General features: G+C 49.9%; 95 protein-coding genes (2 of these 95 running past the window's edge). 35 read left to right on the top strand and 60 right to left on the bottom strand.

Translation table 11 applies throughout. The features are described 5' to 3' along the window. A protein-coding gene (locus ACR9Y8_RS14245; protein WP_481213908.1) for a heavy metal translocating P-type ATPase crosses the window boundary here: on the bottom strand, nt 1-161 show its start. Its footprint begins 1,945 nt before the window's first position; the window shows 161 of its 2,106 coding nt (coding positions 1-161); the start codon lies at nt 159-161; its stop codon lies beyond the left edge, outside the window. Nucleotides 162-371: 210 nt separating this feature from the next. On the opposite strand from ACR9Y8_RS14245, the gene tsaE reads away from it, so the two are divergent. Further along, on the top strand, nt 372-797 hold the full coding sequence (gene tsaE, locus ACR9Y8_RS14250) for a tRNA (adenosine(37)-N6)-threonylcarbamoyltransferase complex ATPase subunit type 1 TsaE (RefSeq protein ID WP_481213909.1): 426 nt from the start codon (nt 372-374) through the stop codon (nt 795-797). Between the two features lie 171 nt (nt 798-968). After that, complete coding sequence (locus ACR9Y8_RS14255; protein WP_481213910.1) at nt 969-2,135, top strand: alanine dehydrogenase; 1,167 nt, start codon at nt 969-971, stop codon at nt 2,133-2,135. A gap of 84 nt (nt 2,136-2,219) precedes the next feature. On the opposite strand, the gene ACR9Y8_RS14260 is transcribed toward ACR9Y8_RS14255, so the two are convergent. The 4 genes from ACR9Y8_RS14260 to ACR9Y8_RS14275 form a co-directional block, all read right to left on the bottom strand. Beyond that, nucleotides 2,220-3,455, bottom strand: a complete 1,236-nt coding sequence (locus tag ACR9Y8_RS14260) for a hypothetical protein (protein ID WP_481213911.1) — start codon at nt 3,453-3,455, stop codon at nt 2,220-2,222. Between the two features lie 140 nt (nt 3,456-3,595). After that, nucleotides 3,596-4,396 carry an undecaprenyl-diphosphate phosphatase gene (locus ACR9Y8_RS14265; RefSeq protein WP_481213912.1) on the bottom strand — a complete coding sequence of 267 codons (801 nt, stop codon included), beginning with the start codon at nt 4,394-4,396 and terminating at the stop codon, nt 3,596-3,598. A gap of 22 nt (nt 4,397-4,418) precedes the next feature. Next, the gene (locus ACR9Y8_RS14270; RefSeq protein ID WP_481213913.1) at nt 4,419-4,682 is read right to left on the bottom strand and encodes a DUF3098 domain-containing protein; all 264 of its coding nucleotides are present in this window, start codon (nt 4,680-4,682) and stop codon (nt 4,419-4,421) included. A gap of 38 nt (nt 4,683-4,720) precedes the next feature. Further along, a complete protein-coding gene (locus ACR9Y8_RS14275) occupies nt 4,721-5,593 on the bottom strand; it encodes a cell division protein FtsX (protein WP_481213914.1) in 873 nt (290 codons plus the stop codon). An 82-nt stretch (nt 5,594-5,675) separates the two neighbouring features. On the opposite strand from ACR9Y8_RS14275, the gene leuS reads away from it, so the two are divergent. After that, nucleotides 5,676-8,441: a leucine--tRNA ligase gene (gene leuS / locus ACR9Y8_RS14280; protein ID WP_481213915.1), complete on the top strand. Its 2,766-nt coding sequence runs from the start codon at nt 5,676-5,678 to the stop codon at nt 8,439-8,441. 64 nt (nt 8,442-8,505) lie between these two features. Here leuS and ACR9Y8_RS14285 read toward each other — a convergent pair whose 3' ends face one another. The 3 genes from ACR9Y8_RS14285 to ACR9Y8_RS14295 all read right to left on the bottom strand — a co-directional run bounded on the left by ACR9Y8_RS14285 (nt 8,506) and on the right by ACR9Y8_RS14295 (nt 11,207). Continuing rightward, a complete protein-coding gene (locus ACR9Y8_RS14285; protein ID WP_481213916.1) occupies nt 8,506-8,769 on the bottom strand; it encodes a hypothetical protein in 264 nt (87 codons plus the stop codon). Between the two features lie 262 nt (nt 8,770-9,031). Then, on the bottom strand, nt 9,032-10,456 hold the full coding sequence (locus ACR9Y8_RS14290) for a radical SAM protein (RefSeq protein WP_481213917.1): 1,425 nt from the start codon (nt 10,454-10,456) through the stop codon (nt 9,032-9,034). After that, the gene (locus ACR9Y8_RS14295; RefSeq protein WP_481216227.1) at nt 10,449-11,207 is read right to left on the bottom strand and encodes a prolipoprotein diacylglyceryl transferase; all 759 of its coding nucleotides are present in this window, start codon (nt 11,205-11,207) and stop codon (nt 10,449-10,451) included. Before ACR9Y8_RS14295 ends, ACR9Y8_RS14290 begins: the two co-directional genes overlap by 8 nt. A gap of 181 nt (nt 11,208-11,388) precedes the next feature. On the opposite strand from ACR9Y8_RS14295, the gene ACR9Y8_RS14300 reads away from it, so the two are divergent. Further along, nucleotides 11,389-12,240, top strand: a complete 852-nt coding sequence (locus ACR9Y8_RS14300) for an endonuclease/exonuclease/phosphatase family protein (protein ID WP_481213918.1) — start codon at nt 11,389-11,391, stop codon at nt 12,238-12,240. 105 nt (nt 12,241-12,345) lie between these two features. Here the strand turns inward: ACR9Y8_RS14300 and ACR9Y8_RS14305 are convergent, their stop codons facing one another. Further along, the gene (locus ACR9Y8_RS14305; RefSeq protein ID WP_481213919.1) at nt 12,346-13,107 is read right to left on the bottom strand and encodes a hypothetical protein; all 762 of its coding nucleotides are present in this window, start codon (nt 13,105-13,107) and stop codon (nt 12,346-12,348) included. Nucleotides 13,108-13,230: 123 nt separating this feature from the next. After that, nucleotides 13,231-14,541, bottom strand: coding sequence for a M28 family peptidase (locus ACR9Y8_RS14310; protein ID WP_481213920.1), 1,311 nt, complete (start codon nt 14,539-14,541; stop codon nt 13,231-13,233). A gap of 151 nt (nt 14,542-14,692) precedes the next feature. Here ACR9Y8_RS14310 and ruvB point away from each other — a divergent pair, with 151 nt between their 5' ends. Further along, on the top strand, nt 14,693-15,721 hold the full coding sequence (gene ruvB / locus ACR9Y8_RS14315; protein WP_481213921.1) for a Holliday junction branch migration DNA helicase RuvB: 1,029 nt from the start codon (nt 14,693-14,695) through the stop codon (nt 15,719-15,721). Nucleotides 15,722-15,796: 75 nt separating this feature from the next. On the opposite strand, the gene ACR9Y8_RS14320 is transcribed toward ruvB, so the two are convergent. From ACR9Y8_RS14320 to ACR9Y8_RS14330, 3 genes are all read right to left on the bottom strand, one after another. Next, nucleotides 15,797-16,498 carry a response regulator transcription factor gene (locus tag ACR9Y8_RS14320; protein WP_481213922.1) on the bottom strand — a complete coding sequence of 234 codons (702 nt, stop codon included), beginning with the start codon at nt 16,496-16,498 and terminating at the stop codon, nt 15,797-15,799. 173 nt (nt 16,499-16,671) lie between these two features. After that, complete coding sequence (locus ACR9Y8_RS14325) at nt 16,672-17,469, bottom strand: DUF3108 domain-containing protein (protein ID WP_481213923.1); 798 nt, start codon at nt 17,467-17,469, stop codon at nt 16,672-16,674. A gap of 8 nt (nt 17,470-17,477) precedes the next feature. After that, nucleotides 17,478-18,512 (bottom strand): lysylphosphatidylglycerol synthase domain-containing protein, encoded by a 1,035-nt coding sequence (locus ACR9Y8_RS14330; RefSeq protein ID WP_481213924.1) that lies wholly within the window; start codon nt 18,510-18,512, stop codon nt 17,478-17,480. On the opposite strand from ACR9Y8_RS14330, the gene ruvC reads away from it, so the two are divergent. Both ruvC and ACR9Y8_RS14340 read left to right on the top strand, forming a co-directional pair. Continuing rightward, on the top strand, nt 18,500-19,060 hold the full coding sequence (ruvC, locus tag ACR9Y8_RS14335) for a crossover junction endodeoxyribonuclease RuvC (RefSeq protein ID WP_481213925.1): 561 nt from the start codon (nt 18,500-18,502) through the stop codon (nt 19,058-19,060). The two genes, ACR9Y8_RS14330 and ruvC, sit on opposite strands and share 13 nt — an antisense overlap. 252 nt (nt 19,061-19,312) lie before the next feature. Then, the gene (locus ACR9Y8_RS14340; RefSeq protein ID WP_481213926.1) at nt 19,313-20,065 is read left to right on the top strand and encodes a response regulator transcription factor; all 753 of its coding nucleotides are present in this window, start codon (nt 19,313-19,315) and stop codon (nt 20,063-20,065) included. On the opposite strand, the gene ACR9Y8_RS14345 is transcribed toward ACR9Y8_RS14340, so the two are convergent. From ACR9Y8_RS14345 to rsmA, 4 genes are all read right to left on the bottom strand, one after another. Continuing rightward, nucleotides 20,040-20,438 (bottom strand): HIT family protein, encoded by a 399-nt coding sequence (locus ACR9Y8_RS14345; protein ID WP_481213927.1) that lies wholly within the window; start codon nt 20,436-20,438, stop codon nt 20,040-20,042. The genes ACR9Y8_RS14340 and ACR9Y8_RS14345 overlap by 26 nt on opposite strands. A gap of 88 nt (nt 20,439-20,526) precedes the next feature. Next, a complete protein-coding gene (greA, locus tag ACR9Y8_RS14350) occupies nt 20,527-21,000 on the bottom strand; it encodes a transcription elongation factor GreA (RefSeq protein WP_481213928.1) in 474 nt (157 codons plus the stop codon). A 111-nt stretch (nt 21,001-21,111) separates the two neighbouring features. After that, entirely contained in the window at nt 21,112-22,038 is a 927-nt protein-coding gene (locus ACR9Y8_RS14355) for an NAD(P)-dependent oxidoreductase (RefSeq protein WP_481213929.1), read from the bottom strand. Beyond that, nucleotides 22,035-22,787, bottom strand: coding sequence for a 16S rRNA (adenine(1518)-N(6)/adenine(1519)-N(6))-dimethyltransferase RsmA (gene rsmA / locus ACR9Y8_RS14360; RefSeq protein ID WP_481213930.1), 753 nt, complete (start codon nt 22,785-22,787; stop codon nt 22,035-22,037). Before rsmA ends, ACR9Y8_RS14355 begins: the two co-directional genes overlap by 4 nt. A gap of 24 nt (nt 22,788-22,811) precedes the next feature. Between rsmA and pdxA the strand changes: the two genes are divergently transcribed. Beyond that, the gene (gene pdxA / locus ACR9Y8_RS14365) at nt 22,812-23,909 is read left to right on the top strand and encodes a 4-hydroxythreonine-4-phosphate dehydrogenase PdxA (protein ID WP_481213931.1); all 1,098 of its coding nucleotides are present in this window, start codon (nt 22,812-22,814) and stop codon (nt 23,907-23,909) included. Between the two features lie 62 nt (nt 23,910-23,971). Here pdxA and ACR9Y8_RS14370 read toward each other — a convergent pair whose 3' ends face one another. The 11 genes from ACR9Y8_RS14370 to ACR9Y8_RS14420 all read right to left on the bottom strand — a co-directional run bounded on the left by ACR9Y8_RS14370 (nt 23,972) and on the right by ACR9Y8_RS14420 (nt 37,624). Then, nucleotides 23,972-24,820: a class I SAM-dependent methyltransferase gene (locus ACR9Y8_RS14370; RefSeq protein WP_481213932.1), complete on the bottom strand. Its 849-nt coding sequence runs from the start codon at nt 24,818-24,820 to the stop codon at nt 23,972-23,974. Nucleotides 24,821-24,915: 95 nt separating this feature from the next. After that, nucleotides 24,916-25,218, bottom strand: a complete 303-nt coding sequence (locus tag ACR9Y8_RS14375) for a winged helix-turn-helix domain-containing protein (protein ID WP_481216228.1) — start codon at nt 25,216-25,218, stop codon at nt 24,916-24,918. Nucleotides 25,219-25,386: 168 nt separating this feature from the next. Further along, a complete protein-coding gene (locus ACR9Y8_RS14380; protein ID WP_481213933.1) occupies nt 25,387-26,037 on the bottom strand; it encodes a hypothetical protein in 651 nt (216 codons plus the stop codon). A gap of 36 nt (nt 26,038-26,073) precedes the next feature. Then, nucleotides 26,074-28,230 (bottom strand): TonB-dependent receptor, encoded by a 2,157-nt coding sequence (locus tag ACR9Y8_RS14385; RefSeq protein WP_481213934.1) that lies wholly within the window; start codon nt 28,228-28,230, stop codon nt 26,074-26,076. Between the two features lie 436 nt (nt 28,231-28,666). Then, nucleotides 28,667-30,244, bottom strand: a complete 1,578-nt coding sequence (atpA, locus tag ACR9Y8_RS14390; protein WP_481213935.1) for a F0F1 ATP synthase subunit alpha — start codon at nt 30,242-30,244, stop codon at nt 28,667-28,669. Nucleotides 30,245-30,377: 133 nt separating this feature from the next. Continuing rightward, nucleotides 30,378-30,938 carry an ATP synthase F1 subunit delta gene (gene atpH / locus ACR9Y8_RS14395; RefSeq protein ID WP_481213936.1) on the bottom strand — a complete coding sequence of 187 codons (561 nt, stop codon included), beginning with the start codon at nt 30,936-30,938 and terminating at the stop codon, nt 30,378-30,380. Nucleotides 30,939-31,007: 69 nt separating this feature from the next. Then, nucleotides 31,008-31,502, bottom strand: a complete 495-nt coding sequence (gene atpF, locus ACR9Y8_RS14400; protein WP_481213937.1) for a F0F1 ATP synthase subunit B — start codon at nt 31,500-31,502, stop codon at nt 31,008-31,010. An 88-nt stretch (nt 31,503-31,590) separates the two neighbouring features. Beyond that, nucleotides 31,591-31,848, bottom strand: a complete 258-nt coding sequence (gene atpE, locus ACR9Y8_RS14405; RefSeq protein WP_298740851.1) for an ATP synthase F0 subunit C — start codon at nt 31,846-31,848, stop codon at nt 31,591-31,593. 41 nt (nt 31,849-31,889) lie between these two features. Then, nucleotides 31,890-33,035 (bottom strand): F0F1 ATP synthase subunit A, encoded by a 1,146-nt coding sequence (gene atpB / locus ACR9Y8_RS14410; protein ID WP_481213938.1) that lies wholly within the window; start codon nt 33,033-33,035, stop codon nt 31,890-31,892. A gap of 510 nt (nt 33,036-33,545) precedes the next feature. Next, nucleotides 33,546-35,309: an ABC transporter ATP-binding protein gene (locus ACR9Y8_RS14415; RefSeq protein ID WP_481213939.1), complete on the bottom strand. Its 1,764-nt coding sequence runs from the start codon at nt 35,307-35,309 to the stop codon at nt 33,546-33,548. A 116-nt stretch (nt 35,310-35,425) separates the two neighbouring features. After that, entirely contained in the window at nt 35,426-37,624 is a 2,199-nt protein-coding gene (locus ACR9Y8_RS14420; protein WP_481213940.1) for a hypothetical protein, read from the bottom strand. A 279-nt stretch (nt 37,625-37,903) separates the two neighbouring features. Between ACR9Y8_RS14420 and ACR9Y8_RS14425 the strand changes: the two genes are divergently transcribed. The 8 genes from ACR9Y8_RS14425 (at nt 37,904) to ACR9Y8_RS14460 (ending at nt 50,122) form a co-directional block, all read left to right on the top strand. Continuing rightward, a complete protein-coding gene (locus tag ACR9Y8_RS14425; RefSeq protein ID WP_481213941.1) occupies nt 37,904-38,653 on the top strand; it encodes a DUF1003 domain-containing protein in 750 nt (249 codons plus the stop codon). A gap of 149 nt (nt 38,654-38,802) precedes the next feature. Further along, on the top strand, nt 38,803-39,486 hold the full coding sequence (locus ACR9Y8_RS14430) for a response regulator transcription factor (RefSeq protein ID WP_481213942.1): 684 nt from the start codon (nt 38,803-38,805) through the stop codon (nt 39,484-39,486). 214 nt (nt 39,487-39,700) lie between these two features. Further along, complete coding sequence (locus ACR9Y8_RS14435) at nt 39,701-40,750, top strand: sensor histidine kinase (RefSeq protein WP_481213943.1); 1,050 nt, start codon at nt 39,701-39,703, stop codon at nt 40,748-40,750. A 54-nt stretch (nt 40,751-40,804) separates the two neighbouring features. Continuing rightward, nucleotides 40,805-41,440 (top strand): RNA polymerase sigma factor, encoded by a 636-nt coding sequence (locus tag ACR9Y8_RS14440; protein WP_481213944.1) that lies wholly within the window; start codon nt 40,805-40,807, stop codon nt 41,438-41,440. 256 nt (nt 41,441-41,696) lie between these two features. Then, nucleotides 41,697-42,686 carry a FecR family protein gene (locus ACR9Y8_RS14445; protein WP_481213945.1) on the top strand — a complete coding sequence of 330 codons (990 nt, stop codon included), beginning with the start codon at nt 41,697-41,699 and terminating at the stop codon, nt 42,684-42,686. 139 nt (nt 42,687-42,825) lie between these two features. Further along, the gene (locus ACR9Y8_RS14450) at nt 42,826-46,389 is read left to right on the top strand and encodes a SusC/RagA family TonB-linked outer membrane protein (RefSeq protein ID WP_481213946.1); all 3,564 of its coding nucleotides are present in this window, start codon (nt 42,826-42,828) and stop codon (nt 46,387-46,389) included. A 23-nt stretch (nt 46,390-46,412) separates the two neighbouring features. Beyond that, nucleotides 46,413-48,128, top strand: coding sequence for a RagB/SusD family nutrient uptake outer membrane protein (locus tag ACR9Y8_RS14455; protein WP_481213947.1), 1,716 nt, complete (start codon nt 46,413-46,415; stop codon nt 48,126-48,128). An 11-nt stretch (nt 48,129-48,139) separates the two neighbouring features. Further along, nucleotides 48,140-50,122: an FAD-dependent oxidoreductase gene (locus ACR9Y8_RS14460; protein ID WP_481213948.1), complete on the top strand. Its 1,983-nt coding sequence runs from the start codon at nt 48,140-48,142 to the stop codon at nt 50,120-50,122. A gap of 6 nt (nt 50,123-50,128) precedes the next feature. Here ACR9Y8_RS14460 and ACR9Y8_RS14465 read toward each other — a convergent pair whose 3' ends face one another. The 8 genes from ACR9Y8_RS14465 to ACR9Y8_RS14500 all read right to left on the bottom strand — a co-directional run bounded on the left by ACR9Y8_RS14465 (nt 50,129) and on the right by ACR9Y8_RS14500 (nt 65,737). Continuing rightward, nucleotides 50,129-51,448 (bottom strand): porin, encoded by a 1,320-nt coding sequence (locus ACR9Y8_RS14465; RefSeq protein ID WP_481213949.1) that lies wholly within the window; start codon nt 51,446-51,448, stop codon nt 50,129-50,131. 59 nt (nt 51,449-51,507) lie between these two features. Continuing rightward, complete coding sequence (locus ACR9Y8_RS14470; RefSeq protein WP_481213950.1) at nt 51,508-53,010, bottom strand: MBOAT family O-acyltransferase; 1,503 nt, start codon at nt 53,008-53,010, stop codon at nt 51,508-51,510. Next, nucleotides 52,994-54,271, bottom strand: a complete 1,278-nt coding sequence (locus ACR9Y8_RS14475) for a GDSL-type esterase/lipase family protein (RefSeq protein WP_481213951.1) — start codon at nt 54,269-54,271, stop codon at nt 52,994-52,996. The genes ACR9Y8_RS14470 and ACR9Y8_RS14475 overlap by 17 nt, the downstream gene beginning before the upstream one ends. Further along, nucleotides 54,243-55,643, bottom strand: a complete 1,401-nt coding sequence (locus ACR9Y8_RS14480; protein ID WP_481213952.1) for an SGNH/GDSL hydrolase family protein — start codon at nt 55,641-55,643, stop codon at nt 54,243-54,245. Before ACR9Y8_RS14480 ends, ACR9Y8_RS14475 begins: the two co-directional genes overlap by 29 nt. Nucleotides 55,644-55,676: 33 nt before the next feature. After that, nucleotides 55,677-56,210, bottom strand: a complete 534-nt coding sequence (locus ACR9Y8_RS14485; protein WP_481213953.1) for a glucosaminidase domain-containing protein — start codon at nt 56,208-56,210, stop codon at nt 55,677-55,679. A 171-nt stretch (nt 56,211-56,381) separates the two neighbouring features. After that, nucleotides 56,382-58,142 carry an aspartate--tRNA ligase gene (gene aspS, locus ACR9Y8_RS14490; RefSeq protein ID WP_481213954.1) on the bottom strand — a complete coding sequence of 587 codons (1,761 nt, stop codon included), beginning with the start codon at nt 58,140-58,142 and terminating at the stop codon, nt 56,382-56,384. Nucleotides 58,143-58,199: 57 nt separating this feature from the next. Next, entirely contained in the window at nt 58,200-59,249 is a 1,050-nt protein-coding gene (locus tag ACR9Y8_RS14495) for an NAD(P)/FAD-dependent oxidoreductase (RefSeq protein WP_481213955.1), read from the bottom strand. A gap of 386 nt (nt 59,250-59,635) precedes the next feature. Continuing rightward, nucleotides 59,636-65,737 carry an alpha-2-macroglobulin family protein gene (locus ACR9Y8_RS14500; RefSeq protein WP_481213956.1) on the bottom strand — a complete coding sequence of 2,034 codons (6,102 nt, stop codon included), beginning with the start codon at nt 65,735-65,737 and terminating at the stop codon, nt 59,636-59,638. Nucleotides 65,738-65,806: 69 nt separating this feature from the next. On the opposite strand from ACR9Y8_RS14500, the gene ACR9Y8_RS14505 reads away from it, so the two are divergent. Further along, entirely contained in the window at nt 65,807-66,505 is a 699-nt protein-coding gene (locus ACR9Y8_RS14505; protein ID WP_481213957.1) for a LuxR C-terminal-related transcriptional regulator, read from the top strand. A 63-nt stretch (nt 66,506-66,568) separates the two neighbouring features. Here ACR9Y8_RS14505 and sucD read toward each other — a convergent pair whose 3' ends face one another. The 5 genes from sucD to ACR9Y8_RS14530 form a co-directional block, all read right to left on the bottom strand. Then, nucleotides 66,569-67,453 (bottom strand): succinate--CoA ligase subunit alpha, encoded by an 885-nt coding sequence (sucD, locus tag ACR9Y8_RS14510; RefSeq protein WP_481213958.1) that lies wholly within the window; start codon nt 67,451-67,453, stop codon nt 66,569-66,571. Nucleotides 67,454-67,541: 88 nt separating this feature from the next. Next, nucleotides 67,542-68,357: an ABC transporter ATP-binding protein gene (locus tag ACR9Y8_RS14515; RefSeq protein ID WP_481213959.1), complete on the bottom strand. Its 816-nt coding sequence runs from the start codon at nt 68,355-68,357 to the stop codon at nt 67,542-67,544. Between the two features lie 27 nt (nt 68,358-68,384). Next, nucleotides 68,385-69,128 carry an MlaE family ABC transporter permease gene (locus tag ACR9Y8_RS14520; RefSeq protein ID WP_481213960.1) on the bottom strand — a complete coding sequence of 248 codons (744 nt, stop codon included), beginning with the start codon at nt 69,126-69,128 and terminating at the stop codon, nt 68,385-68,387. 114 nt (nt 69,129-69,242) lie between these two features. Further along, entirely contained in the window at nt 69,243-70,274 is a 1,032-nt protein-coding gene (locus tag ACR9Y8_RS14525) for a hypothetical protein (RefSeq protein WP_481213961.1), read from the bottom strand. 82 nt (nt 70,275-70,356) lie between these two features. Beyond that, nucleotides 70,357-72,672: an NADP-dependent malic enzyme gene (locus ACR9Y8_RS14530; protein ID WP_481213962.1), complete on the bottom strand. Its 2,316-nt coding sequence runs from the start codon at nt 72,670-72,672 to the stop codon at nt 70,357-70,359. Nucleotides 72,673-72,809: 137 nt separating this feature from the next. Here ACR9Y8_RS14530 and ACR9Y8_RS14535 point away from each other — a divergent pair, with 137 nt between their 5' ends. Beyond that, nucleotides 72,810-73,250, top strand: coding sequence for a DUF4293 domain-containing protein (locus ACR9Y8_RS14535; protein WP_481213963.1), 441 nt, complete (start codon nt 72,810-72,812; stop codon nt 73,248-73,250). 109 nt (nt 73,251-73,359) lie between these two features. Here the strand turns inward: ACR9Y8_RS14535 and uvrA are convergent, their stop codons facing one another. Together uvrA and ACR9Y8_RS14545 are read right to left on the bottom strand one after the other, a co-directional pair. Then, nucleotides 73,360-75,741, bottom strand: coding sequence for an excinuclease ABC subunit UvrA (gene uvrA, locus ACR9Y8_RS14540; protein ID WP_481213964.1), 2,382 nt, complete (start codon nt 75,739-75,741; stop codon nt 73,360-73,362). Beyond that, on the bottom strand, nt 75,738-76,175 hold the full coding sequence (locus ACR9Y8_RS14545; RefSeq protein ID WP_481213965.1) for a hypothetical protein: 438 nt from the start codon (nt 76,173-76,175) through the stop codon (nt 75,738-75,740). The genes uvrA and ACR9Y8_RS14545 overlap by 4 nt, the downstream gene beginning before the upstream one ends. Nucleotides 76,176-76,628: 453 nt before the next feature. Here ACR9Y8_RS14545 and ACR9Y8_RS14550 point away from each other — a divergent pair, with 453 nt between their 5' ends. Beyond that, nucleotides 76,629-77,210, top strand: coding sequence for an RNA polymerase sigma factor (locus ACR9Y8_RS14550; protein ID WP_481213966.1), 582 nt, complete (start codon nt 76,629-76,631; stop codon nt 77,208-77,210). Nucleotides 77,211-77,346: 136 nt separating this feature from the next. Here ACR9Y8_RS14550 and ACR9Y8_RS14555 read toward each other — a convergent pair whose 3' ends face one another. Then, nucleotides 77,347-78,546: a thiolase family protein gene (locus ACR9Y8_RS14555; RefSeq protein ID WP_481213967.1), complete on the bottom strand. Its 1,200-nt coding sequence runs from the start codon at nt 78,544-78,546 to the stop codon at nt 77,347-77,349. 301 nt (nt 78,547-78,847) lie between these two features. Here ACR9Y8_RS14555 and rlmN point away from each other — a divergent pair, with 301 nt between their 5' ends. The 3 genes from rlmN (at nt 78,848) to ACR9Y8_RS14570 (ending at nt 81,910) form a co-directional block, all read left to right on the top strand. Then, complete coding sequence (gene rlmN / locus ACR9Y8_RS14560) at nt 78,848-79,891, top strand: dual-specificity RNA methyltransferase RlmN (RefSeq protein WP_481213968.1); 1,044 nt, start codon at nt 78,848-78,850, stop codon at nt 79,889-79,891. Nucleotides 79,892-79,968: 77 nt separating this feature from the next. Beyond that, nucleotides 79,969-81,087, top strand: coding sequence for a pseudouridine synthase (locus tag ACR9Y8_RS14565; protein ID WP_481213969.1), 1,119 nt, complete (start codon nt 79,969-79,971; stop codon nt 81,085-81,087). 91 nt (nt 81,088-81,178) lie between these two features. Beyond that, nucleotides 81,179-81,910: an RluA family pseudouridine synthase gene (locus ACR9Y8_RS14570; protein WP_481213970.1), complete on the top strand. Its 732-nt coding sequence runs from the start codon at nt 81,179-81,181 to the stop codon at nt 81,908-81,910. Nucleotides 81,911-82,200: 290 nt separating this feature from the next. On the opposite strand, the gene ACR9Y8_RS14575 is transcribed toward ACR9Y8_RS14570, so the two are convergent. After that, on the bottom strand, nt 82,201-82,836 hold the full coding sequence (locus tag ACR9Y8_RS14575; protein WP_481213971.1) for a peroxiredoxin: 636 nt from the start codon (nt 82,834-82,836) through the stop codon (nt 82,201-82,203). A 299-nt stretch (nt 82,837-83,135) separates the two neighbouring features. Beyond that, nucleotides 83,136-83,723 carry a hypothetical protein gene (locus tag ACR9Y8_RS14580; protein ID WP_481213972.1) on the bottom strand — a complete coding sequence of 196 codons (588 nt, stop codon included), beginning with the start codon at nt 83,721-83,723 and terminating at the stop codon, nt 83,136-83,138. Nucleotides 83,724-83,853: 130 nt separating this feature from the next. On the opposite strand from ACR9Y8_RS14580, the gene ACR9Y8_RS14585 reads away from it, so the two are divergent. Then, on the top strand, nt 83,854-84,858 hold the full coding sequence (locus tag ACR9Y8_RS14585; protein WP_481213973.1) for a helix-turn-helix transcriptional regulator: 1,005 nt from the start codon (nt 83,854-83,856) through the stop codon (nt 84,856-84,858). 102 nt (nt 84,859-84,960) lie between these two features. Then, nucleotides 84,961-85,446 (top strand): CHRD domain-containing protein, encoded by a 486-nt coding sequence (locus tag ACR9Y8_RS14590; protein ID WP_481213974.1) that lies wholly within the window; start codon nt 84,961-84,963, stop codon nt 85,444-85,446. Between the two features lie 92 nt (nt 85,447-85,538). Here ACR9Y8_RS14590 and ACR9Y8_RS14595 read toward each other — a convergent pair whose 3' ends face one another. Continuing rightward, entirely contained in the window at nt 85,539-86,258 is a 720-nt protein-coding gene (locus tag ACR9Y8_RS14595; protein ID WP_481213975.1) for a LolA-like protein, read from the bottom strand. Nucleotides 86,259-86,352: 94 nt separating this feature from the next. Here ACR9Y8_RS14595 and ade point away from each other — a divergent pair, with 94 nt between their 5' ends. From ade to ACR9Y8_RS14610, 3 genes are all read left to right on the top strand, one after another. Next, entirely contained in the window at nt 86,353-87,996 is a 1,644-nt protein-coding gene (gene ade, locus ACR9Y8_RS14600; RefSeq protein ID WP_481213976.1) for an adenine deaminase, read from the top strand. Nucleotides 87,997-88,065: 69 nt separating this feature from the next. After that, complete coding sequence (locus ACR9Y8_RS14605) at nt 88,066-88,569, top strand: RNA polymerase sigma factor (RefSeq protein WP_481213977.1); 504 nt, start codon at nt 88,066-88,068, stop codon at nt 88,567-88,569. Beyond that, entirely contained in the window at nt 88,559-89,167 is a 609-nt protein-coding gene (locus ACR9Y8_RS14610) for a hypothetical protein (protein ID WP_481213978.1), read from the top strand. The genes ACR9Y8_RS14605 and ACR9Y8_RS14610 overlap by 11 nt, the downstream gene beginning before the upstream one ends. A gap of 5 nt (nt 89,168-89,172) precedes the next feature. Here ACR9Y8_RS14610 and ACR9Y8_RS14615 read toward each other — a convergent pair whose 3' ends face one another. Further along, nucleotides 89,173-90,264: an anhydro-N-acetylmuramic acid kinase gene (locus ACR9Y8_RS14615; RefSeq protein WP_481213979.1), complete on the bottom strand. Its 1,092-nt coding sequence runs from the start codon at nt 90,262-90,264 to the stop codon at nt 89,173-89,175. A gap of 77 nt (nt 90,265-90,341) precedes the next feature. Here ACR9Y8_RS14615 and ACR9Y8_RS14620 point away from each other — a divergent pair, with 77 nt between their 5' ends. From ACR9Y8_RS14620 to ACR9Y8_RS14640, 5 genes are all read left to right on the top strand, one after another. Next, nucleotides 90,342-92,186, top strand: a complete 1,845-nt coding sequence (locus tag ACR9Y8_RS14620; protein ID WP_481213980.1) for a YfbK domain-containing protein — start codon at nt 90,342-90,344, stop codon at nt 92,184-92,186. 143 nt (nt 92,187-92,329) lie between these two features. After that, the gene (upp, locus tag ACR9Y8_RS14625; RefSeq protein ID WP_481213981.1) at nt 92,330-92,983 is read left to right on the top strand and encodes a uracil phosphoribosyltransferase; all 654 of its coding nucleotides are present in this window, start codon (nt 92,330-92,332) and stop codon (nt 92,981-92,983) included. Nucleotides 92,984-93,090: 107 nt separating this feature from the next. Next, on the top strand, nt 93,091-94,110 hold the full coding sequence (locus ACR9Y8_RS14630; protein ID WP_481213982.1) for a PorP/SprF family type IX secretion system membrane protein: 1,020 nt from the start codon (nt 93,091-93,093) through the stop codon (nt 94,108-94,110). A gap of 159 nt (nt 94,111-94,269) precedes the next feature. Beyond that, on the top strand, nt 94,270-95,034 hold the full coding sequence (locus ACR9Y8_RS14635) for an EI24 domain-containing protein (protein ID WP_481213983.1): 765 nt from the start codon (nt 94,270-94,272) through the stop codon (nt 95,032-95,034). Continuing rightward, nucleotides 95,034-95,744, top strand: coding sequence for an SAM-dependent methyltransferase (locus tag ACR9Y8_RS14640; RefSeq protein ID WP_481213984.1), 711 nt, complete (start codon nt 95,034-95,036; stop codon nt 95,742-95,744). Before ACR9Y8_RS14635 ends, ACR9Y8_RS14640 begins: the two co-directional genes overlap by 1 nt. On the opposite strand, the gene ACR9Y8_RS14645 is transcribed toward ACR9Y8_RS14640, so the two are convergent. Both ACR9Y8_RS14645 and ACR9Y8_RS14650 read right to left on the bottom strand, forming a co-directional pair. Beyond that, on the bottom strand, nt 95,741-96,121 hold the full coding sequence (locus ACR9Y8_RS14645) for a hypothetical protein (RefSeq protein ID WP_481213985.1): 381 nt from the start codon (nt 96,119-96,121) through the stop codon (nt 95,741-95,743). The genes ACR9Y8_RS14640 and ACR9Y8_RS14645 overlap by 4 nt on opposite strands. Nucleotides 96,122-96,259: 138 nt before the next feature. After that, entirely contained in the window at nt 96,260-97,636 is a 1,377-nt protein-coding gene (locus tag ACR9Y8_RS14650) for a M20/M25/M40 family metallo-hydrolase (RefSeq protein WP_481213986.1), read from the bottom strand. A gap of 168 nt (nt 97,637-97,804) precedes the next feature. On the opposite strand from ACR9Y8_RS14650, the gene bshA reads away from it, so the two are divergent. Next, nucleotides 97,805-98,947 (top strand): N-acetyl-alpha-D-glucosaminyl L-malate synthase BshA, encoded by a 1,143-nt coding sequence (gene bshA, locus ACR9Y8_RS14655; RefSeq protein WP_481213987.1) that lies wholly within the window; start codon nt 97,805-97,807, stop codon nt 98,945-98,947. 63 nt (nt 98,948-99,010) lie between these two features. Here bshA and ACR9Y8_RS14660 read toward each other — a convergent pair whose 3' ends face one another. The 7 genes from ACR9Y8_RS14660 to porU form a co-directional block, all read right to left on the bottom strand. Next, complete coding sequence (locus ACR9Y8_RS14660; protein ID WP_481213988.1) at nt 99,011-100,471, bottom strand: murein hydrolase activator EnvC family protein; 1,461 nt, start codon at nt 100,469-100,471, stop codon at nt 99,011-99,013. Nucleotides 100,472-100,548: 77 nt separating this feature from the next. Continuing rightward, nucleotides 100,549-101,367 (bottom strand): lipoprotein insertase outer membrane protein LolB1, encoded by an 819-nt coding sequence (gene lolB1, locus ACR9Y8_RS14665; RefSeq protein ID WP_481213989.1) that lies wholly within the window; start codon nt 101,365-101,367, stop codon nt 100,549-100,551. Nucleotides 101,368-101,401: 34 nt separating this feature from the next. After that, nucleotides 101,402-103,162, bottom strand: a complete 1,761-nt coding sequence (locus ACR9Y8_RS14670) for a tetratricopeptide repeat protein (protein ID WP_481213990.1) — start codon at nt 103,160-103,162, stop codon at nt 101,402-101,404. Between the two features lie 3 nt (nt 103,163-103,165). Then, a complete protein-coding gene (dut, locus tag ACR9Y8_RS14675; RefSeq protein WP_481213991.1) occupies nt 103,166-103,609 on the bottom strand; it encodes a dUTP diphosphatase in 444 nt (147 codons plus the stop codon). Between the two features lie 61 nt (nt 103,610-103,670). Continuing rightward, a complete protein-coding gene (gene ispF / locus ACR9Y8_RS14680; protein WP_481213992.1) occupies nt 103,671-104,162 on the bottom strand; it encodes a 2-C-methyl-D-erythritol 2,4-cyclodiphosphate synthase in 492 nt (163 codons plus the stop codon). A 7-nt stretch (nt 104,163-104,169) separates the two neighbouring features. Continuing rightward, complete coding sequence (gene porV, locus ACR9Y8_RS14685; protein WP_481213993.1) at nt 104,170-105,366, bottom strand: type IX secretion system outer membrane channel protein PorV; 1,197 nt, start codon at nt 105,364-105,366, stop codon at nt 104,170-104,172. Between the two features lie 110 nt (nt 105,367-105,476). Further along, entirely contained in the window at nt 105,477-108,884 is a 3,408-nt protein-coding gene (gene porU / locus ACR9Y8_RS14690) for a type IX secretion system sortase PorU (RefSeq protein WP_481213994.1), read from the bottom strand. Nucleotides 108,885-109,071: 187 nt separating this feature from the next. Here porU and ACR9Y8_RS14695 point away from each other — a divergent pair, with 187 nt between their 5' ends. Both ACR9Y8_RS14695 and ACR9Y8_RS14700 read left to right on the top strand, forming a co-directional pair. Continuing rightward, nucleotides 109,072-110,622, top strand: coding sequence for an SUMF1/EgtB/PvdO family nonheme iron enzyme (locus tag ACR9Y8_RS14695; RefSeq protein WP_481213995.1), 1,551 nt, complete (start codon nt 109,072-109,074; stop codon nt 110,620-110,622). A 181-nt stretch (nt 110,623-110,803) separates the two neighbouring features. Continuing rightward, nucleotides 110,804-112,714, top strand: coding sequence for a carbohydrate-binding protein (locus ACR9Y8_RS14700; protein WP_481213996.1), 1,911 nt, complete (start codon nt 110,804-110,806; stop codon nt 112,712-112,714). 145 nt (nt 112,715-112,859) lie between these two features. Here the strand turns inward: ACR9Y8_RS14700 and bcp are convergent, their stop codons facing one another. The 3 genes from bcp to ACR9Y8_RS14715 form a co-directional block, all read right to left on the bottom strand. After that, nucleotides 112,860-113,324, bottom strand: a complete 465-nt coding sequence (bcp, locus tag ACR9Y8_RS14705) for a thioredoxin-dependent thiol peroxidase (protein ID WP_481213997.1) — start codon at nt 113,322-113,324, stop codon at nt 112,860-112,862. A 64-nt stretch (nt 113,325-113,388) separates the two neighbouring features. Continuing rightward, complete coding sequence (locus tag ACR9Y8_RS14710; RefSeq protein WP_481213998.1) at nt 113,389-115,086, bottom strand: peptidoglycan DD-metalloendopeptidase family protein; 1,698 nt, start codon at nt 115,084-115,086, stop codon at nt 113,389-113,391. 70 nt (nt 115,087-115,156) lie between these two features. Continuing rightward, nucleotides 115,157-115,343 carry the final stretch of an ABC transporter ATP-binding protein gene (locus ACR9Y8_RS14715; protein WP_481213999.1) on the bottom strand. Its footprint extends 623 nt past the window's final position, so the window shows 187 of its 810 coding nt (coding positions 624-810); its start codon lies off the right edge, out of view; its stop codon occupies nt 115,157-115,159.

Raw genomic sequence — 115,343 nt, forward strand, 5'->3', positions numbered from 1 at the left:
TCATTAGAGTTGGCAACGCCTGCGGGCAGGGTAAAACTCAGCTCTTCCGTGGCAAAGCTTACCTGCACATCCTGCATGCCTTTGTTCTCCAGGTATTTGGATACCGTAAGCGCGCAGCTGGTACAATTCATCCCTTTTACCTTGCAACTGATCGTTTCCATGTTATTCGATTAATGGTCATCAAACCGCTCCCGACAAAATTAGAAAAGGGGGGTGTTCGGCGATAAAATATTAATGCAACGGAAAGGCAAATTTAACGGACAAACAGGTGGATGTGTTGAAATGTCAATGTATTGAGGCGGAAGGCATTATTAATGCAACGGGATTGCTAATTTGACGGATAAATGACCAGGGAAACATTAATTTTGGTTATGGAATGGACATTTACCGAAGCGGAGCTGGCCAAGACGGCCCGTGCTTTCTGGGCACATTTCAACGGAGAGCGGGTTTTCACCCTGGAAGGGCAGATGGGAGCAGGCAAAACCACCTTTATCAAGGCGCTTTGTGCAGCCAGGGGGGTGGAGGATGCCACTGCCAGTCCCACATTCGCTATCATCAATCAATATGTTTATCACAACGGGGAAGGCCGGCCGCATACGATCTACCACCTTGACCTTTACCGCCTGCGGGATGAAGAGGAGGCGATAACGGCGGGGATAGAGGATACCCTGTATCAGCCCGATGCCATTTGCTTTGTGGAATGGCCGGGGATCATCAGCCGCCTGCTGCCGCCTGATACGGTGAACCTGCACCTGGAAGTGCTGCCGGATCAGCAACGGCGGTTAAGCACCCTATAGAAACGTGTGACAACATGTATTGAATTACAGCCGTTTGTAAATTGTGGGGCTGGAATCTCAATCTTTAAATACCTTATCTTTGAATAAGACGTAATTTCACAGAACAATTTTGACACGAATATGGAGCAAAGGCAAAAACCTGTTGTGAGTGCTGGCTTTACTTATTCACCAATGGAGGAAACGTTGGATATTCCACAGAAAAATTCCCGTTTATTCATTGGCATCCCAAAAGAAACCTCTTTCCAGGAAAACCGGATTGCCTTAACGCCCGACGCAGTAAGCATTCTGGCGACCAACGGGCACCATATTGTGGTGGAGCATAAAGCCGGCGACGGGTCGCACTTCTACGACACAGACTATTCGGAGGCAGGGGCCGAAATTGTTTACGACAAAAAAGAAGTTTACAAGGCGGAGATCATCGTAAAATCCGCTCCCTTGAACGACGAGGAGATCGAGCTGCTGCACCCGCACCAGATCGTGATATCCCCTATCCACCTGGCCGCACTGAAGGCACAACAGGTGGAGAAGATGATGGATAAACGTATTACCCTTCTTTCTTTTGAGAACCTGAAAGATGACGCAGGCACCTACCCTATTGTAAGGGCCATGAGTGAAATAGCCGGCGGCGCGGTCATGCTGATTGCCGGCCAGTATCTCGGCAATGGCAACAAAGGCAAGGGCATCCTGCTGGGCGGCGTTACAGGCATCCCTCCCACCAAGGTGGTGATCATTGGCGCGGGCATCGTAGGCGAGTTTGCCGCCCGTACAGCGCTGGCCCTGGGCTCTTCTGTAAAAGTATTTGACAATAACATCTATAAGCTGAAACGCCTGCAGAACAACATTGGCGTGCGGATATTCTCTTCCGTTATACAACCCAAGGCGCTGGCAGAACAGCTGCGGAATGCCGATGTAGCGGTAGGCGCGCTCTCTTCCCAAAGCGGCCGTACCCCCATTGTGGTTACAGAATCTATGGTGAGCAATATGAAAGCCGGCTCTGTGATCGTAGATGTAAGTATAGACCGCGGCGGGTGCTTTGAGACCTCAGAGATCACCACCCATGAAAACCCGGTATTCAAAAAATACGATGTAGTGCATTACTGCGTGCCCAATATCCCCTCGGGCTTTGCTCGCACTGCATCTGAGGCGATCAGCAACGTACTGATGCCTTTACTGATGGAAGCTGCTGACGATGGCGGCTTTGAAAACCTGGTATGGATCAAACGCGGTGTACGTAATGGTATTTACCTGTATAAAGGCGCCCTGACCAATTATCACCTGAGCGAGAAATTTAAGCTGAAGTATACAGACCTGGAACTGCTGCTGGCAGTGAAAGGCTAAAGAATATTCTAAGCATAAAGGGTTTAAAAGTTTGAGTGTTCATGAAACTTATCAAACTTTTAAACCCTTTGTTTTTTAATGCTATTAAAACGCAAATCTCACAATTCCCTGCAGGGAGCGAACGCCTGTGCCCAGGCTTATATAGGGAGAAAAGCCGTTGCTCCACGCATAGCGCGCTTCTAATTGGACCCTGCTGTATTGTACACCGATACCTGCGAGGAAAGTGGTTTCGTGCTTACGCGGCCCCTCTATTGCCTCCACCGCATCTTCCTTACGGTCCGTACGGTATCTTTCATTTTTGCTTTCACTGATCATGATGCCGTTGCCCCAGCCCACATTGGCAAAAGGTTTTACGGTTCCCTTAGGGTACAGGTAACGAAAGAGAACATTCAGCTGGGCATAGGAGAATTTCAGGCTCACCCGCTCCTGCCAGGACTCCAGGATATTCCAGTTACCAAATGAGCCGGCAGCATCTTCCGTTTTATAGAAAGCCTCAGCGCTGAACCAGTATTGATGGCGGTTGCGGCTCACGGGAATATCGATGAACAATCCTGCTAAAGGCGTTGTACTGTTCTTATAGGTGCCTGTAGCCAGGTAATGACTGCCGCTAAAGCTAAAGCTGTTAAAACCAGCACCGGCCAATAGCCCCCACCTGACACCTGATTTTTCTTTCGCCTTTGCCACAATCTTTTCGGAGGGGTTGCTGCACCGTTGATAATCCATAAAGAGATTACGCAGCGCATTTTCTGAGTACCGCACGTACGGGGCCTTATCGGCAACTGCGGGGCAGCCGGCAAAAAGAAGGCTCAGCTGCTCCTGGTAATGGTTGAAGGTGACGATAGCATTAGTGCCATCAGGCGCTCTGTTCTTGATCAACCGCAGCTCTTTGGCTGCTTGTCCGGCGCCATCATATATAAAATGCTGCTGATCGTTCTTATCGGTGAATAAGTACAGATTGTAAACGCCTTTTACAATATTCAAAAGGAACACCGTATCATTCTTAATTACTCTCTCGCTTGTTGCCAGCAGGTTATCGATCGTTTGAACCGTTACATCCAGTTCTACCTGCCGGCTGAGGTACAGTTCATCTTCAGACAGGACCAGGAAACCGGCTATTTCAGCCGCTTTAAAACGCTGCTCCCTGGCCTGCAGATCCTGTTTAAAGGAGATCTGTTCAGGATTGACACGCCAATTGCGGTAATCTATAAAGCCCCGGAGAGAGTCGTTTTGCTGGCTGATAACGATGGCAGGAACATAGTTCTTTTGTGCACGGGCAACAATGGAACTAAGGACTAGCAGGTACAGGAAGATTTGTTTCATATAGGTATAAGTAAGTTGGAGGTTTGACGTTTGAAGTTTGAGGTTGGTTGGAGGTTGGAAGTTAGATTAGCATACCCTGGCTAAGGTAACCGCCTGAGACATCTAACCTTTAACTAACCTCAAACTTCAAACCTCAAACATTAAACGTTTAATTTGTATCCCATAGCAATCGCCACCAGGATAACAATGCCTACAACAATGCGGTAATAACCCCACATTCTGAAGCCGTATTTCTTTAATGAATCGATGAAAAATTTGATGGCCAGGATGGCTACGATGAAGGCTACCACGTTTCCAATCAGCAGCAGCTTCAGGTTTTCGGGGTAAGCGGTGAGCAGTTCTCTTTCTTTCAGCAGCTTATAACCGGTGGCGGCGGCCATGGTAGGCACGGCCAGGAAGAAGGAAAATTCAGCCGCTACGTTGCGGGTCAGCTTTTGCTGCATACCGCCAATGATAGAGGCTGCACTGCGGCTTACGCCCGGTACCATGGCGATACATTGCCAGAAACCAATGCGCAGGGCCTTGAAAACGTCTATTTTCTCATCTGTATCTACCTGGGGGCTCAGGAACCAGTTATCTACAAAGAGCAGTATAATACCGCCCAGCAGCAGGGTGATGCCTACTACCAGCGGGCTTTCCAGCATGGCGTCTATCTTGTCGCCAAAGAGGTAGCCCACGATCAGGGCAGGTATAACGGCTATGATCAATTTGAGATAGAAATTCAGCCGGTTCTTGTCGAACACCAGGAACTTTTTCCAGTAAAGTACTACTACGGCCAGGATAGCGCCCAGCTGTATGCACACTTCGAACAATTTGGTGAACTCATCTTTGCTGATTCCCAGCAAGGCGCTGGTGATGATCATATGCCCGGTGGATGAGACCGGCAAAAATTCAGTCAGCCCCTCTACGATGGCTATGACAATAGCTTCAAATATGGTCATTACTAAAAGATATGGAAGATGGTCAGGCTTTCGGTTTCCGCATGATGGCAAATACTTCAATGAGCAGGCCCAGCACAATTACAATGGGTGCCAGGGTGATCCTGCGGAAGCTGTATACTTCGTCGGGCTTGAAGTTGTTGGGGTCTCCGCTGGCGCCTCCCAGCATCAGGAGAAAGCCTATTACGATCACTGCCAGCCCGGCCAGCATGATCTTAAAGTTATCTTTTGCAAACAGCGGACGGCTATCTGTAATTACTTTTTCTGCAGGTTTAGTTTCTTTGACCATACTAGATTAAATTTCTTATCAGTTTAGAAATGATGGTTTTAATAGAGATCGTCCAGCTTCAATTTCAGATATTTCATCACAGAGCGGTGCGTGCTCACCAGGGAGATACAGATGCCGATGATGATCATTCCGAGGAACAGCACAGTGATCATGAAATAATCACGCAGGCCGCTTAGCTCGGGGAGCCACTGATCGGCAAAATAGATCAGGCCTATCAGTCCGGCAATAGCTATAACAGCGCTGAGCGCCCCATTAATGATACTACGTATATCAAAGGGCTTGGCAATGAACCAGCGGGTGGCGCCTACCATTTGCATGGTCTTTATCAGGAAACGGTTGCTGAACATGGCCAGGCGGATAGTGTTATCGATCAGCACGATCACGATGATCGCCAGGAGGCCGCTGATGGCCAGCATGACAAAGCCTATTTTCCGCACATTATCGTTCAGCTTGTCTACCAGCAGGCGCTGATACGAGATCTCGCGTACCACGCTCTGGCGGGTCAGGTTATCTTCTATAATACGTAAACTGTCTGCATTCACATAGCCGGCATTTGCCTTAATATTGATGCTGGCATATAAGGGATTGTATTGCAGCAGGTTAATAAAGTCTTCGCCAAACTCCTTTTTAAACCGGGCGGCGGCCATATCTTTGGATACGTACTCGATGGACTTTACGTAGGGCTTTTGTGCAATAGAATCACGGAGGGCGGTGGCCTGGTCTTCTTTCACATTGTCGCGCAGGATCACCTGGATCTCAATGCTTTCCTTAAAATAGGCACTCAGCCGGTTGGCATGGATAATAATGAGGCCCAGGGTGCCCAGCAGGAACAATACCAGTGCTACGCCGATGATTGAGTATAAATATGATGGTTTTGATCTCTTTGCTGATGATTTTCCCGGTTGCGCCATTAACCTAGAGTTTATCGGCGAAAATAATAAAAATTGGCAGTTATGTTTAATTTTGCCAATCCTAACGGATTTTTTTAACAAAATGGAATACAATTACAGAGATATAGAAAAAAAATGGCAGGAGCACTGGAAGCAGACCAATGCTTACCGGGTTAGTAATGACAGCGCTAAGCCAAAGTGCTATGTATTGGACATGTTCCCCTACCCCTCCGGCGCAGGTTTGCATGTGGGCCACCCGCTGGGTTACATCGCATCCGACATCTATGCCCGTTACAAGCGGCTGAAAGGATTCAACGTACTGCACCCCATGGGATATGATGCTTTTGGCCTGCCGGCCGAACAGTATGCGCTGGAAACAGGGCAGCATCCCGCCATTACCACCGAGCAGAATATCAAAGCTTTCCGCAAGCAGCTGAACAATATCGGCTTCAGTTTTGACTGGGAAAGAGAATTCCGTACATCGGACCCGTCCTATTATAAATGGACCCAATGGATCTTCCTGCAGCTGTTTGACAGCTGGTATAACCGCCAGTCGCAGAAGGCCGAGCGCATTGCCGTACTGACCGCCCTGTTTGAAAAAGAAGGCAACCAGGCACATGAATGTCCCGGCGACCGGTCCATCCAGTTCAACGCTGCCGAATGGAAAAGCTTTGACGAGACCCGCCAGCGGGAAATTTTAATGCACTACCGCCTGGGCTACCTGGCCTTTGCAGAAGTGAACTGGTGCCCCGCATTAGGCACAGTACTGGCCAACGACGAGGTAGTGAACGGTGTGAGCGAGCGTGGCGGCTACCCCGTTATCAAGAAAAAGATGCGGCAGTGGTTCCTGCGCATTACGGAATATGCCAACCGCCTGCTGGAAGGACTGGAGCGTGTAGACTACAGCGAAGCCCTGAAAGAGATGCAGCGCAACTGGATCGGTAAGAGCCAGGGCGCCGAGATCACCTTCCAGATACAGAATTCCACCCTGCCCCTGACAGTGTATACCACCCGCCCGGATACCATCTTCGGGGTGGATTTCATGGTGGTGGCGCCCGAGCATGAGCTGGTAAACAAGATCACCACGGCGGAGCAGAAGGCAGAGATAGAGAAATACCTGGACTATGTACAAAGCCGTTCAGAGCGGGAACGCCTGGCAGAGGTGAAACAGATCACCGGCTGCTTTACCGGCGCCTATGCCCTGAACCCCTTTAACGGAACGCCTATTCCCATCTGGATCTCAGAATATGTGCTGGCCGGCTACGGTACCGGCGCCATTATGGCCGTGCCCTGTGGCGACCAGCGTGATTTCCTGTTTGCCCGCCACTTTGATATTCACATTACGAATATTATTGGCGATGCCTTTAACGGACAGGAAGCCAACCCTACCAAGGACGCCGTTCTCCAGAACAGCGACTTCTTGAACGGGATGCAAATGAGGGATGCTATGGACCTGGTAGCCCGGAAGGTAGAAGAGATGGGCATTGGCAAACGCCAGATCAACTACAAAATGCGGGACGCTGGTTTTAGCCGCCAGCGCTACTGGGGCGAGCCCTTCCCTATCGTGTATAAAAATGATATGGCCTATGCGGTGGATGAAAAGGAGCTGCCTGTAGAGCTGCCCCACGTAGAGAACTACAAACCCGGTGAAGAAGGTGAAGGCCCGCTGGCCAACGTCAGCGACTGGGTGAACATCGCGCCCGGGGTACGCCGCGAAACCAATACCATGCCCGGCTACGCAGGTAGCAGCTGGTACTTCCTCCGCTATATGGACCCGCATAATGACCAGGCTTTTGCAGACCGCAGGGTGACTGATTACTGGAACCAGGTGGATGTATATGTAGGCGGTACCGAACATGCCGTAGGCCACCTGCTGTACTCCCGTATGTGGACGAAAGCTTTATACGACCTGGGTTATATCAGCTTTGACGAGCCTTACAGAAAGATCATCAACCAGGGTATGATAGGCGGCAGCTCCCGCCTGGTATACCGTGTGCGTGGTACCAATACATTTGTTTCCTTTGGTTTGAAAGGCCAGTACGAAACCGATGAACTGCATGTGGATGTAAATATTGTGGACGGCACTGAGCTGGACACTGCTGCTTTCCGCCAGTGGAGGACTGAATATAAAGATGCAGAGTTCATCCTGGAAGATGGCAAATACATCTGCGGCACCCTGCTGGAGAAAATGAGTAAACGCTCCTACAACACCGTAGACCCCTCTGACATCGTAGAGAAATACGGCGCAGACACCTTCCGCATGTATGAAATGTTCCTTGGCCCGGTAGAGCAATCCAAGCCCTGGGAAACCAAAGGCATTGAAGGCGTACACCGCTTCCTGAAAAAACTGTGGCGCCTGTATGCAGATGAGCAGAAAGGGTTGATCGTAAAAGATGCACCTGCTACTCCTGAAGAGCTGAAAGTGCTGCACAAGACCATACAGAAAATAGACAACGATACCAGCAACTTCTCTTATAACACTGCAGTAAGCCAGTTCATGATATGTGTGAACGAGCTGGCCTCGCTGAAATGTAACAAGCGCAGCATACTGGAGCCATTGCTGATATTACTGACGCCTTTTGCGCCGCATGTCAGCGAAGAGCTGTGGCATCTGTTAGGTAATACTACCAGCATCCTGGATGCAGCTTATCCTGTGTTTGAAGAGCAATATGTTAAGGAAAGCGCTTTCAACTATCCGGTGGCCATCAACGGTAAAACCCGTACGGAAATGGGCTTTGCATTAGATGCGGATAACAGCGCTATTGAGCAGGAAGTATTGGCCAACGAAGTAGTGCAGAAATGGATGGAAGGAAAACCGCTGAAGAAGATGGTGATTGTGAAAGGCAGGATGATCAATATAGTAGTCTAAAAAGAAACGATAAAAAACAGAAAGGGTGTTATACCGGAGCGGTGTAACACCCTTTCTTATTGTATCAATGGAAGTTCATACTACTAAGCATAATGGAGCATACAGAGAAGCCCACCAGAAATATAATACCCCCGGATATCAACAGCACCTGGCCTAATTTTTTTCGGCTTGTAAATAACAGTATGATGCCCGCTATCAGGTAACCAAAAGGCACCAGCAGGGCCAGCACGCCAACCAAAATTACGCCATCGGGCACGGCCAGGAACAGCAGCATGACACCCAGCGGGATGCTAATAGCGATCAGTACTTTTTTAAACGTTTCATTCATAATTCGCCGATTTACGTATTAATGAAGGAACATGGAAATAACAATACCGGCAGAAAACCCTATCGCTAAGATAACACATACCGACAATAACAACATCTGTCCGAAATGCCTTTGTTTCGTAAACAACAAAACAAGCCCTGCCAATACATAAAAGAACAGGATGATTATCATAAGCACAATGCCCTTGGGTATATATTCCTGTCCGCAAAGGCATATGATCAGAAACAGGAAAAGAGGGGGCAATGTAAAGTGCGGCAAGTTCTTAAGATTCTCCTTCATAGGTAATTGTTCTCGGCGCATAACCAGGCACCAGGTTACGAAGATACGCTTCTTTCTCATCCCGGTAAAACAGGTTCATTGTTTCAAAAGGTATAATGCGCCCGTCTTTATGAACAATATGCACACAGGATTTCTTGATCGACCTCACATCAAAATCATAGGCATCAATAAAGCGCATGATAATAACCCGGAACAGGTTGTTATAGCTAAGCCCAGGCGCCTGGATCTGCGGCAGGCAGCATAACAGCGACTGCATATCATTCACAGCTGCGTCTGTAGATATACCGGTGCTGAAGATCTTCAGCACGTGCTGATGCAGCGCCTCGTCCTGTTCATAAACAATAGTATTCTTACTATTGTTCAGCAACACAGCCGGATCCACAAAACGGGTAAGCGGGAATATCTGTCCGCCGAGCTTCAGCGCATATCCCATCATCAGCGCATCCGGGTTACAGGGTACCGGTATCAGGTCGTGCTCATTGAAGATGGGCGACTGCGCCAGGATCTGCTGCCGTACTTCCGTGAGCGTGATACGATCGGTGGCAGGATTGAAACCTTCTGTTCTGCCTGCGATCTGTACCGGCTGAAAGGTAACTCCACGCACGCATCGCTGCTGCAAGGCATAATCAATGATGCGGCCTATTTCATCATCATTCAGGCCTTTCTGTAAAGTAACTACCAGGGTAGTGCTCAGGTCCAGCTCATTGAGATGCTCCAGCGCCTGCAGGCGGATATCCGTAAGGTCCTTGCCCCGCATTTGTTCCAGCACTTCCGGCTTGAAGGAATCGAATTGCAGGTAGACTTCAAAATCAGGCATGTAGGTAGCCAGCCGGGCAGCAAACTCCTTATCCTTGGCGATACGCACGCCATTGGTATTGAGCATAAGATGGCGGATAGGCTTCTTCTTGGCGATGTCCAGGATCTCAAAGAACTGCGGATGGATGGTAGGCTCTCCGCCGCTGATCTGTACCACATCAGGCCTGCCTTCGTTGGCCACGATGATATCCAGCATGCGCTCTATTTCTTCCAGCGTTCTGTGACGGCCATAGTGCGGGGACGACATAGCATAACAGGTAGGACAGGTAAGATTGCAACGGTCTGTTACTTCTATTACACTCAGGCAGCTGTGCTGCTCATGATCCAGGCAAAGACCGCAATCGTAAGGGCAGCCATAGTGTGTATGCGTATTGTTCCTGAGCGGGGCTTCTGAGGGCTTATTGTAATTGCGGCTATTCTTGTAATAGGCAATATCCGTAGCGATGAGCACCTTCTCGCGGCCGTGCTCGGGGCAATGCTTCAGCATGAATACCTTGCCGTCTTCAAAAATGATCTTGGCATCTACCCTGCGCAAACAAGCGCTGCAAAGGCTGATGGTAAAATCGTAATAGGTATAATCTTTTTCAGGCATACTGTTTCTTGATTAAACGGGATGGGGAAATAATGGTACGTATATAATAGAGCAAGCCTGCCAGGCAGGCCAGCTGTATGCTGCCGAGGCCCAGGGCGTAACGGGAACCGGGTTTTATAAAATCCAGCAGGAAGCGGAACAGCAGGTACGCTATCATAAACAACTGGAACCTGGCCCCGCTGATCAGCTCATATCGCCTACTGATGCGTGACAACAGCCACCATAACAACAAGAGGAAAATAATTTCGTACAGGCATACGGGGTGGCGTAGCAGTCCATCCCCCAGGTCCATGCCCCAGGCTGGCGTAGTAGGCACACCATAGGTCTCTTCGTATACGCCCATGCTGAAGCAGCCTATACGGCCGATGATCATGGCCAGTATCAGCGGATAGGTGAACAGATCGCCGGAGGACTGGGATTCACCTATCATGCGTTTCATGCTTTCCACACCTATCAGGCCGCCCAGCAGGCCGCCTACTATGGTTTTATTCTGGTAGATATAATGGAGAGGATGTTCGCTGTGCAGCAATGCCAGCGGGTTTTCCAGGGCGCCCAGCAAGCGGCTGCCCAATACTGCGCCGAATATAGCCCCGATGATCACCCACAGCCGGTTGTTATCAGGCAGCTTATCTCCCTGCCCTTTACGCAGGTAGAGGAAGTAACGGAAGCCCAGGAACATGCCCAGTGTTTCCATTACTGCATGGAGCGGAATAGATATAGAAAAGACCGATAGCGATACCGGAAAGCCCACAGACAAGTTGTTTATTGTTTTACCCACAAATCATGGGAGGGATAATTTTCGTAGGCAATAATACCGATTTCTTTGCTGAGATACGGCATCTGAACCGTTACCGCTCATAATAACTTAACAGCCGCTTGGTATAACTTAGCCACCGGCTTAGTATTTTTATGCGCTTAAACTAAAACCATTCATGAGAAAGACATGCTTATTGTACCTGTTGCTGCTGATGGGGACTGTAGCCGCAGCACAGACGCCATTAAACATTATGACTTTTAACATCCGGTACAACAACCCCGGAGACAGCCTGGATGCATGGCCTTACCGGAAGGATAAAGTGGCCAGCACCGTACTGTTTCATGAAGCCCAGCTGCTGGGCGTACAGGAGGCTTTGTACGAGCAGGTAACAGACCTGCAGGAACGCCTGCCGCAATACAAGCACATCGGCGTAGGGCGTGATGATCGCAAAACTCAGGGCGAATTCTCCGCTATCTTCTATGATACCACCCGTTTACAGCTACTGCAAAGCCAGACCTTCTGGCTATCCACCACGCCGGAAGTACCAGGCAGCAAGGGCTGGGATGCCGCCATCACCCGTATCGTTACCTGGGGAAAGTTCCGTGATAAAAAAACGAAACAGGTATTCTTCCATTTCAATACCCACTTTGATCACAGAGGTACGGTGGCAAGGAGAGAAAGCGCGCACCTCTTACTGAAGCAGGTAGCCGCTATTGCAGGTAAGACGCCCGCAATGATCACCGGCGACTTCAACGCAACGCCGACCGATGAGCCCATACGGGTGATCATGAACAACAGCGATCCGCTGCATTTAACAGACAGCAAAGCGGTAAGCAAGACACCGCATTTCGGTCCTGATGGCACCTTCAACGGTTTCAAAAATGCAGAGCGGGGAGATGAGCCTATTGATTATATTTTCCTGAAAGGTAATTTTTCGGTATTACAGCATGCCACGCTGTCAAATACCTGGAAAGGACGTTTTGCTTCAGACCATTTTGCGGTGTTCAGCAGGATCATGATAAAATAACAGCTGTTATCAGCTAAGCATAAAAAAAGCAGGAATAAGGTGCTGACCTGGCAAGTGGTTGTTACCCTTATTCCTGCTAACGGAAATCAGTAAATCTTTCACGGATTAGTCATCCCCACGGCGGTGATCACAGCTCATACCGTTCTCGAGGCCGTCTCTCACTTTCTTACCCCTGTCGTCATTAACGCTTATATTGATCACGAGGTGGCCGCCTTCCATTGTACCGGTAAAGTCGCCTACCTGGAGTTTGGCCATTACGAGTTTCAGATCAAGCTTCAGTTTACCCTTGAAGGTTAGAGAGGTGTCAGATACCACTACATTCTTCGCATCTGCTTTCATGGTAGCGGTACCGGAAAGGCGGATGGTGAAAGGAATATCCTTACCATCCCAGGTGATCTTCCCACTCATGATTGCTGCAGGTTTAGGCTCTTCGCCAGCTATTTTTACGTACACCTTTACATACTTGTACGTCCCCCTTGGAATGTCTATCATTCCAAGAAAACCAACGGCCTTCAATACGTCTACCAGCTTGTCTACCTTTGCACTAAATTCTACCTCGCTATCCCCCTTTTTAGCTGCAAATTTTAATTCCCGAACCCGTACCATTACTTCGGTCCAGGTAAAGTCAAAACTGGTAGTTTTGGCCATAGACGGGTTGTTGGTAATAGAAGCCAGCCGTTCGGCTCCTGTAGCGGCATCGCCACTGAGCCTTGAAGTAGGATTAACGGCTACCATTTCATAGCTGATCTTGCCCTCAGCTTGAGGATCCGGCTTTGTCCCGTCGGAATCTTGTTTCGAACAGGCGGAGAACATTACAACTGACATCATCGCCAGTGCTCCGCAAAGTTGGTGGAGTTTAGGTCGCATTTTGATATGGTTTAAAATGTGGAGATAGTGGAATTATCTTCCATGAAAATAACGCTTCTTTCTTGAAAAAAGTGCGGGCGCTGGTAAATTTAGACTAAATTAATATACGTTATCTCACGATTACTAGGGCTTTTTTGCAGAACCCGGTGCAAGGCTTTCCGGCTGAATTCGTGTAGGCGTGTCCTTACCATCCACGATAGACACGGCGCTTTTTGCAATAGCCGTGATCGTGTTAGTGATATTCTGAATATCAAGACTTTCTACCTCATCATTAACGGTATGGTACAGGCTATCTGTGTCGATCTGGTCAGTGGAAATGGTATGAGCGGGCACGCCTAAACGCGCAAGTGTAGCATTATCAGAACGGAAGAACAGCTGTTGTTCGGGATAGGGGTCAGGGTGAAAGCGGAATTCCGAGCCTTCCAGGTTACGCTGGAGGATCTCCCCGAAGTCAGACCTGTCAAAACCAGTGATAAAGGCGCTGTTCTTGCCGAATTTCGCCTCTTTACCGATCATCTCTATGTTGAACATGGCCACTACCTTTTCCGGTGCAAACTGCTGGGAGAAATAGCGTGCCCCATAGCTGCCCATCTCTTCGCCGGTAAAGGCGGCAAATACCAGGGTGCGGGCCGGATGGTGATTCTTATAGTAATAAGCCAGGGAGATCACTGCGGTGGTGCCGCTGGCGTCATCGTCAGCGCCGTTGGCGATGCTGTCCTGCCCTACCGGCGGTACGATGCCCAGGTGATCATAGTGGCCGGAGAAGATCACATATTCATCCGGTTTAGTGCTGCCGGGTATCATACCTACCACGTTAAAGAGGGGCAGCGGCGTTACCTGCTGGCGCACTTCGAGGTTTACGCTGCGTATGGCGGAGTCTGTGGGCTCCTGCAGTACCAGTACCAGGTTGGCGCTGTCTGCCATCAGGTTGCTGGATTGCAGGTATTGGCGGTACTGGCGGAATGCTTCGCTCTGTGCGGCATCTACCCATACAATGGTATTGCCTTTATGCTTGCGCAGCTCGCGGATGCGCTCATAGAAATTGTCGCCAGCCTTTACATGCTGTTCTGCCACCTGTCCTTCCTGGTTCCAGGTAAGCTGGCCGGCAGTACTTTGCACAATAACGTTATCGGGTATACGGGGCTCTTTGTTGATGGTGAGTTGTACGGATACCGGTTTAATACGGTACATATAAAAGGATTGCCGGAAGCCTTTGGCGTTCTGCCAGGGCTGTAGTCCTGCCTTCTGAAATTCCTGTTCTATAAAAGTGGCAGCTTTGTCTATGCCGGGCGAAAAAGTTTTGCGCCCCTGCATATCATCTGCTGCGAGGGTGGTGATAATACGTCTTACTTCCGAGCTGTCGATAGTGTCCTGGGCGTGTCCGGCAGTGCAAAAGGCCAGTAGCACTAAACCGGTGAGGCAAATCCTGTTCATAAGGTGATTTTTTAGCTGTTTGCTGTGGCTTCTAGCAGCTAGGGGCTAACTGCTAATAGCGATCTATTAATACACAAATAAACTAATATACAAATAAACAAGCAAACCCATAAGCCATTAATTACGTATTTTTGGGCACTTTCAGCAAAGTATGTCCAATCCGCATTTAAGACCAGATGAGAACCGCCTGAGCGCGGCGGAAAAAGAGTTTGAGAATAGTATACGTCCCCGGGAGATCATGGAATTTTCCGGGCAGGACCAGATCATCGAAAATCTGAAAATATTTATCAAGGCAGCCAAAATGCGGGGAGAGGCGCTGGATCATATCCTGTTCCACGGACCTCCCGGATTGGGCAAAACCACCTTATCACGTATTGTTGCCAACGAGCTGGGTGTGAACATCCGCGAAACATCCGGCCCGGTGATCGAAAAGCCGGGCGACCTGGCCGGCTTGCTGACCAACCTGGAAGATAAGGATGTGCTGTTCATTGACGAGATCCACCGGCTGAGCACCGTGGTGGAAGAATACCTGTACTCTGCCATGGAAGATTACAGGATCGATATCATGATAGACACCGGTCCCAGTGCCCGCTCCATACAGATCAACCTCCATCCCTTCACCCTGATAGGGGCCACTACCCGCAGCGGTTTGCTGACAGCCCCGCTGCTCTCCCGTTTCGGCATCAAATCAAGGCTGGAGTATTACACGGCTGCCACCCTGCAGAAGATCATCTGGAGAGCGGCCGGCCTGCTGCAAACAAAGATCACCTCTGACGCTGCCATGGAAATAGCACGGCGTTCCCGCGGTACGCCCCGTATTGCCAACGGCCTGCTGCGCCGGGTACGCGATTTTGCGCAGGTAGTAGGCAACGGCACCATTGACCTTGACATTGCCAAGTTCAGCCTGAAAGCCCTGAATGTAGATGAATACGGGCTGGACGAAATGGATAACCGCATCCTGAATGTGATCATTGAGAATTTCAAAGGCGGGCCGGTAGGCATTACCACCATTGCTACCGCAGTGGGCGAAGAAGCAGGTACGCTGGAAGAAGTGTATGAGCCTTTCCTGATCCAGGAAGGATTTATTAAACGTACACCAAGAGGAAGAGAGGTAACAGAGAAGGCATATGTACATTTGGGGAAGACGCCGAACCGGGGGACAGGAAACTTATTGTTCTAGCTGTTAGTCGCCAGCTCTTAGCTTTTAGCTGATGAAAGACAACCAGCTAAAAGCTAAAGGCCAACAGCTAATAGCTTATTCCTTCACTACCAGCCGGAAACCATTTCCGTGTATATTCACTATTTCGATATTTGGATCGTCTTTAAGATACTTGCGCAGCTTGGCAATGTACACATCCATGCTGCGGCCGTTAAAGTAGGTATCGCTGCCCCAGATCTTTTTAAGGGCCAGCTCACGGGGAAGCAGGTCGTTCTTGTGCTCGCAGAGCATGCGCAGCAGCTCATTCTCCTTGGGAGAAAGGGTGTGTGATGCACCGTCGTGGTTGAGGGTGCGCAGGCGGGCGTTGAACTCATAGCGGCCTATGGTGAACTCGTGCTGTTCTTCCTCCTTACTGTTGAGCTCCTGGTTGCGTTTCAGGATGGCCTTTATCTTCAGCAGCAGCAGCTCGCTGTCGAAAGGTTTTACGATGTAATCATCAGCGCCCAGCTTATATCCCTGGATAATGTCTTCCTTCATGGTCTTGGCAGAGAGGAAGAACAGGGGAATATCGGGGTCTACGTCGCGGATCTCTTCCGCCAGCTTAAAACCATCCATATTCGGCATCATAATATCCAGCAGGCACAGGTCAAATTTATCGCGCCTGAAAGCGGCCAGGGCCAGGATACCGTCACGGCAAAGCTCCACGTCATAGTCGTTCAGCTCCAGGTAATTCTTCAGTACCATACCGAGGTTGGTATCATCTTCTGCCAGCAATATTTTAGGTTTACGCTCTTCCATAGTACGTATGGGTTGATAATTTGAGCAAATATAAAATTTTATACCGCAAGGAAGTGTTAAAATGAGTCCATGGTCCATAGTCGATAGTCCATGGCATACCCGGTTATGCTAGTGCTTTGACTAATACAAGTGAGATAAGAATATGCTATGGACCATGGACTATGGACCATCGACTATTTCCTCTTGATCAATGAAGACAGGGGATGCCGCAGGTTCTTGTACTCCACCATATCCACCACCACGCTGCCTACGGAGATCTCGCTTTCAATACGGAGGGGTATTTTATTGGGGTCGTCGCTCACCCACACATCCATTTTCTCACCGCCTTTGAACATCGTGCCTTCAATCAGCAGGGGCTTGAAATGGATGGCCCTGAACTTACCGAACTTGGTGCTCACCTCTTCTTTGCCGATATAGCGGATGTAGATGCTGTACACTTTATCGTCTATGAACATGCTGAAGGAGATCTTATCATTCGGCTTGTACTTGTCGAAATTGATGTTGCGGGCATAATAAACGGAGCTGACCACATCCTGTATGCAATCGGGCACCTTGAAGGTACCGTTGGTGCTGGTAGCGGTATTATGCGGGTGGTCGAATGTAACGTTGTTGTATATAGTATGCCCGCCTTCACTTACGTTACGCACGAATTTAAGGGGTTTGAGGGTGGCGGTGTCTATGTAGCTTTCATACTTATCTCGCACTTTGAAGAACCAGTCGTAGGCGCGGTAGGTCTTGCCTTCGCCTATCAGGTGGTATACATCACGGCCATTCAGCTTTTCAGCAAGGCAGGTAAAGGTGGCCTCTCCTGCGCCGATGTATACGCCGGTAAGGCGATAATATACTTTCAGGGTCATGTTCTCACCGGCCTGGAAACTTCCATTGGTAATACCACAAAACTCGTTTTGGGCTTTAACGGGATAACTGCAGAGTAAACCTACAACTAAACTTATGAGTATAAAACACCTCATCGATGGATCTATTTATCCTTAAAAATCTTAACTCCAAGCAGCAGTATACTCCCAAGTATTGCAGGTAAAAGGAGGTTGATTAACCAGATACCTACTGTGGCGGCTATAATTGCTGCGGTATTGTTGCTCAACAGGCCGAGGAAGTACAGGCTTACTTTTCCTCTCAATCCCAATTCTACTACGGCTATCGTTGGCACCAGGGCCATTACCAGGTAGATCACGGCGTTCATCAGAAAAGCTTGCCACCACAGCATTTCCACACCGAACATATCAAGCAAAATCAAATACTGTGCCGAGAAGACCACATACCGGCAGGCGGAAAGGAGCAGGAGGTACTGCAATTCTGCATTTGTATAGCGGGTTATGATCTGTACAAACACCTTTGCTTTCCTTAGGGCTGGGATCCTTTCAAATATTGCTACAATGATCTGTAGCCGAAAATATAATAATATAGTCAAGGCGCCAATAAGGACCAGGAGCCCCAGTAAAATTTTTTCCCAGAAGTTGGGGGCGAAATAGCTGTTAGCCTTTACCAGTGGGAAGTTATTGATGTAGAACACCAGGCCTGTTAACCCAAAGATAATAGTGATAATGAGCTGGCTGAGGCTTCCTACCACGGTAGCTGCGATGGATTTAAGCTTGTTCTGGTTACTGAGATACAGCATACGCCCTCCGTACTCGCCTATACGGTTAGGGGTATTGATCGATAATGACACCCCGGAGAGGATAGCGCTGAAGGCCCTCAGAAAGGATACTTCTTCAAGCGACCTGACAAGGAGCTGCCATTTACGGGCTTCCAGCCCCCAGTTGAAGAGCATGAGGATCAGCACGAGCGCCAGGGCTACTCCACCCTTCTGTTCAAGGGTGAAAGACATCTGTTTCAGAGAAGCTGAAAGGTCCGGCTGATGTTTTACCTGGTCGTAGATAGAATAGGCCAGCCAGCTAAAAAGGCCTGCGCCTAACAGGTAATTGAGAATTATTTTGGTACTTTTGTTCAGACATTCAAGATTTTGGCAAAAATAAACTCCGGTTGAAGAAGTCAAAAATAATTCTTGGGATTGACCCGGGAACGTTGGTAATGGGGTATGGCCTTATACAGGCGGAAGGCAAAAAAGCCAGTCTTATAAAAATGGATGTGCTTAAACTATCCAGTCATAAGGACCACTATGAAAGGCTACAACTGATCCACACCTGTGTAAATGAGCTGATCCAGCTGTACAAACCTGACTGCTGTGCTATTGAGGCGCCATTCTTTGGCAAGAACGTGCAAAGTATGCTTAAACTGGGCCGCGCCCAGGGAGTCGCCATTGCAACGGCCATGCAGGCCGGGCTTACTGTTGCAGAATATTCTCCCAAAAAGGTTAAACAATCCATCACCGGTAATGGTAATTCAGATAAGGAGCAGGTCTGGCAAATGCTGCAGCGTATCCTGGTATTCTCAGAACGGCCTGAGTTCCTGGACGCCACGGATGCCCTGGCAGTAGCTGTTTGTCACTTTTTCCAGGAGAGCAGCCCCCTGGCAGGCCTGGCAAAGGCAAAAGGATGGGAACAGTTCTTGCAGCAGAATCCGGATAGAGTCGTTAGCCGATAGTTGTCAGTTGACAGTTACCAGTTGACAGTCAGGGCCTATCTCACTGACAACTAGCAACTAAGAACTGACAACTGAAACACCCGGTCCCGTCAAAAGGTTATTTCTAAAATTCAGAAATTGTATTTACTTTGACTAGAAATCTGGTAACTCCATGACAAAGGCCCGGGACAGCGCCATAACAATCAATAATTACCATTAATGCGACTATGGTAACATATGTGACATTTTATATTAATCAGCATCACTGCAACTATGAAAGCAAGAATCCTATTTGTGGAAGATGATCAGAACGTTGGTGCCGCAACAAAGAAAAGGCTGGAAGAGGCTGGCTACGAGGTAAGACACTGTACAGACGGCCTGATGGCCTGGGAAGAGTTCCAGCACCGGACGTTTGATATCTGCCTCCTGGATGTGATGATTCCCAAGAAAGGGGGGACCCCGGAAAAAGATAACGGATTTGAACTCGCCAGACAGATCCGCAAGCGAAACGATATGATCCCCATTCTGTTCATCACGTCCAAATCAATGGTAGAGGACAAAATCGCCGGTTTCAAAACCGGGGCGGACGACTATATCACCAAGCCGATCAACCTCCAGGAACTCGTATTGCGTATAGAAGTATTCCTCAAAAGAACCAAAAACATGGTACAGGCCACACAGGCCGCCAAACCCACTCAGTATGTGATAGGTAAGCTCGTATTTGATTATAACGACCTGCGGCTGCATGACCAGATACAGCAGAAGTCTGTTACCCTGACCCAAAAAGAGGCCGACCTGCTCAGGTACCTCTGTGATAACGCCAATAAGGCCCTGAAACGGGAGGATATCCTGTTCAATGTCTGGGGTAAGGACGACTACTTCCTGGGACGCAGTATGGACGTGTTTATCACCAAGCTGAGGAAATATTTCAAATCAGACCCTGATATAAGGCTGGAAACACTGCACGGTGTTGGTTTCCGGTTCAATGTGCCCCATGCCCCTAATGTGTCAACATTTCTGCCCTGATCTTTTCCTGCACTGCTTTAAACTCCGCTTCAGATAATTTCAGTTTCGGACGAGCAAAATTCATGTCATCCGCCGAATTGATCGGGATGAGATGCATATGCGCATGCGGTACCTCCAGCCCTACCACGCTTACACCCACGCGGTTACAGGGAAAGGAACGCTCCAGCGCCTTGGCGATAGGCCTTGCAAATACCAGCCATTCTGCCAGCAGCTCATCGGGCACATCAAAGAACTTATCGACCTCCAGCTTCGGCACTACCAGGGTATGCCCCTGCACCAGCGGGAAGATATCGAGAAATGCATAGAAACGGTCGTTCTCCGCCAGCTTATAGCTGGGGATCTCTCCTTTGATGATCTTGGTAAATACTGACATGGGAAGACAAAGTTGGGTAGTGAAAAAAATCCCGTCCGGAGATACGAACGGGATAAGTGGATTTTGTATCAGTTTTTCATCCGTGAAATCATATTGTAATATGATCGATCTTAAATTTTAATTTTCCATTGGGGGCTACCACATCTGCGATCTCGCCTACCTGCTTTCCCAGCAGCCCTTTACCAATAGGTGAAGTAACAGAGATCTTACCGGCTTTCAGGTCTGCTTCTGTTTCAGACACCAGCTGGTAGGTCACTGTCTTTTTATTAGCCACGTTGGTGATAGTCACCTTACACAATATAGAAACCTTAGATGTATCAATAGAATCAGCCTCCACTACTCTGGCAGTTGCAATTGCATTTTCCAGTGTGGCGATCTTGGCTTCATGAAGACCTTGTGCTTCTTTAGCCGCATCGTATTCAGCATTTTCTTTGAGGTCACCTTTCTCCCTCGCCTCTGAGATGGCTCTGGCAATTTCAGCCCTCCCCTTGGTCTTGAGCATATTCAACTCGTCTTTCATCTGCTCAAGGGTTTCTTTCGTTACATAGTTAACGCCAGACATAACTTTTTGGGTTTTAGAAATAAGAAAAAAAAATCAACGCCTCCATTTGCACAGAAGCGTTGTACTATGTTGTATAATCACAAATATAACCAATTTTAGATTCCGGCCAACTTAAATTCCCAGCTTATCTAACACATATTGTGGCATTTTAATACTTGCCTCGTGCGAGTATCCGGCGATGTGCGGGGTCACTACAACGTTGGTAAACTGCAGCAGTTTTTCGAACTGTTGTTGTTCTGCAGCATTGAATGTTGACAGCTTTTCATTCTCCAGTACATCGAGACATGCACCGGCCACCGTGCCTGATTCCAGGGCAGCGATAAGATCAGGGGTGTTCACTATTTTGCCCCTGGCCGTGTTCAGGAAATATATGGGTTTAGCAAAAGCGCTGAAGAAAGCAGCATTGGCCAGGTGATAGGTTTCATCTGTCAGCGGCAGGTGAATACTTACCACATCTGCTTCGGCATAGAGCTGCTCCATGCTGGCTTCTTTTACGTAGCCGGCACTAAAGCCTGTTTTATATTTATCATAAGCCAGCACCTTTACATCAAAGCCCTGCAGCTTATGTACAAATGCACCGCCGGTATGACCATAGCCGATGATGCCTACAGTTTTACCATTCAGCTCATAGCCCCGGTTACCATCGCGCTCCCAGATACCGCGGCGCAGTTCCAGGTTGCTCTTCAGCACATTGTTCATAAGGCAAAGCAGCATGCCCAGGGCCTGCTCCCCTACTGCATCACAATTGCCTTCCGGGCTGCTCACACAGCGGATCCCCTTGCTTTCGGCATAAGGCACGTCTATCAGCTCCATACCGGAGCCCAGGCGGCCTATCCATTGCAGCTGGCCTGCGCGGTCCAGGAGCTGCTTATCTACTTTAAGACGGGTGGTCACGATCATGCCCTCGCACTCAGGGATAGTGGCAATGGCTTCATCGTAAGTAATAGAGGGTCGGTAGATCACCTCGTACCCACTTTTTTCCAGTCTGTTGATCAGGTATTCGTGTACTTTGGCCGTAATTAAAGCTTTCCTACTCATGTCATCTTATGGGATAATGCTACGAAATCTGCTACAGAAAGCTCTTCTGCCCTTTTGCTGAAGATGCTGTCCTGCAGGTGTGTTTTATCAAATAGCCCTTTCAGCGGGTTTCTCAGCTGTTTGCGCCGCTGGTTAAAAGCCGTTTTTACCAGGTTAAAGAACTTACGTTCATTGGCGATCTCATAATCCTGTTCCAGGCGGGTGATCCGGATCACCGCCGATTTTACCTTGGGCGGCGGATTAAAGCACTGCTCATGCACTTCAAACAGGTACTCCACCTTGTACCAGGCCTGGATCAGTACGCTCAGGATGCCGTAGTCCTTGTTACCGTGCCCTGCAGCAATCCGCTGGGCCACCTCCTTCTGGAACATGCCCACGGCCTGCGGTACCTGGTTTTTCCAGTCCAGCACCCGGAACATAATCTGGGTAGAAATGTTATAAGGAAAGTTCCCGATAATGCTGAAAGGCCCCTCAAAAGGGGGCTGCATCTCCAGGAAGCTCTGGTTGATAATCTTGCCTTTAATGGCCGGGTAGGTCTGCTCCAGGTACTGTACCTTCTCAGTATCCAGCTCCACTGCCTTGAATGTAATATCAGGAATCTCCAGCAAATACTTGGTGATGGCGCCCGCGCCGGGCCCCACTTCCAGCACTTGTTGGCCGGGAACTACAGGTAAGGACTGGACGATCTTCCTGCTCATCTGCTCGTCTCTGAGGAAGTGCTGACCCAGCGATTTTTTAAGTGTATACATGGTTAAGGGTCAAAGTTAGTATATATGAGTATATTTGTAAGCTATTTTGGCGATTCAAGCATGAGTAACACGCATATCAACAAGCCGGTAATCGGCATCACAGTAGGTGACCTCAACAGCATAGGCACAGAGCTCGTTATCAAAACCTTCGCAGATAACAGGATGCTGGAGTTTTGCACACCGGTGATCTTTGCGTCTAACAAGACCATCAATTTTTACCGAAAGCTGATGAATGAGAACAATTTCAACTACCAGAGCCTGAAGGAGCTCAACCGCCTGAACCACAAGCAGGTGAACGTTTACAATTGCTGGGAAGAAGAAGTGCAGATAACGCCTGGCGTGCTGAATGATACCGGTGGGAAATATGCAGCCCGCTCACTCGCCGCCGCCATACAATGCCTGAAAGACGGGTTTATACAGGGCCTGGTAACAGCCCCCATCCATAAAAAGAATATTCAAACCGCCAACTTTAACTATACCGGCCATACCCCCTACCTGCGGGACGCCTTTAACGCCAGGGACGTGCTGATGTTCATGACGGCGGATAATATGCGCATAGGCCTGCTGACCGAGCACGTACCGGTGGCAGAAGTGGCTAAATATGTGACCAAAGAGAATATCCTGGCTAAGCTGGCGCTCATGAAAGACAGCCTGGTAAAGGACTTTGGCATTGATAAACCCCGCATCGCTGTACTGGGCCTTAACCCGCATGCAGGCGACGAAGGGCTGATAGGCGACGAAGAGATCCAGCAGATCACTCCTGCCATCAACCAGGCCAAAGCCAACGGGATGCTGGCCTTTGGGCCTTATAGCGCCGATGCATTCTTTGCCCGCAGCATGTACCTGCAGTTTGACGGAGTGCTGGCCATGTACCACGACCAGGGCCTGATCCCCTTTAAGTCACTGGCCAGCGGCGAAGGTATCAACTATACCGCCGGACTGCCCATTGTACGTACCTCTCCTGACCACGGCACCGCCTTTGACATTGCAGGCAAGAACCTGGCAGATGCAGCCTCTTTCAGGCAAGCTATCTTCAGCTGCCTGGAGATCCTGGAAAAACGTCAGACCTACGAGGAAAACACCCGTAATCCGCTGAAGAAAATGGAATTGGCATCGGAATAAACAGCAACTGGCTATTAGCTTTTAGCATTTAGCGCCAGCAGCTAGAAGCCGGTAGCTAAAAGCTAAAGATGAAAAGCTGCCATTTCAAGCATACCATCTCCGGGCTGGAGATAGTCTTTATTGCGCCCGTACATAATATATTCAATGGCCTGCATATCGTAAATGTTATATACTTCTGCATTCAGCAGCTCCAGCGTGTTTAAGATCTTCTTACGGCTGTAGCGGTGAAACTCCACATTCAGCGTTCTTTCTGCCAATACGCTTACTTCGGTGGCGATGGTACGGTGTTGAGGATTATTGATTTCCTCCGACACCAGGCCATAGTCCATGATCACGGTATTGCGGCCGTTACGCGTGGTAAAGCATTGCATAATATCGCGAAACTGCTCTTCCGTAATGTAGTGAATGATCCCTTCGAAAATGATGATGGTAGGTTGTGAAGCATCGTAACCAGCGTCTCTCAGCTGGCGTTTCAACTGTATGGTATTGGTGATGTCTGTCTGTAAAGCCACCGGTAAAGGCAGATGGGAAGTCAGCTGCGCGTAGATCCTGAGCTTATCATCCATCCAGGTCTGGTCTACTTCGAAGATACCGTTTATCAGTTCGGGATAATCTTCACTGAGCGTGAGGGCCAGTGGATCAAGGCCTGCCGCGATGATGCATACCTGTTGCTTAGGGTACCTGTTGATGAACTGTTTGATCAGGTACCTCACCATTTTTTTACGCAGCCTTATTACCGCTCCAAAGTGAGCGCTGATGTTATCCATGGCTACAGCCAGATCCTGTATGGCGCTGAGGTCAATGTACTGCATATACTTTCCGCTCAGTCCTTCCGTATACAGGTCTTTTACATACGACAATACAAGCGCCGAGGTGGGAGCCACTCTCAGCCGGGATTCAGGGGTATTCATGGGAGTAACATTTACTGAATGAAAGGGCCGATCTATGGCTTCTTATAAAGTTAATTTTTACAACTGAAGTTGCACCGCAGTGAGAGATAGCCGGTTCAGCCTGTTTTCCCGGGCTTAAGGTAAGATTGAATGGCGCTTACGTAGCTTTCAAAGGCACGCTGGCCTGCATCGGTTATCTTGCAGAGGGTTTGGGGATAATTATCACGGAACTGCTTAATGACCTCAATATACCCCGCTTCTTTCAGCTTGTTGATCTGCACGCTCAGGTTGCCTGCCGTAGCATTTGTTCTTTCCTTCAGCAAGGTAAATTCCGCTTCCTGCTCACTCACCAGTATTGACATAACTGCCAACCGGAGCTGTGAATGCAGAACAGGGTCCAGGTCTTTAAAATACATCATCACACGCTGGTCAATAGTTAAGATAAGTGTAAAGATAACAAATATAGAAGTTGTCAGTTGTTAGTCGTCAGTCGTCAGTGATTGATGCGATTATGTTCTTCGTTTTGATCACTGACGACTTACGACTTACGACTGACGACTGTCAACTGACAACTGTCAACTGACAACTCACTTCCCCGCTTCTTCCAGCAACTGCTTCGCCCTTGCTTCACCCCAATGAGGAGCAATGCTATCAGCAGGTTTGAAAGCTGCGAATTTCTCCAGGGACAGCTTCAATGTTTCTTTTGCTTTTACCTTATCTCCGCCGAACTGCTCGGGCGTGTAGTAGAGCGCCTGGCCTTCCAGCAGGTATACACGGGGATTCTCCGGGTTGATCTGCTTGGCTTTCTGGATCTGCATACCTGATTCAGGGCCGTATTGAGCGCCCCTGCTGGGTGGATCCACCGAGATGCGTACGGTAGCGATCAGGGATTTGATCAGGGCTACTTCATCGCTGTTCTTATTCAGCTCATCTGCTTTGGCGGCATTGGCTTCTGCCTTGTCTGCCAGCTCGTCCATTTTTGCTTTGTCCTGCTGCGTAAATGCAGACATTACCTGCGCATAGGCGGCATAGTAATAGGGCAGCCACTGGTTTTTCTCGGTGGCGGCTATACGTTCAAACGTGTTGGATATTTCAAGCAGCGTTTGCGGGTTATAGCTGCTGCCCTGGTCTAACAGCGCTACCTGTTTGGACATGGCATCCTGATACTGGGGACTTTGGGCTTTAACACCAACGGCAGCGAAGGCCGCTAAAAGGAAGAGAAGGGTAAATTGTTTCATATATCCGTTTTTAGATTTATAAGTGGTGAATATTTATTACAGGTTATTGATCACATCCTGGCGCCTGTCTATACCAAAGTTCATGAACATGCCGATAAACAGGAAGCGCGGAGCATTGGGCACAATTTCTTCCCTGCGCAGCTTATCAGAAGAATAGCGGTAGCCATATACCTGTTTAATGTCAAACACGTTGGTGACAGACAATACAAACACGGTGAAAGCCTTGCGTACAGTGGTCAGGTAGCTGGCGCTGAAACCAAGTGTGTTGAAGTTGATCGTCTTTTCAGACATGAACTTGTTCTCCGGCAGGTTTGGATTGTAATAAGGACGGCCGGTAGCAAAGCTATAGGTAACGCCGATGTTGGTAGTGATCTTCGGGAACCATTTCTTCAGCACCAGGCTGGCGGTGTGTTTGGCGGCAAAATCAGGCTGCACTTCAAAAGGATAGAACAGGTAATTACGTTTGGTATCCAGGTAGGAATAGGAGATCCAGTAATCCAGGTTCTTGATGGTCTTACGATCGCGCCAGAACAGCTCAATGCCTTTTGCATAACCGGTACCCGTGGTAGCAGTATCAGGCGCTGTTTTTACCAGGTCTTTATACTTCTTATAGAAGGCTTCTACGCGGAAGGTATAATCTCCAGCTACACGCTGAAAGCTGCCGATGTAGTGCGTAGCTTTCATATAACCCAGCTCATCGCGCTTGAAACGCAGGTACTGCGGCTCCGGCTTTTGGTAATAATCGCCATAGGCCAGGGAAAACTGGCTGTAATCATCCAGCTTGTATGCCAGGGAGGCGCGGGGTGCAATATTCACTTTATCGAGGATGGAAGAATACTCCGTACGGCCGCCAAAGCGTCCTACAAACCTCGGGGTCAAATAAACATCCGTTTCTGCAAAGCCGGCCGCATAGTTATCATCATAATTGGCGCCAAAGCTGTTAAAGCGGGACTTTTCAGACGCATATTGGTATTCGCCACCGAAACGCAGCATAGACAATACGCCCAGGCTTTTGCTGAACATTAATCTCAGCTGGCTGAGATTGGAATTATTGCGTATATCCGTTTGCGGTGTTTTCTGTATCGTATCGGTTTTTATCTTATCCCTGTTGGAGCTGAAAGAGAAACCGGTGTTAATGCGCCATCCGTTGCCCAGGCTTTCCTTATAGGTAAGGTTGGTATAGATGTTCTGGTTACGCACATCAAACTGTTCCTGGTAGCCGGGGTACTCGATGCTGTTCTTGCGGAAGCCCATCTTGCTCCAGTTGCCGTAACCATAGAACTTAATGATACCGGTAGAAGAGGTTTTCCTGCGGAAGTTGGCGGAAGTGCCGATGATTTCCGGGCCTATAGTAGGCTCCTGTTTGGGCTTGGCCACACTGAAGTAAGGGCCGAGGTTGGTATAGTCTGCTTCAATACCATAAGAGCCTTTCTTGTCTTTAGACAGCTCATCCAATCCTCCACTGAAACCCAGTACGGAAGCACCCAGGCTATACGAAGAACGGGCGGGCAGGTCTTCCGACTCCAGTACCAGGGCAGAAGAAAGGCCCTGCCCGTACTGGGCGGAGTAACCGCCGCTGCTGAAAGTCGTGCCTTTGAACAGGAAAGGGGAAAAACGGCCCCTGCCCGGCTGATCCGGCAAGCTGGTAAAGAAGGGGTTTCGTACCAGCAGGCCATCTATAAAGATCTGGGTTTCGTAACCGGTGCCACCGCGTACAAAAAGGCCTTCACGGTCGTTGGCCTGTTGTGTACCTGGCAATGTTTTCAGGGCCTGCACAATATCGGCAGTGGCCCCGGCGGTCGTGACAATATCCAGCGGCTTGAGCACTGTATTCTGCTTATCGCTGCTGGCCTCAAAACTACCGGCGGAGATGGTAACCGCTTTCAGCTCGTTCACCGATGTTTTCAGCATCAGCGAAAGGTTGAGCGGACCGCCTACCGTAATGGGCTGCTCCAGTGTTTGGAAGCCCATCAGGCTGGCCACGAGCACCTGGGCGCCCTGGGCGGTGGTGGTGAAGGAGAAGCTGCCGTCTGCCCCGGCAGTGGCGCCATCATAGGTGCCTTTGATATAGATGTTTACGCCTGGCAGGGGTCGCTTTTTGGCGTCTGTGATCTTACCAGCAATCTTATGCTGGGCGGATAGCAGGCCTGGGATGAACAGACAGAGGAATAGGTGGAAGTAAATCTTGGACATTGGCGGAAGGATTTACTTCAAAAGTAATTTCGTTTATGGTGTAAACAAAGTTACAGGATAAACAATTCGGCTAAAGCAGGGCCAGTTTCCGGTAAAAATGGGGGAATCGTCGGTGGAATGGGTATTGTGAACTACTTGATATTCAGGGCTTTTCGGGGAGGCATCCATATGAGAACCGATCCCTGACCGGGTTCCATCCGGTGCTCATCCTGGCTGAAACGCAGTCCCATTAAGGCAAAGGTGACAGATATCTCCTATATACTCTCTATATACTTCCTTTCTAATCCCATATTATTACCATCTTCTAAAGGAAGGAAATTTATAGGAATTCAGAAGATATGTCGATCGTATAAGTATTGAGTTAGTATAAGGTACCCGGGCAATAAAAAAGCCATCCTGCCTAAGCAGAATGGCTTTTAAACTAAGATTCAATGCTTTATGCGAAGCGGGGCTTCAGCTCATTGGCCAAAGTCACCATACGCTTGATACCGTCTTCAGCGAGGTTGCCTTTCTTGAACTCGGCGAGTACATCTGGCAGACGCACTTCCATTTCATGCAGGAAGGCTTCTTCGAAAGCTCTTACGTTCTTAACGGGCACATCGCGCAGCAGGCCCTGAGTACCCAGGTAGATCATGGCTACCTGTTTTTCTACAGAGTAGGGGCTGAACTGGGCTTGTTTCAGGATCTCCACGTTACGGGCGCCTTTATCGAGTACTGCTTTGGTAGCAGCATCCAGGTCGCCACCGAATTTGGAGAAAGCCTCCATTTCGCGGTACTGGGCCTGGTCGAGCTTCAGGGTACCGGCTACTTTCTTCATGGATTTGATCTGGGCGTTACCACCTACGCGGCTTACGGAGATACCCACGTTGATAGCGGGACGAATACCGGCGTTGAACAGGTTGGATTCCAGGAAGATCTGGCCGTCGGTAATAGAGATCACGTTGGTGGGGATGTATGCAGATACGTCACCCGCCTGTGTTTCGATGATGGGCAGCGCTGTGAGGGAGCCACCACCTTTTACCAGGTGCTTGATAGAGTCCGGCAGGTCGTTCATCTGGCGGGCTATCTCGTCTTTAGCGATCACTTTAGCGGCGCGCTCCAGCAGGCGGCTGTGCAGGTAGAATACGTCACCAGGATAAGCCTCACGGCCGGGGGGACGACGCAGCAGCAGTGACACCTCGCGGTAAGCTACGGCCTGTTTAGACAGATCATCATAGATGATTAGGGCAGGACGGCCGGTGTCGCGGAAGAATTCACCGATTGCGGCGCCTGCGAACGGAGCGTAGAATTGCAGCGGTGCAGGCTCAGAAGCAGATGCGGCTACGATGGTAGTGTAAGCCATAGCGCCATTGTCCTGCAGGGTTTTCATCACACCTGCGATGGTGGAGGCTTTCTGGCCAATCGCTACGTATATACAATATACAGGCTTGCCTGCATCGTAAAATTCTTTCTGATTAATGATGGTATCGATACAGATCGCGGTTTTACCGGTCTGGCGGTCGCCGATCACCAGCTCACGCTGTCCGCGGCCGATGGGGATCATCGCGTCGATCGCTTTGATACCTGTTTGCAGGGGCTCTTTTACTGGTTCGCGGTAGATAACGCCGGGGGCTTTACGCTCCAGGGGCATTTCATACAATTCGCCAGTGATGGGACCTTTACCGTCTATCGGCTGGCCCAGGGTATTGATCACACGGCCTACCAGTCCTTCGCCCACTTTAATGGAGGCGATACGGCCGGTACGGCGTACTTTATGTCCTTCTTTTATTTCGGAATACTCACCCATTAATACCACACCCACGTTGTCTTCTTCCAGGTTCAGGGCGATTGCTTTGGTACCGTTCTCAAACTCAACCAGTTCACCGGAGCGAACGTTATTCAATCCATATATACGGGCAATACCGTCGCCCACCTGCAACACTGTCCCTACCTCTTCCAGGTCGGCAGCAGCATTGAAGTTGCTTAATTGCTGGCGCAATATCGCCGAAATTTCATCAGGTTTTATCTCAACCATAATTATGCTTTTTAAAAGGGTAATTGCTATTTTTTTTGCTGTTAGCTGTTAGCCCTTAGCTGTTAGTGACCAAAGCGAAATTATTCCTATCCGTTTGAATTACTAATAGCTAAAAGCTAACAACTAATAGCTTTTATTTGATATTGGGTGTGTAAATGTTTTGTGTGAACTGTTTCCTGATATCCTTCAGGTCGCGGAGCACGGAGGCGTCATACAACCTGTCTTCTGTTTCGAGCACAAAACCACCTATCAGTTCCGGTTCTACTGCTGTTTCCAGCACAATCTTCTTATCAGTTCCGGCTTCCACTTTCTGCCTGATGGCGCCGAGGATAGCGGGATCTACAGGCGCGGCAGTGGTGATCTTCACTTTGCTGATGTTCTTCAGCAGGTTATATTGCTTTTCGAATTCCGTGGTTATTTCAGGCAGGTTGCTTTCACGGCCTTTTATTACCAGCAGTTTGATAAAGGCGGCGCTGATGGCGCTGATCCTGTTCTCAAAGAGAGTGGCAAGGATCTGCTGTTTCTTGTCCGGTTTGATGATGGGGCTCTTCAGCAGATTAACCACATCGCGGTTGCTGCGCACGATCTGCTGCAGCGCCTGCATATCTGCACGCACCGCTTCCAACTGGCCTTTTTCAGCTGCCAGATCCACCAAAGATTTTGCATACCGGGATGCGAGACGGGGATTTGTCATAATCTTAGCTTTTAGCTATTGGCTGTTAGCTATTAGCACTAAATGCTAACTGCTAACTGCTAGCGGCTGTTAATTCAGTTTAATGCTTTCTGCCTGTTGTTTAATAAATTGCTCCTGTGCTGTTTTATCAGACAGCTCTTTTCTCAGCACTTTCTCTGCTACTTCAATAACGAGTTTACCTACCTGGTTCTTTACGTCGGTAAGGGCTGCCATCTTCTGGTTCTCGATAGCAGTGTACGCTTCGTTAATGATCTTTTTGGCTTCTGCCTGGGCCTGTGTTTTGGCTTCGCTGATGATCTGGTCTTTCGCGTCTTTGGCCTCTTTCAGTATCTTGCTCCTTTCTGCTTTAGCTTCTGCCAGTACGTGCTCATGCTCTGCCTTCATCTGCGCCATTTCCTCTTTTACCCTTTCAGCAGCAGCGATAGAGTCTGCTATGGAGGTTTCCCTTTCCTTCAGGGTGGAGAGAATGGGTTTCCACGCGAATTTCTTCAGGATGAGGAAAACAATAACGAATATTAAGAATGAAATGGTAAATAAGCCTAATGCCGGCATTAACAGATCCATGATTCAGAATTTATGTTTGGTTCGCATTTATTTAATAGCATTACTGCATCCTTTGCCCTGTGCGCCGGATGCAGTAATAAATTTTGTCTTACAGCACTACTGCCAACAGACCTGCGATAACGCCGAACAGGGCAACACCCTCAACCAGCGCAGCAGCCAGGATCATGTTTGCACGGATGTCGTTAGCAGCTTCCGGTTGACGAGCGATGGATTCCAGCGCGCTCTTACCGATGTTACCTACACCGATACCTGCAGCGATAGCAGCGATACCAGCACCAACGGCACCACCAGCCTTAGCCAGACCAGAAGTAGCAGCAGCCTGCAATAAAATTGTTAAAAGAGCCATAGTTTAATGTATATATGTGTTGTTAAAAATTTTCCTACCTATTAGTGATGGTGCTCGTCGTGACCGCCTTCCATGGCCTGGCCAATGAACACGGCAGTCAGGTTAGCGAAGATGAAGGCCTGGATAAAGGCTACCAGCACTTCCAGCATCATCATTACGATATTGAAGGCGATAGTAACCGGTAAGAATCCGTAACCGGCCACCTTGTTCAGAGAACCAAAAATAAATACCAGTGAAATAATGCTCAGGATGATGATGTGACCTGCCAGCATGTTAGCAAACAACCTGATGGCCAGGGAGATCGGCTTGGTGAACACACCGATCAGCTCTACCGGGGCCAGGATAAATTTAACACCGAACGGAACGGGCGGGTTAAAGATATGTCCCCAGAAATGCCTGTTGGAGCTGAACAATATTGCGATGAAGCTGATGATTGCCAGCGCCGCTGTTACGGCAAGGTTACCGGTAACGTTGGCAGAACCGGGCAGCAGTCCCATCAGGTTATTGATCAGGATAAAGAAGAAGATGGTAAGTATGAAGGGTGTAAATCTTTCGTAATGTTTACCGGGGATGTTGGGTTTCACTACCTCGTCGCGCATGAAGATGATCACCGGCTCCATCAGGCTCTGGAAACCTTTGGGGGCCTGTTTGGAACCACGGATGCGGTAAGCCCTGGCCACATTCAGCATCAGTACTACCAGGATGATGGCGGCCACCAGCATGGAAGTGATGTTCTTGGTCATGGAGAAGTCGTAGATCGTCTCACCGGTAGGATTGTCGTTAGCGTCTACAGCGATCACTTTACCGTCAGGATACTGATTGGCGTCCAGCCCTTTTTCATGGATGTAGTGGCTGTTTACCAGGCGGTAGCCTTCGTAAGTAGCGTGGCCATGCTCAAAGCGGGAAGAAGAGAATACAGACAAACCTTTTACGGGGTTGTAGATGATCACGGGCAGCGGCAGTGTAACCGGGATGCTGCCCAGGTCCAACAGGTGCCAGTCGTGTGCATCTTTTACGTGACCCAGGATCACTTCCTTAGCGTCGAATCCCTTTTCCTCCTCTTCACCCTCACCGTGGCTGGCAGCAAGATGTTGTTCGCCATGCTGCGCAGTGGCATGTGCATCTTTTTCCTCATTTGTTTGTGCCTGAGCACATGAGTAAATTCCAAGTAAGTTAAAGGCTATCAAGAGCGCTATCAGACTATGTTTGAACAGTTTGCAGGGAATCACCGTTTTCTGAAATTTTGCGCAAAGATAACCGATTTTAGTTCAAAAAGAGAATCGTTTGCGAAAAAAGGTTAGAAGCAGATTAAAAGGGGGGTGAGGGAAGATTAAGTTACTGGTCGACAATGTGTTATAAGCTCCGCGTCATTGCGAGGAGGAGCGGAGGAAAAAGCGGGCGGGGCGACGAAGCAATCTTTTATGTGATTAAGATTTGTAGGAAAGTGAGATATACTTCTGGGCAGCACTGAGTATTGTATGATAAAAGTATTTCATTGATGGGAAGTAGATCCCTAAAAGATTGCTTCGTCGCCCCACGCACCGGGCGCTGCAGCTTCTCGCAATGACGGCACGGAAGACCCCTTTGCCGCTTGCGAGGTTGCTTCGTTGCGGCCAACGCACTGCGCCCTGGCTCGCAATGACGGAGAATGAAAACCCGTTGCTACTTACCTCACCCCCCAATGACGAGCGTGGTAATTACACACTTTCCGTCTTCTTAAACTGCATGCTATGCAGTTTATAATAAAATCCTCCCAGTTTAAGCAGTTCTTCATGGTTGCCCATTTCCCTGATCTCGCCTTTGTCTAATACAATGATCTTACTGGCTTTGCTGATGGTGCTGAGGCGGTGGGCGATCACGATCGCGGTACGGCCGGCGATCAGCTTGTCAATCGCGTGCTGGATGAGCGCCTCGGATTCGGTATCCACGGAAGAAGTAGCTTCGTCGAGGATGAGAATGGCCGGATCATACAGCAGCGCACGCACGAAAGAGATGAGCTGCCGCTGGCCCAGGGAAAGGGTGCTGCCCCTTTCCATTACCTGGTAATCATAACCGCCGGGCAGCTGCATGATGAAATCGTGCATGCCGATGAGGCGGGCAGCCTGTTCTACACGCTCCCGGCTGATCTCCGGGTTGCGGAGGGTAATATTTTCATAGATGGAGCCGGAGAAAAGGAACACATCCTGCAATACTACGCCGATCTTACTGCGAAGGGAGCTAAGGGTATATTCGCTGATATCCACGCCATCTATCTTTATCTGGCCTTTCTGTATTTCATACAGCCGGTTGAGGATACTGATGATAGTGGTTTTACCGGAACCGGTATGCCCTACAATGGCGATGGTTTCACCGGGACGGGCATGGAAGGAAATGTCTTTCAGCACATAACGGTCTTCTGTATAGGCAAAATGCACGTGATCAAAAATGATATCGCCCTTCATGCCTGCGGCGTCTTTGGTTCCTTTATCCGGGATCTGGTCTTCATTGTCCAGGATCTTGAACACGCGCTCGCTGGCCACCATACCCATCTGCAGGGTATTGAACTTATCCGCCAACACACGCAGGGGACGGAACAGCAGGTTGAGGTACATGATAAAAGCGATCATCACGCCCTGGGTCACTTCATAGCTCAGCACCTTATTGGCGCCCCACCATACCATGAGCCCCAGTGAGATAGCCAGGATGATCTCCACTACAGGGAAGAACACAGAGTAAGCAAAGATGGCGTCTATATTGGCGTTGCGATGTTCTTTATTGATCTGCTTAAATCGGGCGAACTCTCTTTTCTCTGCAGAGAAAGCCTGCACTACCACCATACCGGTAATGTGCTCCTGCACAAAGGCGTTGAGCGCTGCCACCGCATTTCTCACCTGGTGGAAGGATTTGTTCACGCTTTCCTTGAAGATCCAGGTGGCGAAGATAAGCACCGGGAAAGGCGACAGGCTGATGAGCGTAAGCCGCCAGTCTTCTATGAACATCACTACCAGTATGGCTACGATCATCAGCAGATCTGCCACGATGGAAATAATGCCTTCGGAAAAAACGTCGTTGATCGCTTCTATATCGTTGATAGTACGGGTAGTTAAAGTACCGATGGGCGTTCTGTCGAAGAACGACAGGTTGAGGCGTACGATCTTTTTATATACAGTAACGCGAAGGTCTTTTACTACGGATTGTCCCAGCCAGTTGGTGAGGTACCCGAAAAAGAAACGTACAAGGGTTTCCAACAGCAGCACGCCAATCTGGACAATGGTGATAATGATCAGCATGCGCATCCACTGGTTGGCAATATACTTATCTACTGTTACCTGTATAAGCCAGGGACGTAAGGGGGAAAGTACCGCCAGTACGACCGTGAGAAACATTGAGAGATAAAAGGAGCCTTTATATGGAGCGGCAAAGGAGAAGAGACGCCGCAACAAACTGAAGTCAAAAACCCGCTTTATAGTTAAGTTGTCCATGGATCATACAAACTTACGAAGAAAAGTCATTAGTCGAAAGTCGTTAGTCGTTAGTGATTGACGCGAAGATTTCCTTCGCTGCATTTTACTAACGACTAACGACTTATGACTTACGACTATTTATCGTCTTTCATGATCTGCTTGTACGCCTTGATAAATATAGCGCCCAGGTTTTTGTGCGGCGGTACATAATCGCTGAACAGTTCCTTGTTGCGGGCATCACCGGCAAAGCGTTTGCCCAGTACCGCCCACATGTTTACCCAGTCTACATTCTTACCGCTGCGGATCACATCTTCGAGGGTGCGGATGATGGGCTCATTTACGAAGCGCGTACCTACCTGTTTGGAGGAGATGATGTGCGCGTCGGGAGATTTTTCCAGCACCTTGGCCAGGTTATGATAGCCGCCGCAGGAGCCCAGCACTACTATCTTGGCAGAGCTTTGCAGGTTATCCATGGTGGTATTCACATGGTAGCTGTGACCACGGTGTATGAATACAGTGGGATGGATATCTTTTTCGTCCAGGAACTCGCTCAGCTTTTCGATGGCAGTCTTGTCTTCCGGCTCGTCAAGTGGAAGGTTAGCAAAGATGGTGATGGGCTTGCCTTTCTGGGAAGTAATGGTGGTCCAGTACTTGCCGCGGCTCACACTCCAGTCGCCACCGCCAAAGCTGGTCATAAAGCTGGCATAGGATTCCTGTCCGTCTTTATCGCCATAGAAGAATACCTGCTGATAGATACGGCCACTGTCGCTCACCAGTCCGGCGAAGTTCACATAGTTGATAGGCGGCAGGCTCAACTTGGCTGCCATGTCTGAAGCTTTGGTAGAATCATTCTGCTTACCGGATTCCGTTTCAAAGAGGCTGGAAAGCAGTTCATAGATCACTTTGCCGCGGCGGTCGTTCTTGCGGGATACGAATACGTAGTTCTTCTTCACTTCTTCCCGCAGGAATTCCAGCAGTTTAGGATCGCGTATGCTGCCAAAGGAATTGGCCACATCCACTGCGTCTTCCAGGTCTTCTGTTTTCTCCAGGCTGCTCACGTATTTCTTCATGAGGTAGTTGGCGTTTTCCGGCTCCATGGATTTCAGGAAGTGGTCCAGGGTATTGAAGCCGGCGGCCATAGCGATGAACTTCTTGAAGCGGTCAAAGCTGACCAGCATCAGGAGGCTGTCGCCACGGGAAGGCTTCATACGGGCCATCATCTGGTCGTATAAACCTGCGTTGCCATGGTTGGTATAGCTGGAGGTGAACAGTTCTTCCTGCCCGTTCACGATCAGGTAATACAGTTCTTCGGGGCTGAAGTTCTTTACAACGGCAAAGCGCACATTGTTAGGTTCTTCGTGCAGGTCGTTCACCTCGCGGATGTAACGCAGGGAGCGGGACTGCATATTCTCCATCATTGCTTTCAGGCCGAGGGGATTCTGGCCGTTGCTTTTCTTTTGCTGCAGCACGATGGAGGTTTTCACCATCTGTTTAAAATACGGATAATCACCGCTTACTATATTCTCCAGGGAGTCTACGCTCATGGTGCCGTCTATCAGCTCGTCGATAAAGGGCAGGATACGGGTAGACTGGCTGGAGCTGCCTATCTTCACAATGAGCTGCACCACGGGATCCGGGTTCTTTTTGATGGCGTTGGCCACCGGCGTATAGGAGGTAGCGTAGGTCAGCACCTGGTTAGGGTACTTGCGGGCTACGGCAGCGATGATGGAATCTGTTTCCGGGTATTCCAGGTAAGACCCGATCCTGGACATAACTGTTTCCAGGTTGTCGTAGGCATATTTGGCGAACATCACTCCCCTCGCCTCCTTATAGCCGGGATTGTCCTTGAATACTTCGATCACTTTCTCACCGGCGTTAAAAGACAGGCCGCGTACGATCGGCAATATGGTCTGGCCGTGAATATCGGCTTTCATCATATCGCGGTAGGCGGCTACCATGGCGGGGGCTTCTGCCGGATCTATCTTGCGGTAGGCACGTTTGCTGTTATAATCGTGCAGCATCACATACAGGCCGGAGAGATACTTGATTTTCAGGCGGTGATCGAGCAAGGTATCCCGCTCAATCTCCAGCTGCATGTCGTCTACCTGTTTAATGACTGCGTTGGTAACCTGCAGGTTGATGGTCTTGTCGTCAGACACCTGAACAAAATCATCCGCCTTGCCATCAAACTTTGCGGCGGCTGCCTGTTCCTTGTCTATGTTATCGTGAAAACCCTGGCGCCCGATAGGGATGTCTATCTTCTGCTCGCCTTGTGCAAATACCCGGCTACCTTGAGAAGCCACCAGGCATAAGAGTATTAAAAATTTCTTCATCTATAATTTATGTACGTTTCTTCTTCCCTTATAGCAAATTTACGACCAATTTAATAAAACGCTCTACAGGAGCGAAAAGTTCATGGATTTGAGGCCTTAAGTTTGAGGTTTGAGGTCTGAGGGCTGAGGTTTGGGTTTGAAGTTTGAGGTTTGAAGTTTGAGGTTTGAGGTTTGAGGTTCGTTGGAAGGTGGGAGGTTCAAGGCAAGGATCCTTTTTCTGAACTTTTAAACCTTTAACTAACTTCAAACATCAAACCTTAAACATCAAACTTTATATATATGCAGACTTTTAAAAGTGATCTTTCAGGCAGGCATTTTCCAACAACAGAAAGGGTGAGCGGGCATGGTATCCGGCAGGAGCTGCTTGAACTGATACGTAAGGAGCACCCCGAGTTCAATAATCGCTGCAACCTGGCCATTTCTGAGCTGAACCATTACCGGCAGCAGTATTATGAAGGTATTTTCTCCAAAGAGATCAATGAGCTGACCGAACTGGAAAAAACCGTGATGGAAAAGATGCGCGACCACGAAACCCTGACGGATAAACTGGAAGAGAGCATGGAAAGCGCCCGCTTAAGCCTGGGGCAGCGGCTGGCTGATAAGATTGCAGATTTTGGCGGCAGCTGGACCTTTATCATCATTTTCCTGAGCTTTATACTGGTGTGGATGGCCCTCAATATATTCTGGCTGGCCGATAAGGGCTTTGACCCCTACCCTTTCATCTTACTAAACCTGATCCTGAGCTGCCTGGCCGCTTTGCAGGCGCCCGTGATCATGATGAGCCAGAACCGGCAGGAAGAAAAGGACCGTCAAAGGGCGAAAAATGATTATATGATCAACCTGAAGTCTGAGCTGGAGGTGCGGATCCTGCATGAAAAGATAGACCACCTTATTATCCGGCAGCAGCAGGATGTGCTGGAACTGCAGCAAACCCAAATAGAAATGCTGAATGAGATCACGCACGCCATCAAAAAGCTGCATGCCAAAAATGATCATCATAACCATAAAGATACGGATAATAGTAAATAAGCATATAAGAACCCGCGGCTGTCTATCCGCAGTATAATCAGTAACTTTGCAGTACTGAACTATGTTTCAGCGTTTGTGTTAACAATTATATAATGTTAACTTAACTCGGTGGCGAATTAATTTTGTGCCATCTTAACAAAAGGATATTTATGATAGACCAAGCGGTTGCAGGTAAAATACTAGTGGTGGATGACGAACTCGATATACTGGAAATCATCAGCTACAACCTCAAATCTGCAGGATACGACACCGTTACGGCCAAAGACGGAAGCGAAGCTATCCAGAAAGCCAAGATATTCCGCCCCGACCTTATTATGCTGGATATCATGATGCCGAATAAGAACGGGATTGACACCTGCCGCGAGATCAGGAAGATTCCCGAATTCAAGGATACCATGGTGCTGTTCCTCACCGCACTGAACGACGAAAAATCTGAAATAGACGGCCTTAACATGGGGGCCGACGACTATATCGCCAAACCCATTAAACCCAAACTGCTGGTAAGCCGCATTAATGCTTTATTCCGCCGCCTGCACAAGACGGAGGAAATGCAGATGCAGCTGGGAGACCTGATCATTGACCGGGAAAAGTTCACTGTGACCTATAAAGGACAGGAGATCATCCTGGCAAAGAAGGAATTCGAGCTGCTGCAGCTGCTGGCCTCCAAACCGGGACGCGTTTTCCTGCGCAACGAGATCTTAAACCAGGTATGGGGCACGGAAGTAATTGTAGGCGACCGTACCATTGATGTTCACATCCGTAAGATACGCCAGAAAATAGGTATTGACCTGATCACTACGGTGAAGGGCGTGGGATACAAGTTTGAAATGTAAGCTGCTGGCTACTAGCTGCTGGCTACTAGCTTTCCCACATTATTTCCTCCGTTTTATTTTTTTGTTATAGCATGCCTTTTTGTCAAAGGTGAGCGCTAATAGCTAATAGCCAGCGGCTAAAAGCTATAGCTATCAGCCATTGGCTGTCTTCTTTATGTTAAGTAAAAAAATTAGCTTAATTTCCCACTATTACAATAATTACTCACTTTGGAGTATGTTCAACGCGAAAAATCTCTCCCCGCAAAAACTGGCGGGGTTCACTGCCCTTATTATAGCAGCAGTTATAGCATTGGGAAGCCTTATCACCGATGGAAGCTGGAAGATCATGCTGATCGCCTTTGCGCTCACCTTCCTGGTATCGTACTACCTGTACCTTTATACCTTACAGAACTTCATTTACCGTAAGATAAAGCTGATCTACAAGTTCATTTACCAGACCAAGGCCTCCAAAAGGGAAGAGTTCTTCAACAAGAATATCCTGCCCCTGAAGACTATTGAGGAAGTAAGCGAAGATGTAGAAAAATGGGCCGCGCAGAAAAAGGAAGAGCTGGACATGCTGCGCCGCAACGAAGAGTTCCGCAAAGAGTTCCTGCTGAACCTGAGCCATGAGCTCAAAACGCCCATCTTTGCCGTACAGGGTTATATCCACACCCTGCTGGATGGCGCCGTGGAAGACCCGAACGTGAACAAGGTGTTCCTGAAGAATGCCACCAAGAACATTGACCGCCTCTGCCACCTGATAGACGACCTCGATGAAATATCCAAACTGGAGAGCGGGGAAATGACCATCAACCGGGAAACCTTTGTAGTGCAGGAGCTGATCAAAGACGTGTTTGATACGCTGTCGCTGAAAGCCAATACCAAAGGCATCCGGTTCAATATCAAAAAAGGCTGTGAATCACCGGTGACCGTACTGGCGGATAAGGAAAAGGTACGCCAGGTGCTGATGAACCTGGTGGATAACTCTATCAAGTACGGTAAGACCGACGGACATACTATCGCCAGCGTATACACTATGGACGACCGCCAGGTGCTGATAGAGATCTCTGACGATGGTATCGGCATTGCCGAAGAACACCTGCCCCGCGTATTTGAGCGCTTCTACCGTACAGACAGGGCCCGCAGCCGCGACATTGGCGGCACCGGACTGGGTCTGGCCATCGTTAAACATATCATTGAAGCCCATAACCAGACCATTAATGTGCGAAGCAAACCTGAAATAGGGTCTACTTTCGGCTTTACGCTGGAAACAGGGAAAGAATAATGAGCGGATGTGCTGATTTGTCTGCCAGCCGGCGGATGATTAGATTTGCAGCGATTGTCAACCAAAGAGAAATATGAAGACCCTGTTCCCGGAGTGGAAGAGGCAACCAGGATAGCCTGGAAGGCTTTTACCCGGGAGGATGATATAGCGCCCTTTGAATGGCTGTACCGGAACTTCATCACCACCCTGCTGGATTACAGCTACAAGATCTGCGGCGAAAAATGGCTGGCAGAAGATGCGGTGCAAAATGTGTTTACTTACCTGCTGCAACACCGGCGGCAATTACCCGATCCCCGATCTGTTAAATATTACCTGTTGCGCTGTGTACGCAATGAGCTGTTAAAGCTGCTTAAACGCCATCGCAGGGAATTATCCAGCCAGGAGCTGTTCGATACCGTGCTGCAGCTGGAGCCCGCCGCTCAGACACCCGCGCTGGAAGCCTGCCTGCAAAAGGAACAGCTGTCCGTCTTACAGCACTACATTAACCAGTTGCCCAACCGGCAAAAGGAAGTGATCTACCTGCGCTTCTTTCACGGCCTGAGCTATGAAGAGATTGCCGCTATTATGGAAATAGACCAGAAATCAGCTTACAAGACCGTATACAAAGCCCTTGATACCCTGCGGCAACTACTTCCCGGCCCTTCTCTTGGCTGCCTTTATATGATCTTCCAGGCCAGCCAGCATGCTTAGACTTTATTCAAAAAAGCAGCCTGTTTTTAGACAAAATCCATTTCTGAAATATTTTCTGTGATCGAGGGATAAAAACGGCGCTTCATTCACTCTGTGAATAGTCGTAAGTCGTTAGTCGTAAGTCGTTAGTCGTAAGTCATTAGTCGTTAGTCGTAAGTAATGGCTGGCAACTTCTGATTAACCACTGACAACTGACAACTGACAACTTACGACTAACAACTTACGACTAACGACTAACGACTTACGACTAACTAGCATGAGATCAACTGCCTTCTATCAACACCATACTACCTGGCAGCTGGCGCTGGATGATGATTTTATCCGCTGGGTAAAAACGCCTGATACCGGTGATGATGCCTTCTGGGAACAGTTTCTGCAGGACTATCCCCAAAAGGCGCACACCGTACAGGAGGCCCGCAGCCTGCTATTGCATTACCGCTTTGCGCAAACACCGGTTGAGCCAGCGGTAGTGGAAAGGATATGGCAACAGCTGAAGGCGCAGCATGATACGACGACCACACGACGGCGGCCATTGCTACGGCGGCTGGTCTGGTATGCTGCCGCATCCGTACTTCTGGTAATAGCAGGCCTGTACAGTTACCGTTACTTCGGCAACACGGCGACTGTCATCATCACCAAAGCCGGAGAGCTGCGCCGCGTTACCTTCCCGGACGGATCACAGATCGTACTGAACCAGCAATCCAGGCTCGTTTACCATCGCTTTAGCCCGCACCATGTTACCCTGGAAGGAGAAGCTTACTTCTCCGTTCAAACCAGGCCCCATGCGCCTGTATTTACGGTGCGCTGCAACAAAGGTGATATCCGCGTGCTGGGCACCGCATTTAATGTAAAATCGCGGCAAGCGCAATTACAGGTGGTACTGGAACAGGGCGCAGTACAGGTTAGTCCTGCAAAGCCTGATGCCCGTCCTGTAAAAATGCAGCCTGGCGACATGGTGGTCATGGACGATAAAGGCATGCGCAGCAAAAAAGTGCATACACAATGGCATACTGCCTGGCGCAGCAACCAGCTGGTATTCAGCAATGCACCGGTGGAAGAGATATTAGGATATTTAACGGATACATACGGATGGCAATTCAAAATAACAGCGCCTGTTACCCTAACGAATAAACGTTTTAATGGTACAGCGCCGGCTAACGACCCGGATCAATTGCTGCAAAAGATCAGTACTATTTATCAACTAAGGACAATACGCCAGGCAGACACGGTTTTCATTTACAAGTAGTTTGACGTTTGAAGTTTGAGGTTTGAGGTTAGTTAGATGTTAGAGGTTTAGACAAGTTGTCAACCTTTGAACCTATAGCCTTCAACGAACCTCAAACCTCAAACTTCAAACGTCAAACACTAATTTTTAAATTCCAGTTATGACGTACCTCTTCTACTCACACAGGGGGCTGCTATGCTTCCTATGCTGTTTACTGTACATGCGCCCCAATGCCGCCGCACAGGATCTTTCCCTGAACGGGCGGCAGGAGCAGCATCGCAAAAGCGCCCGTATAAAAAGCATGCTGCTGACAGACGCCCTTCACAACATTGCACAACGTTACCAGGTAAGCTTTGACTATGATAGCGAAACACTGCAGCAAAAACAGGTGACTGCAGAAAAAGTACTGCTGCACCTGCGTAACCAGCAGGGTCAATACAGCAGCCTGGATGAGCTGCTGAAAGATCTGCTGCAGCCGTTTGGAATGAGGGTGAAACGATTCGGGCAGCACAGCTATACCATTTATACGCCGGGAAAACTGGCGCCAACTGTTAATGAGATCATCCCCGTGATCAACACGTATATAGCGGCAGATACTACCATTAGCGGTAAAGTGACAGATGCCGCCAATGGTCAGGCGCTACCAGGCGTAAGCGTAATGATCAAAGGCACCAGCAAAGGCACGGTAACAGATGCTGAAGGACATTACCGTTTACAAACGCCGGACAATAATGCCGTACTGCTTTTCCAGTATATCGGGTTTGAAGCAAAGGAGCTGGCCGCCAGCGATGGAGCCACTGTCAACGTAACATTATCATCGGCTACCAGCTCATTATCAGAAGTAGTGGTAACCGGTTATACTACCCAGCAAAAGAAAGACATCACCGGCTCTGTAGCAGTAGTAAAAACAAAAGACCTTTTGTCTGTGCCCGCGGGCAACTTTGGCCAGCAATTACAAGGAAGAGCCGCCGGTGTTACGGCCACCAGCAATGGTGCACCCGGCGCGGGCGTAACGATCCGCATCAGGGGCATCGGTACTATCAATGATAACGGGCCCCTGTATGTGATTGACGGCGTATCTACGCGCAGCCAAAGCCTGAACAGCCTGAACCCGAATGATATTGAATCTATACAGGTATTGAAAGATGCCGCCGCTGCTTCTATTTACGGCGCACAGGCCAGTAATGGTGTTGTGATCATTACCACCAGGAAAGGTAAAGCGGGCGTATCTAAGATCTCTTATGATGCATACTACGGTATGCAATACCCTGGTAAAGGGCCGGAGATGCTGAATACAAAGGAATGGTCTGATCTTATTTGGACCAGCCTGAAAAATGCCGGACAGGTAGGCGCTAATGGCAATCCTACACATCCGCAGTTTGGCAATGGTGCGCAGCCGGTGATCCCTTACTATATACTGCCCGCAGGCAAACAACAAGGGCAGGTAGATGAAAGCCTGTATGACCTGAGCACCAACCAGATCGTACGCGCTAACCAGGATGGAACAGATTGGTATAAGCAGATCTTTGCACCGGCCTCCATTCAGAATCACCAGCTCACCGGATCCGGCGGCACAGAGAAAGGGAATTATGCTTTTGGCCTCAACTACTTTAACCAGCAAGGCATCCTGAAGTATACCAACTTTAAACGCTATTCGGCACGTATCAATACAGAACTGCTGGTAAAGAAGAACATCCGCTTTGGAGAGAACCTGCAGGTAGCTTTTACAGAGTCTACCGGCGGAGATTATGCCAGCGGTGAAGGCAATGCCATTGTACAGGCCATGCGTGTACCGCCTATTATACCGGTGTATGATATCGGCGGCAATTTTGCAGGTACACGTGGCGCAGGATTGGGTAACTCTTCCAATCCCTATGCACTGTTGTACCGCGGTAAAGACAACAAGACAAAAGGTTATCGTGCCTTTGGCAATGCCTATGCAGAGATCACCATCCTGAAGGGATTACAGTTCAGGTCCAGCTTCGGGATAGATTATACCAACTGGAACGGCTATAGTTTTTCCTACCTGAACCCGGAGCATTCAGAACCGGCAGCTAACAATGGTTTCAGTGAGAACTCCAATTATAACCTGCGCTGGGTGTTCACCAACACCGTCAACTATAAAAAGGCTTTCGGTCAGCATCATGTGAACCTCCTGCTGGGCACAGAAGCTATTTCTGAAAAAGGGCGCAACCTGAGCGGCGGCAGGGTAAACTATTTCAGCACATCAGAACTGATCTGGAACCTGAATAACGGCGATCCCAGCACGCAAACCAATGCCAGCAGCCAGACAGAAACAGCGCTGGCGTCTATGTTTGGCCGGGTGGATTATTCTTACCGCGACAAATATCTCTTTACAGGGATCCTGCGCCGCGACGGTGTATCCAGGTTTGCCCCTGCTGAACGTTATGGCATCTTCCCTGCGGCCAGTGTGGGATGGCGCCTGTCTGAAGAGCCTTTCCTCAAAGGCCTTCCCTGGCTGGATGAGCTGAAGCTCAGAGCAGGCATCGGCGCTACTGGCAACCAGGAAATTCCGCGCGCCTATAATTATGCCTATGAGTACAGCACCAATCCGCGCAATTCCAACTATGACCTGGGTGGTACCAGTAACAGCACCGTGATCGGCTATTATCTTGCTAACCTGGGCAATCCTGCAACGGTATGGGAATCTACGGTGATGACCAATATCGGTCTTGACATCGCGATGCTCAAAGGAAAATTGGAAGTGAACGCAGAAGTATATGACCGCCGCACCAATGATATGCTCACCCAACCACAGCTCACCGCGCTCGCGGGCAGGGCCACTGCGCCTTTCGTAAACATAGGCGACATGCGTAATATCGGTATTGATCTGGGCATCAACTACCGCGATAAGATAGGCGGAGAACTGCAGTACGACCTTGGCATTACCTTCAGCCATTACAAGAATGAAGTGTTGCGCCTGGGAGAAACGGGCACAGAACAGATCTTCAGCGGCGGCACCCGTTACGGTACCATCACCCTTACAGAAAAAGGGAAGCCGGTATCTATGTTCTACGGCTACCAGATAGAAGGTATTTTCCAGAACGAGTCTGAAGTAAAATCACATGCATTGCAAACAGGCATGGACAAGAACAATCCTGCAAAATTTGTAGGCAAGTATAAGCTGAAGGATATTGACGGAGATGGCGCCGTAACACTGAATGACCGGACTGTTATCGGTAACCCGCATCCTGATTTTACTTATGGGCTCAACATCAGCCTGGGCTGGCGCAATTTTGATTTTAACATGTATTTATACGGCTCCCAGGGCAATGATATTTACAACATCACCAAATACTATACAGACTTCCAGACCTTTGCAGGCAACCGCAGCAAACGCATGCTGTACGATTCCTGGCGGCCGGATAACCCGAATGCCAGCCTGCCCATACTGGATGCCAATGATAATATCAGCAACGGCATTTCACACAGCTACTATATAGAGAACGGTTCTTACCTGCGCGCCAAGAACATACAAGTGGGCTATTCATTACCGGCCGCATTATTGAAAAGAGTGAACATCGATCAGCTGCGGCTATATGTACAGGCTACCAATCTTTTCACCATCACCTCTTACAGCGGACTGGAACCGGATATTATGAACGCTGGTTTTGGCGGCAGCGGCGATCTTAACAAAGGGGTGGATTATGGATTTTATCCCAACGCCAGGCAGGTACTGGTAGGGCTTTCGCTTACTTTCTAATTCCTGATGCAAAAAATCTACGTATGAAAAAACTCATATTCACCGGCTGCACCGCGCTGCTCCTGCTACTGGGCTGGCGCTGCTCAGACAGTTTCCTGGACAAACAGCCACTTTCGCTTGATGAAAACGCACTGGCCAACAAAAAAGGCGTAAATGCTATCCTGGTAGGCGCTTACTCCCTGCTGGACGGCATCGGCGCCGGTGGCAGCTATGAACAAACAGCCTCCAACTGGAGCTTCGGTAGTATACGCGGTGGAGAAGCACATAAAGGCGCTGACCCCAGCAGTCAGCCGGATATCAACAATATCGAAAGATATGAGTCCAACCCAACCGATAATTATTACCTCGGTAAATGGCGCACGTTATATGATGGCATTGTGCGGGCCAATAATACGCTTAAAGTATTGCGCAAGGTAACAGACATGAGCGATGGGGAAAAGACCAATATCGCGGCACAGGCGCGCTTTCTGCGGGCATTCTATCATTTCGAAGCAAAGAAGCTCTGGAACAGGGTGCCTTACCTGGACGACAACGTAACAGACCTGAACCCGAAGATTCCCAATGACCATGATATCTGGCCGGATATTATGAATGATCTCAAATTCGCGATGGACAACCTGCCCGAAACGCAGGACGCTATTGGCCGTGTGAACAAATGGGCGGCCACCGCCTATCTCGCCAAAGCATACATGTATCAAAGCAAATATGCAGAGGCCAGGCCATTGATAGAAGCGGTGCTGACGAACGGCAAGAACTCTCGCGGGGTGAAATACCGCCTGAACGATTGTTTCCATGATAATTTCAACCCGGCTACCAAGAACAGCCCGGAAGCTATCCTGGAAGCGCAGACCTCTGTGAACGACGGCGCCAACGGCGGTAACGGCAACCAGGGCGATGTGCTGAATTATCCCTATACGGGAGGACCCGGTAAATGCTGCGGCACCTTTCAGCCCAGCCAGGACCTGGTTAACGCCTATAAAACGGATGTCAACGGACTGCCCATGATCAGCACCTACAACACGGATGACGTAAAGGATGATGAAGGCATTCCCTCTGATCAGCCCTTCACGCCTTATACCGGTTCATTGGACCCGCGCCTGGACTGGACGGTTGGGCGCAGGGGCATCCCCTACCTGGATTGGGGCCCGCATCCCGGCGCTGCCTGGATCCGTAACCAGGCCTATGCTGGGCCATACAGTCCCAAAAAGAATGTATACTACAAAGAGCAGCAAGGGAAATTCACCGATGCCTCCAGCCCTACCGCAGTTGCCAACAATGTAAAATTGCTGCGCCTGGCAGAAGTGATCCTCTGGGCCGCTGAATGCGAAGCCGCCATCGGTGATCCGGACAAGGCAAGGCTGTACGTGAACCAGCTGCGCAGCCGCGCACGTAACGGCTGTTATGTACAGCAGCCTGACGGTGCGCCGGCCGCCAACTACAACGTGAATATCTACCAGGAAGCCTGGACCTCCCGCCCTGCGGCACAGCAGGCCGTGCGGTTCGAGAACAAGCTGGAACTGGCAATGGAAGGGCACCGCTTCTTTGACCTGGTAAGATGGGGCATTGCAGATACGGAATTGAATACCTACCTGGCTAAAGTATCCGTAAAAAGAGTCTATCTTAAAGGAGCCGTTTTCACAAAAGGGATAGATGAATACTACCCGATTCCACAAACAGAGATCCAGAATAGTTACCTGAACGGTCAGGCTACTTTGCAACAAAACCCGGGATATAAATAATCAAAATAACGATGATGACCATACGTAAATTAAGAACAGGCATTTTAACTACCCTGCTGGCTTTGCTGGCAGGAGGCCATGATGCTGCCGCGCAATCGGCAGACAGCTATGATATCTGCGTGTACGGCGGCACTGCTGCAGGCGTAACAGCGGCTTATACTGCCAAAAAGATGGGTAAGACCGTATTGCTCATAGAACCTGGCAAGCACCTGGGCGGCATGACCACCGGCGGCCTGGGATATACGGACATTGGCAACAAGTTTGCCATCACTGGCCTGGCACGTGATTTCTACCGGCGCATTGGCCGCTATTACGGCAAGTTTGAACAATGGGTCTTTGAACCGCATGTGGCAGAAAACATTTTGAACGAATACATACAAAAGGCAGCGGTGCCTGTGCTGTACAGCTACTATATCACGAAAGCAGACAAGCAGCAGGGCAGCATCCAATCCATTACCCTGGAAAAGGCAGCAGGCAGCGGACCTGCACAGCGTACCATTAAAGCAAAGATGTTCATTGACTGCAGCTATGAAGGCGACCTGATGGCCGAGGCAGGTGTAAGCTACACCATTGGCCGGGAAGCCAACAGCGAGTATAATGAAACATGGAACGGGGTACAGCTGCTGGATAAACACCAGTTCCCGGATGGCATTGATCCGTACCGCGAAAAGGGCAATCCTTCCAGCGGATTATTATGGGGCATCAGCCCCGAGCCCCTTGCCAAAGCAGGTTCCGGCGATAAGAAAGTACAGGCTTATAATTTCCGTATCTGCCTGAGCAGCGATCCTGCCAACCTGATACCTATTACGCAGCCTGAGAACTACGATCCTTCGAAGTATGAGCTGCTGGTAAGGATCCTGGAAAAGAACCGCTGGAAGAACCTCTGGGGCGGCCTTAAGTTTGATCTGATGCCGAATAATAAAACGGATATCAACAACAACGGCGCTTTCTCTACAGACATGATCGGGATGAACTACGATTACCCGGAAGCAGATTATGCCACCCGTCAAAAGATCATCAAGGATCATGAAGATTATAACAAAGGCCTGCTGTATTTCATTGGGCATGATCCACGGGTGCCTGAAGACCTGCGCAATGAAATGCTGAAATGGGGTTATCCTAAAGATGAATATACCGACAATGGCGGCTGGTCTTTCCAGCTGTATGTAAGGGAAGCACGCAGAATGATAGGTCAGTATGTGATGACGCAGGCCAACTGCGAAAGCAAGGAAGTGGTAAAAGATGCGGTGGGTATGGCTGCCTACACCATGGACTCGCACAATTGCCAGCGCGTAGTAGTGAATGGCATGGTAAAAAATGAAGGCGATGTGCAGAAAGGTACGCCGGGCCCCTATCCTATTGCCTATCGTTCACTGGTGCCTAAATCAAAGGAATGTAAGAATTTGTTGGTACCGGTGTGTTTATCGGCCACACACATTGCCTATGGTTCCATCCGTATGGAGCCGGTGTTCATGGTGTTGGGGCAATCGTCTGCCGCTGCGGCAGTAATGGCCATTAATGATGGTAAAGCTGTGCAGGACATTAATGTAAAGACGCTGCAACAAAAGCTGAAACAGGATCCGCTGGTAGACGGCAGCATCCCTGAAGTACTGGTGGATGATGCCGATAAAACTTTCCTGCAGGAAAAAGGACAGTGGCAGAAAATCAAAGCACCGCATAACTACGGCACTTCCGTTACCTATTCAGCAGGCGGCAGCGTGCGTTTCACGCCACCCATGGAGCATGAAGGACGTTATACTATCTACTATTATAACATCACTAAACAGGGAAAAGCGCCTGCTGCAAATTTCAATATCGTATCTGCCGACGGCAATAAAACTACGCGGCAATCGCTGGAAGAACATGGCAATGAGTGGGTGCCCCTAGGTTCCTACTCTTACAAAAAAGGTGCTCCTTATTATGTAGAGCTGTCGCTGCCGGAGGGCGTACAGGGCGACCTTATGGCCGATGCCATCTTGTGTGTACCTGAATAATGCACTTTAAAACCTGAACTGAAGGCGGCAGGTAAATACGTTATCCTTTACATCTGTGGTATAACCTTTAAGGTCTGTAGATTCATTCCTTATAAGGTCATACCACAGTGTTATTTTAAGATGTTCGTTAAAATAATAGAGATAACCGGCCCCGAAGGTATCGAAGCGGATGTCGGCTTCTGTGGTGTTGCTATCAGCCTGGCCAATTTCATGACCGCTGATATCGCTGTTTGGATCGTACCAATCGTATTTTAATCCCAGCTGGTGTTGCGGGCTTCCCAGGTTCTGCAGGAAATAAAAATAGGCGCCGTCAAATTTTCTTACATAGAGCGGTAGCCTCGTACCGTCTGCTGCTGCGGGGATAGTGCCTGGCGTTTCGCTGGTGGCCGCAGTAGCCGTTTGTGTGCCGCGTATGTATTCCGCCCTTAATTCCGTATTGCCTTTTTTGCCATTGGGGATCCTGAGCTGCACATCTGCCCCGTAATAGTGGCGGGGCGCGATCTTCCCTTCATTTGCCAGAGAAGAATCCACCCTGAATACGGTCTTACCGCTGGCTGCATTTCCTGATCTGTAGATATAGTGTGTGAATTGCTGCATCCCTCCATATAAAGTAGAGATACCACCCGAAATAAGCCATCCTTTTCTATTCAGTGGGTATGGTTTAAGCGCAACACGTGCTATCAGGTCTTTATGGCTATCAAAATCTGATGGTCCTGAAAGGCCCTGACCATTGAATAATCCTGCGTCTATTTTGAAATATCGCAGCGGATGCGTTTTCCGGCGGGGCTCAAAGGTGATCATAGCGCCCAGGTCGCGCTCCGTTTTCATTAGTGTTTGCGACATACGGCCACGCTCAGGGCTTTCGCGGTCTGCGGAAGAGAGGTTCACTTCATAGCCAAAAGGGCGGGCAAACATACCGGCAGACAAGGAAAGCACATTCCATTTGCCTTCAAACACACGGCCGTAAAAATCCCTGATAAAAACGCCTCTTTCTGAACCATCAAACTGGAAAGCAAAGGCTACCATGGGCATGCCATTGTCGTCATAGCGCTCATAATCCAGGCGAATACGCCCCCGGCGTAGCATAAAGCGGTTGTTGACTGCCGCGGGGAAATCGCCCCCGGCAAAGCTTTTAGCGCCTTTACTACCGATATACTGGAATTGCGGCTGAATATAGCCACTGAAACGCAGCGCGTCATATTTCTTGTACATAGAGAACATCCCCTTACCCAGCGAAGTGGAGGTGTCTATCATATCCATCAGGAACTGCCCTTTTGCGATAAAAGACAGCATCAAAAACAGGCACAACACCAGCAGGCGTCTCATTGTTCGTATATTTTGGTTGATCATTACTTGCCGCAAAAGTAGGGCCAGGAGCGATACAATCAAAATTGGAAATAGATGGGAATCATGGGCTGTGTGGTCTTTACCTGGATGAGCAGCCAGATGAACAGCACCATAATGGCAATGCTTCCGGCCACTGGCACGCGGGTTAAAGCCCCTTCCATCTTTTGCTGACCACCGGCGCCAGCCAGGAAATGGAGCGCAAAACCCAGCAGCATTAAGCCAAATACGGTACTGTAGCCCTGGTACAGCTCACGCCATATACCGGGCTGGAAGTCATAGGCAATCTGGTGCAGCAGGGCCCAGGCATCGTGGAAAGTAGCGGCCTTAAAGAAGATCCAGCAGAAGCAAACAAAATGGAAGGTAATGAGGATGCCCAGCACTTTGAAAGCATATTTTCCAAAGCCTTTAAGCTCAATACCGGAGCGCTTTAACCAGGTGATCCTTACCTTATCCACTGCCAAAGCAAGGCCATGAAGGCCGCCCCAAAAGATAAAGTTCCAGCTGGCGCCATGCCAGAACCCGCCGATGAGCATGGTGAGGGCCAGGTTTACATATTGCCTGAACTTGCCTTTACGGTTGCCGCCCAGCGGAATGTAGAGGTAATCGCGCAGCCAGGAAGAGAGGGAGATATGCCATCTGCGCCAGAACTCCGTGATACTAGCGCTTTGATAAGGTGTTTCGAAGTTAGGTGGGATCTTGAAGCCGGTCCAGCGCGCAATGCCGATGGCCATATCTGAATAGCCGGAGAAATCGCAGTAGATGACCAGTGCGTATCCGTACACGCCCAGCAGGCATTCCAGTCCGGTATGCCGGGAAGGGTCATCGAAAATATACTGTACAAAATTGAGATAGATAAAATCGGAGACCACTACCTTCTTAAACAGCCCGCTGATGATGAGATACATGCCTTTGCCGATATCATCCCGGTCCAGCTGATAAGGTTGCGAGATCTGCGGAATAAAGTCTGCCGCCCTTACAATAGGTCCCATCATTAATTTAGGGAAAAAGGACAGGAAGAAGAGGTAGTCCATGAAATGGTCTACCGGCTTTATTTCGCGACGATACACATCGATGGTATAGCTCAGGTTCTCGAAAGTATAGAAGGAAATACCGATGGGCAACAACAGGTGCAGCGGACGGATATGACCGGCTGAGAGATCGTTGATGATGCCGATGAAGAAATCAGTGTACTTGAAATAGAACAGCAGGCCGATGTTAATGATAATACTGAACACCAGCAGGAACACCTGTAGCGATCGTTTCTGCGCATTGTAGATCCAGCGGGAGAGATTGAAATCGACAATAGCCGATAAGATCACCAGGCCCACATAGAAGCCACAGGCCTTGTAGAAGAAGTACAGGGAAAAAACCGTGTATACCCATACCCTGCCTGTTTTGCTACGGGACAGGGCCAGGTAGCATAAGAGGAAGATCGCAAAGTAATAAAAGAAGAAGGCGCTGTTGAACAGTACGGGATCCTTCGGATTGTACAGGAGTACGGACAACAGTTTATGAATGTCTATATCAAATATCCTTTCCATGCTTTTCCAGATATGCTTTATATGCCTGATGCAGTGCTTCGTATAGTAAACGGCCCTGCAGCTGGTAACCGCGTGCGTTAAAATGTATATGATCCGGCGCCCATCCGGCGGCGAAGCTGTTCTTCATGGCTTTATTCAGCGCATTGAAGTCCCAGCAGGCCAGGCCATTGTCGCGGCAGTAATCAATGATCTCTTGTGTGACCATACCGATAGCCGGGTTAGGAGAATGACTAACGCGGTACCAGGTGCGGTACTTTTTGCCCACCTTTTTCCGGAAAGCTTTGCGCACCGTACGCATACATTCCGGCGGCGTAGTTAGCAGGATGGGCACATCCGGTTGTTGTTGCCTGAGCAGGTGCACTGCACTGTCTATCTGCGCAGTAATGGCAGCTGCGCTTAAGCCGCTGTAGGCTTCATTGGTGCCCAGCGAAATGATCACCAGCTGCGGTTGCAGTACCTGCATCTGCGCGGTAAGCGTGAGCGGGTTTTCGATGTAATGCTGGAACATTGCACCGTTGATGCCGATCGCATGATACAGCACTCCATTACGACCATTCTGCAATATAGCGCCGTAAAACTGGAAAGGCCCTGTACCGGTGTTCTCCCAGCGAGCCTGAAAGGACTGCACGGCAGCTGGAAATTCCAGCGTCGCCTTGCTGAGCGTGGGCGTGCCCTCAAAAGGCGCAGGGCTGATGTTGATCGCTCCACCGGGCGACAGTACGCTGCTATTGGCGGAGCCTGCGTCGTAAAAGAGCTGCGCTTTGCTTACTTCATCATCCAGTCCGTTCTCTGAGCGGCCATTGAAATACAGGACAGGTGAGTTGCTGCCGGTAGCGATCACGATAGCGCCCGGGCCGGGCGCATGTTCTTTATTGCGGTCTATCACCTTATCTGTCTGCCACCGTGCGGTACTATTCCAGCGGTAATCGTCCGGCCCATTGGTGCCTGCCAGGTTATAGGGAAATACCCAGCCGCGGCCCGCATTCCCAAATTCCTTTTGCAGGGCGGTACCTATGGCCACCGGGTAGCTACCTGCCTGTATATGTGAATCCCCCAGGTGAAGGATGCTCACTACGTTGCTGTCTGCCTGCTGCAGCGCTTCAAAAAAGCGGTACAGGGCAGTATCCTGCTGGATGGTGTTATGCACAGCGGGTTTTGCGCTTTGCGCGATAACTGTCCCTCCAGTGATCAATGTTCCTATGAAAACCGTAAATGTGAGGCGGATGCTCTTATTACGGGTGTACCTCCTGCCTGAATTCATCCATGATCGCTTTATACAGCAGCCCGCCCACCCTGCGCGCTCCGTATGTGGTAAAATGTGTATGATCTTTTTTGCCGTAGGCCGGATCTTCCTGTACCCAGCGCGCCATGGAACCATCGCCACCCATAGCGGCAAAGAGGTTCCAATAGGCGGTGCCGTTATCGGCTGCCAGCTCATGTTGTGCTTTCAACAGGGGACGTACGCCCGGCGCCGTTACAAAATGATCTTCCTTCATATATCCTTTATCTGCGGTGCCTATTACCAGAAAAGAGGTGTTGGGCCAGTTCCTGCAAAAGGAATCCATTACTTTCTGCATGGACTCTTCGTACCAGTTGTAGTCTGTGAGCTCAGGGCGGAACAGCACATTGGCGCCGTAGTGGATCACCACCAGGTCGTAGGTATGCGCCTGCTGCATCTGCCGGATCATCTGGGCGTTCAGGTAGGCCAGTTCCAGGCCGGTGATACCCCTGAAAGAGTAATTGTCTACAAAAACACCGCTATCGCTTTCAAAACTGAGGCCATACAGGGCAGGCGGTGTAGCGCCACCCTGGTACCTGAGCGTTACGGCATTCTGTACATCATTGTGCGGCAGCAGCAGTTCGTTTACAGCGGCAGTACCGTTCAGCGTATAAGGTTTATCGTTGATCAGGAGATTGCTGCCCGCAGCAGGACCATATAACAGGCCTACTTCGTTAAAGCGGTTCAGGCCGGGCTTTTGTACAGGACTGTATTTAACCCAGCTTTCGGAGGCGGGCACAAAGGCGTGGCCACAGATGCCCAGGAGCGTATTTTCAGGAGGTTTATTTTTGAAGTGATAATCTTTCCAGTCTTCAGAAAAAGTATGACGGATAGAGGTACGCCAGGTGGCTACTACAGAAGTGATCTGTACAAAACCAATACCTTCACCGCCAAAATAAGCCTGAAGGCTGTCGCGCAGATCGCCGGTAATCAGATCGGCTTCTATCATGGAGTCGCCGAAGTAGGCCACCCGTACTTTTTTTCTTTTACGGGCTTTAAGGTCTCCCAATGCAGCCAGGAAATGATGCAGGCCGTAGCTCCTACCGCTTGAGTCCTGGTATTCCTGGATGCCTGTATAGGTCATGTAATCGTAGGTGCGGGGGCGGCGGCCGGAAGCCGGGGAATCAGCGGTTACCGTGTTATCTGCAGGCGGAGCATCCCCGGTTGCAGGTGTAAGCGGTACAGCAGGCGTTGTAGCGGGTATTGTTCTCCGGATATCTGCCAGCAGATCCACTTTGCGGATGCTAAGGCCTTTCAGGGAAAAATTTTTGCTGACCATGGACAAACCCAGGAGGCACACCATGGTACCGGCGATAATATAGAAGGGATGTGCAGACCTATTGTTGGCAGGCATGTGATGTTTAGCTTTGCGGTTGGCTTTTAGCTGTTAGTCAGCGTTTTTAGCGAAATCCATTTGGGAGTCCAATTTATACAATTTATACTTCTTAATGAGGTTAGTGACCCTTTTAATCCATTCATGACCGGCGGTGCTGTAACCGGAGCGGTTCATATGGTCTAGCCAGACGGCGTATTCGGGTGTGCCTTTCAGCCGGGGATACCATTTTTTACGGGCGAGCAGTTTTACGAAATGCTCATAGCAGGCGGTATCCGTTTTGAACTCCTTGTATTTTGAGCGATAGGTAGGATGCTTTTTAGCCAGGGAATTGCGGCCAACGATGCCGAAATGATTATGCAGCAGCCTGGCGTTGCGGCTGGTGCCCATTCCCGATTCCAGCATGCCTACGCCTAATATAACGCTGGCGGGTATGCCGGTTTCGTTCATCAGTTTGATGGATAGTTCCTGGAATTTATCCAGGTAGCGCCTTTTAACTTGTTGCGCGTGCGTAGTCTGCGACGGCAACAGGGAAAATATCACCGCACAAAACCATACCAACCCGCTGAGTAGTTTTTTGCCTCTCATGGCAGTACCTTTTTGTGTTTAGTCAATTTACAATATTATGTAATATATTTGATAGTTGTGGTAAAATCCGCGCTTTATTTATAACAATCCCCTTTGATACCTTATTTCATATAGGCGTCAAAGGGGATCCTGGTTTAATAAAGGCAGCTGCCTATTGCAAAATATATGCCTTTATTGCTTTACTTCCTTTACGAGGTCTATTCTGAGCTCCTGCAGCTGTGCATCGTCGATACTGCTTGGGGCGTCGAGCATTACATCGCGGCCGGAGTTGTTCTTCGGGAAGGCGATGAAATCGCGGATGCTTTCGCTGCCGCCCAGCAGTGAGCAAAGGCGGTCAAAGCCGAAGGCGATACCACCGTGGGGCGGAGCGCCATATTCAAAGGCGCCTAAGAGGAAGCCGAATTTATGGCGCGCTTCTTCGGGGCTCATACCCAGTGCGGCGAACATCTTTTCCTGCAGCTCGCGCTGGAAGATACGTATAGAGCCGCCGCCTACTTCTGTTCCATTCAGCACAATATCGTATGCATTTGCTTTGATCTGTCCATATTTGGAGGTGTCGTCCATCAGCGCCAGCTGGTCAGGCTTAGGCGATGTGAAGGGATGGTGACGGGCCACCCAGCGGTTTTCCTCTTCTGCATACTCAAACAGCGGGAAGTCTATCACCCATAACGGTTTAAACTCGTTTTTGTTGCGAAGTCCGAGGCGCTCGCCCATTTCCAGGCGTAGCTCACTCATGGCTTTGCGGGTACGTTCTTCGCGTCCGGCCAGCACCAGGATGAGGTCTCCCGGTTGTGCCTGTGCTTTTTCCGCCCAGGTTTTCAGTTTGGATTCGTCAAAGAATTTATCCACAGAGCTTTTCAGGGTGCCGTCGGTGTTATACTTCACGTAGATCAGGCCATTCATGCCTATCTGCGGGCGTTTAACCCATTCCGTCAGCTCGTCCAGCTGTTTGCGGGTGTATTCGCTCAGGCCTTTGGCATTGATGGCCACTACCAGTTCTGCCTCGTCAAACACTTTAAAGCCCTGGCCTTTCACAAGATCTGTGAGGTTGACCAGTTTCATTTCGAAACGGATATCGGGTTTATCGTTGCCGTAGAATTCCATGGCGTCTTCCCAGGTCATGCGGGGGAAAGGTTCGTTGAAGGTGATGCCCTTGATGTCCTGGAAAACGTGTTTTACCATGTCTTCAAAGGTGTTCAGGATATCTTCCTGTTCTACGAAGCTCATCTCGCAGTCTATCTGTGTAAATTCGGGCTGGCGGTCGGCACGGAGGTCTTCATCGCGGAAACATTTTACGATCTGGTAGTAACGGTCGTAACCACTTACCATCAGCAGCTGTTTGAATGTTTGCGGGGATTGCGGCAGCGCGTAGAACTCGTTGGGGTTCATACGGCTGGGCACTACGAAGTCGCGGGCACCTTCGGGGGTGGACTTGATCAGGAAGGGCGTTTCAATATCCATGAATCCCCTGGTGTCCAGGAAGTTGCGGACAGACCTGTTTACGCGGTAGCGCAGTTCCAGGTTCTTTTTCACTTCATTACGGCGCAGATCAAGGTAGCGGTATTTCATCCGCAGCTCGTCCCCACCGTCGGTATCGTCCTGGATGGTAAAGGGCGGCGTTTTGGCCGCATTGAGTATTTTATAGTCACTCACGGTGATCTCTATATCACCGGTAGGGATATTCTGGTTCTTACTGGTACGCTCGGTTACGGTACCGCTTACCTGCAGTACAAATTCGCGGCCCAGGGGAGTTGCATCCAGCTTGCTATTGAGGGATTCGCCAAACAACAGCTGGGTGATGCCATAACGGTCGCGCAGATCCACAAAGGTGATGCTGCCAAATTTCCTTACTGTCTGCACCCAGCCAGCCAGGGTTATCTGCTGACCAGCGTGCTCTATCCTAAGCTCTCCACATGTATGCGTTCTGTACATAGCTACTTGTTATTATGGGGGGCAAATATACATTTTAAGGCCTGGATTTGCACCTGTTCATCCATTAAAATATCGTTTAATATCAGTTTCTTGCAGCAGCGGCGCACCCTGTAAGAGGTGACGGCTAAGCAGATCGGCCATATAGGGCGCTAATGAGCAGCCTTTGGTACCCAGCCCGTTGAACATGCCCAAAGCCGGGTGCGCAGGGTGCAGGCCCATAATAGGGCGGCGGTCTTTCCCCGACGGACGTACGCCTGCCTGCTGCTCCAGCACCGTATAGGGTACTTTCAGTAATTGCTGCAGCCCTTCTTCCAGGTAAGCCCTTTTTTCCGGGGTGGGCAGCTCGTCGGGATAGTCCCAGGCAAAGGTGGAGCCTACCCAGAAGATCTCTTTTTCCTGTGGTACCAGGGTGATGCTGCGCTTGATGATATTTTCGGTGATCAGCCCGGGTATACGAATTTTCAGCACTTCGCCCTTATTGAGCAGGTATGGGATGTGAGGACCAAACCAGGGGTTGGCTACCGTTTGCGCCCCTTCGCAGAAAATAAGGGCGCGGGCGCTGATGCCTTTGTATTGTACCCCTGCGGGATGGAACTGCAAAAGGCTGGTGTCCAGGCGTTCCTCCCGGAGCAGCTGTTTTTGCTGTAAATAGGCCCGCCAGGCGGGGAGCAGGTTATGCAGCAGTACCGTGGCGCCTTTTACAATGGCGGCGCCGTAAGGCTGGTGCAGCCAGGCATCCCAGCGCGAGGCATCCGCCGGGCTGGTATACTGCCGGGCGGCCCCGGAGGCGGTTTTGGTACGAAAGGCGGCCCGGAGCTGTTCAGAAGGGAGCACCATCCAGAGATCTCTTTCGCGGAAAACGGGGATATTTAACAGTTGCTCCAGCTGCTGGTAGGTGTGCTTTGCAAAGGGATAGATCTCTTCGTACATCCAGCCCATTTCAAAGCGGCGGCCGGATACGGGGTTGATCACCCCGGCGGCAATACGCGAAGCACTGTTGGCCTTGTATTCATCGATTACGAGCACACGTTGCCCCGCCTGCAGCAGCGTATAGCTGAGGAGGGTACCGGCGATGCCCTGGCCTGTAATGATGTAGTCGAATTCCATGGCGCAAAGATGGGAGGAATAGGTGATACTATTTTAACAAAAGGCGGGGGGAGTAAGGATAGAGCAAGGATACTGCAAGGATAAAGCAAGGATAGCGCAAGGAGAAGAGGGGTAAAATACGATTAGAACGGTTGGAGGATCCGCGTTATTACGGCGAGCGGGTCTTCAGTCTCCAGTCTCCGTCATTGCGAGGCGCTAAGGGCCTTGGCGGGTTGGCCGCGACGAAGCAATCTTTTAAACGGCAAACAGCGATGATACGTTAATGCTTACTATTTGCCGTTTAAAAGATTGCTTCGTCGCCCCACGCGCCAACCTTTACTGCGCCTCGCAATGACGGAGGCTGAAGACCCGGGTCCTGCACACCTGCAATGAGGGGAGTGGAACCCTTACTTCACCACATTCACATTAATCCCTTCACTATGCGCGCTGAACTCAGGTGCATACATACATTGCGCAGTGCTGATACCATTGGAGAATTTACCTTCATGCGTTACGAACAAGGTATATTCAAACACATGCGTGCCTTTGGGCAGATAGCTAAAGAAGAAATCCGTAGACGCATCCTTCGTGCTTTCATAATAGCTCAGGCCATTCTGCCATTTGTTGGCGCTGATCACATTCAGCGGTTCAAAGCAGGCGGCGCGCATATCGCGGAGGTGGATATATTCCATATCCCTGTCGGCCCGCAGTACAACACGCACTTTAACCCTGTCGCCTATTTTCAGCTGATTGCCTTCGGTGATCGCATTTAATACCGGACCTTTCTCATTCGTAGTCTGGATGAACAGCTGCTTCTCTATTGACAGCGGCGTTTGAGCGGCGCTTATTTTATCCAGCCGTTCAAAGTATTGCCAATACACAGCGCCCCAGGCAGGTTGGCCCTGGCTGTTTTGCAGCGACACCTGGATGTTGCCCATGGCAGGTTTTACATCCTTAGCTGCTATACGTTTTTTGAAGTAACCAGTGCCTGCTTCGGTTGATTGATCAGCGGAGCTGATAGTTTCAGCGCCCAGCTGTATGCTTACCTGCGGGTTGGCGGCCAACCAGTTATTGCCGCTGAGCAGCATAGCATAACAGGCATCTGCAGTGGCTTTGGTAGTATGCCAGTTATTGGTTTGCTTATTCCTGAGCAGCCAGGTTTTCATGTCATCTACTGCGGCGGTGTCTTTGGCCACTACGTCAAAAGCTTCTATCAGCATCGCCTGCGTTTCTATGGGCGCCTGGTACCACCAGTATCCCCATTGTTCTTTCCAGTACATACCCATCTCTTCGCTGCGGATGGCGTGTTCTTTCAATGATCTCAATATAGCAGCAGGCGTGGCATTGTCATTATTCCTGTGCAGGGCAATGGCGGCCATGCCTTGTATATATCGATTCTGCTGCAGCCAGTATGCTTTAGCCTGGGAAAGGTAGTAATCATATGCAGGCTGTATTTCCTTTGTTACCGGCCTTTTATTAAAGAAGCTGCGCATGTAGAGGTAATGCACCTGGATGCCGCTGATCTGCTGCTTCTTCTTATCTGCTTTTGATTTCAGCAATGCATGATAGTCCTGGTCCAGGCGGAGATCAAGATAATTCAGGGCTTTATTCATCATCTGCTGCAGGTCGTTCTGCTGCTCGGGCGTAAGAGCTTTCAGCTGTTGCAGGCGGCCCATGCCCGCTACAATGTATTGTGTAATGAAACGGTCTTCCCACATACCGTTGAACCAGGGGAAGGCGCCGGATGGCAATTGCATTTGCTTCAGCTGGTCCAGCGCGTGAGAGAGCTCTCCGCTCATCCGATGCAGGTTGAACAAAAGGGCGATACGTTTCTTCTGCTCTGCTTCATTCTTCGCTTCCAGTACCCAGGGCGTTTGCTGCAGCAGCACTGCTTTCAGCTCTTCATTTTTCTGCAGGTTGCTTTGCAGGGCGGTAGTATCTGTTTTTGACCATTTATCGAAGATCGCTTTTATTTCAGGCAGCGCATTTACCAGGTGTGCAGCGAGTGCGTTCGCATAATAGCGGTTAAATACCTGCTCTGCACACTGATGCGGGTACTCCATGAGATAAGGTAGTGCCTGTACTGCGTACCAGGCCGGGTTGCCGGTAAACTCCACCGTTAAGGCGTGCTGACGCAGGGTTTCTGAAGTATCGCTGTGCAGCAGTTTATTGAAGCTTAACTTGCGTGTGCCATCACCGCGTAATGCCAGTGGCAGTGTTTCTGTTACCAGCATGCTGTTGGTGAGCACCGGTAATGCGTTCTCTTCACCATCGCTGAAAGCGCCGGACTGCGCTACTACGCGATACAGCAGGGCACTGTTAAAGTTGTAAGGGATCTGGATGGGGAAGGTAACCAGTGTGCTCTGTCCTTTCTGTACGGTGAAATGCTGTGCAGGGAAGAGGTTCTGGAACCAGCCGTCTACCGGCTGCATGGTAGTAGCATCCAGCAGTTCCAGGCGGGCCTGACCTATCAGCGTACTATCGGCCAGGTTACTGATCTTGGCGCTGAACTGCATGTTATCGCCTTCACGCATAAAACGTGGTGCATTGGGCTGCACCATTAAAGGTTTCTGTGTTACAATGCTGGTTTCTGTATAACCCATGGCCATCTCTTTGGTGTGTGCCAGGCCCAGGAAACGCCAGCGCGTAAGGGCTTCGGGCACGGTGAATTCAAAAGAGATGTTGCCGTCCTTATCAGTATGCAGATCGGGGAAGAAGAACGCGGTTTCGTTAAAGTTCTTACGCGGAGAAACGGTTGGTGGCGCTTCGGGTTCGGATGTTGCCGTGGCTGCTCCCTGTGCCACTACAGACTCTTCCAGCTTAGCGTTAGCATCCATCGCAGCCGGGGCAGGGGCCATCGCCATCACCTCTCTACCCTCGCCAGCCCTGGCAGCCTGCGGTACACTCGCCACTCCACGGATCCTGATGTCTTTTTTGTAAGATACGTTTCCTTCCAGCCAGTCAAACCAGTTCAGCATATCATAGGTGATCGTGCTGTCTTTCAGCGGAGGCTGCGGCGGATAGCGGTTGAAAGATTGCGTGGTGGCAAAATTATCTGCCTGTTCCCATTGCGGACCGGCGCTGAAGCTGGGATAAATGGGAGGCAATGACCAATCCTGTTTCCTGAATGCATCCAGGGATGCATCGTACATTGCGCCCAGCAGTTCTGCCGCTACCTGGTCTTTTTTATCACCTTTGATCTGTACCTGCCATTTCTCTGTTGCACCGGGCAACAGCTTATCACGGTGAGCAGCGATCTTTACATCCAGCACTTTATCGTTCCAGGGCACGCTGATGGTCTGCGCCCATTCAAATACCCGGTTATCTCTAACAGCGGTGTAGTGTAAATGCAGACCGCCTCTGTCTTTTTCTGTTAAGGTAAGCGCAAATGGCTGCTGACGTTCTGAAAGCTGCAGGAAATTGTCTTCCGGTTTTTCATCCCAGCGTTCCAGTGTTCTCAATACATAAAGGTTCTTCAGCGTAGTGCCCAGTACCGGTGCTACTTTTTGTCCCGGCAGATAGGCGCTATCTTCTAATTGTACGCTGAAGTACGCTGGGAAGGGAAGCGACTTTTCATTTTCATCTATGCGGTTGAACACTTTCTTTTGTATCACTGCATTGCCCTGGCGGTCTTTAGTGCTTACTACCAGCTCATACCAACCTGGCGCATCTATATGCTTTGTCCAAGTGACTGCACCGTTCTCCGTGGTAGTGAATGTTGTTTCGCTGACGGCGGCACCGCGTTGCCATTGTGCCGGCTGGTCTTCCTGCTTATATACATCCAGCGGGAAATAGCTGTGATATTCTTTTTCAGAAAGCACAAACTGGTCGGGCGCTTTCCAGTAGCGGGGACGAATCAGCCTGCCCGGGTGTTGCAATGGGATCAGTTGCACCTTTACTTCAGCCGGCTCAAATGTGCCGTTCAGGTTGGCGGTAGTGATCTTCAGCTTATCAAAGGTTTTGGCGGTTACCTGTTCGGGCAGGTCTACCTTTACTTCCAGCAACTGGTAGGCAGCTGCTACTTTCTCTTCACCGCTGCGTGTTTCGCCGTTGAGATCTGTTACATCTGCATAGATGCGATAGGTGAAGATAGGCTTCAGTTCAGGCTTCACCGTCCTGTCTGGCAGTGCGGCAAAGCGAATGGTGAAGCTGCCGTCTGCTGCCGTCTGTAATTCACCATTTGTTATTTCACGGCCTGCAATAGAAGGAGCGGGTCTGAAGCTGAACATCCAGAAATAGGGATAGCGCGCTTCACGTACTACACGGTATTTTACTTTGGCGCCATCTATATTGTTACCTGCATAGGCAAGGGCTTTACCATGGATAGTAACTGTATCGCCTACACTGTAGCTGCCTTTTACTGTATCAAATTCCACATAGAATTTAGGACGTTTATATTCTTCTACAGAGAAATTCGTCAGGCCTGGCGCACGTTTATCTACCAGGGTGAACGAGCCGTTAAGGCGGCCTTCCGGCAGTTTGAAACGCCCGTTGTACGCGCCGTAATCATTTGTGGTAACTGCTATGGTATCTATTTGTTCGCCATTGGCATCGAGCAGTTGCACGGTAGTTTTATAGCTGGGCAGTACAGCGCTTTCCCTGCTTGCTTTATTTTTCTTAACGACGATGCCTTTGAAATAAACGGTTTGCCCGGGGCGATAGATAGCGCGATCAGTGAACAAAAAGCTCTGGGGTAATTCCGATTCTTTTTCCGGCACTTCATTATTCCGGTAAAGGTATTTGAAGTTGTCAGGGAAGAGCGTGTCTTTACCCAGGGCCCACTCCAGCCTTACATTGCGGTATTGGTTGTTGATCGCTTTCTCTACGCTTAGCCTGCCGTTATTATCTGAAGTAGCTGAACTGACAAGCTGCTGGCCGGTTTCCATCCCCGTCCGGTTACTTCTGAGCGTTTCCCATATACGCAGCTGTACATTTTGCAAAGGTTGCCCGGTTTCACGATGCAATACGATATAATCATTCACACGGTTGATATAGCTGATCTGTGATACGTGAATGAACTGTACGGCCAGCAAACTATTCTTTAAAGACATATGCGGCGTATTGGAGGCCACTATCATGTATTGCCCCAGTGGCAATGCATCGGCTTTTATTTCTGCGCTGTGCTCACGGTAATCGCCAGGGGCTGGTAATGCCTGTTCCCATTGCTTCAGTGCCTGCCTGTAGATGATCATTCTCCAGTATTTATCAGTTGTATCGCGGTAATCCTGCTGCGCTTTGCGGAGCTCCTGGCGGAAAGCTTCGTCTATACGCATCACGCGCAGGTAGATCTTGCTGATATTGCGATAGCTTACCAGTGTGCGGAAGGGTTTATCCGGCAGGTTCACTAATTCTGTCTGCAGCTCGATAGATGACGCTTCTATACCCTGTAACAGCTGTTGGCAATTGATGGCGCCATAGCTGTGCGGTGCGCGTTCTATTGCTTTTTTACAGAGCGCTACGGCCAGAGCAGCATAACCACTGGCGGCGGTATCTTTCTGCTGATCCAGCTGGTAGTAGTGCTGGGCCAGTTGGTACATGACCTGCGTTACCTCCGGCTCCTGTGCGTATGCCTGCTGCATTTGTTCCAGCGCTTTTGCATACAGCCCGTCTTTATTTTCCATTACTGCCACCTGGTATACGTACCTGATGCGCTCCAGGTCTACATCCAGCAGGGGGGCCGGCGCTCCTTTTGCATGAAAGCGCAGCAGTTCGCGGAACAGCAGCAGGGCTTTGTATTGCAGGGAGCTGGAGTCTGCCGTTTTAAACGGGTGCGCAGCAAAGGTGGCGGCAGGCGCAAAGGCCTGCGGGTCGTCCAGTTCAAAGAGGTTGGCGGGTTGGGAAAGGGTGCTTTCGCCTGATTTGAAATAATCCAGGGCGCGATGCGCCAGCAGATCATACAAGGTGGGACGAAGGGCACGTGCATTTCCTTTCTCAATAATATCATCATAGGGAGCCAGCGAGGTTTGCTGCAGGGTGGCCACGTCTTCCAGTGAAGCACTGTAGGCGGCAGTTATTTCCCTGTGCAGGCGGTCTATCCCCCAGGTATTGAGATCAGTAGCCGTATCTTCTTTTAGTGTGGTGCGGTTATATAAGCGGTAGCGGTTGCGCTGCAGATATTGCAGCAGGAGCTCTCCCTTCATACTCAGTTGTATGGCGCGCAGGGCACCTTTGGTAGACTGGATCTCCTTATCCATTTCAGTGAGGCTGGCCGCCCGTCCGTTTTCGGAGGTCTGCTCGGTGTATTTCATCCGGAAGATGAGCGCTTTCAGCTGCTGGCTTTCCTGCTTATCCTTACGAGCCTGGCGGTATATAGCATCTACCGCTTCCATGGCCGAGCGCGGAAGCCCTTTTGCGTCCAGGTCTCTAACCTTCTTCCATTCGTTTGTATAGTTGTATTGGGCCATAACAGATGTATAAGAAACGGTGAATACCAGGGCTAATAAAACAGTTAACAAGCGCATATAAGTGGTGTATTTTCCGGAAATATACCCAATAATATTTTTTTTCATTCAAGCCATTAAGTTAAATTTACCTATGTAGAATGCATCATTACCTCCAGATACCCCTTTTAATTGAGTATGCACAACTTATCTCAACCCCTGGAAGGGCCCTCAAAATCTGACAGTGGCAGGCATTTACGACCGGTTATCGTTACTGCCGACAAGCTTTTTCATGCCAGCCTTACCATCACCTTAGCCGATCTGCAGGAAAGCTGTCTCCTTATCCCTTCGCTGCGGCAAGTGCCTGAAATGCAGGAACTGTTCGGGGAGGACCTGTTATTATTTGTTGATATAGATGCCTACGGCATTGCTTCACTGGCAAGATTCATCAAGCGGCATGCGCCTCCGCCGGAGATCAGGGTGATCGGGCTTTCAGATTGTCATGAGCTGAACCTGGTGATCAAATACCTGAGATCGGGCATCCACGGGTATTTTCTAAAGCAGGAGATGAGCACGGAACTGATCCTGCAGAGTATTACGACCTTGCTGAGCAAGGGTTTTCCCTTATCCCCGGGCGTTACCCTGCAGATCATCCAGACGCTGATCGGCCAGCAAAACAATTACCCCGCAGGGCTCAGCAGCCGGGAGCAGCAGATCCTGAACCGGCTGGTGAACGGCAGCAGTTACAAGCTGGTGGCCAATGAGCTGAATATCTCGCTGGAAACGGTACGGTATCATATCAAGCGGATGTACAAGAAGCTGGACGTAAATTCCAAGGGAGAGATCATTGCAAAGATGCTCAGGAACCGTAAGAGCCCTCCTCCTTTTATGGGGTAGCCGCAAAAAAATGCCCCCCGGCCAGGCCGGAGGGCGTAATTATACCAATTCACTATAATACGGTTATTTAACCAGCTCTTTCTTCAGCACTTCCGCCATTGTTTTACCAATGTTGGCAGGGCTTTCTACTACGTGCACGCCGCACTCAGACATGATCTTCATTTTAGCAGCAGCAGTATCGTCTGCACCGCCAATGATAGCGCCCGCGTGACCCATACGGCGACCGGGAGGAGCGGTTTGACCGGCAATAAAGCCAACTACGGGCTTGGTGCCATTCTCTTTGATCCAGTAAGCAGCTTCTGCTTCCATGCTACCACCGATCTCACCGATCATGATGATGCCGTCTGTTTCAGGATCGTTCATCAGCAGCTCTACGGCTTCTTTGGTAGGGGTGCCGATGATGGGATCACCACCGATACCGATCGCGGTAGAGATACCCAGGCCAGCTTTCACTACCTGGTCTGCCGCTTCGTAGGTAAGGGTACCGGATTTAGACACGATACCGATACGGCCTTTTTTAAATATGAAACCGGGCATGATACCCACTTTAGCTTCTTCTGCGGTAATTACGCCGGGGCAGTTAGGGCCTACCAGGCGGCTGTTCCTTCCCTGCAGGTAGCTTTTCGCCTTTACCATGTCCTGAACGGGAATACCTTCTGTGATACATACTATCAGCGCAATGCCAGCCTCGGCGGCTTCCATAATAGCATCTGCAGCGAATGCAGGGGGTACAAATATGATAGATACATTGGCGCCGGTAGCCTTTACCGCGTCGCTTACCGTATTAAAAACCGGGCGATCCAGGTGTTTGGAGCCTCCTTTATTGGGAGTTACCCCTCCTACTACCTGTGTACCGTACTCTATCATCTGCGTAGCATGGAAAGTACCTTCTGTACCGGTAAATCCCTGCACTATGACCTTGCTATGCTTATTAAGTAAAACACTCATTGCGCTTGGTTTATTAGTTAACTGTTATTTGTGTAAAGGTTTTGATGGGCAAAAATATAACTACAAATGCCAAATACCAAACCCTGACCTAGTCGTTCCGGCCGTTCTTTTTGAGCCGGTCCCGCCAGTTTTTGTCCCTAAACATCTCCATCTGGCGCATTTCCTTGGCGTCGCGGAGGAAGTCGGAGGCAAAAATAAAGTCATTCAGCTTGTCGTCTTTGGCAAAAATGATCTCTTCATTGCTGCCCTCCCACTGTTTAAGGCCTTCAAACATGTAGATGATATGGTCACCGCTTTCCATTACGGTGTTCATGTCGTGGGTATTAATAACGGTGGTGATATTGTATTCTGTGGTGAGCTCTTTGATCAGTCTATCAATCAGCAGGGAGGTCTGCGGATCGAGGCCGGAGTTAGGCTCATCGCAGAACAGGTACTTGGGATTCAATACGATAGCCCTGGCGATACCTACCCTTTTCTTCATCCCGCCGCTGATCTCTGCGGGATATTTGCGGGCGGCTTCTGTCAGGTTCACACGTTCCAGGCACTCCATCACTCTTTTTTTCTTTTCCTTGTAGCTGCCTACCCCGAACATATCGAGGGGGAACATAACGTTCTGCTCTACCGTCATACTGTCAAACAGTGCGGAGCCCTGGAAAAGCATGCCTATTTCCTGGCGGATGTTTTTCTTGTCCTGGTCGTTCATAGCGGTAAAGTCCTGTTCATTGTACAGCACCTGGCCGCTATCCACTGTTATCAGCCCTACAATGCACTTCATCAGTACGGTTTTGCCACTGCCGCTGGAGCCAATGATCAGGTTCACCTTGCCGGCTTCCATGCTGGCGGATACGCCTTTTAACACCTCTTTGTCGCCAAATCCTTTTTTAATGTCTTTTAACTCGATCATAAGTTTGATATAGTCCGGCGGAACCGCTTAGAGTAATATTGCCGACAAGGCATAGTCCATGAATAATATGAGCACACAGCTCACCACCACGGCGGTGGTGCTGGCCTTGCCTATTTCCAGCGCGCCGCCCTGTACGTTATAGCCGTAGTAGGCAGATACGCTGGATATGATGAATGCGAAAGTATATGATTTACTGAGGGCAAAGAATATGTTATATACTTTTAGCTCCTGGCGCAGGCCCTGCATGAATTCATCGTTAGAAATGATGCCCGCGGCCGTTCCGGCCAGCTTACCGCCATAGATACCCAGGAAACCGGAGATGACCACCAAGGCAGGGATCGTGAGCAAAGCGCCCAGGATCTTGGGTAACACCAGGTATCCTTTTGTGTTGATACCCATGATCTCCAGCGCATCTATCTGTTCGGAGATCCGCATATTTCCCAGTTCTGAGGCTATCTTGGAGCCTACCACACCTGCCAGTACGATGGAGGTAAGGGTGGGCGCAAATTCAAGTATAATGGTATCCCTTACTATCTGGGCGATAGTAGCCCTGGGAATGATAGGGCTTACCAGCTGATACGAGGTTTGCAGGGTAGTAACCCCTCCCATGAACAGCGAGATAATGAATACGATGCCCAGTGAGCCGATACCGATATCCACACTTTGCTGCATGAGCTGCTTCCAGTACATCCTAGGGTTCTCCGGCCTGGAGAACATGCCTTTCAGCATCAGCAAATAGGTACCAAAATGGTGAAAGAATCTAAATTCCATAGATGGTCAAAGATAGTAAATATAGTTGTCAGTTATCAGTTGTTAGTTGTCAGTGATTAGTGCGAAGATACCCGCTATCATCGCTTGTAGCTGATAACTGACAACTGTTAACTTTTATTTAAGACTTTTCACCAATAAACGTTTCAGGCTTCTTTCTATGATCTCGCCCATGGTGCGGCATTTCGCGAATACGGGGTCTTCGTAGTACTGGGCCAGTTCCTCGCCCAGCTGCTGTACTTTTTCGGGAAAGGATACGTAGTCTGTCATGATCACATCGCGGAGGTCTTTGATGCGGTGCCGCTGCACCTTGATACGGCGGGCGATCAGGGCCCGTTCTTCCTGCTGGTACTGCTTTACCACTTCGGCATTCAGGTGCTTCATGGCCAGCTCTACAAACACGCGGTTCTCTTTGAAATACTGCGGCATGTAGAGGGTACGCTTTCCTTCATAGAACTGCTGGTCAAAATCGATGGCGCGTATACGAAACTGTACATCGTCGAAATCGGGGGTGATATCGAACACGAAATTGTAAGACCGCATATCGCCCAGCAGGCGTACAAAGCAGCGCTCATTGAACTTTACAAACTCTTTGGCTATACGTTTTGGATTGAAGCCTGGCCGGTGCATCCAGTGCAGGATGAACTGGTCGCCGGGTACGCCGGCTATGTGTTCTTCTACCAGCGTGTTGCCGTCTACCAGGAAGTTCATCCAGTAGGGCGAGAGGATGTGCTCCAGCTCCAGGCCGTAAATACGGGAAGCATCTGCGATCTTAATATAAAAATAATCGTAAACCTCGTTGTAATTGTTAACGATCTTGATGCGGAAAGGGTGCGAGTTACCAAAAGTGCAGTAATCGATCCGTTCAATGTGCAGGTGCTCTTCTGCTGCCTGGTCGCCCCCGGCTTTGAGGAAGGAATAGATCCGTTTCAGGCCTGCATGCAGCTGGCCCATCATGCTTTGCGGGTAGAGCACGGTCTCCCATAAAGTATCTTTCCCATCTGCATCGTATACGGGGAAGCCGCCTTCGAAGTAGCGCAGTTCCTCGTAAGACACCGGGAGATTTAATTCCCGCTCATACAGCTTCAGGTATTTCCTGAAGGCCGGGTTGAGCGGGAAGAATATTTTTTTATGGGAGATACTTTGCATAACTGGTTTGCTAATGTGCTAATATGCTGATATGTAAATTAATGGAAAAATCAGCATACCGGCACATTAGCACATCACCACATTATTTATTTTTCTTCTTCTTTCCGTCTTTGCTTACATCATCGCGGCAGCATTTGTGCTGCGCGTCTACCACGGCAATATTCACCATGTTTACGATCTGGCGTACGGTACTGCCCAGCTGTAAGATATGCACGGGTTTCTTCATACCCAGCAGGATAGGGCCGATGGCGTCGAAACCAGCTACTTCCTGCAGCAGGTTGTAGGCAATATTGCCTGCGCTGAGGTTGGGGAAGATGAGGGTGTTCACTTCTTCGCCTACCAGTTCAGAGAAGGGATAGCTGTCTTTCAGTATTTCCTGGTTAAAGGCCATCGCCGCCTGGATCTCACCATCCACGATGAGGGCGGGATCCATTTTCTTTACCAGCTCGCGGGCCTTGCTTACCAGCTGGGCCTCAGGTGTAGGACTGGAGCCAAAGTTGGAATAAGAGATCATGGCTATACGCGGCACGATGTTGAACAACCTTACCTCTTTGGCCACCATGATGGTGATCTCTGCCAGCTCTTCTGCGGTAGGGTTGAAGTTCACGGTGGTATCTGCCAGGAACAGGGGTCCGCGCTTGGTATTGATGATATACATACCGGCCACCCGCTTGGCGCCTTCTTCCATGCCTATTACGTGCAGGGCAGGGCGTATGGTGTCCGGGTATTTACGGGTCAGACCGGAGATCAGGGCATCTGCCTCACCGGTTTCCACCATCATACAGCCAAAATAGTTACGCTCGCGCATGATCTTTCCAGCCTCGTACTTGTTGAAGCCTTTGCGCTGGCGCTTCTGGAAGAAGAGGTTACCGAAGTAATGGCGTTTTTCATGCATCTCATCGCTCTTGGGATCGATGATCACAGTGTCTTCCAGCTCAATGCCATTTTCTTCTGCCAGGCGGCGAATGCGGGCTTCATTACCTAAGAGGATGGGATAGGCGATGCCTTCTTCGCGTACCACCTGCGAGGCTTTCAGCACTTTAAGGCTGTCTGCTTCTGCAAATACTACTTTGCGCGGATCTTTACGGGCTTTGGTACCGATCACCCGGAACAGCTGGTTATCCAGGCCCAGGCGGTGGTTCAGCTCATCGCGGTAGGCATCCCAATCGGTAATGGCCTTCTGCGCCACGCCGCTTTCCATCGCGGCCTTTGCCACAGCAGGGGCCACTTCGGATAAGAGACGGGGATCCAAAGGTTTGGGAATGATATAATTCGGGCTGAAATAAAGGTTCCTTTCGTTATAGGCCAGGTTCACGATGTCGGGAACGGATTCCTTGGCCAGGTCTGCCAGTGCACGTACAGCAGCCAGCTTCATGGCTTCGTTGATCTGGGTAGCCCTTACATCCAGCGCGCCGCGGAAGATGTAGGGAAATCCCAGTACGTTGTTCACCTGGTTAGGATGGTCTGAACGACCAGTGGCGAAGATGATATCCGGACGGGCCTGGATGGCTATCTCGTAGGCGATCTCGGGATCAGGGTTAGCCATGGCAAAAACCACCGGGTTCTTGGCCATGCTCTTCACCATATCGGCAGTCACCACATTACCTACGGAAAGGCCGATGAATACGTCGGCGCCTTTCATGGCGGCAGCCAGTTCGGTTACCTTGGAGGTAGTAGCGAACTGCAGATGCATGTCAGTGAGATCTGTACGGTCTTTGGTGATCACGCCGTTCTTATCGAACATGATGAAGTTTTCCGGTTTAGCGCCCAGGGCCACGTAGAGCTTTACGCAGGCCATAGCGGCAGCACCGGCGCCATTCACTACAAACTTCACCTTGTCTATTTTCTTTTTTACCAGCTCAAGTGCATTCAGCAGGGCGGCGCCGGAGATGATGGCGGTACCGTGCTGATCGTCGTGCATGATAGGTATCTTCAGCTCTTTCTTCAGGCGTTCTTCAATGGCAAAGCACTCGGGGCTTTTGATATCCTCCAGGTTAATGCCGCCAAAAGTAGGTTCCAGGGCTTTTACCACCTTTACAAACTCGTCTACGTCCCTGCAGTTCAGCTCAATATCAAATACGTCAATGTCTGCAAATATCTTGAACAAAACTCCTTTACCTTCCATGACGGGCTTGCTGGCCTCGGGGCCAATATCGCCCAGGCCCAGCACGGCGGTACCATTACTGATAACAGCCACCAGGTTGCTTTTGGCAGTATACTTGTAAACGTTCTCTACATCTTTGTGAATTTCCTTGCAAGGTTCGGCCACTCCGGGAGAATAGGCCAGTGACAGATCCCACTGTGTTTTGGTGTTTTTCGTAGATATGACTTCGATCTTCCCCGGCCTTCCCAGCGCGTGGTAGTCCAGTGCATCCTGCTTATTCAATTTTTTCGCCATAAAGTAAATATAAAAGACAATTGGGGGTGCAATATACAAAGTATTGGAGGAACGGGCACTAGCACGAAAGAGGCAGGCATAGTTAGCATACTGTTAAAATTGCTTACATTTACGGCGGTTAAACATTCGCGAATATCATGATACAACGCATTCAGAGCCTTTACCTGTTGCTGGCCGCAGCCGCCGGAACAGCCACCTGGTTTCTCAACCTGTGGAAGGCCAAACTAAGCAATAATACAGAAAGCTATTTCAATGCCCAGTCCAGCTACCTGGTATTTGTTGTATATATGATCATTGTTTTACTGGCCCTGATCTGTATTTTCCTTTACAAGAACCGCAAGCTGCAGTTCAGGCTCACTGTCGTCAATATACTTTTGTCTGTTGGCGCTATTGCATTACAATATTTTAAAGTGCAGGATCATGCCAATACGCTGGTGGCTTCGGGTGTAAGCATTGTATCCGCCACCTATCTGCCGGGCGCCTTTTTACCGGTGCTGATATTGATCTTTCTTTACCTGGCCGCCAGAGGCATCTATAAGGACGAGAAGCTGATCAAATCACTTGACCGTCTTCGCTGAAATAATTAATAATTAAAAATGAATAATTAATAATTGCTGTGGCACCTGTAATCTATTCTGAATACGGGTTTCGCGATTATTAATTATTCATTCTTAATTATTAATTCTATTAAAGAAACTTTCCTGTATAACTTTCCTTTACTTTCTTCAGTCCTGATGGTACACCGGTGTACAGCAGTTCACCGCCACCAGCGCCGCCTTCGGGCCCCAGGTCTATCACCCAATCCGCACTGCGGATCACATCCAGGTTATGCTCGATCACCAGTACAGAGTGTCCCTGGTCTATCAGCGCATTGAAAGAAGCGAGTAATTTCTTGATATCATGAAAATGCAAACCGGTGGTAGGCTCGTCGAAGATGAAGAGGATATGGCCCTGTGCACGGCCCTTACCCAGGAAGGAAGCGAGCTTTACACGCTGGGCTTCGCCACCGCTCAGGGTATCGCTGCTCTGGCCCAGCTTTACGTAGCCAAGACCTACATCGCTTAAGGGACGGATCTTGTTGCAGACATCCTTTTCATCCTTAAAGAATTCCAGTGCTTCGTCTACCCCCATTTCCAGCACATCGTAGATGTTCTTGCCTTTGTAGGCTACTTCCAGCACTTCTTCCTTAAAGCGTTTACCGCCGCAGCTTTCGCAGGTAAGGTGTACATCTGCGAGGAACTGCATTTCAACGATCACTTCACCTTCACCCTTACAGGCGTCGCAACGGCCGCCGTCTACGTTGAAGGAGAAATGTTTGGGCAGGAAGCCGCGCATTTTGCTCAGCGGCTGTTTGGCAAACAGGTCGCGGATCTCATCGTATGCCTTGATATAAGTAACCGGGTTGGAACGGGATGATTTACCGATGGGGTTCTGGTCTACCATCTCCACCTGGGTAATATCATCCAGTGCGCCTTTCAGGGCACGGTGCTGTCCTACCCTTTCTGCAAACTCGCCTTTCAGCTTCATAAGCGCAGGGTAGAGGATCTGTTTTACCAGCGTGGTTTTGCCGGAGCCACTCACGCCGCTTACTACTGTAAGTACCTGCAGCGGAAAATCGACGTTGATGTTCTTCAGGTTGTGCTGACGGGCGCCTTCCACGGTAATGGCTTTTTTCCATTTGCGTACATGGGTAGGCGGCTCTATGGTCATCTGGCCGCTGAGGTATTTACCGGTAAGGCTTTTACCATCTTTCAGGATCTCTTCATAGTTACCGGCGAAGATCACTTCACCACCCAGGTGACTGGCCAGGGGGCCCATGTCTATGATGTAGTCTGCTTCCTGCATCACCTGTTCGTCGTGCTCCACGATCACTACGGTGTTGCCCAGGTTACGCAGCTCTTTCAGCACGCCTATCAGGCGGTGCGTATCACGGGCATGGAGGCCGATGCTCGGCTCATCCAGTATATAGAGGGAATTTGTCAGGTTACTGCCCAGGGAGCGGGTCAGCTGGATACGCTGGCTTTCACCACCGCTGAGGGTATTGGCCACGCGGTTCATGGTAAGATAGCCCAGGCCTACATCCAGCAGGGTTTTGATACGGTGGTGCACCTCGATGAGAATTCGTTTAGCCACCTGCTGGTCAAACTCGCTGAGCTGCAGCTCATCAAACCATTGTTTCAGATCAGTCACCGGCATATCTACCAGGTCTGCGATGTTCTTACCGCCGATCTTGATGTAGAGCGCTTCCTTGCGCAACCTTCCGCCATTGCATTCCGGGCATACGGTACGACCACGGTAGCGGGCCTGTAGTACGCGGTACTGCACCTTGTACAGGTTCTGCTCTACCATTTTGAAGAACTCATTGATGCCATAGAACTGGTCGTTGCCTGTCCACAGCAGCTTGTATTGTTCATCCGACAGATCTGCTATCGGTTTGTGCACCGGGAAGTTGATCTTACGGGAGGCCCTGATCAGTTGTTCTTTATATTCTCCCATTTTCTCGCCGCGCCAGGGAGCGATGGCGTTTTCGTATACACTCAAACGTTTGTCGGGTATTACCAGGTCGGGATCAATGCCCAGTACCTGGCCAAAGCCTTCGCACACCGGGCATGCGCCGTAAGGATTGTTGAAAGAGAAGAGATTGGGTACCGGCTCTTCAAACTGCAGCCCGTCCAGCTCAAAACGGCTGGAGAAGTGCTGCTGACGGCTGCCATCCACTTCCACCAGGCAATCGCCTTCGCTTTCATAGAAGGCGGTTTGCACGCTGTCTGCAATACGGTGTTTATCGTCTTCCTCAAAGGCTTTTACCACCACACGGTCTATGAGCACGTAGGCTTCCCCTGGCAGTGCGGGTTTCTTTTGCTCCAGCAGCTCTTCGATGCGCAGGAGCTGATTGCCTTCCTTCGCTGTAAAGTACAGGCGGGAGAAGCCCTTCTGCATAAGGATATTAAGCTCCTCTTTGATATCGCGTTTGGCGTGACGGCGGAATGGTACGAGGATCTGCACTTTGGCGCCCATGGGCAGGCGGGTGATAAAGTCCACCACATCGCTCACCTCATGTTTCTTCACCAGCTGGCCGGAGATGGGGAATAGGTTTTACCGATCCTGGCAAAGAGCAGGCGCAGGTAATCATACACTTCCGTCATAGACCCCACGGTAGAACGGGGCGTACGGGTGATCACCTTCTGTTCTATGGCAATGGCGGGACAGATGCCTTTGATATAATCTACCTCGGGCTTGTTCATGCGCATGAGGAACTGGCGGGCGTAGGCGCTGAGGCTTTCCGCGTAGCGGCGCTGTCCTTCGGCATAGAGGGTGTCCATTGTTAGTGAAGACTTGCCGGAGCCCGAGACTCCGGTTACCACCACCAGCTTACTGCGTGGGATGCTGACGCTTACGTTCTTGAGATTGTGTACCCTTGCACCCTTTATAAAGATATGATCCTGTGTGCTAACTGACTGATCATCAATTACTGCTTCCGATTTCTTAGTTTTTGTAGCCATGGTTATTACTTCGAAGTCCGTGGACGATGGATCACCGGCCATGGACTGATAAAAGTACGCCATTAAATTCAAAAATCAGCTTTCCGGCAAGGGGCAAGCCTTCGCAGCTGACACTTACAGGTTATAAATAAATCAGCCTTGTAATATCTTAGGAAAAAAATATACCTATTGATACTGTTGAAGTTATCTGTCAAAACGACGGATGCCCTTCCCCAGCCGGGGTTTTATCCATGAAATCCGTGTCAATTTTAGGTTAGGGAATGTTGTTTATTTAAACTATTCTCCTATATTTGCAATAGACGTGAACTATACCTTGGAATTGGCGCTGCTATTGGACAATATCGAACTTTAACCAAAAAAACATCAAATTATAGCATAAACTCTACTTAACCAACGCAACCTACAGACTGTTAAGTCCGTATTATTTACTAACCCGACTATTAGTAGATGTTTATGCAAATAACGTATAAATTAAGTGACGAGCAACTGATCACCCTCTTCAAAAAGGGTCACGCTTCAGCATTGGAGGAGCTTGTACGCCGGCATAAGGACAAACTGTTCACTTCCATCGTATTACTCGTTAAGGATCCCTTCCTGGCAGAGGATATTTTTCAGGATACATTCATTAAGATCATTGATACTATCCGCGCCGAACGGTATACGGAAAAAGGAAAGTTCCTGCCCTGGGCAATGCGTATCGCTCATAATCTTTGCGTAGATCATTTCCGGAAGATCAAACGGACGCCTGTGATCAAGACCGGCGATGATAAAGATATCTTCAATATGCTGGGATTCAGCGACTGTTGTGCTGAAGACAAGATGATCACGCGGCAGAGCCACGACCGGGTTCGTAAGATGCTGGACATGCTGCCGGAAGAGCAGCGGGAAGTAATTATCCTCCGGCATTATGCAGAGTTAAGTTTCAAAGAAATTGCAGACCTCACGCAAGTGAGTATCAATACCGCATTAGGCCGTATGAGATATGGCTTAATCAATCTCCGGAAGATGATGACGGAGAAGCAGATTTGTTTGTGATCCCTTTTTTGCTTGCCATCAACGGGCGGCCGGATGTACCGACCGCTCGTTCTTTTTTTAGCTATTGGCTATTGGCTGTTAGCTACTAGCTTAAATGCAGCAGATGTTTACCCTGCTAACTGCTAAGCGCCAGGAGCTAGAAGCTCCTTTCCACTACTATAGCCGCTCCCTGCCCTACTCCCACACACATTGTTGCCAATCCATAACGGATATGCTGACGCCTCATTTCATGTAAGAGCGTGGTGGTGATACGTGCGCCGCTACAGCCCAGCGGATGGCCAATGGCGATAGAGCCGCCGTTCACATTGATCTTTTCAGGATCCAGTTCCAGGTCGCGCATGCAGGCGAGCGACTGGGAGGCGAAAGCTTCATTCAGCTCTATCAGTCCGAGCTCTCCGGAATGCAGGCCTGCCCGTTGCAGGGCTTTCTGTGTAGCCGGTACCGGGCCGATGCCCATGATGGAAGGATCTACCCCCGCCACCGCCATGGCCTTTACCTGTGCTAAGGGCTTTAAGCCAAAGCGTTTCAATGCATTTTCAGAAACGATCATCACCATCGAAGCACCGTCGTTAATGCCGGAAGAGTTACCCGCCGTTACGCTGCCGTCCTTCTGAAAGGCCGGTTTGAGGGCGGCCAGCTTCTCGAGGGAGGTTTCGCGGGGCGGCTCGTCTTTGGAGAACACCACCTGCTCTTCCTTGTTAGGCGTGATCTGTACGGGAATGATCTCTTGTTGCCATTTGCCTGCTTCCAGGGCCGCCCGGTATTTCAGCTGGCTTTGCAGGGCGAAAGCATCCTGGTCTTCCCGGCTTACCTTCCACTGGCGAGCTACATTCTCAGCGGTTTCGCCCATGGAATAGGGATGGTACATGGCGGCCAGCTTCTTATTGGTAAAGCGCCAGCCGATGGTGCTATCGTATATTTCAGTTTTGCGTGCAAAAGGCCCTTCTGATTTAGGCATTACAAAAGGGGCCCGGGTCATGCTTTCCACACCGCCGGCCAGGTAAACGTCGCCTTCCCCGCACATGATAGCCCGGGAGGCGTCCATAATGGCCTGCATACCGCTGGCGCAGAGGCGGTTCACGGTATTACCGGCCACGGTAACGGGCAGGCCCGCCAGGAGGGCGGCCATGCGGGCTACGTCTCTATTATCTTCGCCAGCCTGGTTGGTAGCACCGGCAATCACATCTTCAATAGCCAGGGGATCGAGCCCCGGGTTACGATCCACCAGGGAACGGATCAGTAGGGCCAGCATATCATCCGGCCGGATAGTGCTGAGCGCCCCGCCGTAGCGGCCGATGGGCGTGCGCACTGCGTCAACTATATAAGCAGCCTGCATTTTTAGAAATTGAGGTGTAAAAGTAGGGGAAATTTAAATAGTTAAATGCCAGGCCCCTCCAGGGGTTTTGAACCCCTGGAGGGTGGGAGTAATTTTTTATGTACCTTTGCGGTTGCTTTCCGACTGCCGTAAGGCAGCCATTTGCTCATATAAGGACGATGATTGATCATAACACAGCACGTTCCATCTGGCTTTTTCAAGAACAAAACGGCGTAGGAGGCTTACCAGGGCGACAAGGGCTCAACACCTTAGCTGCCTGTAAACAATTTGTGAACGACGTAAAGACAAACCATTTTTTCAGATGAAATCTGATAAGCAAAACATCCGGCATTTAAGTCTGCCAGCCCTGCAGGAGTATTTCAAGAATATCGGCGAGAAAGCCTTCCGCGCCAAGCAGGTACACGAATGGCTGTGGCAGAAACATGCAGGCAGCTTTGAAGCAATGACCAATCTTTCCAAACAGCTGCGCAGCTCGCTGGAAGAGCATTTTACCCTGCCCGCCCTGAAGGTGGACACTACCCAGCATAGTAATGACGGCACTATCAAAAGCCGCTTCCGCCTGCATGACGGCCACCTGGTGGAGGGTGTACTGATTCCCACAGAAAACCGGCAGACCGCCTGCGTATCTTCCCAGGTAGGCTGCAGCCTGAGCTGCAAGTTTTGCGCTACCGGGTATATGGACCGCAAACGCAACCTGGACTTCGACGAGATCTATGATGAAGTAGCGCTGCTGAACCAGCAGTCTCTCGAAGCTTCTGGCAAGAAACTCACCAACATCGTATACATGGGCATGGGTGAGCCCCTGCTCAACTACAAGAATGTGCTCCAGTCTATTGAACGCATCGCCGCAGAAGACGGACTGGCCATGTCGCCCAAGCGCATTACCGTATCTACTGCCGGTGTGGCCAAAATGATCCGCCAGCTGGGAGATGACAAAGTGCGGTTTAACCTGGCCCTGTCTTTACATGCTGCTAACGACAAGAAACGCAGCGAGATCATGCCAATCAACGACACCAACTCGCTGAAGGTACTGGTAGAGGCCCTGAACTACTTTTACAAGGCCACCCAGAACCAGATCTCTTTTGAGTATATCCTGTTCAAGGACTTTAATGACTCACTCAAAGACGCGGATGAGCTGATCAAGATCTATCGCCAGGTGCCTGCAGACCTGATCAACATCATCGAATATAATCCTATCGATAACGCCCGTTTCCAGAAGCCGGAGGAAGATGCCGTAGAGCAGTTCATGGCTTACCTGGGCAAGAACCGGGTGAACTCCCGCCTGAGGCGCAGCCGCGGTAAAGATATTGACGCCGCCTGCGGACAACTGGCCAATAAAGGATAAGACCATCAACATGTTCAACAAAAGGAAAGATCGTGGTAATCATGAGCTTTCGATAAAAAACATTCAAATACAACCGGATGAAGAAGCAAAAACCCGCTGCAAGCAAAGGGTTCTCTCCTTTCAAAGAAAGCAAGGGCAGTAGTTTTAAACTCAGTGACAACGGAGACCGTAAGCGGGAAGGCGGCGAAAAGCCCGCCAGGCCTGTTCGTAAGCGTCAGCAGGATGGTGAAAATAAAGCGCCCAGGAAGCGCGATGACGATAACAGCAGCTTCCATGGCGATTTCAGTGACCGGAAAGATAAACGCCCGGCCCGTGAAACTCCCAGCGGTTTTAACCGTCAGAAGTTCTTTGACCGTACCAATGAACGCTTTGCCGATAAACAGGCGCGGAAAACCGAACGTAAGCAATTCAAACAGGAACAGGAAAGCCCTGCCGCCAGGCCGGATCGCAGGCCTAAGAACAATGCCCCCGCTCCTGAAGGCGAAGGCATGCCGCTGAATAAATATGTTGCCCATTGCGGCCTGTGCTCCCGTCGTAAAGCGGTAGACCTGATCAAGGAAGGCAAGGTGACCGTGAACGGGAAACCCGTACTGGAACCTGCTTTTAAGGTAACCAGCAAAGACGCCGTGAAAGTGGCCAACAAAGCTGTTTCCCTGCAGAAAAACCTGGTGTATATCCTGCTGAATAAACCCAAGGGCTATATAACTACCACAGACGATCCGGAAGGACGTCAAACCGTGATGGAGCTGATCGCCGACGCCACCAACGAAAGGGTATTCCCGGTTGGGCGCCTGGACCGTAATACCTCCGGGCTGCTGCTGCTGACCAATGACGGCGAGCTGGCGCAGAAACTGGCCCATCCCAAGCACAACATCAAGAAGATATATCACGTAGGCCTGGACAAAGCGCTGACCAAAGCAGACTTTGAACAGATCCTGGCAGGCGTTACCCTGGAAGATGGCGTAGCGCTCGTAGATGCCCTGGGATATGTGGACAGCAAAGACAAAAGCCAATTAGGTATAGAGATCCACAGCGGCAAGAACCGTATTGTACGCCGGATCTTCGAGCACCTGGGCTATAACGTGGATAAGCTGGACCGCGTGATGTACGCGGGGCTTACCAAGAAGAACGTCAACAGGGGCAAATGGCGCCTGCTGAGTGAAAAAGAGGTTATTTTATTGAAACACTTTAAATAACAGCTGTTGGCCTTTAGCTGTTAGCTCTTAGCATTGGATCCGCTCTGATAGCTAGAAGCCAACAGCTAAAGGCCAGCGGCTACTTTAGAATATGCGTGTAAACGACTGGCTGATCAAGATAACAGACGACTTTATTGTACTCAACAAACCGGCGGGCATGCTCACCATACCCGACCGGCATGACGAAAAGCTTCCCTCCCTGCAGACCTTACTGAAAAAGGCGTATGGTAACATCTTCACGGTGCACCGGCTAGACCGCGATACCAGCGGGGTTATTTTGTTTGCCCGTAATGAGGCGGCCCACCGTTTCTATTCACAGCTATTTGAGTCGAGAGAGATCCGGAAATATTACCTGGGACTGGTGACCGGGCAGCCGGAACCGCCGCAGGGCAGTATAGATGAGCCGATCATGGAACATCCTGTGCAGAAGGGAAAGATGGTGACCAACCGGAAAGGCAGGCCAGCCCTTACTGATTACGAGGTGCTGGAAACATTCGGTCTCTATAGTTTGGTCAAACTCCGCATCCATACGGGACGTACCCACCAGATACGGGTACATATGAAACACCTGGGACACCCCATTGCGGTGGACGAGCTGTATGGCAAGGCCGTACCGGTATTGCTCTCCGCCATCAAGAAAAAATATAAGCTGGGCAAGTTCACAGAAGAAGAACGCCCCTTGTTAAGCCGCCTGGCCCTCCACGCCTGGCAACTGCATTTTACCGATCAAAATGGTTTGGCACATGAACTGGAAGCGCCGCTGCCCAAAGATATACAGGCGGTAGTGAGCCAGCTGCGGAAGAGTAAGGGGCCACAGGTCTGATCCCTGCTTTTTTAAAGGCAATAAAAAAACGGGGAAAAATCCCCGTTTCGTAAAAATCAAAAACCAACCATTAAAAAATCTTATATAATAATAAGTTTTATCTTATGCTTGTCTAATGTACTGAAAAATCCGAAGAAATTATAAGCCGGCTGCTATCCTTATGAGTAAAAACCGATCACCCACTTGTGCCGGGCCTTAATATCCTTCTTCTTTTCATCTGCCGCAGGTGGAGGCTTCACCAACCATCGCTTCACTTTCCTGATCCACTTTTGCATAACAAATCTCTTTACTTATTTGTTCGGTTGCGGCGTTGTTCTCAGATAGGGCTTAATGATCTTATGCCCTTTCGGGAAACGCGCAGGTATGTCTTCTGTAGGTACTGACGGTACTACTATCACATCTTCTCCTTCCTTCCAGTCGGCCGGGGTAGCAACGCTGTAATTGGCGGTCAGCTGCAGGGAATCTATCACGCGGAGCACTTCAAAAAAGTTCCTTCCTGTAGAAGCAGGATAGGTGATCGTGAGCTTCACCTTCTTATCCGGGCCAATTACGAAGAGTGACCTTACGGTAAAGGTTTCTGAGGCATTAGGGTGGATCATACCATACAGGTTGGCCACTTTCTTGTCTTCATCTGCAATGATCGGGAAGGTCACTTCGCAGTTCTGCGTTTCGTTGATATCGTTGATCCAGCCAAGGTGCTTGTCCAGCGGGTCTACGCTCAGGGCCAGCACTTTAACATTGCGTTTGGCAAATTCGTCCTTCAGGAGGGCGGTTTTGCCCAGTTCTGTGGTACATACCGGGGTATAATCAGCCGGGTGTGAAAACAGGACTCCCCAGCCGTTTCCGAGGTATTCGTAAAAGTCAATATCTCCCTGGGTGGTCTTCGCCTGGAAATTAGGCGCTATGTCTCCTAGTCTTAAGCTCATGGTAGATTTGTTTTAACTGTTAGCACTTAGCTATTAGCAGTTAGCTATAGGTACTGTCTTTTTCTAAAGCTAGTAGCCAGCTGCTAATAGCTTTTGCAGATTCAAATGTAATAATTTCCTATAAATATTATAGACTTTAGGGTTGTTTTTTGAAAAAATTTTCCCTACCCCGAGTGGGGTAGGGAAAGGTGTTAACAAACAGCTGTGGATCAGGGGAATTGCGGGGTTAACACAACAAAGCGGTAAAGGGTAAAAAGGAGCTGCATAGTTGGGTTTTTCAATCGGGGTTATGCGCTTACTCAATGTTGTTGTTTCCATGCATGGTATGCCATGGTATATTTAAGATCGTCTGTCAGGTTGGCTTCCAGGCGGGCGGCAGCATCTTCAAAATCCAGCTCGAGGTAGCCCAGGTACAGCTCATAGCTTTTGCCCAGGAGGGCCAGGCACTGGTCTATCTGCTGCTGCGGTTCCTGCGCAGGTGTTTCTACGGCTGGCTTCGGCGTTACTTTGGTGATGTAATAGCACTCCCCTTCTGTATACTCTATCCATTTACCGTGCTGCTGCAGGCGGGGACGGCTGAGCTGGAAGCTGAGGCTATCGAATGTTACGGCTTCTCCGCGGCCTGCCTCCAGGTCTATCACCTCGGGGATATTGCGCATATCTTCCAGGTGCTGTACAATACTCATCTGGATACCGTCGTTTTGGTGGCCGCCGTAGCGCAGCATGTCGTTCAGCACATCGTAGTTGGTAATGAAATCACAACGATGCCAGCCATCCTCCTTCCGGATATTACCCCAGAAGGTCAGGTAATTGGATTCATCCAGGATGATCTGGCTGATGGATATTGCCTCACATTTGGTTGCTGTTGCTGTATTGACCTTGTTCATATCGTCAGGTGTTTATAACGATAGCAAAACTACCGGGGCAAAACGCAGGGAATTTGCGTAGTAACAAAATGATTCACAAATCTGCAGTTCCGCACATTATTACTTATTTTTAAGGCCCTAAATTTTAATCATGCCAAAGAATAAAGATGCACTTTCCCGTTACCGGTGGATAGATGAGCGGCTCCGTAACAAGCGCCTGCCCAAACCTACCCTGGAAGCGCTGATAGCCTATGTATCAGATAAAATGGATGCATCTATCTCCACCCGTACTATCCAGAAAGATATCCAGGACATGCGCCAGGACCCGGACCTAAACTACATGGCCCCTATTGTATATGAGCGCAGCACGGGTACTTATCGCTATGAAGACGAATCCTACTCTATCGGTAATTTACCTATTGAAGAAGCCGACCTCCAGGGGCTGGAGATCGCCATCGGGATACTGGAGCAGTTCCGCAGCCTGCCGGTGGTGCAGCAGTTTGAAGACGCCATCCTGAAGATCGCCGCCAGCCTTAAAATGAACCGGCAGGCATTAGAGCATAAAGGGCTTATTAAGTTTGCCCGGGCTACACAGTATAAAGGCGCGGAACATATACCGGAGATAGTGGATGCCATCAAGAATCTGGAAGTACTGCGCATAGCCTACCAGAGCTTTGACCGTAATGAGCCCAAAGAGCACTGGGTGGAACCTTATCACCTGCGTGAATATCAACACCGCTTTTACCTGATCGGCAAAAGCCAGAAAGCTAAAGGCGGCACGCTGCTCACCTTTGCGCTGGACAGGATCGTGCAGATATGGCCTACCGATAAGCAGTTTGACGAGAAGAACTTTGACGACGCCAGTTATTATCAGCATGCCATCGGCGTTACCGTTACGGAAGGAGAGCCGCAGAACGTAGTGCTGGCTTTTACCCCGCACCAGGGCAAGTATATCAAATCACAACCACTGCATGCTACGCAGCAGGTGATCACTGATAACGAAAAGGAATGCCGTATATCCATCAACGTAGTGATCAATCATGAGCTGCAAATGCTGTTATTAAGCTATGGTTCCAATGTAAAAGTGCTGGAGCCGCAGCAGCTGGTAGATAAAATGGCAGCGGAAACTGTCGCGATGAAAGCCCTGTACAAATAACCGCAGTACATTGTACAGCACGCTCTGGCAAAGAATAGTATGCAAAAAGACAACCTTTTTTGAGTTTTGGCGTATTTCATATTAGAACCAAAATCCACTGTCATGCGTACCTTTCTTTCCTTCCGCCCCAAAGCAGTGGCGATCTGTACAACACTTCTTCTTATTTCGTGGTCATTCAACGGATGTAAAAAACATGATGATCCACGCCCCAAAAAAATGTACACGGTGAGCGCAAAGCTTAGCGGCGCCCATGAAGTACCTCCCAATGCCAGCAAGGGAGTAGGCGTTTTAAGCGGCACATATAACAGTGCCAACAAGCAGCTTTCTTACAGGGTAGTCTGGACACATCTCACCGGTGCGGCACAGGCCGCGCATTTTCATGGTCCGGCCATGCCAGGTGTGAATGCAAGCGTTCAGGTTCCTCTTATCGGCTTCCCTGCCGGAGGTGATGGAATGGTTTCTGGAAAAGCTACCTTAACGGCAGCGCAGGAAACGGATATGCTGGCAGGCAAATGGTATGTTAATATTCATACCATCAAGTACCCCGGTGGAGAGATCAGGGGACAGGTACAGACCTGGCCCTGGTAAGTTGGGGTTATCCATACTGAATACTGTACTACTGGACCTTCAACGCTGAACGCCTTTGTTACACAAAAGGCGTTCAGCGTTCGGGAGCCCTTTTATTTTTTGGGCATCTGGAAAAGGGTATCATTTACCGGGTTATTCACTTCCATTTTAGTGAAGCTGATCTTGGTGCCTCCAGGCTCCTGAGTAACTGCACCAGGATAGGCGTAACCGTTACTGGTCTTTTTGTAATCAGTAAAGGAGACGGTAAACTCTGCATCATGTCCCTGTGCCTTTACGTGACCCTGCATTTTGTCCAGATAATATGTTGCTGCATCAATGAACAGATGCACTTCTGCGCCATCAGGATGTGTTACCTTCAGCTTATAGGCTTCAACACCATCAGTTGTTTCTTTGCCTTCCAGCGTTACTTTCTTTCCTTTTGCTTTATAGTCAAACAGCTCTCCGGCCATATCCAGGCGCGGCTGCATAACCTTCACCATGCTGGAGTCCATGGGCTTGGGCTCAGGCATTCCCATGATAGGCATCTGCATCCAGCCGCCTGTACGGGTAGCCACCTGTATGTTGGTATTTCCCATCACTTCCAGCTCCATGCGGACTGCTTTATCATTCACTACCCACAATTTTACCGGTACTTCCATACCATGCATTTCCATGATACCTTCCGTATAAGAAGTTTTCATCTCCTTCAGCTTGTCCCTGCCACCCATCGCTGCAATATGTTTGTCGATGATCTCGTCTACAGATTGTGCCTGTACATGGCATACCGCCAGTGCGGCTATCAGCAAAAGGGTAAAGGCCTTGTTTATCTTCATAAAATCTATTTTAAGGAATACAAAATACAAGAATTACACCAATTACCGTCCCCTGCAGTTATTTTATATTTAATTACTGGCCTATCTTTATTCAATGAACTCTTTCCAGCTTTCCGGCAACCTGATCAACATTCTGCAGCAGGAGATCTATCCTGCCACGGTGCATATTGAAGACGGCCGCATCCGTGAGATCGTACGCAACAGCAACACTTATGATCAACACCTGCTGCCGGGCCTTGTGGATGCGCATGTGCATATAGAAAGCTCTATGCTTACACCAGCGGCATTTGCGAGGCTCGCGGTAGTGCACGGCACGGTAGCCACTGTATCAGACCCGCATGAGATTGCCAATGTGCTGGGAGTGGAAGGAGTGCATTATATGATCGATAACGGACTGCAAACACCGTTTAAATGCTGCTTTGGCGCCCCTTCCTGTGTACCGGCCACCAGCTTTGAAACAGCAGGGGCCACCGTGAATGTACAGGATGTAGAAAAACTGCTGCAACATCCGGAGATCAAATACCTGTCTGAAATGATGAACTTCCCCGGTGTACTGCATCACGACCCGGAGGTAATGGCGAAGATAGCAGCCGCTCATAAGGCGGGCAAGCCGGTAGACGGGCATGCACCCGGATTGCGCGGCGCAGCAGCACAACAGTATATTGCTGCGGGCATCAGTACAGACCATGAATGCTTCACCCTGGAAGAAGCACAGGAAAAACTGCAGTACGGCATGCAGATCCTGATACGGGAAGGCAGCGCCGCCAAAAACTTTGATGCGCTGATCCCGCTGATGCATGACCATGCTGAGAAGATGATGTTCTGCAGTGATGACAAACATCCCGACAGCCTGGTGGAAGGTCATATCAATGTGCTGGTAAAAAGAGCGCTGGCTTACGGCATAGATCTTTTCAAGGTGCTACGCGCGGCCTGCGTAAATCCTGTGCTGCATTACCAGCTGGGCACCGGCCTGCTGCGGGAAGGCGACCCCGCAGACCTGATCATTATCGATAATATCCAGGATTTTAACATTAAAGCTACTTACATCAATGGCATACAGGTAGCCGACTCCGGTAAAACGTTAATAGCGCCTGCAGCAGCAGCTATCATCAATAATTTCAACTGCCGCCTGCAGGAAGTAACAGACTTTCGTATACCTGTTGCTACAGACGGAGACGATACCATTCACGTGAACGTGATTGAAGCACTGGACGGACAACTGATCACCAACCGTATATCTGCTACATTGCCTATCAGCGATGGCGCGCTGCACAGCGATCCTTCACAGGATATATTAAAACTGGCCGTGGTAAACCGTTATCAACCCGCGCCCGCAGCGCTGGGCTTTATCCGCAACTTCGGCTTTAAAAGCGGCGCTATCGCTTCTTCCGTAGCACATGACAGCCATAACATCATTGCAGTGGGTGTAGACGATGAAAGCATTTGTGCGGCCGTGAATGCCGTGATCAGGGAACAGGGCGGCATCAGCGTAGCCAAAGGCAACGAAGTTCAGGTGCTGCCTTTACCGGTGGCAGGCCTGATGAGCCACCTGGATGGTTATGAGGTAGCAGCGCAATACAGTGCGCTGGATAAGGCGGCCAAGGCACTGGGCAGCCAGCTGGGCGCTCCTTTTATGACCCTCTCCTTTATGGCCCTGCTGGTGATCCCTCATCTGAAGCTGAGCGACAAAGGACTGTTTGACGGAGATACTTTCCAATTCACTCCCCTTGCCGGTTAATTTTCCGGCAGGCGCCCTGTAACGAAACTACCAGGGCATATACTAATACCGAAAAGAAGGCCCCTGCATTTGAACACGAAGGAAAAAGCATTTCTGGAACTGATTGAAGCCCATAAAGGGATCATTCATAAGATTTCCAAAATGTATATGGACACTGCAGAAGATCAACAGGATCTTTTCCAGGAGATCATATACCAGCTCTGGAAGTCCTATGACTCATTTCAGCAACAGAGCAAATTCTCTACCTGGATGTACCGGGTGGCCTTGAACACCGCCGTAGTCTTCTTTAAAAAAGAAACCAGAAAGATCAACGGATCAGCAGCGATACCAGAGAACATGGCAATGGAAGACAGCACTTTCGCTATTAAAGAACTACAGCTGGCACACTTTTATAAAGCCGTTCAAAAACTGGAACGGATCGAGAAAGCACTGATATTTTATCATCTTGAAAACTACTCCCATAAAGAGATCGGGGAAAACCTCGGCATCAGCGAAGTGAACGCAAGGGTGAAGCTCAGCAGGGCTAAAACCAAATTGAAAGAACTTATTAAACTACAGGGTTATGAATTTTGATGATCTGCAATCCGCCTGGCACAGCGATAAGGGGAATGATATTGTGGTACCCGACAGTGTAACAAAACTGCGGTCTGTAGCCACGCCGGTGCAACGTATCCGGAGGAACATGCGCATAGAGTTCGTGGTGATGTTATGCCTGATCATCTGTATCCCGCTTTTCCGGGTAGTGTATAAAAACCAGCTGGCCCCTATCCCCTTCTACGCGATGTATGTGGCGCTGATCATCCTGACCATCTTTTACTATATCAAATTCTATCTTTTTTATAAACGCCTGGACGCAGCCGCGCTCACCTCAAAAGACAGCCTGTATGAAGTATACTATGATATAAAACTGAATATCGAAATGTACAGGTCTTTTAACTATTCTATGATACCATTGCTGCTGCTTTACCAGGTAATGGTGATCATAAGCCTTCCACCGGTAAAGGCAGCTGCATTCGCCAACAGGCAGGCCCATTTTATCATTATATTTTCGCTCGTGTTCCTGTTTGTGGTAGTCGTCGTAATCGTATTGGTAGAGATCTGGATAAAATATTTTTACGGCAATTACCTTACACAAGTGCGGAAGGTGCTGGATGAGCTGAGAGAAGAATAGCCCCTTTAAGATTGCCACAATGCCCCGCCCACACTATCTTTCTGTGCGCCCGTAACAGAAGATAAAACATTCGGCTCCTGCCTCCAGCGCAATGCCCCGATCAGCGCCATGATCAGCGCTTCCTTATATTTAACGGTCTGTTCATCCGGCACTACCACCTTCACGTTCAGGGGCCGTAATTGCTCCTGTAACTGCTTTATCATAAAACCATTGAACGCGCCACCACCGGTGATCAACATCTGCTGTTCGTCCTGTGGCACCTGCCCCTGCTGCAATTTCTGCACTGCTTTCGCTACCTGTACGGCTATATGATTAGTATAGGTGTTCAGCCTGCCCTGTACAGATAAACGTGAACGCTGCACCAGCGGCAGCACGGTGCCCGTGCCAAATTCATTGGCGAGTGATTTGGGCCAGGGCATTTCATAGTAGGGCAATGTATTCAATGCTTCCAGCAATGCTTTATCGGTAAGGCCGCCGGCCGCCAGCGCCCCGTTCTCATCGTATTCACGGCCCAGTTCCGCCGCCAGTGCATTCAGCACGCGGTTGGCGGGGCAAATATCAAAGGCGATGAACGCTTCCCCCTGTTGGGCGGATATATTGGCAATGCCACCAAGGTTCAAATAATAAGTATAACCAGGCAGCAGCAACTGCTCTCCCACGGGTACAATAGGCGCTCCCTGTCCGCCTAGGGCCACATCCATGGCGCGCAGGTCGCTGATCACCGGCAGGCTGGTAACAGCGGCAATGGCAGCGCCCTCTCCCAGCTGGGCTGTCATCTTTTCTGCTGGCAGGTGAAAAGTAGTATGCCCATGAGATGCAATGAAGTGTACCTGGTGATCCAGCTGATGCCTGGCAATGAACTCGTTTACTTTCTGACCGGTATAATGGCCGTAACGGCTGTGCAGCAGCAGGTATTCCATCGCCGGTAGGGCAGTGGCGCCGGATAATTGCGCTACCCATTCCGGTTCATAGGGCAGGCACTCTGCCACCCTGATCTCGTATTCCCATTTACCCCTTACCTCCGTTAGCTGTACAAAGGCAATATCCAAGCCGTCCAGTGAACTACCTGACATGATCCCTATTACGTTATATACCATGCTGAAAAATTTCAGCAAATATAATATGGAATTTCACCCGGCGGCTGCATCCTGTTGGCAGATCAAAACAATTCGTTATGCGCAGCTATCTTTCTTTGTTATTACTGGCCTGCTTCAGCGCCCTGTTGGCGCCTGCTCAGCAACAACGTATAATTACAGGAACCGTACAGGATGCCACCAGCCACGACCCGCTCCCTGGTGCGACGGTTCTGATAAAAGGCAACAAGCAAGGGGTGAGCACCGATGAAAAAGGCGCGTTCAGTATTACAGTGCCTTCCGGAAAGGTAGTGTTGAAAGCCGCCTTTTTGGGTTACCAGTCACAGGAGATCCTGGTTAAGCCTAACGATAAAGAGGTACACTTTAAACTGGCGCCTTCATCAACGGTATTATCGGAAGAAGTGGTGGTGGCATTTTCAGGAAAAGTGGCGGGCGTTCAAGCCAATCGCGGCGCTATGAGAAAGGCGCAGACCTTCAGCCCCAGTCCGGGTCAGGCCTTCATCAGCGACTACAATACAGAAGATTACAGCCCAATCAATGAAAATGAGTTCCATACTTCCAAAGACCAGCCCCTCAGTACCTTCTCCATTGACGTGGACCGTGCTGCCTACAGTAATGTGCGACGTTTCCTGAACAGCGGACAACTACCCCCCGCGGATGCGGTACGTGTAGAAGAAATGATTAATTATTTCGACTATCAATATAAAGCTCCTACAGGGCCTGACCCGGTAGCGATCTATACCGACATGGCCGTTTGTCCCTGGAACACGGAACACCAGCTGGTGCGCATCGCACTGAAAGGAAAGACCGTTAAAACGGAAAATATCCCGGCTTCCAACCTGACCTTCCTGATAGATGTTTCCGGCTCTATGCAGGATCCCAATAAACTGCCGCTGGTGAAACATGCGCTGAAAACACTGGTGCAGCAATTAAGACCAGCTGATAAAGTGGCCATCGTGGTGTATGCCGGGGCTGCCGGACTGGTGTTGCCAGCTACCTCAGGCAGCGAGAAAACCGCCATACTGGATGCACTGGACAAACTGGAGGCAGGCGGTTCTACCGCCGGGGGCGAAGGCATCCTGCTGGCTTATAAAACGGCCGCTTCCAATTTTATCCGTGAAGGTAATAACCGCGTCATACTGGCCACAGACGGCGATTTTAACGTGGGCGCCTCCAGCGATGGAGAGCTGCAGCGCATCATAGAACAGGAAAGAGAAAAAGGCATCTCCCTTTCCGTACTGGGCTTTGGGATGGGCAATTACAAGGATAACAAGCTGGAACTGCTGGCGGATAAAGGCAATGGCAACTATGCCTATATCGATAATTTTGAAGAGGCCCGCCGCACTTTCGTAACAGAATTCGGCGGCACCCTGTTCACCATTGCCAAGGATGTAAAACTGCAGATCGAATTCAATCCCAAATATGTACAATCCTACCGCCTGGTAGGTTATGAAAACAGGTTGCTGCAGAACGAGGATTTCAATAATGATAAGAAAGATGCCGGTGATATGGGCGCTGGCCATACCGTCACTGCTCTTTACGAGATCATCCCATCCGGGGCGAAATCCGGCTCCTCCAGCTGGGTAGACCCCTTGAAATACCAGCAGCGGGAAATGATCAGCAACAACAGCCAGGAAGTGCTGACCGTAAAACTGCGCTATAAGCAACCGGCAGACCGTCACAGCAAGCTGCTCAGCCAGGTGCTGAGCTACCGGGTACAGGACATTGCCCAGGCGCCGGCCGATTTCCGGATGTGCGCTGCTGTAGCAGCTTTCGGACAACTGCTGCGCAATTCCGCCTATAAAGGACAGGCCAGCTATGACCAGGTGCTAGCCCTGGCCACCAATGCCAAAGGAGACGATCCGGAAGGCTACCGCTCCGAATTTATCCAGCTGGTGAAGAAAGCTGCTTTATTAAAACAATAATAATAATCCCCAGGGGCCGGTACACAAACTGGCCCCGGGGGTATATGGAGGGTATGTGGAAGGTATGCGGAGGGTATATGGAACATGGAAAAAGGTAGGGGAAACGAAGGTTTTTTGGTATTTTGCCGCCCAAACGGCTAGTAATGATAATCAATCTTAGTGATACTAACTCATTGGTAGGTGAATGGTTAAGTGAGATCAGGAGTATGGAAATACAGACAGACCGCATGCGTTTCAGAAGAAATATGGAACGCCTGGGCGAGGTAGCTGCCTTTGAGATCAGTAAAACGCTGGAGTACGAGGAAAAAGAGGTGCAGACCCCACTGGGTATTGCCACCTGCCGGGTACTGAAGCAACAGCCTGTACTAGCCACCATCCTCCGGGCTGGTTTAGCCCTTCACCAGGGCCTGCTGCACTATTTTGACAAAGCCGATCACGCTTTTATATCCGCCTACCGGAAACACAACCGGGACGGCTCTTTTGATATCAGCCTGGAATATGTTTCCAGCCCTTCTATTGAAGACCAGGTGGTGATCCTTTCCGATCCCATGCTGGCCACAGGCGCTTCCCTGGTAAAAACCATCGAGCACCTCACAGACCTGGGCAAACCCAAGCATATCCACCTGGTGGTAGCTATTGCCTGCACGATCGGTATAGAGTACGTACAACGCCATGCCAGCACCAACATCAGCATCTGGGCCGGAGATATTGACGACGAGCTGACTGCCAAAGGCTATATAGTTCCGGGCCTGGGAGACGCCGGAGACCTGGCCTTCGGTAATAAGCTACAAAGCTGATACCTTACATATTATATGAATTTAATTTGAAATATTAACCACTTTTCGTACCTTACACTGGTAAAAGTGACTGTAATCCTATCCTATACCATAACGTATTAACCTTTATGAAAAAGGCATTACTTATTTTAACCATTATTCTCTATTTAATACCTGCAAGTCAGGCACAGGATCCGCATTTCTCGCAGTTCTTTGCCTCCCCGCTGACACTTAACCCTGCCTTTACAGGCCTGTTCTCCGGTGATTACCGTATAGCCGGTAACTACCGTTCCCAATGGAGAAGCATTGCCACTCCCTATATCACCGGAACCTTATCTGCCGATTTCAGTATACTGAAGAACGTTATATCCTATACGGATATATGGGGCGTAGGGATCATGGCGCTGTATGATAAAACAGGGGGTGGTGCATTGGTTTCCAACTATATAGCTATCAGCACCTCTTATCATAAAGGCCTGGACCCGGAAGGTAACCATACCCTGGCCATCGGCCTGCAGGGTGCATGGATGCAGAAAAGAGTGGACCAGAGCAAACTGATCTTCGAAAGCCAGATCGATAACAACGGTTATAACCCGGGACTGCCGAGCAGCGAAACCCTTACCAATCCCAAGATCTCCTATTTTGATCCGAATATTGGTATCCTGTATAACGGCCTGGTGGGCGAAGCTTCCAACATCTACCTGGGCGCTTCCTACTATCACGTTACACAGCCTACAGAAACTTTCATGAGCCAGAATAACAACCGGCTCAGCTACCGTTATACCATCCATGGTGGCGGCTCTTTCCCGGTACATGGCATTAACCGTATACACGCCAGCGCCCTGTACATGAAACAGAGCACTGCATCTGAAACTTCTTTCGGCGCTGCTTACGGCTTTAACCTGAGCGGCGTGCCGGATGATAATCCTACCATGTTCTACCTGGGTAGCTGGTACCGTTTAAAAGACGCCATCAACCCATACGTAGGTCTGGAGATCGGCGGTTTCAACGTAGGCCTCACTTATGACCTGAACGTGTCCAGCCTTAAACCGGCTTCTAACTATCGTGGTGGTATGGAAATATCTGTGATCTACATTCACCGTTCCAGCGAAAGCAGCAAGTACAAAACATTGTGCCCGAAATTCTAAAGGATCTGCGGGTTTAATACTTATAAAGTCTGAGGGCCTGACATGTTCGTGAACGTGTCAGGCCCTCAAACTTTATATGCCGTGCTAAATTTTATTTTTAGTTCGGCCGATTTTTAGTTACTTACCATTTTATTCTGTCATACTAAAATCAGCGGACCTGTGTTTTCGTTCAGAGAAGTACTAGCAGCAATACAATCCTACGGCAAAGCACACCAGTTCATCAGCCAGCACCGGCTGTGGAAGTGGATCCTGGTGCCCGGCATTATTTACTGCCTTTTATTCATTGCTGGTATTTATTTCGTGTGGAGTTATTCAGGCGAATTTGTGGAGTATCTCTTCGGACTGCTGCCGCTGCGCACCTGGATACAGGACCTGGAAAGCAGCTGGGTAAGCTTTGTATTTATCCTGCTGGCTTTTTCTATACGCATCATCCTGCTCTTACTTTACTTCGCTTATTTCAAATACCTGTTCCTGATACTGGGCTCTCCCCTGTTTGCCTACCTGTCTGAAAAAACAGAGGCTATCCTGCAACGCCGCGATTTTCCTTTCAGCATGGGACAATTCCTGAAAGACATTGCAAGGGGCGTTCGTCTTTCATTCCGCAATATGCTATACCAGACGATCTGCCTGCTGCTGCTGTTCATACTCTCCTTCATTCCGATACTTGGCTGGCTGACGCCGCTGGCGGGCTTCCTGATAGAATGCTACTTCTATGGCTTTTCAATGATGGACTATAGTTGCGAACGGCACCGCATGAACGTACGGCAAAGCATCGCCTTCATTAAAGAGCACAGGGGCATGGCCCTTGGCAATGGCATGGTATATTACCTGATGATGTTTGTACCAGTAGCGGGCTGGATACTGGCCCCTTCTTATGCTGTGATCGCCGCCACCATTCATTTACAAGATAAACGACTGCTGTAATGAACGCTCCCGGCAAAGTGTACCTGATACCGACGGTGTTGAGCCCTGATGCATTACAAACCATTCCCGCCTATATTACGGCCACCGTACAACCACTCCGGATCTTCTTCGTAGAGAATGAACGCACGGCAAGGCGCTATCTGAAAGCGCTTGACAGGAACATTAACATAGATGAGCTGCAGCTGCACCCCATGCACGAGAATCATCCTCCTGATACTGCGCTGGCTAAAAAATTATTATTGGAAGGGCATAACATCGGTATCATGAGCGAGGCCGGATGCCCGGCTATCGCAGATCCGGGTCACCTGGTAGTACAGGTGGCGCATCGTATCAATGCAGCCGTTATACCACTGGTGGGACCTAATTCCATCCTGCTGTCGCTGATGGCCTCTGGCATGAACGGACAAAACTTTCAATTTGTAGGATACCTGCCGGTGAAACCGCTGGAACGTGTAAAAACATTGAAGGAACTGGAAGCAGTGTCTCAAAAGAAAGGACAGACACAGATCTTTATCGAAGCGCCTTACCGCAATAACCAGCTGCTGAAAGATATACTGGCTAACTGTAAAGACCAAACGCAATTATGCATTGCAGCAGATATTACCGGACCGGAAGAGTACATCCGCACTAAAACCATTAAGGAATGGAAGACCGCTGTACCTGAACTGCATAAACGACCGGCCATCTTCCTGCTGTATGCAGACCGTTAATTCAGCGGCTCATTTCTTACCGCTACTATACTATCTACTATAAACTTGCTGAAGCCGCGCCAGGGAACGGCGCCGAGGTATTCTTTATAATGCAGCTCCACTATCTTACCACTGCAGGTCATCAGCTTCTGCGCCACCCGCTCGTTCACTACGGAGAATTCAAACTCATTAGATTGAAGGGAGCCGGGCTGTTTGGAGCGGTAGCCTGACTGGATCAGTCTTCCTTCATAGGTTTTAAAGAGATAACCCTTCTGCACAAAATAATTCAGCTCACCGGCCTTTACGCCACGGCCAAATACGAAGTAGTATTTGTAGGTAAAGTATCCCAGTAACAGGAGGAAGACAATCCCGACGATCATGAGTACAAATCTGCGCATAAAAAAGTTTAAAGTTTGATGTTTGAAGTTTGAGGTTGGTTAAAGGTTTGAGGTTTAGATTAGTTTTCCGGGCCAGGGCTGCAGGCTTGCAACCTTTAACTTCAAACCTCAAACCTCAAACCTCAAACTTCAAACGCTTTATAGTCCATGCTTATCTATCAGGTAAAGCAAGGCTGCCATGCTGAATGCGCCCAGCTCCAGCTCTCTTTTGTTCACTGCCTCGAACACATCTGATTGAGCATGGTGTATGTCAAAATAACGCTGGGAGTCAGGAGAAAGTTCACCGATGGGTATGCCCAAATGTTCGTTCAGGGGGCCTACATCGGTACCGCCGCCTTCTTCGTCAAAATCGTACAGGCCATAGGGCAGCAGCAGCTTAGCCCAGCTTTTTACTTTGGCGCGCTGCTCAGGGGATGCAGTGAGCGAAAAGCCGCGGGGTGTAAAACCACCGGCATCGCTTTCCAGTGCAAAGATGTGCTTTTCACCGGCAGCCTTGGCAGCGTCTGCATATTTCTGGCCGCCCCTGGTACCGTTCTCCTCGTTGGCAAATAGCACCACACGTAAGGTGTGTTTGGGCCGGATGCCAAGGGCTTTGAACGCGCGGAGCACTTCTATGGATTGTACGCAACCGGCGCCGTCATCATGCGCGCCTTCATTGACGTCCCAGGAATCCAGGTGGCCGCCTACGGTGATCACCTGTTCAGGATGTTCGCTGCCTTTCAGCTCAGCGATCACGTTGTGACCGATGGTATCAGGCAGGAAATGACAGGTAGTGCGCAGGTAGATCTTCATATCCTTATCATCGCTGATACGGTTGCTCAGCTTATCGGCATCTTCCAGCCCGATAGCTACTGCTGGTATTTTAGGAAAGGAGTCATTATACCGCATGGCCCCTGTGTGCGGGAAATTGTTGGCGGCATGCGACATGGAACGAACGATTACTGCCAGTGCGCCGTATTTGGCCGCCCTGCTGGCCCCCGCCGCGCGATACATGAACGCATCGCCATATGCATGAAAAGTTTTGATGAAAGTGGAATTGAAATGGTAGTTGTAGAAAACGATCTTCCCTTTCAACTGGTCTTTCTTGGTTTCCAGGTCGGCAAAAGAAGCTACTTCAATTACAGGAGCGGTAATCCCTTCCGGGCCGCTGCCTATGGAGTTGCCCAGCGCCAATACCTGCAGCGGTGGTACAAAATCCCGGCGTTTGGATATAATACGTACTTCTTCCTTATCACCCCTTACCCAGTGAGGTACCATGCACTCCTGCAGGTAAACGGTATCAGCACCGGCAGCTTTCAGGGCATCAAAACCCCATTTCTCTGCTTTGGGCATTTGCGGAGAGCCGGCCAGGCGGCCTCCAATCTCTTTGGTAAGCACTTTCAGGTTTGCATAGGCGGTGCTGTGCGTCAGCACATCATCGGCCAGCTTGCGTAAGGTAGTAGAATCCTCGTTCTGTTGTGCATGAGCTATAGATACGGAACAGGCTAATGTAACCGGTAAAAGGAAGCGTAGCATAAAGCAGGCAAATTTTTGCGCCTAAAACTAATCAATAAACCCTGTTATTACAAATTTGTGACGGATGAGGATGTGACAACCGGCGCCAATTGCTGAGGGCAAAACGCTATCTTTGTATCCTGCTTTAGGCAAGAGCTCTGAGCACTAAGCGGAAAAAATTGTAATTCCATGCGAATCGGTATAGTATGTTATCCTACCTACGGAGGTAGCGGCGTATTGGCGACTGAACTGGGCAAAGCCCTGGCGGACAAAGGCCATATGGTCCATTTCATCACCTATCAGCAACCAGTAAGGCTCAACGCATTTCATGCAAATATTTATTATCACGAAGTACAGGTGCCTACCTATCCTTTGTTCGATTTCCCGCCCTATGAATCTGCACTGAGCAGTACCATGGTTGACGTGATCTTGAACCAGCACCTTGACCTCCTGCACGTGCACTATGCCATTCCGCATGCCAGCACGGCTTACCTGGCCAAACAGATCGTAAGCAAACAAGGCCGGGTAGTGCCTTTCATCACCACCCTGCACGGTACAGATATTACGCTGGTGGGTAAAGACAAGACCTATGCGCCGGTGGTGACCTTCTCCATTAATGAATCGGACGCCATCACCGCCGTATCCAGCAACCTCCGGGAGGAGACCTATAAATCATTCCAGATAGAGAAAGATATTGAAGTGATCTACAACTTCGTGGACATTGAACGTTTCAAGCGCCGCGAGCTGTTACCCTTCAGGCAGGCCATTGCGCCTAATGGCGAAAAGATCCTGCTGCACGTATCCAACTTCCGTAAAGTAAAACGTGTACCCGACGTGGTGAAGATCTTCCAGCGGGTACGGGAACAGGTGCCAGCCAAACTGCTGCTGGTAGGCGACGGGCCTGACCGCCCGGCTATTGAATGTATGTGCCGCGACCTGCATTTATGTGATGATATCCGCTTTGTAGGTAAACAGGAACAGCTGGAAGATGTGATGTCTGTCAGCGATCTGTTCATCCTGCCGTCTGAATATGAAAGCTTCGGTCTTGCTGCCCTTGAGGCCATGGCTTCCGAGGTGCCGGTGATCTCCTCCAATGCAGGCGGTTTACCCGAAGTGAACATCCATGGCAAAACGGGTTATCTGAGCCCGGTAGGCGATGTGGCCTCCATGGCTGCCCATGTAATAGAGCTGTTAACAGACGAACGTAAGCTGGCCGCCATGCGCAAAGGCGCACTGGAACAGGCGCAGCGTTTTCATATCGACAATATTGTTCCGCAATATGAGGCTTTGTATGAGAGAGTGAGGGAGAAAGCGGCGGCGGTAAGTTACTAGCTATTAGCTGCTAGCTATTAGCCGCTAGCTAAATGCGAACGGCTAATAGCTAACAGCTAAGCGTTAGCGTCTCATGATCCAGATCTCTGGATTCTGTTTCACAGTGCCTTTATAGATCTGTAGTTCTACTTCACCCTGGTTTTCTATATCGTTGGTACTGGCCGTACCGATCATCTGGCCGGTGCGTACCTGGGAACCGGTTTTCACGGTTACCGTTTGCAGGCGCACGTAGTTGGTGAAGTACTGGCCATGGCGGATCATTACTACGTATCCGCTACCAGGTATTACCATTACCCTTCTTACTTCCCCATCAAATATAGATTTTACAGCAGCGCCTTTTGAAGTGGCGATGATGATACCGTCGTTCTCTACGTTAATCCGCTCAACCACCGCGTGATGCTGCTTACCAAAGTGACCAATGATATTACCGCTGCTCACAGGCCAGGGCAGTTTGCCACGGTTATTCTCAAAGCTTTCTGACAGGGCCAGGGCTTCAGGAGTAGCTTCCAGTACATTGGCGCTGCGGGAAGGCGCGGGTGCTGGTTTCTCTGGTTCCGGCTCCGGCGCTGCAGGTGTTTCCTTTACTGGAGGCGGCGGAGTGGCGGCTACGTTATTGTTATTATTGTTATTGGCAGCGGCGGCTTTCGCGGCAGCTTCCCTGGCGGCGGCCTCCCTGGCAGCAGCGGCTGCGGCCTTGCGGGCGGCTTCCTCGCGCCTGCGTTTTTCTTCAGCGGCTTTACGGCGGGCCAGCTCTTCTGCCTCCGCACGCTTACGCTCTTCTTCAATTTCTCGGCGGATTACTGCGCGGATGGCTGCCTGTACATTCTGCGCATCCTTCTTTCGTTTATTGATATCTGCCAGCAGCTCTTTTTCACGGCCTTTCAGCTTGGCCAGCACTTCATCTTTTTCCTTACGGTCCAGCTCCAGCGTTTTACGCTCATCCTGCTCGCTCTTCAGGGTGCTGGCCCTTTTTTCTTTCTGATCCTGCAGGCTTGATATTTTCTGCGACAGCAATTCCTGTGTTTCAACAATGTTGGTAGCCTGACGGCGGCGATAATCGCGGTATTGTTTCAGGTATTGGTAGCGCTTGACCGCGTCGTTGAAGTTCTGTGCAGAAAAGATAAAGTTCATCAGGTCATAGGCGCTGCGGTTCTTGTAAGCGTATACTACCAGCTGTGCATATTGCGCTTTCAGGGTATCAAGGTCTTTCTGCAATGTTTTTACATCGCGGTAAGCGGTATTGATATCCCCGTTGATGAAATTGATCTCTTCGTTGATATTGTTGATCAGGCGGGTGCGCAGAAAGATCTTGTTCTGCAGGGCCCTGAGCTGGCCCAGGCTTTCTTTGGTAGAGCGCTTGGTTTCTTTCAGCGCTTCATTGGCCTCATCTATTTCTTTCTGCAGCTCTTTTTTCCTGCGTTCCAGTTCTTCACGTGAAAGCTGGCTATTGTTCTGCGCTTTTGAAACGGCAGGTACCAACCATATTACAAGAATGAACGGGATAAGCTTCTTCAGATACAACATGATCATTTTAAGATGACTGCAAAAATTTTTCCTATAAACGTTAAAGTTAAATTACAAAATCCAATATACGGCAAAGATTATTCCTGTGTATACCCTGAAACCGGCACCGTAAACGGAAAGGTAAGCGGCTGGTTAAATTCCACACGATTAAAATCCATCGCTATCCTGGTGATATTCTTCTCTTCTACAAAGATGCGGCGGGTGGTGGCAAACCGGCGGCCGTCCATATCCTTGTACTCGCCGTAGGTGAGCTCGCAGGATCTGTTGCTGGCGGGGTCTTTATCCATCACCTTGCTTTGCTGCAACAGGTAATCGTCTGCAAACACGTTGAACAGACTGGTATATAACGTACTATCACAGCTGAATGATATAATAGCGGGCGTTTTTACCACCTGGTAAATGGAATCTGTAAGGAATACGGGGTTGCCGATGATCATGTCCTGCAGGGTACTGAAGTCGAAGGGAATGTTCAGCAGGTCGCGGGCATCGCGGAGGGCGCGCAGGTAGAGCCGCTTGTTGAACTTGTCGTATGCCTTCAGGCTGTCGGGGGTGATAATGGCACGGGCCACTTCTCCGATGATGGGCGCGGATACGGAGATCCATATCACGCTGTCCTTCTGCATACGGATGTTCGTGCTGATATTCTGCTGCCGTTGTTTATCGTTCTCAAAGTCTATCTTGAGCTTGGCAGAGAAAGTAGTATAGTTAATGCTGTTTTTCCTGATGCCGCTGAGCAGCGTGCCCTTTATGGCGGCCGCTTCGGCAGCTGCGCTGTCGGTGCCTGTTGTTACATGGGAGGTATCTCCCACCGTGAACACAGGCCGCGCTATCTGGCGTGAATGCCTGCAGGATACTAATATAAGACTGGCTACTCCTAGTAGAACTATTTGCTTCATAACCCAATTATCCAATTACGCACCGTGCGTAATGCTATAAATCAATATACCTTTTTTCTGCAATTTTTCTGGCCAGCCCAACAGAAGAAGCTCCCTTCTCCCTGGCGCGCTGCCAGTATTCAAGCGCTTTCGCCACATCTTTCAGATTGAACAGGATGTCTCCATAGTGCTCCAATACATTCGGATCTTTCTGTGCCTCGGGATCCTGCAGGGCCTTTTCTATCCACTGTCTGGCCTGCTCATATTTACCCATACGGAAGAGGACCCACGCGTAGGTGTCCATATAAGTAGCGCTTTCAGGCTGCAGTTCCAGTGAATGGCGCGACATCTGCTCTGCTTTTTCCAGGTGCTCTCCGCGCATGGAAAGATAATAGCTGTAGTTGTTTAACACTACGGCATCATCCGGCCGTACCAGTAAAGCGCGCTCATAGCTGCTGTCTGACTGCTGATGCTGGCCTACCGCATGATAGGAATCGCCCAGCAGGGAGTATACATCTCCCATAAAACGCTTATCCGCAGATCCCATGCTCAATGCATGGTTCAGTGAGCCGATAGCGTCGGGGTATTGTTGCAGCAGGTAAGAAGCTACTCCCTGGAAATAAAAGCCCATGAACTCTTCCGGGAACCGGGCGGTGACCAGCTTACTGGCTTTCAGTAGTTCAGCCGGGGCTTCTTTACGTGAATAGATCCACATCAGCTGATACCAAACGGAAAAGCGGGTAGAGTCCAGGCGGATGGCCTTGTTGTAATTTTCCAGTGCGCTGTCCAGCATATCCGCCTGTGAATACATATCGGCCTGCAGGGCATAGGCTTTCGCCTCCGTAGGATGGGCCTGTATTACAAGGCGGGTAAGCTGCAACCCTTCATGCAGCTTGGTGCTGTCTATCTGCATCATTTGCAGATAGGGATATACAAAGGCCACTTTTTCGTCTATGCTGTAATCCGGGTTGGAAAAGGCTTTGGTAAGATATTGCCAGTAATGGCTGCTGTCGCCCCGTTGTTTGGCGTAATTGGCCAGGGCAATGAGAGAGCGGGCATTGGTGCTGTCGCGCAACAGGATATTTTTGTAGATGGCGCTGGCTTCTTCAACACGGTCGTTGGCATCATACACTTCTGCCAGCAGCTGGTAATAACGTAGCTCCTGCGGGCTTTGGGCGATCAGCTTACGGATCTCGGCCGCAGCCTCATCTACCTTACTTTGCTTCAGCAGCAGGCGTTGCTTCTGGTAGATCAGCTCTTCCACCACGCCTGTTTTCTCTTCCAGCTGGTTCAGCACGGCGAGGGACTCGTCTATCTTACCGGCTTTGGAGAGGAGCATGGCCTTATTGAACATATAATCCTCGCTTTCAGGATACTGTCTGCTGAGACGGGCGTATACGGCCGCCGCGCTGTCAAACTGGTTGTTGATACCCAGCGCATCTGCGAGGGCCAGCTGAAACCAGCGATTGGTCGTGTCCATATTGGCGGCCCTGCGGGCAAAGCCCAGTGCATAGGCAGGGTTGTTCACTTCCATGAAAAGACGGGCCAGCTCGTAATATACTGTAGGATTCTGCCTGTTCAGGCGGAGATAATCTGAAAATTGTGTGATGGCGGTTTTATAGTCGCCCAGCATTTTGGAGCGCTGTGCGGCGAAGAAGAGGCTGTCAGAACGCTGTTGGAGCAGGGTAGGATCTTTTATGGCATACGCGCTTTTTATAGCACGCGCATTCCGGGCAGCCGGATATTTCTGACTACTGCAAGCACTCCATAAGACAAGAGCACATCCCAACCCTATTAAGGTTCTTAATACACGCATTCCTCAGGATTTTCCGGTGTGCCCGAAACCACCGTGCCCCCGATCTGTTGTTGTTAATATTTCCACTGCTTCCAGGGTCACCTGTGTAACCGGGGCTACCACCATCTGTGCGATGCGGTCGCCAGGCGCAATGGTTTGCGGTTCATTGGACAGATTGATCATGATCACCTTCAGCTCCCCCCGGTAATCTGCATCTATCGTGCCAGGGGTATTGAGCAGGGTAAGCCCCTGCTTGATTGCCAGGCCGCTGCGGGGCCTGACCTGTGCTTCGTAGCCTGCCGGTAATTCCATGAACAAACCAGTGGGCACCAACATTCTTTCCAGGGGCTGCAGTGTGATAGCGGTTTCCAGGTGCGCCCGCAGGTCCATACCTGCCGATTCGGCAGTTGCATAAGACGGCAGCGGGTTGGCCGACCTGTTTATGATCTTTACAATTATTTCAGCCATTCGGCAAAGATAACTCTCTCTGCCAAACAATCAGACCGATTTATAATGATTTATGAGATGATTAACGCCTCGGCATCTCTTCCAGCAGGACGGTGGCATAGGCCATTACCCCTTCCTCGCGGCCAACAAACCCCATTTTCTCGGTGGTGGTGGCCTTAACGGAGACATCATCCGGGGTAAGGTGCAGGATCCGTGCGATCACCTCCTGCATTTGCGGTACATACGGTTTTATTTTGGGAGCCTGCAGGCACAGGGTGCTGTCTACATTCACCACCTGGTAACCTTTCTGTGCGATCAGTGAAAAGCAGCGCTTCAGCAGGATCTTACTGTCTATGTTCTTATAGGTATTATCCGTATCCGGAAAATGAAACCCGATGTCTCCCAGGCTCAGGGCCCCTAACATGGCGTCGCAGATGGCGTGTAACAGCACATCTGCATCGCTGTGGCCCATTGCCCCTTTATGATGCGGCACCAGTACGCCGCCTAACCAGAAATCACGTCCTTCTGTCAGTTGATGGAAGTCTACTCCCTGTCCTATTCTAATTTTCGCCATTATATACTTACCAGTTACTTGTAGTGGTGCCTGTGCTTCCATCTCCTTCACCACCCAGGTTGAAGCTGAGGGTAAAGCGCAGCGTGTTGGAAAGCGGGTTACGCTGGATACCGGTACCAGAAGGTACCAGGTAAGAGAAATTCAAACCAAATACATCGTATTTAATACCGATACCGGCTGTGAAATATTTACGATTGCCTTTGTACTTGTTTTCATTGTAGTAGCCCGCCCTTACTGCAAACATATCGTTATACCAGTATTCTGCACCAGCTGAAAACATCAGCTCCTTCAGCTCTTCGCTGAAACCGCCGGGCGCATCTCCGAAGGAGGAGAAGATGGATTCCACCACGCCTTTATCACGCCAGGCATTGCTGCCATTAGCCGTATCGGGTGTAGGCACCAGCAGCTTGTTGATGTCAAGGGCCAGGGTGATTTTGTTAAATTCATCCAGCCCGAAGGTATAGGCAGTACCAATACCCAGGTTGGTAGGAATGAAATCTTTATACTGTGCGGATTGTGTGTAGGAGATCTTGGTGCCGATATTGGTGATAGCCACACCGAAGTTCCAGGTATTTACTGCGCCGTTATCTTTTTCGTAGTCCTTAGTATGGAAAGCGCTGATATCACCTGCAAATGCTTTACCCGGGCGTACCACACGGCCGTTGATATCGCCGCTGGCCAGGTTAGAGTAGATATAACGAAGCGCCACGCCTACAGACCAGTTATCAGACAGCTTACGCGCATAACCCGCATCGAACGCGTATTCGCGCGGACGGTAGTCGTAAGTGGGCATGCCGGTGATATCCGTAAAGTTGATGGTACCCAGGGAGAAATATCTTAAGGAAGCGCCCAGGGTCTCTATGTCGTTCAGTTTATAGTAGCCGCTGAGGTTAGCCAGGAACACATCGTTCACCAGCTCTTTCAGCCATGGAGTATAGGTAACAGCCACTGAGGCCTTGCCAGGTGCAAAGGGTAGCTTGGAAAGGTTCCAGTAAGTGGAATTTGCATCGGGAGAGAGGGCTACTCCCACATCACCCATCGCGCCACTCCTGGCATCAGGGGAAATCCGGAGGAAAGGAACAGCAGTGTTGATAGTGTTGCTGGTGCGCCCATCAGTCTGGCCAGGATTAATCTGTGCTGAGGTCTCTAAACAGGAGAAAATGCTGTAGATGAACACGAGGCTCAATGTTACCTTACGGATCATGTAATAATGATATTTGGAATAAGATGTAAAAATAATGCCTAATTTAAAATATTCAACAAAAGGGGCCGGGCAAGGAATGTTGAAATTAGTGTTTTTTTTCATAGGTTTTTTTAGAATATGATTAGTTTCCCACCAAAATCTTGCTTGCTCTCTTTAGTGCTAACAGTAATCCGGTAAAAATAGATTCCTGGTGGGACCTTCGCTCCGGAGTCGGCCATAGCATTCCAGTGCATGCCTTCATAACGGTTCCCGGAAGCATTTATTGTTTCCTTGATAGTTTTTACTAACTGCCCCTGGCTCGTAAAAACCTGTAAAACAATGTCCAGTTGCTTCCCTTGCTGATTATGAGTAAAGAAAAACCGTGTTTCCACGGTAAACGGGTTCGGATAATTCCCCACCTCCTGCACGGCAAGTGTAGATGAACCGACCACCACAAAACGGAGGCTGGTTGTTGAGGAATTATTATAGTTATCCCATGCTTTTATCGTCAGCTCATGCGGTCCCTCAGGCAAACCATAGAACGGGAAGCGGATACTGCCGCTCCTGAAATCATTCAGGGTGGCGGTATAAAAGTCGTTGAGCACAAAATACTGGCTGGCAGTATCCAGTACAGCCACCATATCATGACCAATACCATAGCCTGAAGTGTTGATACCACTGCTGTCGCTCAGCTTCACCAGTAACACAGGATCAGGCCCGGTAATGCCGCCGTTGCGGAACAGTTCCGTATCCAGGAAGGCCTGTATAGCCGGACCGGTAGTATCCACCGGTACGTGATCCGCCGTACCGCCTACCTGGTACCCGTTGAACCAGCCCCCTGCATCTGCCTGGTCGTTAGCGGCGTAATAGCTGATCTTACCAGCACCGGGGCGGTAGTCAATGTCCTTCGGCACTACAAAGGTGACGCTGAACTGCCCATGCTGTACCTGCTGCTGGCCCCTGAACAATACCTGCTGCTGCAGAGTATAATCTGCGGGCTCGCTGCCCGCGTCGTTGCCCCGGGTACGGAGGGTAGTTGGTTTATCGTACACCGCAATGTCCAGGATGCCGTTAAAGTTTGTTATCGGGTTTCCCTGGTTATCGGCAATATGTCCTTTTATCACGTATTTGCCGAGCGCTTTCAGGGTATCTGTTACTGTATTTACATCATTGCCATTAATGGAATCTGTGACCACCCGGTACCGCGGAAAGGCTAGCGTCAGGGCCGGATCACCCAGCAGCTGGAACTTACGGTTGTTGGCCACATCGTTATAGTTGATATAGGTAAGATTCTTGCCCAGCATGGCCGCTTCTCCCAGGGTAGGCATACGGCCATCCGGCAGTGGCGTAAAGACCTTGCTGAGGTAATTGGCGTTCATGATCTTGTTGGAGTAAGCAAAAACTGCCCGGGTGGTGGTCATGAGGGCGATAGCGCCTCCCTCCTGCTGTAAGAGGATCTGCTCCCCGAGAGAGTTATAGCCAGGATTATCAAAAGGGGCAAAGTCGCAGGTGGCGGTGATCATCAGCGGCAGCTTATGAACATTGGTCCAGCCTTTAATGGAGCTGCCATCTACCACCACTTCTTCTGCCAGGCGCGAATAGCTGCCATGCCCTGTATAGTTCCATACCAGGTTGCCACTGTTCATATCCCGCTGGATGGCGCTGTTCACTTCCGGGTAACGGCTGCCGCCTGCGGAAGCTATTTTCGGATAGGCGTCCAGGTAGATCTTGTCGGCAACCATGCCAGGGCCGCTGGCGGCAGCAGTGGCGCTTACTTCTTCCGCATCCTGGAGATGAAGGTTATTATCGCCGTCGTCTGCCACAAAGGTGATATGGTTACGCCACGGCCCAAAACCGGCCGGGGTATTGTAGCCCGTTATTTTATCCACTACCTGCTGCGCCTGGGCCAGGGTTTGTACAGGCAAACGGCCAATGGCGATGTCCAGCAGGTTGCGTGTATTGATGTCTGTTATATTGTCTGCATCGTCCAGGAAACCGAAGAAATCATCAGAAGGATAAGCGTTGATGAAATCCAGCGAGGCATCGCTTTCCCAGGTGGGCACCAGGTTGGTATTAACAGGCAGGCGTTTTTTATAGTCAAAGGAGGCATCACCAAACAGCAGCAGGTACCTGGGCCGCTTGCCACCGGAGGCGCCCCTGTCATAACACATCTTCACAAAATCGCGGATAGCGGTAGGGTCAGGAGCACCGGAGGCAAATTCATTGTAGATCTCCGGCATGGTCACTACCTGCACCTCCAGCTGGTCCTGCGCGGTATGGAAGCCGGCCAGCCTGTCGGCAGCCGCTTTCAAAGCGGGAATGGTAATGATCAGCATGTCGGCAGCGGGGATCGCGTGCAGGTCCTGGTTGGGAATCGTACCTGCATATAGCGGCTGCGGCAGCTGATCCGGGTTGAAGGCCACATACTCGCGCAGTATGGAAGCGTCCCGGGCAAACTGCAGCTGGCTGCCGTTGCGCTGTACATTTACCTGCACGGGTTTCCAGGCGTCTGTTACATCCCATACCCGGGTATCCGGCCCGGTGTTGTTCAGCATAAAAAGCGCTGTTACGCCCGGTGCTACGCTGGCAGCATCCCTGAACGGCAGCGCCGCCTGGCCGGGCATGCTGAGGGGACAGCGGGCCTGCAGTTCCAGGTAATCCAGCCATCCCTGATCACTGTTATTGCCGTTGTATTGTACGCCCACTTCCAATTGATTGCTGTTCACCATGGCGGTAAATGCGCCGCTGGCCACCGTGGCAAAAGCCTCAAAAATATTGCCGCTGACAGCCGACAGGGTAAGGCTGCCTGCTGTTTGCTGGTTAACAGCGATATCAAAACGGCTGCCGGTACTGCGCGCGGCCACCCTGGCCTTCAGCTGTACCGGGCCTGAGGGCGGGGCCGGTAATGTAAAAGTATAGTTACGGCTCAGCGCAGCGCCGGGGCTATTGCTGAAAACAGGCCCCCACCATTGTTTGCCGCTGCTCACCAGGTTGATACTGTCCTTTTCATAAAAGGCAATATGATCAAAGGCCATCACCGTTACTGTAGGTGTGGCAGCCGGCGTATCCGGCAACAGGCGCTGCCCGGGCCCATCCACACTCAGGAAATACCAGGCGGTATCGCTGTACAGATTATAGTGATGGGTAAAAGTATGGGAAGCCGTTTGGTACTCCCAGGCATGCGGGCCGGGGGCGTAAAAAAGCACATAGTCATTCCCGTTCAGCAGCCCGTCGCCACCATCGGCCACCAGCAAGGCTGTCTCAGGCAGATCATCTTTATAGATACCACTATTGTTCTCCGGGAGCATGGCTCCTCCTTTGCCTGCAATGCGTATATTAGCGGAAGGGAGCGATTGTGTATTGATGCCCATGCTGTTAAGCTGTGCGACAGTAACCTTGTAAACGCCAGGTTGGGTTACCCCCAGCTTGTACCAGGCGCCGGTAGCCAACCGGGAATGAGGGGCATAAGAACGCTGACCCAGGGCGGAGGGTAGCCATGCGCCATGCAAAAGCAGTAAGCACAGGAGGAATGGTCTCATAGAGGCGTTTGTTGGCTTAACAGAACGGTAACTTCGATCTCAAAGGACGAAAATAACTAATCCTTTGAAATACAAATAACTAAAGCTAAATTAAGGCCAAATAAGTTACAAATTAATTTTTTTCACTATAAAATAAATTATACTAAATTTGCGTTTACCTATAAAACCAATACTAAAGCTGAATCTCATGCACAGATTAACCTCTCTGTCTTTGCTCTTAGGCACCAGTGTGATGCTGGCCATGACCGCCTGTAATAAGGATGGCGGAGGGCTTTTTGGCAAAAAAAAGGAAAAATCCTCTGCCACCGGCTGGAACTACAATGACCCGAAGATGGGTGGTTTCAGTGTGGCCAAAAACAGGGACCAACAAACCGGACCGGGCCTGGTGTTTGTTCAAGGTGGTACTTTTGCCATGGGCGCTACCGAGCAGGATGTAATGATGGACTGGAACAACATTCCCCGCCGTATCACGGTTTCATCGTTCTATATAGATGAATCGGAAGTTTCCAACGTACACTACCGCGAGTACCTGTTCTGGGTACAACGTATGTACGGTGAATCTTTCCCGCAGGTATACCGCAACGCCCTTCCCGATACACTGGTATGGCGTAGCGAGCTGGCTTACAACGAGCCGCTGGTGGAATACTACTTCCGTCACCCTGCCTATAACGATTATCCGATCGTAGGTGTGACCTGGAAACAGGCTACAGATTATGCCAAATGGCGTTCTAACCGTGTGAACGAAAAGTTGCTGATGGATAAAGGCCTGCTCTCCAAAGCAGACGTTACCAACCAGTCTGACGACAATACCTTCGATACCAAATCATACACAGCCGGACTGTACGAAGGTACGCCTGGTAAAATGACCAAGGCTACCAAAGATCAGTTCAAAAATGCAGACGGTTCTCCCCGTACCGCACAATTTGAAGATGGTGTAATGCTGCCGAACTACCGCCTGCCCACAGAAGCAGAATGGGAATATGCAGCGCTGGGTTACCTGGGTCAGAACCCCGCTCCTTCCAAGAAAGAAGGTAAACGCGGTGAGGAGTTGATCATGAACAAACAGGTATATTCCTGGGGTACCAACACTAGCGGTCTGAGAGACATCCGCCGCGGCAACTGGCAGGGTCAGTTCCTGGCGAACTTCAAACGCGGTTCAGGTGATAACATGGGTATGGCTGGTGGTCTGAACGACCGTGCATCCATCCCTGGTCCTACCCGCACCTTCTTCCCGAACAACTTCGGTATCTATAACATGTCTGGTAACGTAAGCGAATGGGTACTGGACGTTTACAGGCCGCTGAACCCGATCGATGGTGATGACTTCAACTACTTCCGTGGTAACAAATTCCAGACTACCTATATGAACGCTGATAACGAGCCGGAAAAAGATAGCCTGGGTGCGCTGAAAATGCGTGATGTTACTGACGAAGAAAGCGCTAACCGCCTGAACTACCAGAAAGGTGATGTGATCAACTACCTGGATGGTGACTCCCTGTCTCAGGTGGAATACGGCTACGGCGTTACTTCACTGGTGAACGACAAATCCCGCGTAGTGAAGGGTGGTAGCTGGAATGACCGCGCTTACTGGCTGTCACCTGGTACCCGTCGTTACATGCAGGAAGATATGGCCACTAACACGGTTGGTTTCCGTTGCGCAATGGACCGTGTAGGCAGCCCTGAAGGTAACAAATTCAAAACAGGTCAGCTGTTCAAGAAACAAAGACAAAAGAGATAGGCACATGACAGCTATCAGCAACTAGCTGCTGGCTGTTAGCAAAAATATAGTCAGGGGCTGAATAGAAAGTAGATAAGACTACTGCTATTCAGCCCCTGGTCATTTTAGTAGTGTGACCGTCATATCATTATCCCTCGAATAAGATTTCCTATATCCTATAACCATTTAAACCACGTCTATCATGTTCAACAACATGCTTTTCCGCAGGTTGATGCAAACGTATGCATTGCTTGCCCTGCTGCTGTCCGCAGTTATTTCTTCTCCCGTACAGGCGCAGGCGCCACGCTTCAAGGTCATTGCCTTTTATAATGGCACCTGGGATGCGGCCCACATCAGCTTTGTAAAGGAAGCCAACCAATGGTTTCCCGCCATCGCGGCCCAGTACAATTTCTCCTATGAGTCTACCACCAACTGGAACAACCTGAACGCGAGCTTTCTTTCGCAGTACCAGGTGGTGATCTTCCTGGACGATGCGCCCACGGGCGCTGCCCAACGCGCCGCCTTCCAGCAGTACATGCAGAACGGTGGCGGCTGGATGGGTTTCCATGTATCCGCTTTCACTACCAATGCCTCGGAGTGGAGCTGGTATCACAACACCTTCCTGGGAAAAGGTAATTTTGTGCGCAATACCTGGGGCCCTACTTCCGCCATATTGCGCTGTGAAGACAGGACCCATCCCAGCACACAGCGTCTGCCCACTACCTTCACCTCTGCTGTGAGCGAGTGGTACAGCTGGAGCACCGACCTGCGCACCAACCCGGATATCAGGATCCTCTGCTCTGTGGACCCTGCCAGCTTCCCGCTGGGCACAGATCCTAACCAGACCTGGTACAGCGGTTATTATCCTATCATCTGGACCAACCATAACTACAAAATGTTATATGCCAACTTCGGGCATAACGACATGAACTATTCCAACAACACACCCAAATCCTCTACCTTCGCCAGCGAGATCCAGAACAGGTATATCATCGATGGCCTGTTGTGGCTGGGCGGCGTTACATCGGGCCCTGCTCCTGCCATTCCCATACCGGGCACCGTTCAGGCAGAGAACTACACGGATATGAGCAATATCCAGACAGAAGTTACTACTGATGCAGGCGGCGGACTAAACGTAGGTTACATTGACGCCAACGACTGGCTGGACTATAAAGTGAAGGTCCAGACAACGGGCGAATACACTATCCAGTATCGGGTAGCCAGCCAGAACGGCGGCGGAAGCATCCAGCTCAGGAGAGATACAGCTATACTGGCCACCACGGCGGTACCTGCTACCGGCGGCTGGCAGAACTGGACTACCGTTACGGCTACCGCTACCCTGGCTGCGGGCGAACAAACCCTGCGCTTATTTGTACCTGCAGGCGGTTTCAACGTGAACTGGATCCAATTTTCTTCCACTTCCAATCCCACTACTGTACCTATCGGCAAAGTGATCACGCTGAAAGGCAGCAACGGTCTGTTTGTAAGCTCTGAGAACGGCACCAGGGCCATGAACTGTAACAGGGCCACTGCGCAGGGCTGGGAACAATTCACCGTACTGGATGGCGGCGCTGGCAAAGTAGTACTGCAGGCCATGAACATGTATGTATCTTCTGAGAACGGCGCCAAGGCGATGAACTGTAACCGTACAGCCATTGGCTCTTATGAAAAGTTTGACTGGATACAAAACGCCGACGGTACTATTTCACTGAGAGGCAATAACGGGATGTACGTATCTTCTGAGAACGGCGAAACAGCGATGAACTGTAACCGCCCCACTATTGACGGATGGGAAAAATTCAGCTTTGCAGCGGTATCTTCCGCTGCCAGGATGATGACTAAAATGCCCGGGGAAAAAGCAACAGCTACCGAAGCGGGCATCGCCTACCCGAATCCTTTCAGCACGCAGCTGTATTACACCTTACCGTCTAAATATACTTTCCACACCGTGGCAGTATATGACCTGAACGGCAGGCAGCATATCCGTGCGGTAGTGAAGGGGCAACAGGCCACCTACTCACTGGATGCAGGTAAACTGCCTAAAGGGCTTTATATACTGGATATTTCCAGCGGAGATTATCATAAAAGGATTAAAGTGCAGAAGGGTGAATAAAACAAAAGAGACCGTTCCCCAGCCGGGGAACGGTCTCTTTTGTTTTGTAATAGTATTTTGGCAGCTTTCTCCTTGTCTTCTCCTTGTGTTCTCCTTGTCTTCTCCTTGCAATATCGTTGCTCCGAGCCATTTTGTTAAAATAGTATCACTTTCCCCATACTTCCAGGATCTCTTGCGCATGCGTCTTGCTATGCACCTTATCGATGATCTTCTCTATAATGCCTTTTTCATTGATGAGGAAAGTAGTGCGGTGAATACCGTCGAAGATGCGGCCCATGAATTTCTTCTCTCCCCATACGCCATAGGCATTTACGATCTTCAGGTCTTCGTCCGGCAATAAGGAAAAAGGCAGATCATACTTGTTAGCGAATTTCTGATGGCTCTTCTCGCCGTCGGTGCTGATGCCTATTATGGTAAAGCCAGCCTTCAGCAATACCTGGTAATTATCCCGCAGGTTACAGGCCTGATCTGTACAGGTAGGCGTATTGTCGTGCGGGTAAAAATAGAGAATCACTTTCTTTCCCTTCAGCGACGCCAGTGAGATCACATTTCCATTCTGATCTGTTCCTTTAAAGGCTGGCGCTTTATCTCCTTCTTTCAGGTGCTTCATTTAACTGGTTGTTGGCTATTAGCTGTTGGCCATTAGCTGAATGCTAACAGCCAGCTGCTAATAGCTATCTTTTAAAATTAAGTGTATATGTGCTTTCATTACCGGCCAGATCTGTTACCGTCAGGTTCAGCGTATGCGTGCCTGGAGGACAATGTTCATCGAAGGTATAGGTCAATACATTGCTCTTGCGGGAGAACATCAGCCATTTACCATCCAGCTCTGCACGATAGCTGCTGATACCGTTGCCGTCGCTCATACTGAAAGACAGCTTAGTGGCGGCAGCCAGGTTACTGCCGTTGCGAACACCGCCCAGGGGCGTGATCTTTGGCGCAATGGTATCTACCTCCAGGTGAAAATCACCAAAATCGCGGAAGCTGCCTTTGTACCAGCCATTTTCCAGTACGGTGCCTGAAGTGCTTTCTCCCAGGCCGTTGCGTACCATTACCATTTTATGCTGCAGGTGCTCAGGCACGGGCCTGTCTGGTTTTATGCGCAGGTCAAATGCATCGTGCACAGGCACCAGCGCCGTGTGCAGGCGGTAAATGTTGGAATAGTCCTTCGCAGAGTTATCGGGCAGCTCACGATAGTTAAAGCATACACGATCGTACAAAGCTGCTTCGTCCAGGAAGAATTCCACCTGGTTGTTCTCAAAGATATTGCGCGACTCGGGATACATGGTATTGGCGCAGGCCGGATCAACAGCTGGCCCTGCGGATTGCTGCAGGGTAAACTTTACCGTGCTGCTATTACCATAGGCGTCTTTTACAAGGAGCTTTACCTGGTGCGGCGCGCCATCAGTCAGGTCTATATGGCCATCGCCTTTCACGTCATGATAGATGTTGAGGGCATTGCCCGGTAAGGCAAACACCAGCTGCAGCCAGGGGCCGCCTCCCTTCTTCACCTTGTAGTCCACGTGGGCATTGAGATAGCGCGTTTCTTCATAGCCGATATCATCCAGCTGGAAACCGATATTCGGTATGTCGTTATCAAACATCAGCACCTCGTAAATGCCGTTGGGATTGGTGGAATTGCTTTGCCGGTCAATCGCATTGAGGCCGATGCCTACAGTGTTTGCGCGTACTTTAACCACCGGCTGGGTAGTGACATATTCTCCTTTCACCTTTTTAACCGGCAGCATGATGGGCTGCTGGCTATAGATGCTTTCTTCTGTATTATAGATAGCAATGCGGTATACTTCCGGTGCGCGGGTATCTGGTATATCAAAGCCGAACAGCAAGGGGTTGAGCGGCTTTTCTGTCTGGGAATTCCTGATCTCGAAGTGCAGGTGAGGCCCTGCAGATCCGCCGGTATTACCGCTCCAGGCTACGAACTGGCCTTTCTTTACAGGGAATGCATCCGGCGGAATGTCGAGCTGGGTGGCCCAGCTTTCCTGCTCATATTCTTTCTGCTTTACGTATTGTTCCAGTTCAGGGAAGTAACGGTTCAGGTGGGCGTATACGGTAGTATAGCCGTTTGGGTGTGTAATGTAGAGCGCATTACCAAAACCGGTATGCGATACGCTTACACGGCTTACATATCCATCTGCCGCAGCATGTACGGGCAGGTTTTCACGCTGCTGTGTCTTAATGTCCAGTCCCGAGTGGAAATGGTTAGGGCGCAGCTCCCCGAAATTGCCTGCCAGCACAATGGGAATACTCAGCGGATTACGGAAATATCCCTGTGGATACGTTTTTCCGGGCAAGTACTGGGCATGCAGGAACTGGGGAAGTAAACAACAAAAGCCTATTAGTTTCCTCATCATAATAGGTGCAAATGTAAGGGAGAAAAGGAAAACTGTTCCACCCCTTACATTTTGCGCCTATTTCAGGCCCTTATAAGCGGCCCTTTATTTCTTTTATAAGCCCGATAAAATCCGGGTTGGAACGTATATCCGGGGCCCAGGCCAGGCCCAGATGGCACAGGTCGTACTCTTTAACGATAGTAGCCCCGGGCTTGCCATCTTCCTGCGCCAGGATCCAGACCGTATCGGAGATAGCGGCGGCATTTTCTATATCATGG

The organism is Chitinophaga sp. SVR4-12A (assembly GCF_056754765.1).

What these genes read in the sequence shown, in the direction of transcription:
- tsaE (WP_481213909.1), top strand. Translation starts at nt 372, where the DNA reads ATGGAATGGACATTTACCGAAGCGGAGCTGGCCAAGACGGCCCGTGCT.
- ACR9Y8_RS14255 (WP_481213910.1), top strand. Translation starts at nt 969, where the DNA reads ATGGAGGAAACGTTGGATATTCCACAGAAAAATTCCCGTTTATTCATT.
- ACR9Y8_RS14260 (WP_481213911.1), bottom strand. Translation starts at nt 3,455, where the DNA reads ATGAAACAAATCTTCCTGTACCTGCTAGTCCTTAGTTCCATTGTTGCC.
- ACR9Y8_RS14265 (WP_481213912.1), bottom strand. Translation starts at nt 4,396, where the DNA reads ATGACCATATTTGAAGCTATTGTCATAGCCATCGTAGAGGGGCTGACT.
- ACR9Y8_RS14270 (WP_481213913.1), bottom strand. Translation starts at nt 4,682, where the DNA reads ATGGTCAAAGAAACTAAACCTGCAGAAAAAGTAATTACAGATAGCCGT.
- ACR9Y8_RS14275 (WP_481213914.1), bottom strand. Translation starts at nt 5,593, where the DNA reads ATGGCGCAACCGGGAAAATCATCAGCAAAGAGATCAAAACCATCATAT.
- leuS (WP_481213915.1), top strand. Translation starts at nt 5,676, where the DNA reads ATGGAATACAATTACAGAGATATAGAAAAAAAATGGCAGGAGCACTGG.
- ACR9Y8_RS14285 (WP_481213916.1), bottom strand. Translation starts at nt 8,769, where the DNA reads ATGAATGAAACGTTTAAAAAAGTACTGATCGCTATTAGCATCCCGCTG.
- ACR9Y8_RS14290 (WP_481213917.1), bottom strand. Translation starts at nt 10,456, where the DNA reads ATGCCTGAAAAAGATTATACCTATTACGATTTTACCATCAGCCTTTGC.
- ACR9Y8_RS14300 (WP_481213918.1), top strand. Translation starts at nt 11,389, where the DNA reads ATGAGAAAGACATGCTTATTGTACCTGTTGCTGCTGATGGGGACTGTA.
- ACR9Y8_RS14305 (WP_481213919.1), bottom strand. Translation starts at nt 13,107, where the DNA reads ATGCGACCTAAACTCCACCAACTTTGCGGAGCACTGGCGATGATGTCA.
- ACR9Y8_RS14310 (WP_481213920.1), bottom strand. Translation starts at nt 14,541, where the DNA reads ATGAACAGGATTTGCCTCACCGGTTTAGTGCTACTGGCCTTTTGCACT.
- ruvB (WP_481213921.1), top strand. Translation starts at nt 14,693, where the DNA reads ATGTCCAATCCGCATTTAAGACCAGATGAGAACCGCCTGAGCGCGGCG.
- ACR9Y8_RS14320 (WP_481213922.1), bottom strand. Translation starts at nt 16,498, where the DNA reads ATGGAAGAGCGTAAACCTAAAATATTGCTGGCAGAAGATGATACCAAC.
- ACR9Y8_RS14325 (WP_481213923.1), bottom strand. Translation starts at nt 17,469, where the DNA reads ATGAGGTGTTTTATACTCATAAGTTTAGTTGTAGGTTTACTCTGCAGT.
- ACR9Y8_RS14340 (WP_481213926.1), top strand. Translation starts at nt 19,313, where the DNA reads ATGAAAGCAAGAATCCTATTTGTGGAAGATGATCAGAACGTTGGTGCC.
- ACR9Y8_RS14345 (WP_481213927.1), bottom strand. Translation starts at nt 20,438, where the DNA reads ATGTCAGTATTTACCAAGATCATCAAAGGAGAGATCCCCAGCTATAAG.
- greA (WP_481213928.1), bottom strand. Translation starts at nt 21,000, where the DNA reads ATGTCTGGCGTTAACTATGTAACGAAAGAAACCCTTGAGCAGATGAAA.
- ACR9Y8_RS14355 (WP_481213929.1), bottom strand. Translation starts at nt 22,038, where the DNA reads ATGAGTAGGAAAGCTTTAATTACGGCCAAAGTACACGAATACCTGATC.
- rsmA (WP_481213930.1), bottom strand. Translation starts at nt 22,787, where the DNA reads ATGTATACACTTAAAAAATCGCTGGGTCAGCACTTCCTCAGAGACGAG.
- pdxA (WP_481213931.1), top strand. Translation starts at nt 22,812, where the DNA reads ATGAGTATATTTGTAAGCTATTTTGGCGATTCAAGCATGAGTAACACG.
- ACR9Y8_RS14370 (WP_481213932.1), bottom strand. Translation starts at nt 24,820, where the DNA reads ATGAATACCCCTGAATCCCGGCTGAGAGTGGCTCCCACCTCGGCGCTT.
- ACR9Y8_RS14375 (WP_481216228.1), bottom strand. Translation starts at nt 25,218, where the DNA reads ATGATGTATTTTAAAGACCTGGACCCTGTTCTGCATTCACAGCTCCGG.
- ACR9Y8_RS14380 (WP_481213933.1), bottom strand. Translation starts at nt 26,037, where the DNA reads ATGAAACAATTTACCCTTCTCTTCCTTTTAGCGGCCTTCGCTGCCGTT.
- ACR9Y8_RS14385 (WP_481213934.1), bottom strand. Translation starts at nt 28,230, where the DNA reads ATGTCCAAGATTTACTTCCACCTATTCCTCTGTCTGTTCATCCCAGGC.
- atpA (WP_481213935.1), bottom strand. Translation starts at nt 30,244, where the DNA reads ATGGTTGAGATAAAACCTGATGAAATTTCGGCGATATTGCGCCAGCAA.
- atpH (WP_481213936.1), bottom strand. Translation starts at nt 30,938, where the DNA reads ATGACAAATCCCCGTCTCGCATCCCGGTATGCAAAATCTTTGGTGGAT.
- atpF (WP_481213937.1), bottom strand. Translation starts at nt 31,502, where the DNA reads ATGGATCTGTTAATGCCGGCATTAGGCTTATTTACCATTTCATTCTTA.
- atpE (WP_298740851.1), bottom strand. Translation starts at nt 31,848, where the DNA reads ATGGCTCTTTTAACAATTTTATTGCAGGCTGCTGCTACTTCTGGTCTG.
- ACR9Y8_RS14415 (WP_481213939.1), bottom strand. Translation starts at nt 35,309, where the DNA reads ATGGACAACTTAACTATAAAGCGGGTTTTTGACTTCAGTTTGTTGCGG.
- ACR9Y8_RS14420 (WP_481213940.1), bottom strand. Translation starts at nt 37,624, where the DNA reads ATGAAGAAATTTTTAATACTCTTATGCCTGGTGGCTTCTCAAGGTAGC.
- ACR9Y8_RS14425 (WP_481213941.1), top strand. Translation starts at nt 37,904, where the DNA reads ATGCAGACTTTTAAAAGTGATCTTTCAGGCAGGCATTTTCCAACAACA.
- ACR9Y8_RS14430 (WP_481213942.1), top strand. Translation starts at nt 38,803, where the DNA reads ATGATAGACCAAGCGGTTGCAGGTAAAATACTAGTGGTGGATGACGAA.
- ACR9Y8_RS14435 (WP_481213943.1), top strand. Translation starts at nt 39,701, where the DNA reads ATGTTCAACGCGAAAAATCTCTCCCCGCAAAAACTGGCGGGGTTCACT.
- ACR9Y8_RS14445 (WP_481213945.1), top strand. Translation starts at nt 41,697, where the DNA reads ATGAGATCAACTGCCTTCTATCAACACCATACTACCTGGCAGCTGGCG.
- ACR9Y8_RS14450 (WP_481213946.1), top strand. Translation starts at nt 42,826, where the DNA reads ATGACGTACCTCTTCTACTCACACAGGGGGCTGCTATGCTTCCTATGC.
- ACR9Y8_RS14455 (WP_481213947.1), top strand. Translation starts at nt 46,413, where the DNA reads ATGAAAAAACTCATATTCACCGGCTGCACCGCGCTGCTCCTGCTACTG.
- ACR9Y8_RS14460 (WP_481213948.1), top strand. Translation starts at nt 48,140, where the DNA reads ATGATGACCATACGTAAATTAAGAACAGGCATTTTAACTACCCTGCTG.
- ACR9Y8_RS14465 (WP_481213949.1), bottom strand. Translation starts at nt 51,448, where the DNA reads ATGAGACGCCTGCTGGTGTTGTGCCTGTTTTTGATGCTGTCTTTTATC.
- ACR9Y8_RS14470 (WP_481213950.1), bottom strand. Translation starts at nt 53,010, where the DNA reads ATGGAAAGGATATTTGATATAGACATTCATAAACTGTTGTCCGTACTC.
- ACR9Y8_RS14475 (WP_481213951.1), bottom strand. Translation starts at nt 54,271, where the DNA reads ATGAATTCAGGCAGGAGGTACACCCGTAATAAGAGCATCCGCCTCACA.
- ACR9Y8_RS14480 (WP_481213952.1), bottom strand. Translation starts at nt 55,643, where the DNA reads ATGCCTGCCAACAATAGGTCTGCACATCCCTTCTATATTATCGCCGGT.
- ACR9Y8_RS14485 (WP_481213953.1), bottom strand. Translation starts at nt 56,210, where the DNA reads ATGAGAGGCAAAAAACTACTCAGCGGGTTGGTATGGTTTTGTGCGGTG.
- aspS (WP_481213954.1), bottom strand. Translation starts at nt 58,142, where the DNA reads ATGTACAGAACGCATACATGTGGAGAGCTTAGGATAGAGCACGCTGGT.
- ACR9Y8_RS14495 (WP_481213955.1), bottom strand. Translation starts at nt 59,249, where the DNA reads ATGGAATTCGACTACATCATTACAGGCCAGGGCATCGCCGGTACCCTC.
- ACR9Y8_RS14500 (WP_481213956.1), bottom strand. Translation starts at nt 65,737, where the DNA reads ATGAAAAAAAATATTATTGGGTATATTTCCGGAAAATACACCACTTAT.
- ACR9Y8_RS14505 (WP_481213957.1), top strand. Translation starts at nt 65,807, where the DNA reads ATGCACAACTTATCTCAACCCCTGGAAGGGCCCTCAAAATCTGACAGT.
- sucD (WP_481213958.1), bottom strand. Translation starts at nt 67,453, where the DNA reads ATGAGTGTTTTACTTAATAAGCATAGCAAGGTCATAGTGCAGGGATTT.
- ACR9Y8_RS14515 (WP_481213959.1), bottom strand. Translation starts at nt 68,357, where the DNA reads ATGATCGAGTTAAAAGACATTAAAAAAGGATTTGGCGACAAAGAGGTG.
- ACR9Y8_RS14520 (WP_481213960.1), bottom strand. Translation starts at nt 69,128, where the DNA reads ATGGAATTTAGATTCTTTCACCATTTTGGTACCTATTTGCTGATGCTG.
- ACR9Y8_RS14525 (WP_481213961.1), bottom strand. Translation starts at nt 70,274, where the DNA reads ATGCAAAGTATCTCCCATAAAAAAATATTCTTCCCGCTCAACCCGGCC.
- ACR9Y8_RS14530 (WP_481213962.1), bottom strand. Translation starts at nt 72,672, where the DNA reads ATGGCGAAAAAATTGAATAAGCAGGATGCACTGGACTACCACGCGCTG.
- ACR9Y8_RS14535 (WP_481213963.1), top strand. Translation starts at nt 72,810, where the DNA reads ATGATACAACGCATTCAGAGCCTTTACCTGTTGCTGGCCGCAGCCGCC.
- ACR9Y8_RS14545 (WP_481213965.1), bottom strand. Translation starts at nt 76,175, where the DNA reads ATGGCTACAAAAACTAAGAAATCGGAAGCAGTAATTGATGATCAGTCA.
- ACR9Y8_RS14550 (WP_481213966.1), top strand. Translation starts at nt 76,629, where the DNA reads ATGCAAATAACGTATAAATTAAGTGACGAGCAACTGATCACCCTCTTC.
- ACR9Y8_RS14555 (WP_481213967.1), bottom strand. Translation starts at nt 78,546, where the DNA reads ATGCAGGCTGCTTATATAGTTGACGCAGTGCGCACGCCCATCGGCCGC.
- rlmN (WP_481213968.1), top strand. Translation starts at nt 78,848, where the DNA reads ATGAAATCTGATAAGCAAAACATCCGGCATTTAAGTCTGCCAGCCCTG.
- ACR9Y8_RS14565 (WP_481213969.1), top strand. Translation starts at nt 79,969, where the DNA reads ATGAAGAAGCAAAAACCCGCTGCAAGCAAAGGGTTCTCTCCTTTCAAA.
- ACR9Y8_RS14570 (WP_481213970.1), top strand. Translation starts at nt 81,179, where the DNA reads ATGCGTGTAAACGACTGGCTGATCAAGATAACAGACGACTTTATTGTA.
- ACR9Y8_RS14575 (WP_481213971.1), bottom strand. Translation starts at nt 82,836, where the DNA reads ATGAGCTTAAGACTAGGAGACATAGCGCCTAATTTCCAGGCGAAGACC.
- ACR9Y8_RS14580 (WP_481213972.1), bottom strand. Translation starts at nt 83,723, where the DNA reads ATGAACAAGGTCAATACAGCAACAGCAACCAAATGTGAGGCAATATCC.
- ACR9Y8_RS14585 (WP_481213973.1), top strand. Translation starts at nt 83,854, where the DNA reads ATGCCAAAGAATAAAGATGCACTTTCCCGTTACCGGTGGATAGATGAG.
- ACR9Y8_RS14590 (WP_481213974.1), top strand. Translation starts at nt 84,961, where the DNA reads ATGCGTACCTTTCTTTCCTTCCGCCCCAAAGCAGTGGCGATCTGTACA.
- ACR9Y8_RS14595 (WP_481213975.1), bottom strand. Translation starts at nt 86,258, where the DNA reads ATGAAGATAAACAAGGCCTTTACCCTTTTGCTGATAGCCGCACTGGCG.
- ade (WP_481213976.1), top strand. Translation starts at nt 86,353, where the DNA reads ATGAACTCTTTCCAGCTTTCCGGCAACCTGATCAACATTCTGCAGCAG.
- ACR9Y8_RS14610 (WP_481213978.1), top strand. Translation starts at nt 88,559, where the DNA reads ATGAATTTTGATGATCTGCAATCCGCCTGGCACAGCGATAAGGGGAAT.
- ACR9Y8_RS14615 (WP_481213979.1), bottom strand. Translation starts at nt 90,264, where the DNA reads ATGGTATATAACGTAATAGGGATCATGTCAGGTAGTTCACTGGACGGC.
- ACR9Y8_RS14620 (WP_481213980.1), top strand. Translation starts at nt 90,342, where the DNA reads ATGCGCAGCTATCTTTCTTTGTTATTACTGGCCTGCTTCAGCGCCCTG.
- upp (WP_481213981.1), top strand. Translation starts at nt 92,330, where the DNA reads ATGATAATCAATCTTAGTGATACTAACTCATTGGTAGGTGAATGGTTA.
- ACR9Y8_RS14630 (WP_481213982.1), top strand. Translation starts at nt 93,091, where the DNA reads ATGAAAAAGGCATTACTTATTTTAACCATTATTCTCTATTTAATACCT.
- ACR9Y8_RS14640 (WP_481213984.1), top strand. Translation starts at nt 95,034, where the DNA reads ATGAACGCTCCCGGCAAAGTGTACCTGATACCGACGGTGTTGAGCCCT.
- ACR9Y8_RS14645 (WP_481213985.1), bottom strand. Translation starts at nt 96,121, where the DNA reads ATGCGCAGATTTGTACTCATGATCGTCGGGATTGTCTTCCTCCTGTTA.
- ACR9Y8_RS14650 (WP_481213986.1), bottom strand. Translation starts at nt 97,636, where the DNA reads ATGCTACGCTTCCTTTTACCGGTTACATTAGCCTGTTCCGTATCTATA.
- bshA (WP_481213987.1), top strand. Translation starts at nt 97,805, where the DNA reads ATGCGAATCGGTATAGTATGTTATCCTACCTACGGAGGTAGCGGCGTA.
- ACR9Y8_RS14660 (WP_481213988.1), bottom strand. Translation starts at nt 100,471, where the DNA reads ATGTTGTATCTGAAGAAGCTTATCCCGTTCATTCTTGTAATATGGTTG.
- lolB1 (WP_481213989.1), bottom strand. Translation starts at nt 101,367, where the DNA reads ATGAAGCAAATAGTTCTACTAGGAGTAGCCAGTCTTATATTAGTATCC.
- ACR9Y8_RS14670 (WP_481213990.1), bottom strand. Translation starts at nt 103,162, where the DNA reads ATGCGTGTATTAAGAACCTTAATAGGGTTGGGATGTGCTCTTGTCTTA.
- dut (WP_481213991.1), bottom strand. Translation starts at nt 103,609, where the DNA reads ATGGCTGAAATAATTGTAAAGATCATAAACAGGTCGGCCAACCCGCTG.
- ispF (WP_481213992.1), bottom strand. Translation starts at nt 104,162, where the DNA reads ATGGCGAAAATTAGAATAGGACAGGGAGTAGACTTCCATCAACTGACA.
- porV (WP_481213993.1), bottom strand. Translation starts at nt 105,366, where the DNA reads ATGATCCGTAAGGTAACATTGAGCCTCGTGTTCATCTACAGCATTTTC.
- porU (WP_481213994.1), bottom strand. Translation starts at nt 108,884, where the DNA reads ATGAGACCATTCCTCCTGTGCTTACTGCTTTTGCATGGCGCATGGCTA.
- ACR9Y8_RS14695 (WP_481213995.1), top strand. Translation starts at nt 109,072, where the DNA reads ATGCACAGATTAACCTCTCTGTCTTTGCTCTTAGGCACCAGTGTGATG.
- ACR9Y8_RS14700 (WP_481213996.1), top strand. Translation starts at nt 110,804, where the DNA reads ATGTTCAACAACATGCTTTTCCGCAGGTTGATGCAAACGTATGCATTG.
- bcp (WP_481213997.1), bottom strand. Translation starts at nt 113,324, where the DNA reads ATGAAGCACCTGAAAGAAGGAGATAAAGCGCCAGCCTTTAAAGGAACA.
- ACR9Y8_RS14710 (WP_481213998.1), bottom strand. Translation starts at nt 115,086, where the DNA reads ATGATGAGGAAACTAATAGGCTTTTGTTGTTTACTTCCCCAGTTCCTG.